The sequence below is a fragment of the Nibribacter koreensis genome (assembly GCF_039541795.1).
Classification (GTDB): Bacteria; Bacteroidota; Bacteroidia; order Cytophagales; family Hymenobacteraceae; genus Nibribacter; species Nibribacter koreensis.
Window position 1 is genome coordinate 115,343 of record NZ_BAABGX010000001.1, and the last position, 115,343, is coordinate 230,685.

The following is a 115,343-nucleotide window of genomic DNA, read 5'->3' on the forward strand; positions in this document are numbered from 1 at the left end:
CCTGGTTGACCAGTTGCAGGCGTCCGCGCTCAATGGTGAGCTGCTTGCCGCTGGGCAGCACGTACACGCAGTTGGGGCGGGTGCGCATGTTGTCCTCGGCCTCCAGTACCTGCATCTGGGTGTGTTTGGACAACAGCTCGGCCATCAGGCTCTTGTGGTCTGGCGACAGGTGCTGGATGATGACAAACGAAAAACTGGAATTGTTGGGGAAGTAGTCAAACAACTTATGAATGGCCTCCAACCCGCCGGCAGAGGCGCCAATCCCAACAAGGTAGTGGTCAGTTTTAGGGGGCTTTATGGGGGCAAGCGTATTATTCATGGGCAACGGGAACAACTCAATTGCTCTACTAAGTAAACTCTAGAGCGACAGACGCTAGTATCTTTCTTTAATGATTTTTTCAAGCACCGCACTGCGCAGGTTCTCAGCGGCTTCCAGCTCCTCGGGCAACCACGGCAGGGACGTGTGCTTGACCGTCTCTTGGTAGCTGGCAAAAGAGTTTCTGGGGTGGTAGCGTTTGCCGTCTGCCTCCATCTGGATGGCCTGGTTGGGATTGCCGCCCCAGCTAATGGTTTGGATCACCTCTGGCCTGAACCCCAGAATGTACTCACCCTCTTCTGCATTGATGGGCAAGACAATAAGACCGCTGGCCAGGTCTTTAAACTCCTGGCTGCGCACGTACTGGCTTGGTAGCGTGTCTGTGGCGTACGTCTTGTCAGACTTGTTGCGCTTTAACCAATAGACCAGTTCTTTGATGCTTGGATGAGGGGGCACTAGGCCGCTGGTCCATACACTGCCTTCATACAACACGGCGGCTCCGGTAATGTTTAAGAGCTTTAAAAGCGGGTCCTTTTCCTTCACCAGTCCGTCGGCAAAGGTAGGGGAGGTGTAGAGTTGCTCTAGCAGCTGGGCGTGTATGTCGCGTAGTTGGGCCCGCAACTCCATGTTCTTCTCCTTTTCCCGGGCCGCTATCTGCGCCGATATAATGCCAGACAACAACTCCATAGCCGACCTGAGCTCATAGCTGGGGTTCTTGGGCAGTTTATGATGGCAGGAGATCAAGCCCCACAGCTTGTCATCAATGATGATGGGCAGAGACATGGACGCCTGTACCTTCAGATTCACCAAATATTCAAGGTGCACGCCCGCCACGCTGCGCAGGTTGCAGTCTGACAGGTCTGTGAACCGACTGATGAGGGGATTGATGACGGGAATTAACCTAGCCGGGGTATAGTCTCTGGCCGGAATAAGCCGGTAAGGGTTGCTCAAGTACAGGTCTCTGGCCTGCTTGGGCACGTCTGAGGCCGGAAAGCGCAAACCCATGTAGTCGTCCATGTCCAGTTCGCGGGCCTGGGCAATGACAATGCCGTTCCACTGCGGGTCAAACTGGTACATGAGCACCCGGTCAAAGCCCGTCAGTTTTTTAAGCTCCTCTACACTGATCTGGCTCACGGTTTGGGTGGTGGTGGCCTGCTTAAGCAGTGAGGTGATGTATTTTATCTGCTGGTAAAGCGCCATGAAAGAATCCTGGGCCGCAGCGGCGGGGTTCTCCTCTAGCTCCAGCAAAATGTACGTGTCTTTTAAATGCGCCAAGGCCGTAAACTGGATGGGCTCACCTTGGCGGGTAAACGTCAAGGTAAACGGAATCTTCTCTTGGTGGCTGGACTCCTGTATTTTTACCAGTACGTCTTCTATCTGGGGGGCAGGCAGAAAATTAGCGAGCGGCTGGCCCAGCACGTCTTCTAAGGCAAGGCCCAGAAGGTGTGGCACGTTCTCACTGGCTTGCACCACGCGCAGGTCCTGGGTAGAAAGCGTTAACAGTACGCCATGTGGTTGAATCAAGTTGACCAGGTGCAAAGGAATGCTTCCGCAGAACTCTGAGTCATAGTTTTTCTCAATGGCAATGCCAATGGGGGCTTGTTTGTTTTCCATAAAAGGGGACGCATGCGGGGCTTTTGCCACAGACCAAGAGGGCAAGTTAAGCAATTGGCAAAAAAGAAGTGAACCGAAGTGGGAGAAAGGCTCCGTATAAACCGCATTTTTTTTACGTATTACGGGGCCCAGGCATTATAGATGTCAGTACAGGTAAGAAAGCGCTAGAAGCCTGCAAACTTCTCTTGGCTGCCAGAAACTCCGGAACCAGCGCCTTGTATAAAGCACATGGAAGGTGCGTTTTTAGCCCCATTTCCAGAAAACAGCCCAAAAACGGCAATGGCCAAATCATCAGCGAAAGCATGGCAAAGTACCTGGCTAGTAGACTTTCTGTCACTGCCTTTTTATAACCTTGCCGCCGTATTGTAGTATGAAACTAGACATTACATGTTCAATTAACCCCACAGACAATGGCAACAGGCAAATCCTTTGATGAGCTTCTAAATACCCAGCAGAAAAAGCTGGCCTTTTTTCAGAACGTGGTATTGGCGGCCCTGGCAGATGGGCAGTTAGACCAGGACGAAAGCGAGTTCCTGATTTTTATAGGCGACAAGCTGAACCTCTCTCCTGAGGATACCAAGCCTATTGCAGACAACCTCTCCTTGTTGTCTTTTGTGATACCAGAGGATGGCCTGCAACGCACTCTTGAACTGCAGACCGTGATCATGATGGTATTGCAAGATGGCCATATGGCAGACAATGAGTACCAACTCTGCCTGGAGTACGCCCGCCGCATAGGCTTCACCAAAGAAACGGTAGATGAGATGGTAGGCCAGCTTAGCCAGCAGTCTTCCTAACCATCAATAAACCGCTTAAAAGAAAGAGGAGGTACCCGTAGGTGCCTCCTCTTTCTAGTTTAAGCTTCTTCTTGGTCTTCTATGAACTGAGCGTCTTCTATCTTGGCTAGCCTAATGTACGCGCGCCGCCAGGGGTTTTCATCCAACAGACGCCATTTATGACCAGCCCCGGTTACATCTGCGGCCAGCAAGACGTCACCGGGTTTAAGGATGAACACTTCTGCGGTACTGGTGGTAAACTCAAGGGTGCCCGAAAGCGTCAACACATACTGTAGAAAAGGGGCGGTGTGCCAGTCATAAAAGGCCGGCGACGGCGTCTCTTTGAACTCCAGTTGGTAGACGTCTATGTTCTGCCGGTCAGGCACAGTTCCTTGGACTACCCTGGAATTGCCCGTGGCATCTGCGTAAAGTTTATAGGCTCGTATCATGGGTGTATCATTGACTGTTTTAAGTACAACATCTGGTAAGTAACCGTGGTCATAGCTTGTACTGCCCACAGGCCAAGAAGATGCCCTGGCACTGGAAAAATCTTTAGATGGCAGAGGCAATACGAGAACCTGGTCCAAATTTCTGCTGAATCCTAAAGCCCGTTTTTGGCTTGTTTTCTGGAAAATAGCCTAAAAACGGAGGTGTTTCTAAAGGGAAGCAAGGAGAGAAGTCCTGCCAATGCCAACAAGGGGAGTAGGGTGTCTAAAGTAGTGACCCAACAACTATTTTTGATGCCATGGTGTTTAGGTATGCTAGAGGAAAGGACGGCAGGTTTGGTTTTGCCGCGCATTCCCTCTAACTCGCAGCACGTTTACAAGAATCCTATGGAGCGCTTACACACACAAGCATATAAAAACGAATTTGTACAGGCTTTTCCCGGCGACGACTCCGGTGATACCCGTCCGCGGCAGACGCCGGGTATGCTGTACAGCAAAGTCCTGCCTACGCCGGTCAAGAAAGTAACCTTGCTGGCTTGGTCTGAGGAACTGGCGCAGGAACTGGGCATAGAAAAGCCGGTGACTCAGGAAGAAATAGACATTCTGGGTGGAAATGCCGTGGCCCCCACCATGCAACCCTATGCCGCCTGCTACGCCGGACACCAGTTTGGCAACTGGGCGGGGCAGCTAGGCGACGGCCGCGCCATGACCCTGGGTGAGTGGACCACGCCCAGCGGCCAGTCCTGGGAACTACAATTGAAAGGTGCCGGCCCTACCGCCTACTCCAGAAGGGCAGACGGAAGAGCGGTACTACGTTCCTCTGTGCGGGAGTATTTGATGAGCGAGGCCATGCATTATCTGGGCGTGCCCACTACCCGGGCTTTGAGTCTGGTATCTACCGGTGACCAGGTCATGCGCGACATGTTCTACAACGGCAACCCCGAGTTTGAGCCCGGAGCCATTGTCATGCGGGTGGCGCCCAGCTTTTTGAGGTTCGGGAGTTTTGAGATGCCCGCCGCCCGGCAGGAGTTGGACAACCTGCGCCAACTGGTGGAATGGACCATCACCCACTACTATCCACACATCCAGGGCTCCTCGCTAGAGGAGAAGATGCTGCCGTGGTTTAAAGAAATCATGGACCGCACCGCCTTTATGATCACGGAGTGGCTGCGCGTGGGCTTTGTGCACGGTGTCATGAACACGGATAACATGTCCATTTTGGGCCTTACCATTGACTATGGTCCGTACTCGTTCCTGGACGATTATGACCCCGACTTTACGCCCAATACCACCGATTTACCGGGCCGCAGATATGCCTTCGGGAAGCAGGCCAACATTGCCTACTGGAACCTGGGCTGCCTGGCCAGTGCATTAGCCACCTTGTTACCAGACAGCAAAGAACTGGTGGCCCTGCTAGAAACCTACAGCGAAGTGTATTACCAAAAGTACTTCGCAATGATGGGTAAGAAATTGGGTCTAGACCAAGTGCGCGAAAAGGATCCAGCGTTCATTACGCAATGGGAAGAAACCCTGGCCGAGCTGCAGCCCGACATGACCATCTTCTATCAGTTGTTGATTGATATGCCGTTGGAACTGGGCACCGAAGAAGAAGCCATCGCGTACTTTGCAGACAGCTATTACACTTCGCCGGGCAAACGCGAAAGCGCTTTGTTCTATGCCATGCTAAAAGCCTATACAGAACGCTTAAAGAGCAACACTATCTCCAGAGAAGCCTCTCAAGACCTCATGCGGAAGGCTAACCCGCGGTTCATCCTGAGAAACTACCTGTTGCACCAAGCTATAGAAGGCCTCACCAAAGGTGACGACCAGTTGTTCACCCAGCTGCAAACCGCCATGAAGGACCCATACAGCAAGGCCCACGACCAGTTCTTCACCAAACGCCCCGACTGGGCCAGTCAAAAGGCAGGCTGCTCCATGTTGTCTTGCAGTTCATAACAGGTGACATGGCGTTAAGGAACATCATAAAGCCGAAGAAATCTCTCTTCGGCTTTATGATTTAGGGCAGGTTCGTTTTTGGCCTGTTTCCTAGAAAATAGCCAAAAAACCGAGCTTAGTACTTTCCTCTCCCTGCTGAGTGGGGCTTTCTATCTGTCTTGTCATCTTATTCTTATTTTACTGCATTAGCAGGCGCGATTCACCTTTTAATGTTTACACCCCTTCGCCCTCTCAAGGGGAAAATTTGCCCAAACAACCGCCCTTGGCGCAGACACTCGCAAGTCCAGCAGGATGCCACTTGTTTAGTTCTGAGTCATGAGTCGCGAGTCATGAGTCTGAAAGAGCGCCTGTCCTCCCCCACCCCCTCCAAAGGGGGACGGAATGCGTGTTAAAGTAGCAATGCCCGGGTAGTTGCAAACTGCCTGCCATCATGGGTCCAAGTCAAAGACTTGAACCATGGCTATGGGAAAGGAGATAGTTACAGCCGTGCGCAGCACGCGTGACTCTGCAGCGACAAGGACCGCCATTGCCTACAACCTGCCAATCAGCCAATAAGCCTTAGCAGGATTGGAACCAGAACCAGTCTTGGCTCTGAGCGCCTCTGTTGTTTCGTCGCCCGGCAGGGCGGGGCCAAAGGCCCAGAGTACAACAGCAGTGCGAAAGGCCAAGACGGGGCCCCGCGGCCGTGAGCGCTTAACAGACAAAATGCAACAAGAAAGGTGGTGCGCACCGGAACAAACGGCAGTGCCAAGGCAACAGCCAAATGCGTGCACCAAAGCCTTATTTCAGAGAAAGGCAGCTGGAGAAGCAGCAGCGGTCGTTGGTGAGAACACCAACAACGGCGGCGCAGTAGAGGTTAGTAGTATAGCTTTGTAGAGGGCACCAACCACGGCAAGGGCATCAGATTGTTAAGGAAGAAGGGACTTGATAAGCAGGCTTGGTCGTTAGAGATATCACCAACCAAGGCGCCCGTAATACAACCTACCACGGCAAGAACCATCACAGCCGGCAACGGCAAGGCATCCAAGTAAGACCTGTCAACAACGGCAGACTACCCTGCGGCACCCGCCCAGAACAACCCTTCGTCTATCAAGCCAAGCTATCCCCTTATAAATCTTATTCCAATTCTACTTCCTAAAAAGAGGGTAATCCCTATATTTACCAAACAAACCAAATCGTATACTATGTACACAGGATTACAGCATCTACACTCTTATTTGGCGTATCTGGTTTTGATCGGATTGTTGATTTCTTGGCTCATGGCGGTGGCCGGCCTAATGGGCAATAAAACCTATACAGCGCAAAACAGGAAAATGAGCCTGCTGGGCTTAATTCCTACGCACTTGCAATGGGTGATTGGACTGGTACTGTACCTGGTGTCGCCGCTGGGCATTTCTAACTTTTCGGGTGCCGGCATGAAGGACTCTACGGCGCGCCTTTATTTTCTGGAGCACCCCTTGATGATGATTCTGGCGGTGGTCTTCATTACCATAGGCTACGCCAAGGCCAAGCGCCAAATTGGAACCACGCAAGGCTTTAAGTCTATTGTGATTTTCTATGGACTGGGCCTGGTGTTGATTTTGAGTAGACTGCCATGGTCTGCTTGGTTAGACTAAGCAATGAACATTGTTAAAAGCAAAAGGTCCTCTTTCTAGCAGAAAGAGGACCTTTTTTTATGTTGGTAACGGTGAATGCTTATTGTACCCAAGAGCGACGCTCATCAAAGTGGTTACAACCAAACATGGCACCGGTGATCATTTCAAACTGTTTAGGCTTAGAGTCCTCAGGACCTTCATGCACCAAAGGCAACACGTATTCTGGGTTCATGGCGTGCTGGCCGGTGAGCTCATCACACACGCCAAACTGATTGCTTTGGGTTTCTACTATCTTAGAGTCTTGGGCCCAGTGGGCACAATGATTGCAAGTGGCTTCCATATCTATATACCGTTAAGGTGAAACATCTATTTATAAGGTTATACCCATATAGGGCCCAAGTATGTTTCACGGCGTCAGCATATTTAAGTAATTTAGAATAGTACTAAATTAATCTAATGAACAGCTAGCATAGAAGCTGGCCTAGTAGCAAGATGGTTAGCGTACAGGTAACTCTGCTAAGTATTTCTGACAGTATTCGTCTTTTAACTGAGCACCCAGTGAGTAGTAATACCTGGCTTTCTGTAGATTAGGAGGCGTGTCAAAGGTGCCGTTGGCATAGAGGTCGCCCAGGCGCCGGATGGACTCTATGTCCTGGCGGGTAGCGCCGTATTCATATAGCGCAATAGCCTTGTCCATGGCCACCGGCACGTCATGTAATCCCAGATGATAAACCTGCGCGAGGTCATAGTAGGCCTGGGCTTCGCCGAGGGCAATTTTAGCCAGGTATTTCTTTACGTATTCTAATCCCTCCGTATTATGCTGCAGGTCTTGGGTATAGGTAGCCGCCTGCAACGGTCTGGTTTCCATGAAGACCGTGTCAATAGAAACTGGTTGCCTTTTTAAAGGAACCTCGCCGGAAAGCGACACTACATATTTTTGCTTGTTGCCCACCAATACCAGGGTTTTAGCCAATTCTGGTTTCATATCTACCAAAGACGCGTTGTAGAGCCTGATCACGTTGCCGTCGCCTTCAATGATGAGTACGTCTCTGGCAGGACTGTCAAAGAAGACGGGATTGTGCTGAATGACTTCCAGCAGGTTATTAGAACCCTTGAACACCACCCGCGTGCCGCCGCCAGAACCCGAGGGCGTGCCCGTGGTGATTACCTGCACTTGGTTGTTGTGGCCGGTAGAGGTAGGTTCAGCAGTATAGGGGCGGGCAGCAGGTTTTGCCTTTTGCGTAACCGACGCAGGAGCCGCCGTTGGGACAGGTTTGGAAGGGGCGCAGGAGAGGAGGAACAAAAGCACCAAGGCCGGACATAAACGGACAATCATCTGGTAAATTAGGTTGTCTAATGGGTTGAAAGAGGCTGCTATAAGTAAACGACCTTGTACCTGTAACAAGTAGGCGCCGCACTGGGAGAGAAGTAGCCTAGGTCATTGGATACTGGAAGGTACAGAAAAATTGCGTGCCTTTAAAAGCCTTGGCGGGGTGGGCCTATAGCTCCTTGAGATTGGCAACCACAGACTGCCAAGAGGGTTGGGACATGCGCATCTTTTTAGGGTGGCAGGCATCTTCCCGTGAGAATCGCCGTATTCTACACCACCATCAAACCTTACACGCTACAACTATGGAAAATAACCTAGAACCTAAATCACTAGCCGACCTGATTCAAAACCCATCTGAGATTTCTGCCATCATCTCAGACCCGGCAGAATCTGGCGTCAAGTTTTACCAGTCCCTGCACAACAAGGATAAATCATACGTGGCCTTCGCGGCGGGCGTGGGGCTATTGGCCTATGGCTTGTACTTGAGCAGATCTGGGAGTTCAGCCAGCAAAAGCGGAAGCTCCAACCAAGGCAGTAGCGCTAAAGGAAATACCATTTCCGCTTCCACCGCTGGTACTGGCGGTCAAAGCAGCGCTACAACTGGCGAAGGCAACAAAAACACCAGCACTAAAGAGCTGAATGTGAAAAAGAACAAATAGCTTTCACCAATGCTTTTAAGAAAAGAGGCGCAGAAATATCTGCGCCTCTTTTTTGTGCCTTCTAGTTTGCCGTCAGACGCGTTTTTGCCCTGTTTTCCAAGAAATAGCCCAAAAACGCACTAGTGCAGTTCCTTTTCCCTCTAGGGAGAAGGTTAAGTTTAGAAGATTGGCGTTCCATAAAGTAGAGACCAGGCACTGCCTTGTCTTTGGCGCATTGCCTCTTTCTGTCAGTTTTATCTGCTGGTGTCAACACCCCCCTTAGAGCTACGCTCGGTGCCTCAAACTCCCGTTTGGGCAACCCTCAAGGGGGGAGTCTGCGGTTGAAGCCGTCCTAGGAGCAGACGCTACTTGTTTGGAGACTCGCCTAGGGAGGATATACGTTTAGCAGGGGCAGTTGCTACAAACGCTCGCAGGTGCTATGCGCGCCACAAGGTCCTTTGAGTAGTAGCAGTTCTATATGGCAAGCGCCCTCGTCATCCCCCTACCCCCTTCAAAGGGGGACGGAATGCGCCGGTTGAAGCCAGGGCTTCAGGGCAGTTGAAAACTGCCTGCATCATGGGTCCAAGTCAAAGACTTGAACCATGGCCACGGGAATGGAGATGGTTACAACCGTGCCTTGGCACGCGTGCCTCTGCAGCGATAAGGACGGCCATTACCTATAAACACCAGGATTAGCCATCCAGCTTATACAGAATTGGGACCGAAACCAGTCTTGGTTCTGAGCGCCTCTGTTGTTTCGTCGCCCGGCAGGGCGGGGCCGAAGGCCCAGAGTACAACAGCAGTGCGAAGGGCCAGGACGAGGCCCCGCGGCCATGAGCGCTTACCAGAAAAGATGAAACATTAAAGGTAGTGCGCACCGGAACAAGCGAAATCTCCAAGGGAACAGTCAACGGAAATGCATCAAAAAAAGACTTCTATTTTCCGCCTGATTTCCTCAAAACAAGCCAAAAACGGAAGCTGTCTAAATACAAAGGCCTCACAAGTTTATAGTACCTGTGAGGCCTGTGCGTCTATTGCCAAACAATTAGCAATTAACAATCAGCAATTATTTTACCTCCACTCCACCTTCGGAAACCGTGCCTTCAAAGAGCCGCGCATCAAGCGGTATTCTTCCTGCCAGAAGTAATGCAGGCTGTTCACCACTTTCAAAGGCTTTAAATCTGGAGTAAGCAGGTGCAAAGCCACGCCCACGTCGCCGCCGTCTACGGTGGGGTTATGCTCCCAGTCAAAGACGTCCTGCAGGCGCACTTCCATGATGGGGGGCTGGGCATTGTCTGGGTAGTACAGTTCCACTGGATGGCTGTCTGGCAAAGCCAAAGTAGCAGGAGCCAGTTCTTCCAGCCGCTCACGTTGTTCTTTACCCAACATATTTTGCAGTAGCGGCAACAAGTCAATATCCAGGAGGTCCTGGCCAATCTGGACGTCTTCCAGATGGTAGGCCAGCCACTCGTTGCAGGTCATGAGCAGGGTAGGGGTACTGATATCGGGGAAGCCTTCGGTGGGGTGCCATTTTCTAAGACACAGCACGCGGTTCTGAAACTGCTTGACGGCCTCAGAGAAGTTCAGCCAGTCCTCGCCTTCGCGTTTGATGGTTTCGCAGATGGCTTGCACTAAGAAACGCTCGTCAGGCTCGGGTAGGGGTTTGCTTTGGAGCACGATGGAGCCAATGCGCATGTCGCGGGAAGCGGTTAATTCGCCTTCCTCAGGGTCCCAGGAGACTACGTCTTTCTGCTTGACTAGCGGGGCCAGGTCTTTGGGGTTGAGCGGCGAGGCCAGGAAAATGCGGCCCGGACCATCGCCGCCGGCGTGCAGGTGCGCAATGGCCAGCCAGGGGTCATGGGCCAGGTCATCGCGGTGGCCGGCAGAGGCGTACTTGCCGTTGGCCAGCTGGAACTGGGCGTTGTTGCCGGGCCTCGCGTAGGCGATGCGCTCTGGGTAGCAGTTGGCCAGCAACACGCCGGTTTCATAGGGGTCTACCGCGGAGTTTTCGGGCTCAATGGAAAACATGCGGCGGTAAGAGGAGGCAATCTTGTCAATCTTGGAGAAGCGCTTTTGGTGCAGTCCTTCTTTGCGGGTTCGGCGCAGGGCCTCAATACGCAGGTTCAGGTCAATGCCGGCTTCGCGGGGCAAGGGGTCACGTTCTTCCAGCAGGGCGGCAATATCAGTGGCCAGGGCCAGTTGGTCGCTTTCTTGGGCGGCCAGCAACATGTGGGCCAAACGCGGGTGCGTGGGCAGGGCGTGCATGGTGCGGCCGTGCTCCGTGATGCGGCCGTTCTCCAGGGCGTTGAGCTGGTGCAGGGTTTCCTGGGCGTACAACAGAGCGGCTTTGGGCGGTGGCGTGAGCCAGGTCAAGGCCCTGATGTCTGATATGCCCCAGGCGGCCATGTCCAGCACCAGCGGTGCCAAGTCGGCTTCCTGAATCTCGGGGGTGCGGTGCGGGGCCAGGCGTTCGTGCAGGGCTTCGGTCCAGAGGCGGTAACAGGTACCGGGGCCTAAACGCCCGGCCCGACCGGCGCGTTGGTCGGCGGCGTCTTTGGAGATGCGCACCGTCTCTAGCCTACTCAGGCCAGTGGCGGGGTCAAAGCGCTGGGTTTTCGCGAAGCCGGTGTCTATGACCACGGTCACGCCCTCAATGGTGAGGCTGGTCTCGGCAATGGAGGTAGCCAGCACCACTTTGCGCTTGCCGTTGCGGTCTGGCATAATGGCGGCGTACTGCTTGCCGGGGGGCAACATGCCGTACAGCGGGTGGATGGCCACCTCGCGCAGGCCCTTCCGGAGCAGGGCTTCTACTTTTCTGATATCCTGCTCGCCGGGCAGAAACACCAGCACATCGCCTTGCTGTTCTTGCAGGGCCTTGCGTATGGCGCGGTCGGTCATTTCATGCAGCAGTTGGGCATCGGTCTCGCCGGCGTATTGCACGTGGATGGGGTATTGCCGGCCCTGGCTCTCTACGGCGGGGGCGTTGAGCAGGCGGGTGAGCTGGGGCATGTTGAGGGTGGCGCTCATGACCAGAATGCGCAGGTCTGGGCGCTGGGTGGACTGGGCTTCGCGCGCCAGGGCCATGGCTACGTCTGCGTGGATGCTCCGCTCATGGAACTCGTCAAAAATGACCAGGCCCACGCCGTTGAGCGCGTTATCTGAGTGGAGCATGCGGGTGAGAATGCCCTCGGTGACTACCTCCAGGCGGGTTTTCTCTGAGGTGCGGTTCTCAAACCGGATGCGGTAGCCCACGGTCTGGCCCACCTCCTGGCCCAGCAGTTGCGCCAGCCGTTCGGCAATGGTGCGGGCCGCCAGCCGACGGGGTTCCAGCATGATGATTTTCTGCCCCTTCAGCCAGGATTCGTCTAAGAGGGCCAGCGGCAACAGGGTACTCTTGCCCGCCCCCGGAGGCGCGTTCACAATCAGCGTGTTCTGGGCGGCAAGGTGTTCCCGCACGGAAGGGATAATCTCCCGAACGGGCAGGTCTATGGTAAATGGGTCGAAAGGCAAGGGGAAGAAGGGTTAAATTTTACTACAAAGGTACATTAACAATCTTTAGTCAATAAGATATACATCCTTTGAAAATGATTGAGTTTTTATTTATTTTAATAAAAAGAACAATACCTTAACTGCACCTATCTTATTAATGCCATTTCTTAACTTTAAAAATAATCGTGAAAACAGATAACAAGGTTGCACACCCTTTTAGTGGCTTGAAATTTTGGGAATATTTTTTAGATATTTCTAAGGGTCATGAAGAAGTAGTCGTTTTAGTTAATAAGCATATTGATATAACATTGCCTTTATTAGATAATTATATAAAAGCTTTTCCTAAATACACATTACATAATAGTCGTCATCAAAAGAACATTATAAGGATTTACGGAGAGTTATTAAATGATGATATAACAAAAGTTTCCTTGCTTGAGAGTGTTATATTGATATTAAGTGCTGTGTATCATGATGTTGGAATGGTTTTTAGTGAAGATGAAATTAAAAAAGTAGTTGAGGATGAGAGGTTTGTCGCTTTTCTAGACGATAATATTAAAGCAAAATTAATATTTGAGGTAAATAATAAACAAGCAACCTCAGAGTTAGTTGAATGGTTTTGCAGGTGGAGCCACGCAAACAGAGTATGGGACTTCTTGCACTTAAATGATGTTGATTATCCTTTATTTTTCGAAGGTATTCCTTTTAAAAATGAACTTGGTGCTGTATGCGAAAGTCATAATTTTTCTGTAGATTTTATAAAGAATAGCCTAGAGCTTAATGAAAATTTTCATGGGAACTGCGATTTAAAATTTTGTTCTATAATTTTAAGGTTAGCGGATATATTAGATTTTGATAACACAAGAAGCCCTCAAAGCGTTTTTGATTATCTAGAGTTAAATAATCCTAAGAACAGTGCAGAGAAAGTAAGTTCTGAAGAATGGGGTAAACACCTGCAATCAAGAGGATTTGATTTTAAAACTGATAAGGATGTTAAGTACTTGTATTATAAGGCGGCACCTACTCATCCTAAAATTGAAGTTGGTATAAGGAATTTTTTGAAATTAATATATCAAGAATTGCAAAGCTGTTCTGATTTATTAAGATTTTGTTCACCAAAGTGGCAAGACTTTAAGTTACCGCTTGAAATAGATGAAACTGGAATTAGAAGTGTTAACTATAAGTCAGGCAATTATCATTTTAGTTTATCAGAAGATAAGATCTTGAATCTTTTAACGGGCGAAGGCTTGTATGATGATGAGTTTGTATTTATAAGAGAATTATTGCAAAATGCCATTGATGCAAGTCGATATAGATTATACCTAGAAAGAATAAAAAATACAGAATTTGTTGTTGAACCAATTGAAGTATCTTTCTTTTCTGATATTGAAGGGTATAATTGGGTAAGAATTGATGATTTTGGTTGTGGAATGGATGAAAAAATAATTCTTAACCATTTGCTTAAAAAAGGTGACTCTTATTATAACTCTGATAGATTTAAGTTAGAAAGAATATTACTTCAAAATAAGACTGGTGAAGAGTTTGTTCCAATTAGCAGATTTGGAATAGGTTTACTTTCATGTTTTATAGTCGGGGATAAAATTGAATTAAATACTAGATTTCATGGTGAGGATGGTAAACCTATGCCTCAATCATTTAGAGTATCTGTAGAAAATCAAAATGGGATTTTTGTTTTACAGTCAAACAGAGAAAGACATGTCGCAAATGCTATGCCCTCTTCAGGTGGTCCTGAGTTTGGTTATAGAAGAAGGCCAGGCACTTCTATTGCTGTAAGGCTAATGACTAGACGTGAGTATTTTGGATTTAATTTTAAGGCTAAATTAGAAGATTTTGTTCTGTGTTCTCCCGTCCCAATATTATATAATGGAGAAGTCATTGGTGGCGACTTTAACGATATTCTACTTAAGCCTTGGGCTGAAGAATCTTCACTACCTGTTACATCTGAAGTAATTGAAGATATTCAATCATTGTTTGATTTACAAATTCCTTCAGGGATTAGTCTTGACATAATTCCTATTGATATTACAAATGAATCTTTAGAAAGTAACCTAAAAGGGCAGGTAGTATTTTTTGGAATAAATTCACCAGAACTTAGTCAAAATAGTTTTGATTGGTCAAATAAGTCTGTTTCTATAAGAGTTGATAACAAAGATGTAATTGCAGAGTTTGTTAAAAAGATTAAAATTGAAAATACTAATAAGGAAGAGAAAGTAATATATAAGTTTGAAAACGCACTATCTTCTATAACAATTCCTAATATATCTGTATGTGCTACAGAAGCCTTTAAGCATTATAACAGTTTATTGTTAAGTCATAATGGTGTGGTTATGAGAGATTCTTCTAATAAATTTCTATTTAATAAAAATTTATTAGGTTTCAATGGTCGTAGCAATGACTTTAGTTCTTCTGGTTATGGATTTTTAGGCGTTCTTTATTTTGAAGATGACTTTTTGCCGCAACTGAGCGTTGCTAGGAACGAAATTAAGGAATTGAGTTTTAAAATAGTTGCAAATAGCATTTTTAGCTTAAGGAAACTAAATAGGCTTGCTAGATACTCAAATAATGAATTTAATTTTTTTGATAGAATAGAAAATACAAATTATTTTTCTATTAAAGAGATTAATAGTAGTAAATTTTATGAAAAAAATAAAGCGTTTTGGGATAACCAGAGAGTCTTTGTAAATGCTTCAAATAATGAAGAATTGAGTATTGTGGAATTGGTGAGTCAAGAGGCTGGTAAAGTAGAATTATTGCCACTTACTTATTCTAATTCATATTCTTACAGGACATTTTTTAATAGTATTTTTAGTTATGCTTTATTAATTAATTTTAATATATCATTAAGATTGCGTAGCCCATCTGAATACGATCAATTTAATACTTTATTAATAAATGGAGTTAAAACTAGTTTTAATGTTAATTTAGATGAAATTGATCCATTAAGAATTATTCCATTTGAAAATGAATCTGTTGTTGTTGCAGAAACTTTTATTAATGAATCCCATCGCCTTGTGCAGTGGTATATTAAGTCATTTCCTGTGTTGTTTGACAATTTTAATCATTATTGTTTCCAATTATTAAATTTGTTATTACGCCGGTATTATTTTCCTTTACATGATAGAATTGATGGTGTTAACCAAGTACTTTCTAGGCTAAGAACATTATTGCCTGCTGAGCATAAGCCAGATATTAGCCTAAATCTTTCAAAAGATGATTTCCTAAAGACTGAAGGAATAAGTTAATACCAATATTATGCTCAATTTGTGTAATAACCTCATGTAGAATTTACCTCTCCTCATATACCCGCTCAATCCTCCTATCCGGTATCAACCACATCAACGCTACCAGCACATAGACGCCGTTCGCGGCCCAGGGACTCCAGAAGGAGAGGGCTATGCCGGTCAGGTACAAGAGCGGGGAGAGTTTGCCTTTCAGGTCTTGGCCAATGGCTTTGGCGAGGAGAGAGTCTTTGCCGTTCTTTTGAATGATGGTCTGCTCCAGCACCCAGTAGGCAATAGAGCACAAAAGCAGGATGCCGCCATACAGGGCCGTAGCCGCCGGCGCGAAGCTGTTTTCGCCCATCCAGCCGGTGGCAAAGGGAATCAACGACAGCCAGAAGAGCAGGTGCAGGTTAGCCCAGAGAATGTTTCCGTTCACCTTGCTGGCGCTGTGGAGCATGTGGTGGTGGTTGTTCCAGTAAATGCCAATGTAAATAAAACTGAGCACATAGCTCAGGAACACGGGCAGGAGCGGGGCCAGGGCCTCCCAGTTGGGGTTGTGCGGTACCTTCATCTCCAGTACCATAATGGTAATGATGATGGCCAACACGCCATCACTAAATGCTTCTAGCCGTCCTTTGTTCATGGTTGCGGGTTTGCCCGGTGGGGCGCACGTTACTGCTTACAAAAGGGAAGGTACAACAATCCGGTATATGTAGAAACAGCTATATGTCTTTCTCCCTCAGAAATTGGGGCGGGCTGGTCGTTTTTTTAGCCTGTTTTCCAGAAAATAGCCTGAAAACCGATAGGCTTTTCTTTATAAAGTGAGACTGGCTTTAATTAGTCTGCTTCAAAGACCTCCTTATAGCGTACTTCAATTTGGTGCATTTCTTCTGGGGTTAAGGCGGCAAATTCCCTGGTTTTGGCGCGGGTAGACAAACTTCCGTTGCCTTGGTGCAAGAATTGAATGAGCAGCGCTACTGTTTTGTCAGGCATTGAGAAGATATTGTCCAACCAGTCTTTCAGGCGGTCATATTTCTGTAGATAAGATACTTCTTCTGGGATAATGTGCTGGATGGTGTAGTCTACGCATTGGAACAAAAATTCTGCCTGCGGGGTAGCATCAAAATAACGGTAGTAGTCTATGGTTTGGTTGAGTACTTCTATGTTATGGTCAGGTGTGGTGCGCCATTCAATAAAATCCAACAGAGGGTGTGAGTAGGTTTCCAGTACCTGTCTATAGTCTGTCAAGTGGTCTAGTATGGCCGCTGACACCGGGAAAATAATACCCTGCGGCGTAAACTTGAGAGAGGCTAACAAGTGGTGAATGAGGTACCGGTGCAACCTGCCGTTGCCGTCTACAAAGGGGTGAATGAACACCAACCCGAAGGCCAGTTGCGCCGCCGCCAAAACCGGATGATACTGCCTGGCCTCTAAGAGTTTTATGCTTTCCAGCAGCCCCTCCATTAACGGTTCTATGTCTTGCCACCTAGCCGAAACGTGGTCTGGAAGGGGTTCTCCCGTATGGCGGTCATGCTCTCCTACAAATCCACCAGCGGTGCGGTACCCCAAGGCCGTAAACCTGCTTTCGCCAATGACAAGTTGCTGCAGGCGCAGAAGCTCTTGCTTGCTTAAAGGTTTGGTGCCTGCCTGCCCTATGGCATTGCCCCATCTAATGGCTCTGGTTTGGGTGGGGCGCTCGCCTTCAATGCTAAAAGAGGCTTTGGAGTCTTTGAGCAACAGAAAAGCAGACGTGCGCTGCAAGATGTCTTTATGCACCCCTTTCAGGGACAGGCTTATCTGCTCATCTAACTTTTTTGTTAGATAGTCCTGCAAGCGAGTAGTTTTAGAGACAAGCGGGCAAAAGGAGACAGTGCCAGGCAGGTTGTTGAGGATGCGGTGCCGGGCAGACCTATCGCCTTGGGTTAGGGCATACTGCAGCTTTTCATCTATTAAGGGTACATAATTTTTAATGCGAAGATCTGGAACGGGCAATTGTTGTTGCATAAGCCATTCATACAGAAACCAGACTTTACGCATGTATTGGCTTGTATATTCCTTCTGGACCAGGGCTAGAACCTCTCCTTGAGTAAGTTGTTGGAACAGCTTTTTAAAGAACAGCAAATTGATTCCTTCATATTTGAGCGCGAAGGTCAGGTGACCGGCTAAAGAATCTGCTGGTTGGTAAGAAGGGGGGAAGACTTGCCATTGCCCTTGCCCGTATTTCCGGTTCTTCTGGCTAATGATGGCCAATTGTCTGGGCAAAGGAAGCTGTAAGCCATAGTGTTCAATAATAGCGCCGTACCCTACCAAGATACCCGCCTTGGGGGCTGTACGTCCATGAAAATTAAGTATTTCCTGTGAAAACGAGGTAGAAGCCATAGGTAATTATGAATAGTAGGTTTTCAAAGATAGTAAATACAGGTAAGAGTTGAAAAAAATGGGTATAAATAGCCGAATTTATTAAATATAGGTATGAGCAGGGTGGGATTACTAGTTGGAGTTAAAGCGGAATTCATTTGGTATTACCTTAACAGGGGTCTTATTTCATTCTAGAACCATACTGTTTTTGACCTATTTTCCAGAAAATAGCCTAAAAACGAACTGATGCGCGCCGGGGCATTTGGCCTAAAGTACAACAGCCGCTTTCTGGCTTGCGTAAGGGCAAAGACCTTTGGTTTTACCGCATATGGCAAAAGACACGCAAGTAGCACCTGCATCAGACTTCACCGGCTTTGTGACCGTACGCGGCGCCCGGGAGCATAACCTCAAGAACGTTGACCTTACCATTCCCCGCGATGCCCTGGTGGTGTTCACGGGCGTGTCGGGCTCGGGCAAGTCGTCGTTGGCGTTTGGTACGCTCTACGCCGAGGCTCAGCGCCGCTACCTGGAGAGCGTGAGCCCCTACGCGCGGCGGCTGTTCCACCAGATGGCCGTGCCCGAGGTAGACGCCATTGAGGGCCTGCCGCCGGCGGTGGCTTTGCAACAACAGCGCGGCACGCCCACTACCCGTTCCAGCGTGGGCAGCGTGACCACGCTCTCTAACCTGGTGCGCATGCTCTACAGTCGGGCCGGTGACTACCCCAAAGGCCAACCCATCATCTACGCCGAGGCCTTCTCACCCAACACCCCCGAAGGCGCCTGCCCCACCTGCCACGGCCTGGGCCGCATCTATGAGGTGACCGAAGAAAGCATGGTACCCGACCCCAGCCTCACCATCCGGGAGCGGGCCATTGCCGCCTGGCCCACCGCCTGGGGCGGCCAGAACCAGCGCGACATCCTGGTGACTTTGGGCTATGACGTGGACCGTCCTTGGAAGGATTTGCCCCAAAAACAACGCGACTGGATTCTGTTCACCGAGGACCAACCCGTGGTGCCCGTGTACCCCGGCTACACCCCAGAGCAAACCCAGCGCGCCCTCAAACGCAAAGAAGAACCCAACTACATGGGTACCTTCACCAGCGCCCGGCGGCACGTGTTCCATACCTTCGCCAATACCAACAGCCCGCTCATGAAGAAGCGGGTGATGCAGTTCATGCTCCATACTGACTGCCCCACCTGCCAGGGCAAGCGCCTGAACCCGGCCTCGCTCTCCATAAAGTTTGCCGGCTATGACATCACGGAGTTATCGCGCCTGCCCCTACAACGCGTAGCGCAGACCCTGCAACCGTATGTAAACGCCGTCACTTCCAGCCACACCCAGCATGACGAAGAGCACCCCGAGCAGGTGATTGTAAAACAGCGCATCGCCCAGGATTTGGTAGCCCGCATTCAGGTGCTGCTGGATTTGGGCCTGGGCTACCTGTCCCTGGAACGAAGCACGCCCACCTTGTCGCCGGGCGAATTACAGCGCTTGCGCCTGGCCACGCAACTGTACTCGCATCTGTTTGGGGTGGTGTATGTGCTGGACGAGCCCTCGGCGGGTTTGCATCCTAGTGATACGCTAGCCTTGCTCACCGCCCTGGAGAACCTCAAGAAAGCGGGCAACTCTCTGTTTGTGGTGGAGCATAATCTGGACGTGATTTCCAAAGCCGATTGGCTGGTGGACGTGGGCCCCGCGGCGGGTGAGAAAGGCGGCGAAATTTTGTACAGCGGTCCGCCGCAAGGCCTGCAAAAGGTAACCAATTCTCAAACCGCCGCCTACCTGTTCGGCTCGGCGCCGGTGGGTGTCCGGGAGCGGCGTACGCCTACTGGCTGGCTTAAACTCAGCGGCGTGACCCGCAACAATCTACATAACCTGGAGGCTGAGTTTCCGCTGGGCGTGTTCACCACCGTGACGGGCGTGTCGGGCTCTGGCAAGAGTAGTCTGGTGAGCCAGGTGCTGGTAGAATTGGTCGCAGAACATCTGGGCCATGAACTGCCCCCCGAGGAAGAGGAGGGAGACGGGCTGGAAAGCAAAGCGCCGCAAACCTTGGACGGAAGAATAGTGAGCGGCCTGGAGCAGGTTAAGCGCCTGGTGCGGGTAGATCAGAAGGCCATCGGGCGCACGCCCCGCTCCAACATGGCCACCTACACCGGCTTGTTTGACCACGTGCGCAAGCTCTTCGCTGAGACGCCGCTGGCCAAGAAGCGCCGCTATGACGCGGGCCGGTTTTCCTTTAACGTTGCCAAAGGTCGTTGTGAGAACTGCACCGGCGAGGGCTTCGTGATGGTGGAACTGCTTTTCCTGCCCAGCGTGTACGCGCCCTGCCCGGTCTGCCACGGCGCCCGCTATAACGCTCAAACCCTGGAAGTGACCTACCGTGACCTTAACATAGCCCAGGTCCTCAACCTGACCGTAGACGCCGCCTGGCAATTCTTTGACGAGGAGCCCGCCATTCACCGCGCGCTCACCGTCCTCCGTGAGGTAGGCTTGGGCTACCTGCGCCTGGGGCAGCCGGCCACTGAACTCTCGGGCGGTGAGGCCCAGCGCATCAAACTCGCCACCGAACTGCAACGTTTGAGCCGCGGCAACAGCCTGTACATCTTAGATGAACCTACTACGGGTTTGCACCCTTCAGACGTGGAGAAGCTCATGGCCCAACTAGAGAAACTGGTAGACGCCGGCAACACCGTCATCGTGGTAGAGCATACCATGCGCGTGGCCGCCGCCAGCGACTGGGTCTTGGACATCGGTCCTGGGGCAGGGGAGGAAGGAGGCCGGATTGTAGCCGCCGGCACGCCGGAAGATGTAGCCAAGGTGAAGAAGAGTAAAACGGCTCCGTTTCTAGGCAAGGAATTGGCAGCCAAATAGAAAGTTAAAAACAGAAATCCGGTTTTAGCCTGTTTTCTGGAAAGCAGGCTAAAAACAAACTTTCCCAAACATTCCGCAAGTTTGAGCGAAGTGGTAAATGGGACTTGCTATGGTGGCAGGTTGCAAAGCCGTTTCCCATGTACTTCGCCAATTGCCAACTATCATTTTGTGGCCTCTTTTTACCCTTTCTTTCAACTAACAGGCCCTGAAAAAAAGTATATATACCCTGATGACAATATTTTAGAGTTTGGTAAATTGTCTGTGCATTTTTAAACAGACCAAACCATGTTCAAACAGATCCTTTCCTCCTTCTCCATAGTTGCGCTTTTGTGCGTTATGCTTGGTTGTGCAGACAAAGAGGAGGCTGCGCCGGATCCCTCCAGCTTTGATTGCCTTTTATTGAGAGAGCAGATAGCCTTTGCCACGCCCGGTGAATCCCTCACCCGCGATTATCATTTTGAAGGTGGTTTCCTAAATCGTGTGACGGATGTGTATGTGGGACAACGTCCTTCCAGCACTACCACGTGGTTTGATTACGGCGCCGCCGGCCAAATAGCCTCTACCTCTTTGACAGACGCGCAAGGCCTTCCCCTGGAAGCCCATGAATTCATCTATGACCAACAAGGTTTGGTGAAGCAGGTATATGTGCACAACAGAAAGCAGAACCCAGGGTCTTCGGTTTTGCAGCCCTACCATACCAAAGAACTCACCTTTAACAGCAAACAACAGCTTGTCAACCTCAAGGTCTGGACTGCAAACACTTCTCCGCGCATGTTATTGAATGACTTCGCGTTCACCTATGACGCCAAAGGGAACATCACCCAAATGCAGGAGTACCGCGTCTTACGGTACTCACAAAGCAACCCAGAAGATTTTAATGATCTTGTCTTAAAGGTAACCTTTACCCATGACAATAAGGTGAACCCGTACCATGAGAACCTGTATGTGATGTTCCTGCCCAACACTACCATTCTCGTTCCTGGGTTGTCTACCAACAATATTGTATCTACTACGTCTGTGTCTACCCTGGAAGGCACCAAGAAAGGGCCGGGCGCCAACTATGACCCAAGTGCCTACAACAACACCAGAACCAATACCTACACATATAATGAGCAAGGCCGACCCACCACGGTGACAAGTTCGGTTGGCTCAACACGCACATTCACGTATAAATGTGAAAAGTAGGTCGGAAAAATACAATTATGGTCATATAAAGTAGGTTGGTTGTAAAGTGCCATTTACTTGGGCCATGGCATGCAGAAATAGAAAGGTAAGTTCTTGTAAGAGAATAATTTAAAATATTTTAAAGATTGTGTTTAAAAAAGAAACCTATTGTACTATAGGCCGTAGGAATAAAACAGGTAGGCTAGTATAAATACTGTTGTTCTACCTGAGAGGAATACTGACAGCTTCCTCTAGTTTTGTTGATGGTACCGTGAAACAACTTGCATGTTGTTTTTAGTCTGTGCTCCCCCAGCATGCCACAGGCGCATCTTTGACATACCACCTTTTCTAGAAATCCTGGGGTAATTGTAAAAGAACAGCATTTCTCCAGGTAAGCTATTTTTGCTTTCTGCGCCTGTTATACCTTACCTATCATACAGACCATCCTATTGCTACATACATGCCCTACGGCAAGGTGATGGGCAACCGGGTGGTTTTTTTATGGCTTTAAACCTCTCCAGTCGCTTTTTCATTCTCCTTTCAATCGTGTTGCCCTTTTGAGGCTTCCCCCTCAGCTCCAGTGCCTTGATGTGTTTCCCCCCTGATTCAACTCTCGGGTCCAGTTGAATAGAACGTGCAACCTGCACGCCTTCTACTCCTGGTTTTCTATTGCCAGACACGCAACAACAACACATTATTATCTTATTATTTTATGGAAGTTAATTACGATTGCACGAGCAAGACGGGGAGCGTTTTGCTAAGGTATTTTAAACTAGTACTGCTTTTCCTTTCTCTAATTGTCATGTCTTCTGCTGTAAAGGCAAATTATGTGTTCAAGGCAGACAAGATGAGCAAGTCCTCTTTCTCTATCCTTAGATTTGACCAGTTGTTGGAATATACCCTGGGTACTGAGGTCTCAGTGCCTACCTATGCCTTGTCCTTAGAAAAATCTATGTATGATGGAGGCGATTTTAGCCTGGATTTTGTGGCCTCTGCGCCAACTACCTATGATCATAGCACTGGTGGAGGAGCTTATGATGATCGTACCATAGGCGTAGACGTAGTAGAGTCTCTAGAAGGCGGCGATTTTGCGTGTAATGACATTGTCACATTTTTGACAAAAGTGACAGTAGATGGTAGTCCTACAGATCCCATGCAGTCCATTTCGCTAGACTATTCTTTTCTAGCAGATGCTACTGGTCAATCAGGGGTAGCGCTTGGTGATATTACCTATGTTGGTTTAAACACCGGTACTGTTTCTAGTGGAGATGGTCCTGGTGGCACAGATGGCGGCATGAGTGCCAATAACAATAGTTCTGCCACTTTAACATCAGAGTCTTTATCTGGGCCGTTGTTCCAATCTGGAAGTAAATTATTAGGCACCGTTCAAGTAACGGGATTAGAAGCCGGCGAAACAGTGATTGTACGAGTGGACGTAAGAATTCTTTGTGATCCAGGAAGTAACCCTACTGGCAACTTACAAGCTAATATTATTGCGGGTCTTGTAATTTCTCCAGAAGATGATAACATCCAAGTTGGGAATCAAACGGTACCATTTAAAAATGTTGGGAGAATCCTGTTCCCCTGTGCCATAACTGGTCCTGCTACTGTCTGTCAAGGCGCCACTTCTGTCTATACAGATGAGTCAGGAAATGATTTGGATGATGTAGACAACCTATGGACAGTTACCGGAGCGGCCTCTATCATAGGTTCTGCCACTGGCCAAACTGTGCAGGTGCAGTCTACAGGTACTGGAAACTATACCATTACCCTAACCATTAGCTCAGAAGATGGTTCTGCCCCAGATGAAGTCTGTAGCATACCAGTTACCGTAAATCCTAACGCTACACTCACTACTCCAGACGCCGATATTGTTTGTGAAGGCGAAAATGCCGTTTTCAGTTCAACAGTAAGTGGCGGAGGGACAGGAGTTGACGGAGCAGACATCATGTGGTACATAGGCACCAGCAGCACTGCCATTATAGATGATGACACCAATTATGACATTGTGGTCTCTGGCAATACCAGCACACTCACCATTATCACCACCGCCGAGTTAGATGAAGCCATCTATCATGCTAAAGTGAGCGGCACCGGCATTTGCGGCTCAGATGATGAAAGTGCTTCGTTAACTGTCCATCCTAATAACTCACTTACCGCGCTTACCAATGCCCGTAAGTGTGAAGGTGAAAATGCTTCCTTCTCTACTACAGTTAGCGGAGGCGGCCCCGGGGTAGACGGCAATGACATTACCTGGTACAAAGGAGCCACCCCTATTGCAGATGATGATGACTACAACATTGTTGTGTCTGGTAACACAAGTACCCTCACCATTTTAACGGTGGTAGAGACAGATGAAGATACCTATCATGCTAAGGTTAGTGGCCAAAACATTTGCGGATCTTCTGATCAGTCTGCTACTCTTGTGGTAGATCCAAACAGTGCCTTGACTGCGTTAGCAGCCGTGCGTGAGTGCGCAGGAGAAGACGTCTCTTTTGCATCTACCGTTAGTGGCGGTGGGCCAGGCGTAGATGGAGCAGACATAATCTGGTATAATGGCCTTACGGCTATTGTAGATAATAATACCAAATATGACATTGTGGTGAGTGGTAACACCAGCACACTGCACATCTTGGATATTGTAGAAGGTGATGAAGGAACCTACCATGCAAAAGTGGGTGGTACCGGCATTTGCGGAACAGATGATGAGAGCGCCATGCTCACCGTTGATCCAAACGCTACGCTTTCAGCTTTGACACCAGAGACAGAATGCGAAGGGGCTAGTGCTTCTTTCTCATCTACCGTCACTGGCGGCGGGCCTGGAGTGGATGGTGCTGACATAGCTTGGTATAAAGGAACAAGCATAGTGGCCTTGGTTGATGATGATACCAAATACAACATTGTAGTGAGTGGCAATACAAGCACCTTAAACATTCTAAGTTTAGTAGAAGGAGATGAAGCTGTGTACCATGCAAAAATTGGCGGCACCGACATCTGCGGAACAGACGATGAAAGCGCCATGCTTACAGTAGAACCAGGCACCTCTCTTACTGCTTTGACTCAAGAAACCGAGTGTGCTGGGGCTAATGCAACTTTTGAATCAACGGTAAGTGGTGGTGGTGCTGGCGTAGACGGCAGTGACATTGCATGGTACAAAGGCGAAACACTTCTTACGGATGATGCTGACTACAATATTGTGGTAGACGGAAATAAGAGCACGCTTACCATCCTGGCTGTTGAAGCAGGTGACGCCGGTACATATCATGCCAAAGTGGGCGGTATGGGTATCTGTGGAACGGCTGATCAGTCTGCGGCGCTGATTGTAACGCCAAATACTACATTGACAGCGCTCACCGCAGTGCAAGAATGTGAAGGTTCTGATATCACCTTCTCTTCTACCGTTAGCGGCGGCGGAACAGGAGTAGACGGCAACGATATAAGCTGGTACAAGGGCATGACCCTGCTGTCAGATAACACTGATTATGACATTGTGGTCCTTGGCAACACAAGTACTTTGCATGTCTTGGATATTGCCGAAGGCGATGAAGGGACCTACCATGCAAAAGTGGGCGGTACGGGCATTTGCGGCACTGATGATGAGAGCGCAGCCCTCACCGTTGATCCTTGCAGTAAAGTAGAATTGCAAAAACTCACTGATGGTGTAGTGGACAATACCAAAGACTGGACCTTTACCTTGTCTGAAGGAAATACCCTCTTAGCTAGCGCTACCACCCTTAATGATGCTGATGGTATCTTGTTTGATGGGCTCACCTTGAGTAAGGACAAGACTTATACCATTTGTGAAACCAATGTAGGGGCTGGTTTTGCTGTAGTCATTCAGTACTATGACGCCAATGGAGTACTGCAAGAAGTGCCGTGGTTTGATCCGCAAACAGTCAATGGCGGAGGTGATTTCAACCAAGGCGAAGCGGTAGGAAACTATTGTTTCTATATTGGGGCCGGAACCGCTTTACCTTTGCCAGCTAACATTGAAGAAGGTACCACGCTAGAGTTGAGAATCAGAATCAACAACGTGCCACCTCCTGGTGGTAATGCCCGTACCCCTGGTTACTGGAAAAACTGGAGCTCTTGCACTGGTGGCAAACAGTACATCAATGTAATGGCTGCTCGTGCCAACGGAGGCGACAAAGCAGACTTCTGGTTACTGGATGACCATTTGCCACACACTCTTTGGACAAATCCAGCCTCAGGGGCAACGTGTAACCAAATGTCAAGCTTTACCATCACCACTTGTAGACAAGCATTCTTGATTTTAAGTGAGACTCAGAATGGAGGTAAAGGTGCTAAAATGGCCAGTGATGCAGCCTACAAACTTGCCAAACATTTAATGACCTACCAGTTAAATAAAAAATCTGGTACGTATGAATGTGCATCAGCGGCAAGTGCGGCCACGCAGGCAGAGGCGTTGTTAGCTAAGTATTGTTTTAACGGTACTGCCAGTAGTTATCTCTCCAGCAAAGGCAAAGGAGGTGGCACAGACTACCAGTTAGCCTTAAGCCTGGCTAAAACGCTTGATGCGTATAACAACAATCTACCTTGCGCAACTACTACTGTCGCCACTAACTCAGTGACATCTACCTCATCACTATACGCGGCAGAGAACAGCTTAAAAATGTTCCCTAATCCGTTCTCTTCCAGAGGTAACGTTGAGTTCATCATTGAGCTGGGCGGTGAGTATGAGCTGGTGCTGCATGACATGAGCGGTAGAGTGGTACAGCACCTGAGCGCAGGAACCGCCCAAGCTGGCAAACGCTACAACGTAGCACTGGACGGCGCCAACCTCAAAGAAGGCTTGTACCTGGCCAGATTGACCAGCGGCACCATGACGCAAACCATAAGGATCATTCTAAAACGATAGCCTTTGAGTAGGTTATGAAGAATACCCCCAAAAGGCCGAAGCTACCCGCTTCGGCCTTTTTTTTGCAGGTAGGCCGTTTGCGGCTTTTTCCTGATTCCTGTTTTAGGCGTGATTTCTTGAAAACAGCCTAAAAACGGATGTGTCAGCAGAAAGCTTGCCAGGTTGAAGTGTGAACCGGAAGTGCCTTAGGTTGTAAAAAGCAGTTCATTGCCTTTCTTGCCAGAAACTACCAGGGCATCCATTTTGCGCAGGCAGTAGGTGATCTGGCGGCACCGGTGTAAGGGGAGGGCCAGCGCCTTTTGCACGTCTTTGTTGCTGAAAGGCTGAGGCAGGCTGTCTGGCAGAAACTGGAGAAAGTCCTGGGCGCAGGTAAAAAGATGGGTGCTAAAGACCTCCAGCAACACGCGGTCTTTCACGCTCACCCGCTTGCGGTACTTGCTTCCTTTGCCGTCGCGGCACCGTACTTCTTCCTCCTTGATCAAGACAAACTCCAGCGTGAAATTGGGATGGGCCACCAGCTCTGGTATTCTCACCAACTCCTCAAACAGGTCTGTCAAAGCACCTTTGTACGGCGACTTGCGCCTGGACAAAACCTGGGTGCCGGTACCATCTACCTGCGCCACCACTTTCTCTAGCGTGACAGGATGAATCAAATGTACGGGATGGTGCGGGAGCAGGGCCTTCAGCTTGGGCCTAATGGCCGTAAAGTTGCGGGTCTGGATTTCTACCAGCTGGTCTCCTCTCACCAAATCCACCACAAAGCCTTGCACGGGCACCTCCAGGCGGTCCTGGGGCTGGGCGAACCATTCCTTCAGGCCACTGTGCAGGGAGCGCTCGTTCTGGATGTTGATGCCCTGCCGTTCGGCGGTCTTGGGTTTTTCAGCTGATAGTACTTCTTCTTCCACGGGACCCGTCACCAATTCATGTAGTGCTAAGAAGACAAAGGTAACCATCCTGCCTGGTAAAATGTCCTGAAGTGTAAGAGAAGCACCGGTCAGAGGCAATCATAGCATCTAGGTACAACAGCAACGCAAGAACGTTTCTTCTTGCATTATAGCCAGCTAGAAACAGGCACAATCCGTTTTTGGGATATTTTCTGGAAAGTAGGCCAAAAACGGTGGCCAGCCCAATTGGCTTTGTTGAGGCTGCCTGCGTACAACACTCAGATCATAGAGGGTAAGTACTGAATTTAAACCATGTGCCTAACCAGCCAAAGCATTCTTCGTTTTGCCAGAAAAACATAGCCCATGATACTACCGCCGTTCCTCAAGCCCCATGACAAGGTTGGCCTCCTGAGCACTAGTTCCTTCACAGAAGACAGCTACATTCAAGAGGCAGTCAAGATCCTGGAGAGTTGGAAGTTGAAACCCGTGCTAGGCAAAACCATAGGTGCCCGGCAGGGGAGCATGGCCGGCTCAGACAAATTGAGGAAACAGGACCTGCAGGACATGCTGGATGATGAAGAGATTAAGGCCATCTTTCAGGCTACGGGCGGGTACGGCATCGTCAGGATCATTGACCAGGTAGATTTCAGCAAGTTCAAATACAAGCCCAAGTGGGTGGTAGGTTACAGTGACACCACCTTTATGCACAACCACCTGCAGGGCCGCCTGAGCACCGGCTCCATGCACGGCACCATGGCCGCCGATTTGGAGGCCGGCTACCATGCCCAGTCCTGGGAGAGCCTGCGCAAGGCCCTGTTTGGTGAAAAACTGGAATACTCCATGCAACCGCATCCTTTAAACCGCACTGGCACCGCCAGCGGCATGTTGGTGGGCGGCACCATTAGCATTCTGTGCAACGCCAAAGGCACCATGTCTGAGGTGAATAGCAACGGCAAAATCATGTTCCTGGAAGAAGTGGGAGAGAAGCACTTCCGGCTGGACAGCTACCTCATCTCACTCAAGCACGCCGGCAAGTTTGACTACGTGCGCGGTCTCATTGTGGGGCAACTGATTGAGATGGAAGATGATGACCCGCCCTTCGGGAAGACGCCTGAGGAGATAGTCTTTGATGCCGTTAAGGAATTTGACTTTCCGGTGGCCTTTGGGTTTAAGGCCGGTCACGGCGCCGTCAACAAGGCCCTCATTCTGGGCGGCCTGGTGCACCTACGGGTAGATGCGCAAGGCACCACCTTCTCTTTTGAAACGTAAATAGCACTACCGTCTGCACCCAGCCCGTTTTTGGGCTGAAATCCAGAAAACAAGCCAACAACGAAAACCGCCTATGTCTGCTTCTCCTTTAATTTGTCTGCTTACCTGTGAACACGCCGGCAATGAAGTTCCTGCAGAGTTTGCGCATCTGTTCAAAGGCAAGGAAGAAGTCTTGTACACGCACAAGGCCATTGACTTCGGGGCGAACTCCTTGGCCCGGCATCTGGAACGCGTGCTCAACCTGCCCTTGTATTCTACTGCCGTGACTCGTCTCTTAGTAGAGGCCAACCGCTCCCTTTTCAGTGATGATCTCTTCTCTGAACACGCCAAAAAACTAACCGAAGAAGACAAGCAGCACGTGTTGGAAGCCTATTACCATCCTCATAGAAATCAGGTGCTTAACCGACTAGAAGAAGAAACTGCCAAAGGAAACCGCGTCTTGCATCTGGCCGTGCACACTTTCACGCCAGCCCTGGACGGCAAGGTGCGCAGAGCCGATATGGGTATTCTCTTTGACCCGGCCCAGCCCTTGGAGAAAAAGATAGCCGCCCAATTGAAGACTGCCCTGGAGAAGCAGAATCCCCAACGGGTCATCGTCTACAATGAGCCCTATCCCGGCACCGATGATGGGCTGCCCACCTACCTCAGAAGCAAATTTGAAAAAGACCAGTACGCCGGTTTTGAGCTGGAAGTAAACCAGAAATTCTTTTTAGATGGTAATCCAGAACATTGGGAAACGGTAAAACAAGAAATCACCGAAGCCCTCAAAACCGTCCTCCAGAAGTATCAGGAAAAACGCCGCATCACCATCCGGAAGGCCTAAAAAAACGTCCTCGTTTTTAGCCTGTTTTCTCAAAAACAAGCCAAAAACGAGGACAGATTTTTATTAAGTTTTTTATTGAAATTACACGCATTCCGTCCCCCTTTGGAGAGGGTAGGACTTAGTAGTCCTGAGACTCGAGACTGTTTTCACCATGTCATCTTGGAAAGATCTTGTGGGCAAATTGTAGTGGCGTTTAATAAATGCCTGTCTAATTCGCTACCAAGATCCTTTCAGTATGCCAAATTGGTAAGAAGGGAAATAACTCTCAAGAGTAAATCCTCCCCCTACCCCCTCCAAAGGGGGACGGAATGCGTGCTTTTTACTGCACTTTGGCAAAAGCTTGTTCCATGTCATTGATGATGTCCTGCGGGTGTTCTACCCCCACAGAGATGCGTACCATGTTCTCGCCAATGCCCATGTGGGCGCGGTCTACCGGGGCAATGTCTGAGTGCGTCATAGAGGCTGGGTGCTCGGCTAAAGATTCGGTGCCGCCTAAACTTACTGCCAGCTTGATCAGGCGCAGGTGGTTCAGGAAGGTGAAGGCTTCTTTCTCGCCGCCGCGTATGTCAAACGAAATCATGGAGCCGGCGCTGAGGCACTGCTTCTCATAGATGGCCTGCTGGGCGGGGTTGTCTTGCAAGTCGCCTAGGTAATAGATGCGTTCTACTTTGGGGTGGTTCTTGAGGTAGTGGGCTACTTCTTCTGCGCCGCGGGCCTGGCACTCCATGCGTATTTTCAGGGTCTCTAGGCTTCGCATGAGCATCCAACCGGTCCAAGGACTGGCCATGGAACCCATGAACGTGCGCATCCCCTTCACCGATTTCATCAACTCCATAGAGCCTAGGCAGGCCCCGGCAATTAGGTCGCTGTGGCCGCCAATGTATTTGGTGGCAGAGTAAATCAACAAATCAGCTCCATGCTTAAGCGGGTGCGAGAACAAAGGCCCCAGGAAGGTGTTGTCCACGGCTACCAGCACTTTCTTGTCTGGGGTGCTGTGTTTTTGGGCCAGTTGGGCGCAGGCTTCAATGTCTACCAGGTGGTTGGTGGGGTTGGCAGGCGTCTCTAAGTACACCATGGCCAGGTTGCCGGCCAGGCCAGACTCGTCCAACAGCTTTTCAACTTCCTGCGCGGTCATGTTGGCCTGAAACCCGATGCTCTTGATCCCGAATTTGGGCAGGATGTTTTTGATGTAGTAGTCAGAGCCGCCGTAGATGGGTTCACTGTGCAGGACCACGTCGCCGGGCTTGAGCAGGGCCAGCAGCATGGTAGAGATGGCGGCCATGCCAGAAGCAAAGACCGCGGCGTCCTCGGCACCGTCCCAGAACCTGAGGCGGTTTTCCAGAATCTCCAAGTCTGGGTTGTTAAGGCGGCTGTAAATGAGCCCCATTTGTTCTTCGGCCCCCTTTTCCCGCAGGCCGTACGCCAGCTCAAAGAAAGCTTTTCCTTCCTCGGCGTTCTTGAACACGAAGGTGGAGGTCTGATAGATGGGCGCCTTCACGGCCATCTCTGACCATTCTGGGTTGTAGCCGTAGCTCATCATTAAACTTTCTGGACGCAGGTGCTGGCCGTTAAGGTGGGGGCCCTGATGGTCTTCTTCTAATAGCATACTTGTATAGAGTTAATAGGTGATCCTTGTGAGATGACCCAGACAGGCAGGACTGTAAATCCTGATGTTTAACTTGTGTCTGTACATGGGTAATGTGCTTTAAAGCGCACAAAGTCATTATTTACCCCCAGAACGGTGTTTGCTCCTCGGTAAAGCCCATATTATTATAAAAATTTGCTGAGTAAAAGGTAGAAATATTTTTTCTGGATTGCGCACCGGTTTCAGTAGAATGCAACTCTTGGATTTTTTGAAATACTAGTTTAAGATAATGATAGTTAGGTTATTGCGAATTGTTTGGAATGCCGTTTTTGGCTTGTTTTCCCTGAAATAGCCCAAAAACGAATGCTTGTTTGCGCGAGAACGTATGCCTACCAACAGGATAGACTTAGCAGACATTGATAACAGAAAAGCGGCCACCCTATGGTCCGTAGTTTTCTTTGGTGAGAGCCTATGTGCAACCTAACACGTTGGCCTTTCCCGAAATATTTTCCCTACTTGCGGCCCCTAGCTGTTTACAATGTCTTCTTTTAATTCGCAGCGCCTGGCGTTGAGCGTGTTCTTCTTTTTATCTGGGTTCAACTTTGCCAGCTGGACCTCGCGCATCCCTACCATCAAGGCCGCCTTGCACCTGAATGAAGCTGAGTTGGGGACCATCTTGCTGGCTATGCCCATCAGTTCCCTCATTGGGCTGCCTTTGTCTGGCTGGCTGGTATCTAAGTTTGAGACCAGAATTCCGTTGACGGTGGGTTTTCTGCTCAACTCGCTCTGCATCTCTTTTATAGGTTTGGCAACTACACCGCTGGCCTTGATCATGGCGCTGTTTCTGTTCTCCTTGAGCATGCGGGTCTACAACATCTCCATCAATACCCAGGCCATCAACCTGCAGAAACAGCATGCCAAGAAGTTCATTGGCTCTTTTCATGGGCTTTGGAGCACGGGCGGCATTGCGGGGGTGGGTTTTACCACTTTGCTGGTGTCTCTGGAGGTGACGATCATTCCGCATTTGATCATGGTGTCGGCTATTTCTTTGGCAGCTACGCTCTTTTACTTTAGAAACCTGGTGCGCGGAGACCAGGCGCCTGCCAGTGACAAGAAGGGCTGGGTGAAGCCAGACGCCTACATTTTGTACCTGGGGCTGTTAGTATTTTTTGCGGCCGTCTGTGAAGGAGGCATGTTTGACTGGAGCGGCATTTACTTCCAGCAGGTGATAGGAGAGGACATCTTCACGGCCGGTTATCTCATTTTCATGACCTGCATGGCCATTTCCAGGTTTGGGTCTGACAAGATCATTGACCGGTTGGGCATGCCCACTACCTATGTGTTGAGCGGCTTGCTCATCTCTTCAGGCATTGGCCTGGCAGTCTTGTTCCCTAGTTTCTGGCCGGCCATGGTGGGTTTTTCCATGGTAGGTTTTGGCGCCGCTGCCGTTATTCCCATGACCTACACCTTGGCGGGTGCTTCTAAAACGTACTCGCCCGGCATTGCCATTTCGGTTATCGTGACCTTCGGGATTGTGGGCATGCTCATTGGGCCGCCCATGATTGGCTATCTGGCGCACGCGTTTAACCTAAAGGTTTCTTTTGTGGCCTTCGCGGTCTCTGGCTTGATGCTGTTGCCTATTTCTAAGCTGTTTTTTAGGATGCGCGGGCAAGCAAGTCAATAACTGTTTTTGGGCTGTTTTGAGAAAAGTAGCCCAAAAACACAAAAGCCCTCACGCACTTAAAAAAGGGTGAGGGCTTTTAAGTAGAAAGGCTTGAGCCATCTTGCCGTCAAGCTAAAAGGATAGGTTATTTTTTCTCACCCACCATCACAAATTCTTGCACCAGTAGCGTATCTGTGGCTTGTAGCAAAGCTACACCGCTCACATCAAACTTGTTAAGAACCTTGCTGGCATTGATAGAATAGCTGGTCTGGGTGCCACTTTTAAGCGCGTGTGCCAATTGATGGAGGTGTACTTCGGCGTCTTTCAAGGAAGCAACCATTTGTGCTCTGGTGGTATAAGAAGACGAGGCCCCGGAGCCAGGAGGAAGTACTACCTCATTGTATTTAAGTGGTTTGTGCTTAAGGATGCCGGTGGCTACTTTGCTAGAATGAGTCTGGCTCGGTGATAGAATGGTGGACTCTTTTTTGGCGGTGAGCAGTAGGTCACCGTCCTTTTGGCTCACCTCATAGCCCTCGCTTCTAGAACTCGTCTTCACCTCAGCTTCTGTGCCATTCAAAAACGTTACTTGTTCTGACCAAGAGGAAATATCCAGCACGGTGTTCTCCAGGGAGAAATAGTCCATGTTGATTCTCTGCGTGAACGACCGGATAACCGCCTGGTCTTTCACCTCTCCGTTTGCCGTGAACATTCGCACGGGAGAGGCGGTGGAATGCTTAGTCAGCGTAAAAGTGGCAGGATAGTCTAACCCAATGGCATCATCTTCTTTATCACCGCAGGCGGTAAGAGAGGCAAGGAATAGAAGGAGAAGGTAGAGATTTTTCATAAAGGAAAAACTATTATTGCCTGGCGCCAAACACAGCTGTACCTTGAATGAGTAAGGTGTCTTTTTCTCCCATTCCAGAGATTCCGGCGGGGTCAAACTTGATGTTGTATGTGCCCGGATAAATTATGGTGCCGTACTCATAGGTGTGCTTCCAGGTGATGATGGTAGAGTGAATGAGCAACTCATTGCCAGCAAAGGTGCCAACTACCTGCTCCCTGGTTTTATAAACAGTGCCACCAGGACTATAGGGCGCGGGTTGTGGGTCTTTGACAATAGTTTTCACCTTACTAATGGTCTCAACAAAATCAGAGAAGGTGTTGCCAGACTTGGTACGCAGGGCTTCCCACTCCCTACGTGATGTCAAGACGATGTCCCCATCCTCCAAAGTTTTTATGTCATAATATTCCCCATCTCTGGCATTAGAGGCATACAATTCAGTGGCGCTGTTGAACACAAGCGTACTAGAGTTGGAAGTCTTTTCAGTGACATTGGTTTGGTAATACCCGTAAATGGAAGCATGGCGCTTGACAAAGCTTTTGATCAAAGCGTCGTTCTTTACCTCGCCAAGTCTGGTGTACATCTTGATGGGGGTGACGTTTTTCTTGTATTCAATGAGGTAGGTGGACGGGTAGGTAGGTGTAGGAGCGGGTTCCTCTTTCTTTACAACTTCTTCGTCCTCTTCCTTGTCGCAGCCTGTCAAGGTAGACAGCGCCAAAAGTAGCAATAAGAGCTTTTTCATTTAAATATTAAATAGATAGTATTTAGGTTGTATAAAGGTAGCAACTGGTTCTTACATATTTGTGGAAGACTAAGCGCTAATTATTTCCGTTATTAACTATTGGCCACGTATTTTTATCGCCAGAAGAAATAATCTTTTGCTTTACAACAGAATAATTATGCTAAAACCATTCATACCCCTTGCCAAAAAGCCTGGCTTCTTCCTGATGCTGGCTCTGGTGGGGTGCACTTCTACCCAGCCGCAGCAGACTGCCTCTACAGACACGGGTGCCGCGCCTACTATCATTGAAGAATTGAAACAGCCTCTAGACAACCAATTGCTCAAGGAATGGACCGGCCCGTACGGCGGCATCCCGGCCTTTGACAAGATGAACCTGAGTGACATCAAGCTGGCCATGGAGCAGGGCATGGAGATGCATTTGAGGGAGATTGACGCCATCACCGCCAATACCGCTGCGCCAACCTTTGAGAACACCATCGTGCCTTATGAGAAAGCAGGCGAGGCTCTGGGCCGCGCTATGATCTACTACGGCATCTGGGGAAGCAACCTCTCTACGCCAGAGTTCAGGAAGATTCAGGCAGAGCTAGCGCCTAAGATTTCTGAATTCAGGTCTAAGATTTCGCAGAACACCCAATTGTTTGAGCGCATTAAGGCCGTGTATGACCAGTCCTTGAAATCTCCTTTGGCCGCTGACCAGCAGCGTACCGTGCAGTTGATTCATGAGGAGTTTGCCATGGAAGGCGCAGGGCTGGACCAGGCCGCCAAGCAACGCTATGCCGCCATCAACAAAGAGCTGTCGTCCTTATACACGTCGTTTGCCAATAACACGCTGGCCGATGAGGAGAAGTACATCACCTATATCACCAAAGACCAGCTGAGCGGCTTGCCAGAGTCGTTTGTGAAAGCGGCCGCCAAGGCTGCGGCAGACAACGGCAAGCCCGGTCAGTACGCCATCACCAACACGCGCTCCAGCATGGACCAGTTCCTGACCTACTCAGACAACCGCACCCTACGTGAGAAGGTCTGGAACACCTATTACTCGCGCGGCGACAACGGCGATGCCAATGACAACAACCAGAACATCACCAAGATTCTGCAACTACGCGATGAGCGCGTGAAGCTGCTGGGCTATGACACCTACGCCGACTGGCGCCTGCAGAACCGCATGGCCAAGAACCCCGCCAACGCCATGAACCTGATGGAAAGCGTGTGGCCAGCCGCTCTAGCCCGCGTCAAAGAAGAGGTGAAGGACATGCAAGCCGTGGCCAATGCCAGCGGTGCCAAAATCACCATCGCGCCCTGGGACTACCGCTACTACGCAGAGAAAGTGCGCAAGAAAAAGTATGCTCTGGACTCAGACGAGGTAAAACAATACCTGCAACTAGAGAACCTGACCCAGGCCATTTTCTACACCGCCGGCGAACTATTCAACTTCTCGTTCAAGCCGGTGCCGGCTGGTTCTGTGCCCGTTTATCATGAGGACGTGAAGGTCTGGGAAGTGACGGACAAAACTACCGGGGCGCACATTGGGCTTTGGTATCTGGATCCGTTTGCCCGCCAAGGCAAGCGCTCAGGGGCCTGGGCTTCTCAGTACCGAAGCTTCTCTACCTTTGACGGCAAGAAAACCGTGCTGGCCTCCAACAACTCCAACTTTGTGAAGCCGGCGCCGGGTGACCCTGTGTTGGTGTCCTGGGATGATGCCACCACGTTCTTTCATGAGTTTGGCCATGCCTTGCACTTCCTGGCGTCTAACGTAAAGTACCCCACCTTGAACGGCGGCGTGCGCGATTACACGGAGTTCCAATCTCAACTATTGGAGCGTTGGTTGTCTACTGACAGAGTGATTAACCAGTTCCTGAAGCACCACAAAACGGGTCAGCCTATGCCAGCTTCATTGGTGGCTAAAATCAAAAAAGCGTCTACGTTTAACCAGGGCTTCAGCACCACGGAGTTCCTGGGTTCTGCCTTGATGGACTTGAAATACCACACCGTCAAAGATCCCACCGGCCTCAACCCAGATACCTTTGAGCGCGAGACCTTGAAGGCCTTGGGTATGCCCAAGGAGATTGTGATGCGTCACCGTTCGCCGCACTTCACGCACGTGTTCTCAGGTGAGGGCTACGCTGCCGGTTACTACGGCTACCTGTGGGCAGACGTGCTCACCTCAGACGCCGCCGAAGCCTTTGAAGAAGCCCCCGGCGGATTCTATGATAAGGAAGTAGCCGCCCGCCTGGTGAAATACCTGTTCGCGCCGCGCAACTCCATGGACCCAGCAGAGGCTTACCGTTTGTTCAGAGGTCGTGACGCCAAGATTGACGCCTTAATGCGTGACAGAGGTTTCCCGGTGCCTAAGCAGTCGAGTAAGAAGTAATTGTCCGTTTTTGGCTTGTTTCCCAGAAAATAGCCTAAAAATAAAATTGAGAGGCCTCACGGGTAGAACCTGTGAGGCCTTTTCTTGAGCAGGATTTTCTGGATGGGAGTTGATTAGGCAGGATGGGTATAGAGCTGTAGAGACAATGGCACCACCTTGTCTCCCACGCTTTTGGATTTGGCCTGTTTAAGAGACAAGGCGGTGGGGCTGTCCCAACAACCTACCACGCATTCCGTCCCCTTTGAAGTCGAAGATCCCGGACTGGTTACGGGAGGGGTAGGGGGATGACGTACGTATAAACTCAGCAGGATATAACATTGCGAGGGAGACAAGGCGGTGCCTGGTCTCTACATTATCTCCAACGTTACCTACCTATTCCTTCAAGGGGGACGTCAACTTGAGGTGCGTTTTTAGCCTATTTTCTGGAAATTAGCCCAAAAACGATTTGCTACTTCGGCAGCCTATTTCTAACAATCCGGGGAATTTCCTTTCTTTCGCACATCTTTCCAGACCCTTACCCGTTCAACTAGCCCTATGGCACTTTTTGTATTCATTGTAGTAGTCGCAATTGTAGTAATATTCTTTTACCGCTGGGCCACCCAGAAAACCAGAAATAGGCGCAAGGTCATGGCGCAGGAGTTTCCGGCGGAGTGGCGGAAGGTGTTGCTGGACCGCGTGGGCTTTTACCATACGCTCACTAGTGAGGAGGACAAGGTGCGGTTTGAGAAGATGATTCAGTTGTTTCTCTCTGAGAAGCGCATCACGGGCATTGAGGTGGAAGTGGATGACACCCTGCGCGTGTTGGTGGCGGCCAGTGCCATCATTCCCATCTTTCGGTTTGATGACTGGGAGTACCGCAACTTGGGCGAAGTCATCATCTTTCCGGGAAGCATTGAACGGTACAAGCACTCTGAGTCTGAGGCCGTGTCTGAGGTGCTGGGCCGCGTAAACCCTTTTCAGAACGACCATTACGTGACTTTGTCCAAACCAGCGCTGGAGCGGGGCTTCAATGACATGGCAGATAGGCAGAACGTGGGCATTCATGAGTTTGCGCACATGCTGGACCAAGCCGATGGCGAGATTGACGGCACCCCGCAGGCGTACCTGCCTGATGAGCTGGTAAAGCCCTGGCAAGAGCTTATGTACCGCAAGATTAAACAAATCAAACAGGGCAAGTCTGACATTAACCCGTACGGCGCCACCAATGAGGCCGAGTTTTTTGCCGTGGCCACCGAGTATTTTTTTGAGAAGCCGGGGCAGTTGTCTGAGAAGCACCCCAACCTGTATAAAATGCTCACCCAGATTTTTCAGCAGAACCCCAAACGCCGCTTCGGGTTGAATTTTAGGGAACTGCTCAACCCCTATGGCAAGCGTTTGGGTAGGAATGAACCATGCCCCTGCGGAAGCGGCCAGAAGTACAAGCAGTGCTGTCTGCTTAAGCAGTCAAAGCCCACCTTAGCGGCGTAGTCATATAAGTATTTCTAAATATAGCTTCATTTAAATAAGAAAATAACGGCATGGAGGATAGGCTCTGCCTGAAACAGCTACTTTTTTAGGGCTTGTTACGTATGGCGTGTGTAGGTACAAGAATGCAGATGTATAGCGCACCTAAATAGGATTAAACTGCGCTTGGTTCTTGATGTCCTTAACCGCTCCCGTTATGAAACTACTTTATACCTTCTGCCTAAGCCTTCTGTCTGTGACCTTGTTGCAGGCGCAAGTGATAGAACAAGACACCATCAAACCCGGCCGCGGCAACCGTGATGCCCAGCTCAAGAACATCAAAGACCGCAAGGCACGCCTGTTTACAGATTCGCTGGGCGGCACGGAGCCCACCAACAAGGTCTTGCTGGACACCACGCTCTATAACAAGTACGGCGACTTGCTCCACGACGACCCAGAATACAACTTCCGCCAGCCACTCTGGAAACCGGCCGCGCAGGTCATTGGCGTCAACCTGGCCTTCATGGGTTTCAACCGTTACGTGGCCAAAGCAGACTATGCCTACGTGAGCCCCGCCACCTGGAAACACAATCTGCGCTCAGAGCCTGAGTGGGACACCGATGAGTTTGGCATTAACTTCATTGGGCACCCGTACCAAGGCACGCTATACTTCAATGCGGCCCGGTCGCAGGGCTACAACTACTGGCAGTCACTGCCCTTCGCCGTGGGCGGAAGCGCCACCTGGGAATACTTCGGGGAGAACACCTTGCCTTCTTACAATGACTTGATATACACGCCCATCAACGGTGCCGCCCTGGGCGAGATTCTGTACCGCCTGAGCTCCAATATTTTGGATGACAGAACCACTGGTCGGGAGCGCGTGATTAGAGAAGTGGCGGCGGGCGTGATTAATCCCATCAGAGGTCTGAACCGCTTGTTGCAAGGAAAAACGTCACAGGTGACCAACAAAGAGGTTTATGAGAAAGAGCCTATCAATATCACGCTTTTTGCCGGGGTGCACAGAATCAATACCAAGCAGGATGACGTCTTCGGGTCTGGTGGTAACAAGGCCATGTTCAACGTGCAATTGGACTACGGAAATCCGTTTGAAGACCAGAAACGCAAGCCCTTTGACCTGTTCAGGCTGCGTGCCGAGTTCAGTCATGGCGGTGGTGATACCATCTCGGGCATCATCAACAACATTACGGGGTACGGCATCTTGTTTGGGCGTAACAGCACCGTGGGCAAAGTAGATGTCTTGACTGGTCTCTTCCAATACTATGACTACTGGAACACCCGCAACTTTGACTTGGGCGCGCTGGGTTTTGGACCTGGGCTGTTCACCCGTCTGCCTTTGAGCAAGCAGGTGAATCTGTACACCAACGCGCACGTGGGCGTGATTCCGCTGGCCGGTAACAGCACGCGGTTTGCCCCAGATGAGAACGGTCTACGGGATTACGTCTACACCACCGGTCTGCACGGAAAGATAGAAAGCACCTTGAGTTTAGGCCGCCATGCGTCTGCCTCTTTTGTGTACTACCATTACCTGCTCAAAACCATTGAGGGCCTGGAAGGCACCAACTCCATTGGGATAGTTAGACCCAGAGTCACGGTGCAATTGTTCAAGAACGTAAGCCTGGGCTATGAGCACTTTGGGTACACTACCAACCGAAAGCTGGAGCAATACGCCACCCAGCGCTCAACCATCACTGACCAGAAGATTTTCCTGCAATTGTTTTTAGAAGACAGACAGCGTAGAGGCCGCTACAACTAATCTGTACAATAAAGTATTCAAAAGAAGAAGCCGTTTTTGGCCTGTTTTCTCAGAAACAGGCCAAAAACGGCTTCTTCCGTTTAGATTGTCCTCGGTTCTAACACGAATGTGCTATTCTGAGGAAGGAATGTCAAGCTTTACTAGGCTTGCTGAATTGATGCAGAACCTCAGTCCCGCGGGCGGTGGTCCGTCATGGGACACGTGACCTAAATGCCCGTCGCAGACATTGCACCGTACCTCTATGCGGTGCATGTGGTGCCTGTCATCAAAGAGAAACTTACAAGCCGCCTTTGAGACAGGCTGGGTGAAACTGGGCCAACCCGAAATGGCGTGGTACTTGGCGCTGGCAGAAAAAGCAGGCTGCTGCACCCCGCGCAGGCATAGTCACCGGGCTCATAGTTTTTGCAGAAGGCGTTTCGGTATGGTGGCTCAGTGCCACGTTCTCGTAAGATGTGAAACTGCGCAGGGGTGAGCCTTTGACGCCATGCTTCTTCAGTATGCTCCACGCGCCGGCCAGGCTCTGGGTTGCCGTATTTAGCATAGGTAAGGACATCTATCCAACGAAGCATACTTTTAAAGATGGAGTTCCTGACTGGAAAACGCGTGCGCAGGTATTTCGTTCTAAAAGAAGTGGTCAGCCATTTTTTGCTTGTTTTCCCGAAAAGAGGTCAAAAACGCGGTCCAGTGCGTTTACTCCAGAAAGTGTACCTTTGCGTGCAACTGTAGAGGTCGTATACCTTACGGTTGGTACCATCCTGTAGCATTTCCTTATGAAAATAGTAGGCAACATTTTAGACATCACCAACAAGCGCGACAGCAAACACCAAGGCATTGAGGTGCACCTGGACCGCGTAGAGTATATCATGTTTAAAAAAGATGGCCACTACCGCCAGGACTTCAACTACATAGACGACCTGGATGCTCCCTTAGTCATCACCGGCGACCGCCTGGCCAGAATCCTGGACAAAAAACTGCCTGAAGGCGAATATGACTTTAATGTCTATGACCTGGTAGACGGGGAGTATGTAGAAAACCCAGACAAGTTTCTGTCCATCCTGCTCATCTATGATTTTGAGGAAGACCAGCACATCTTAAGCTCAGTGGAGTATTCTGAAACCGTAGAGGTGGAAGAGTTTAAGAAGATAAAAGGCGCTAGAGAGAAAGAGAAGTTGGCTAGAAAGAACAAAGCCAAACGCAGGTAAATAAATTCTTGATATAGTTGCAATATTGTAATGGTATTTAAGTTTTGATTTATATGCTTATAACCTAAAGAAATACAATATGAAATATGTTAGTCTATTAGCATCATTCTTAATTATTTCTTTTTTAGCCTCAGCCCAAGAGCAGGATTCTGCCAACACTGGTAACTATAAGTTCTATGTTGGAGTTGGGCTACCTAATTTTCAATATCAAGTATCTTATGATGATAGCCCAAAAAAGACTCTGTTTTTATCGGGGGAGTTTCTTCCTATAGATATTCATTTCGGCTATAAGATTAGTAGGAGAGCAAGTGTTCAACTAGGTCTTGCTTATGGTAGGAGAACTAGAGAAAGCCAAACGTATGGAACCCCGCTTAATGGAAACGGCCAGACTGTTTACCATGATTACTATGAACGTACTAGAGGGTTTGGCATACCAGTAACAGGAAGGTTTGTCTTCCTTAATGCAAATAGAAAAATGCCCATTTATGTAGTAGCGGCAGTTACCCCTGCATTTATTTCCAGCCATTTTAGTGAAACGACAACAGAAAATAATGTCACCACTACCCTTTACGATGAGCACAATAAGGGAATGGATTTATTTGCAAATGCTGGTTTTGGACTAAACTACAGAGTTCAAAGACGGTTGAATGGAAATGTTGAGTTTTTATTGTTTAAGCGCAATCTTACTAGTCAAAATTTTGATTTACACGGAGAACAGTGGCTTGAAAGATTAATTGGTTCATTGTCATTAAGTTTCAATTATAACTTCAATTAAGGTAATATCTTCAAGCATAGAGCAAGTATCCGCTTGTGTTCTAGGGCCTAGCCTTTTTCATCCAAACCGCAGGATAAACGCGGTACCCATGCCTTCTACAGATTGTACCTGAATGGTGCCGCGGTGTAGTAAAACGATTTGTTTGCACAAACTCAGGCCAATCCCGCTTCCGGTCTTTTTGGTGGTGAAGAACGGAATGAAAATCTTCTCCTGCACTTCTTCAGACATGCCGTTGCCGTTGTCGGTGAGCTTGATGATGACTTTCTTTTCTGGGTTGGCGTAGCCGGTGAGCGTAATAGTGGGCTGAGGCTTTTCTTTCACGGCTTCCATGGCATTCATGACCAGGTTAATGAGCACCTGGTCTAGTAAGTTAGGATCGGCTTGGAGGGAAAGGGCAGGGTCTTTTAAATCTACCTTAAAGGTAATGCCACGTTGGGCTAGGGTAGGTTCTAAAAGCCGCTGCAGGTTAGAGAACTGGTCCTTGAGTAGCACCTTCTCCAAGTTGAGCGTGGTGATTTTACTCAGGTTGCGGTACGTCTCCGCGAACTTCAGCAAACCCAGGCTTCGGTGCTTAATGGTAGTAATGCCTTCTTCCAGGTCCTCTAAGTCATGGGCAGTGGCGCCGTTGGTTTTGGTGTCCTGCAGTCGGTTTTTAAGGGTGTCTGCCAAAGAGGAAATGGGCGCGATGGAGTTCATAATCTCATGCGTCATCACGTTCAAGAGCTTCTGCCAGGCTTCGGCCTCATTTTCATCTAAGGCCCCATGCACGTTCTGGAAGGCCACTAACTTATAGCGTGCCCCTTCATTCTGAAAGGACGTGGCCGAGAGCAACATTTTGACATCGCCTTTCTCCAGACTCACGGTGCGCGCTACGGCAATCTTGGTTTGACCGGGTTGCAGGCTATACACCGCCTCGTAAAAGCCCTGGTCCCGCTTAGCCAGCGAATGGATGGTTTTTAGGTAAGGAATGTGCAGTTGTTTCTTGAAGGACTCGTTCATCATCAGGACCTCGCCCGTATCTAAATCATACGACAAGATACCCGTCTCTACCAATTCCAGCACTTTCTGCAAGTACTGGTGCTGGGTTTCTTTTTCGCGGTTGATGGTGAGAAAGGTAGAGTTGATTTCATTGTAGCCCTTGCGCAGCTGCTGTAACTGCACGGGTGCCTGCTTCTCACTAAAGTAGCGGGAAAAATCGCGGTAATGCACCGCCTCCAGAAACAGCTTCAGTTCTTCCTGCGCCTGCTTTAAAAACTGCACCAGTTCATACACCTGGTAGGCGCCCAAGGGCACCAGGAACACCAACAACTCTGACCAGCCTTTTAGGACTACGGGCACCGGCAAACTAAGCGTGACCAACAGAAATGCCACCCGCAGTAACAACCGTCCTTCAAAATTCTTAAATGTCATACTTGCCTAAGCGTCTGTAGAGCGAGGTGCGAGTAATGCCCAGTTCCTTGGCGGCCTTGGTGAGCACGCCGTTGTGCTTTTCCAGCACGCTTATGATGGTGGCTTTTTCTATCTCCTCCAGGTTAGTCTCCACGGGCGCATTTTCTTCCATTACCCCAGATTCAATAGGAGAGAAGAGCATGTCTTTGGCTTCCAGCACGGGACCATCGGCCATAATCACGGCGCGTTCAATGGCATACTGCAACTCCCGCACGTTCCCCGGAAAATGATAGCTCTTGAGTTTGTCCAGCGCTGCTTTGGAAAAGTCTTGCGTGGTCTTGAAGTACTTGTTGGCATAGAACTCGGCGAAGTGCCTTGCCAGCAACACAATGTCATTGCCGCGCTTGCGCAAAGGCGGTACCACTATCTCAACGGTATTGATGCGGTAGATTAAGTCTTTCCTGAAGCGGGCCTCGCTAGCCAACTGCGCCAAGGACACGTTGGTGGCACACAGCAGGCGCACGTCTATGTTGACGGGCTCATTGGTACCCAGCCGGATGATTTGTCGGTTTTGCAGAACGCTCAGTAATTTAGATTGCTGTTGCAAAGAGATGTTGCCAATCTCATCTAAGAAGATGGTACCGGTATGCGCAGCCTCAAACCGACCCGCGCGGTCATCTCGGGCATCGGTGAAGGCGCCTTTCTTATGCCCGAACAGTTCGCTCTCAAACAAGGACTCAGTCAAGGCACCCACGTCCACTTTCACAAACGGTTTGTCGGCGCGGAGGGAGTGTTGGTGAATGGCTTTCGCGATAAGCTCTTTGCCAGTTCCGTTTTCGCCTAAGATTAGGATATTGGCATCAGTGGGCGCTACTTTCTTAATCTTGTAGAAGATGTCCTGCATGGCCTCAGATTCACCCAGCAACTCCGAACCAATCACTTCAGGGCCTTTCAACGAAGAGGAAGAAGCCGTACCGGATTTATTACTGATGCCGTCTTGGATGGTTTGCAAGAGCTTATCATTGAGCCAAGGCTTGACCACAAAATCAAAGGCGCCCTCCTTGAGCGACCGGATGGCCAGGTCAATCTCGCCGTAGGCGGTAATCATGATGACGGCCGCCTCACTGCCCAATTGCTTTATCTTCTTGAGCCAGTACAGCCCTTCGTTGCCCGTGTTAATGGAGGAGACAAAGTTCATATCCAGCAAGATGGCGTCAAAGGTGTGCTGTCTAAGTAAGGCTGGCAGGTTCTCAGGGTTTTTCTCGGTGATAATTTCCTTCACCATGGGCCGCAGGAGTAACTTGACTGCCGTCAACACATCTGGATCATCATCCACCACCAAAACAGAAGCCTTCTTTAATTGCATAATCTTGTTTGCTATACCTTACAAGAAACTACAATTATGCCATTGTTCCAAGACGCTGATTGTGAGCAGTATTCCAAGATAAGGAAAGTATCCGCGCGTGCGAATTCGCACACATGAGGCGCGAAAATGCACGCACCTTTACGTGGGTACTTGTATAAGTGGTTGAAAATGAGGGATTACGGGTTTTGGCACACGGTCTGCAACTAAGAAGGCATAGACAAAAACACTACGGTTGAATTAGCCACAACACAAACTGTCTAACCATAGCCCTCAAAAGACCATCCTATGATACAGATTTCTAATTTAGAGAAAGTATACCGCACCGACGAGATGCATACCACCGCCTTGAACAAACTGACCTTTGCCGTGAAGAAAGGCGAGTTTGTAGCCGTGATGGGACCATCTGGTTGCGGCAAGTCAACCTTATTGAACATGCTGGGCCTGCTGGACGAGCCAGACGCTGGCAGTTTTCAGTTTAATGGCACCGAGGTGACCAGCTTAAATGAACGCCAGCGGTCGGCGCTCCGAAAGCAGAACATCGGGTTTGTCTTCCAGAGCTTTAACCTCATAGATGAACTGACGGTGTATGAAAATGTAGAATTGCCTTTGATTTATATGGGCGTGAAACCCGCAGAGCGTCAGAAGCGGGTAGAGGAAGTCTTGGAGAAAGTGAAAATCAAGCACCGCAAGAACCATTACCCTCAGCAACTGTCAGGTGGGCAACAGCAACGCGTGGCGGTGGCCAGAGCCGTAGTCAACAACCCGCATTTAATTTTGGCAGATGAGCCCACCGGTAACCTGGATTCCTCAAACGGTAATGAAGTGATGGAACTGCTTACTGAACTCAACGCCCAAGGCACCACCATCATCATGGTGACCCACTCAGAGCATGACGCCCACTACAGCCACCGCGTCATCAGGATGATGGACGGTCAGGCCATCCTGTCCTCAGAAGTACTCGCGCAAGCCTAATCCTAGATACTAAGAACGAACAATATACTACTAGAAGAGATGTTCAAGAACTACTTTAAAGTCGCGTACAGAGGCCTTATTCGGCACAAAGGCTTTAGCATCACCAACATTGCCGGCCTGGCACTGGGCTTGACCGCTTGTCTGCTCATAGGGCTGTTTGTGTATGATGAGTTGCAGTATGACAAGTTTATACCCGAAGGGGACCGTGTGTACCGCGTTTACAACCACGCCAACCTGGAAGAAACCAACGACCAGATTGCCAGCGTGCCGCCTATGTTTGGCACTACCTTAAAGGAGAGTTTCCCGGAGGTGGAAACTACGGTCCGCATTCTCATGCAACAATGGGACGGACAGGCCCTGGTAGAGGTAGGCGACAAGCGCATTTATGAGAAAGGCGGCCTGGATGCAGACCCCACCTTCTTTGACATGTTTCCGCTGACGTTTGTGTACGGCTCTCCAGAGAAAGCCTTAGATGACCCTTCTTCGGTGGTCATCTCAGACAAATTCTCAGAGAAGGTGTTTGGTCAGACAGACCCAGTGGGCAAGAAGGTGATGATTGACAAAGAGACGTTCCTGGTGAAGGGCGTTTTTGAAAGCAACTCCAAGTTTCATCTGCCTATGAACTTTATCCGGAACATGGCCCGCTTCAATTTTCCGGCGGAGCGCATGAGCAGCTGGGGCTGGCAACAATTCTACACGTACATCAAACTGAAAGAAGGCGCTAACCCAGATGCTTTGCTGGCCAAGTTTAGAGCTGTCACTAAAAGACAACGCGACCCAGAGACGAACAAGCCCGAAGATTACCTGCCGCATTTCCAGTCTCTGCAACAGGTCCACCTGTACTCTTCGGCGTTTAAGTTTGACCAGGCCTTAAGAGGCAACATCACCTACGTGAAGGCCTTGAGCATCATTGCCGTCTTTATCTTGTTGATTGCCTGCTTTAACTTCGTGAACCTGGCCACGGCCAAGTCTTTGCAACGCGCCAAAGAGGTGGGCGTGCGCAAAACCATTGGGGCCAGCCGCTCCCAGTTGATGTTCCAGTTCCTGGCCGAGACGCTCTTGATTACCCTCATCAGCGTGATTGTGGCCGCCGCGCTTACTTCCTTGTTTTTGCCGTCGCTCAATGACTTCACAGAAAAAGAGATGACGTTCAACGTGTTCACCAGCCCTGGCTTACTAGGAATGTTGCTGGCTTTGGTGCTAGTGGTGGGCGTATTGGCAGGCCTGTATCCGGCCATGGTGTTATCGGGCTTTAAACCGGTGAACGTTTTAAAGGGCGCAGTGGTAAGTGATGGTGGTCCGGGTAAAATTCCGTGGTTACGTCATGGGTTGATTGTCCTGCAGTTCTCGCTGTCCATTTTCTTGATTATCTGTGCGCTGGTAGTGTACCAACAGGTAAGCTTCCTTCACAACAAGGACCTGGGCTTTAACAAAGACCAAATCATGTTCTTCCCGATGCGCGGCAACAACATGTTCCAAAACTATGAGACCTTCAAGAACGAACTGGCAAAATCACCGGCAGTAACCAGCGCGTCAATTGGTTACGGCTTTCCGGGAGATGCCACCGCCGGTGATGGCATTGAGGTCATCAAAGACGGCCAGCGGGAACACCATGGCGTGTCTCAGTTGATGGTGGACCATGATTACATTAAAACGCTGGGCTTGAAACTGGTGGCTGGCCGTGGGTTCTCCAAAGACATGCCCACCGATAAAGACCAAGCCTTCATGCTGAATGAAACCGCCGTGAAGGAACTGGGACTGGGCACGCCTGAGCAAGCCTTGGGGCAAAAGCTGGAGTGGAAGATGTGGACCGATGGCAAGGACACGCTCAAGAAAGGCACTGTGATTGGTGTGGTGAAAGATTTTCACTTCAAGAGTTTGTTTGATAAGATGGACCCTACGGTGTTGCAGATTTTCCCGGGGGCCAACTGGAAGGTAGCCGTGAAGCTGAAAGGCAACGACGTAACGGCAGGCATTAACCACGTGAAGAGTGTCTGGAATCAGTTCTCGCCAGAATACCCCATTGAATATAAGTTCATGGATGACAATTTTGCCGCCATGTACAAAGCCGAAGACAAGCTGAAGTCCCTGCTCTGGATTTTTACGGGCATGGCCATCTTTGTGGGCTGTCTGGGCTTGTTCGGATTGGCGGCCTACGCGGCAGAGCGGCGCAAGAAAGAGATTGGCATCCGTAAGATTCTGGGCGCTGAGACTTCTTCTATTGTCACATTGTTGGCCAAGGACTTCCTGAAACTGGTATTACTAGCGGCGGTGTTTGCGTTCCCGGTGGCTTGGTACGCCATGAACGTCTGGCTGAAGGACTTTGCCTACCGCATTGATATTCCCATCTGGGTCTTCTTCGTGGCTGGTATCCTGGCCTGTGTGGTGGCCTTTGTGACGGTGAGCTTCCAGGCCCTGAAGGCGGCCACGGCCAACCCGGTCAAAAACCTGCGCATGGATTGATGTACCTAATCGTTTTTTGCCTGTTTTCCGAGAATCAGGCAAAAAACGACGCTTTCTTTTTAGATAGTTAAACGCATGGGCCGCTTGCATTTCAACTTCGTAAAACCTGCTATAGTATTGACTAACAGTTCTTACCAAACAAATGGACTATGGCAAAGGAAAGCAGAATCTTGAAAGCATTGTATGCCTTGGCAACCGGCCACGGAAATCCTTTAGAGGCTAGAATCAATCCAGTAGAAATCTCTAAGCAGACGCCGGGTTTGTCACTAGGTGAGGTGGAGCAGGAGATAAGGGATTTGGATCTGAAGAAATGGGTGGTGATGGAGCGGTCAGATACGCTGGACATGTACTGCCGGTTTACACCAGTGGGTTTGCAGGAGGCAGAGAAATACGCCAGCTGACACTTCTTGTTCTTCGTTTTTGGCTTGTTTTCTAGAAAAAAGGCCAAAAACGAAGAATTTACTCTTGTGTTTGGGCAGTGCTGTTGAAGTTCTCTAAAGGCAAGTGCAGTTCCTGGCCGGTCATCACAAAGAAGAAGTTCTGCAGTTGGTGCACATACTCTACCGGCGCGCTGGTGGCAATGTACCCGCCGTTGAACACAATCTCGTTGTACTCGGGGTCCAAGGCCCACTGGCTTAGCTCTGGAAACGTGAATTCATGCTCCAGGTCATTGTAGGTGGCGCCGGTGAGCCAATCTGGGGTGAGGGGGATGGGAGCGAAGGATACGGATTCACCAGAAAGGAGGGCAATCAGGCGGGGCGCGTCTATCGCCACGGGCCTGCCAGCCTCCAAAACCAGATTTCCTAACCGTAATTCGTTCGCAAACATCCTGCAATATAAGGGTATTCTCCTTTTGACAAAGGAAACCGCTCGGGCTCATGGTCAAAGCGTATTTTACCTAACCACCCGCAAGGACCAAATATTGTGGCCTTTAAAAGTAAAATCGCTCCACCATTTTAAGGCAGACGCTGGTTAATGCCAGATAAAGACAATAAGGTTAATGGCATAACCTGCTTATTTATAGATAGTAATAAATTTTTTTTACAAGGCTGGAAACCGTTTCCTGTAGCGCTAGGCCATTTTTTTGGTATCAAATTAAAATATTCACTCCTAATAGAGTAGTTTTTCTCCTAATATATTAGGAGTTATCCTAATCAATTAGTAGTTTAGTGTAAACTTTACCACTATGCAGAAATTAGGGAAACGAGAAGAGCAGATTATGCAGGTTGTATGGCAACTGGGGAAAGCCTTTATCAAGGACATCATAGACGGCTTGCCAGAACCTAAACCACACTACAACACCGTGGCCACCATGGTGAAAATCTTAACCGAAAAGGGCTTTTTGCAAGCCGAGAAACTGGGCAACACTTTTCAGTACACCCCTAAGGTTCTCCTAGCCGACTACCGCCAGCAGGACGTGGCCAGCATCAAGAAAAAGTACTTCGGGAATTCATTTGCCAACATGCTCACGCACTTTGCCAAGGAAGAGAACCTGTCTGACAAGGAGCTGGATGAACTCATTCAATTGATTAAGTCAAAGAAATCAAATTAAACCTTTTGCGCCATGATGGAATATCTCTTGAAAGTTTCCTTAGTGATGGCCGTGGGCTTCCTGTTTTACAAGCTGTTTTTACAGCAGGAAAGCTTCTTTGCCACCAACCGGTTCTACCTGCTGTGCTGTCTGGCACTGGCCTTCGCGTTTCCGTTTGTGAACATGCCCCAACTTGTCAAGAACCAAGGCATTGTCTCGTCTCTGTTTCAGGAGAAAGAAACGGGGCAGGAGGTGAGCCCATCTGTGGCCAGTACGCCGTTAAACAATTCTGTGGTTCAGGAGCCAGCGTCTACCTCTACTCCCGCATCACAAATCAATGTCCCAGAACAGCCTTCTGCTTCCAGTGTATCAGCGGTGAAGGAATCGTCACAAATTAAAACAAACATGCAGGCAGAGCGCTCTGCGTTTGAAGGCAGAAGCTGGGGTTTTTGGCTGGTGATGTTCTATGCTTTCGGGGTGGCCATCTTCTGCCTGAACTTGCTGTTCCAACTGGTGGCTACCTTCTGGAAGGTGTATCAAAACCAGGATAAGGTAGAGGATGGGGACTATGTCATTATCAACACCGCCAAACCGCAGGCGCCTTGCTCTTTCTTCAAGTACATCTTCATTCACCCAGATTCCTATGATTTTGATACCTATGAACAAATCATAGCGCATGAGAAAATCCACGTGCGTTTGGGTCACACCCTGGACTTGCTGCTCGCCGAACTGGCCGTGGTGGTCTTGTGGTTCAACCCGCTGGCCTGGCTGTACAAGCGCGAAGTTGAGAAGAACATTGAGTACCAGACAGACGCTATTTTGCTGGGCCAGGAGCAGGTAAGCCCCGACATCTACCAGATGAGCCTCTTGCAGATTGCCTGCCCTCAGAAACCTTTGAGCATAACTACCAACTATAACCAGTCCTTGTTAAAGCAACGAATTTGTATGATGAACGCTAAAAAATCCACCCCGCACGCCTTCTGGAAGTACGCCTTCCTGGCCCCGCTTTTCTTCGGGACGCTGTTGGTCTTGAACGAACCTGCCACCAGCAATACCCTGCCATTGCCCTCCCTGACGGTGAGTGAGATTCCGCAAGAGGTTATCCAGGAAAAAGTAGTGGACAATACGCAAGTACCAGCGCCGCCTGCTCCTAAAGCAGCCCCTCTGCCTGCGCCCATTGCCAAAGAAGAGACTCATGTGGTAAAACCCATAGCTCAAGGCAAGCCACAAACCACAGCTCCCGCTAAAAAAGGCCAGGAGCCACGGTTCAGAAACGGCAATACCTCTATCAACAACAATGGCAAGTCAATGGACATGTCGCAGGGGTACTGGTACGGTCACACTACCGCCACCCAGTATTGCGTGGAGTTGAAGGGTAACCAAAACACTTCTAGCTGGAACATGTCCCGTTGCTTTGACAAAGGACTCATCAAAAAGAATGGCGCAGACGTGTTCACTTTGACTAAAGAAGCCGGTACCTTACAATTCAACGGTAAATTGGATGAAGAAGTAAGCCAAGGCAAATACACCTTCACGCCAGACAATGGGTATGTTTCTTACCTGAACAAGCAGGACATCAACACCAAGGACACCAACCAGAACCTGTTGTTTTTCTTGTTCTTAGGTGAGGTGAACAAGGAATACGTAGGCTACCTAAAATCTACCTACGGAGAGGTGAGCGGTAGAAAGCTGGAAGAGTTGGCCATACATGGCGTGACCATAGACCAGTTTAAAACCTATGTTTCCCTGTTCAAAAAGCACAACAATTCTCAGCCATCTATCAATGAGGTGATTGAGGCCAGAATCCATGGCATCACGGAGAACTACGTGAAAGAACTGCAGGCGCTGGGTTACAAAGACGTGTCTTTAAAGAAGATGATAGAAGCCAAAATCCACGGCGTGTCCAGCCATTACGTGGAAGGCTTGAAGCAAGCTGGGTACACCAACCTGTCATTGGACAAGGTCATCAGCGCGAAAATCCATGGCGTGACCACCGAGCGAATCAAGGAGCTGAAAGCCATTGGCGGCGCCGATTTGACTTTGGACAAAGCCATTGAAATGCGGATTCACGGCGTAACGGCAGACTACATCAAAGATTTAAGTAACGCCGGCTACAGCAACCTTACCTTGAGCAAAATCACCGAAGCCAAAATACACGGAGTCAACTCTTCTACCATCAAAGCCTTGAACAGCTATGGTTTTAAAAACCTGTCTATTAACCAGGTCATCAATGCCAAGATACACGGCGTGAACGGAGACTTTTTGCAGGGCTTGGAGAAAGAAGGCTTTAAGAATTTAAGCATTGACAAAGCCGTGGAAGCCAAGATTCATGGCGTAACAGGAGACTTCATCAAAGAGGCCCGCAAAGACGGCTACAACCTGAAGTCGCTGGACGAATACATCAACGTGAAAATCATGGGATATAGGAGAGCAGGCAGAACCCGCTCTGAATAGCCTTTCACCATTTATTGAATCCATTATCGTTTTTGGCCTGTTTTCTAGTAAGCAGGCCAAAAACGGTTTCTATAAAAATTGAGCCAGCGCTATAGTAATAGAGAAAATCTCTAACACATTATAAAGGCTGTTGATTGGTATTTCTAAAGCATTTTAAGCCTTCCGTATTCCTATCTCAGCTTGCTTTTAGATGCATCTATCGGTCCCGAAAAAAAATATAAGAAATCTTTCAATTTTAGGACGGAGCCATGCAACTGTTGTGATTTTGCCAAGTCCTTAGAGCATACTTTCAAACTAACCTCTACATCTTCTAACACATTTCCTATGAAACAAAGAGCCCGCATTTTGCTGGGCCTGCTCTGCTTTTGCCTATTCCTTTTGGGGCAAGCACAGGCTCAAGGCACCTCCCCGGCGCCCACTGCATCCGCTCAAAGCAGTCCCGGGAAAATCTCCGGTACGCTCACTGACTCCCTCACCCAGGCTCCTCTAGAATTTGTCACCGTTGCCCTCCTTAAGAAAGGCACCACACAGTCTATGGGAGGCACCATCACCGATGAGAAAGGCCGCTACGCGTTCAACGGTTTGCCGGTAGGGGACTATTCTCTGGCTTTCAGTTTCATAGGGTACCAAACCAAGACCTATCCAAGCGTCAGCATCACGGCAGAAAAGCCCGAGGTGACGGTGCCGAGCCTGCGCATGGCTTCTTCTTCCAAGCAATTGAAAGAGGTGAAGGTAGAGGCGCTTCGGCCTAACATTACGCAGGAGGCCGATAAGATTGTGGTGAGCATTGAAGGCACAGCACTGGCCGCGGGCCGGACGGCGTATGACGTATTGGCTAAGTCGCCGGGGGTGTTTGTGGACCAGGACGGCAACATCCAGCTGAACGGCCGAGGCGGGGTAACCGTGATGATGGACGGTAAGCTGACCTACCTTTCGCCTTCAGATTTACGGACGGTGCTGGAAGGCATGTCTGCGGAGAACATCAAGAACATTGAAATCATCGCCAACCCCACTTCTAAGTTTGACGCCGAGGGCACGGCCGGTATTCTCAACATCAACCTGAAGAAGAATGAGATACAAGGCCTGAACGGAAGCGTGTACGGCACCTACAACACCAACTTTAAACAGCACGGCTACTCCACGGGCGGCAACATCAACTTCAAGACCGGCAAGTGGAACTCCTTCGCCAGCATTGACCAGATGCAACGCATTGGTAACCGCGAAGGCACGTTTGAGCGTGTGTATGACGCCGAGGGCGGTAAAATCTACTTCGACCAGACGGCCAACGGAAAGCACAAAAACCAGGGCCCGCCCACCTTCCGGATTGGCACCGACTACAGCATCAATGACAAGCACAGCGTAGGCGCCTTGACCAGCTTCAACCAGAATACGGTGTGGGTAGATTTCATCACGGACTCCTACATGGGTCTGGACCGCCAAAACCCTGAGACGTTCATCAACGCCAATAACTTCTTGACCAACCGTTTCAGAAGCTCTACCAATAATGTGCATTATCAGGGTAAGTTAGACACGCTGGGAACCACATTGTCAGCGGATTTTGACTTCGTGAAAATCTCTAACGCCGGTTCCTCCAACTTCTACAATTACTACACAGATTTAACCGAAGCAAGCCGTCCTACGGTTCAAGATTTTCTGTTCGCGGATACCGACAATGGCTTTGACATCTACTCCGGCAAGGTTGACTTCACAAAGCCATTAAGCAAGTTGAGTAAGATGGAAATTGGCGCCAAAGCCAGCCGCGTGGTATCTGACAATGACTCCAGGTTTTACTTCAACAACAATGGGCTAGTTCTAGATCCTAACAGAACCAACCACTTTATTTATGATGAAAATATTTACGCAGGGTATGTGACCTACAGCACCAAGTTTGGGGACAGGTTTCAGGTGCAGGCAGGGTTAAGAGGCGAGAAAACGGAGTCTACCGGAAAGTCTCCTACCATGAACCAGGAGAACTCAAGAAGCTACTTTAACCTGTTCCCCACTTTGTTTGTGCAACAGAAAGTAAGTGAGAACTACCAAATTGGCTACAACTACAGCCGCCGCATCCAGCGCCCCAATTACGGCAACCTAAACCCATTCATCAGTTACCGTGACCCGTTCACCTACACCACGGGAAACCCTCAATTGCGCCCGCAATACACCCATGCCGTGGGCATAACACAGACGTTCAGAAAGGATTACATCGTAACGCTCAACTACCAGTATGTGAAGGACGTGATGTCTGAGTTGCCTTACCTGGATGTGGAGAACGCCACCACAATTTATACGACTGGCAATGTGGATGATTTGCAAAACGTGAGCATGACGGCCATCACGCCCATCAAAATCATGAAGAACTGGGACACCAACAACACGCTCACGCTATCTTATAATGAGTACACGTTCTTCACCAATACAGACGGTCAGTTGAACTCTGATAACAACAACCAACGTGTTGTCAACTCTCAGTTTCTGTACATGCTCCAGTCAAGCCACAACATTCTGCTACCTATGGGCATTCAACTGGAAGTGAACGCCGCAGGTCGTGGACCAGGGGTTTCTGGTTTGTACAAGGTGGGCGCCATGTGGTGGGTGCATGCAGGTTTGAAGAAGAGCTTCCTGGACAAGAAACTGGACCTGAGTTTGAATGTGAACGACATCTTCAGAAGCTACCGCCTTCGCTTTGACACTACCATTGGGCAGAACATCAACAACTTTGACCAGTACCTGTACCAGAGAACATTGGGCGTGACGCTTCGCTACAAGTTCAGCAAAGGGCAGAAGGTAGAACAACGCAAAACTACCAGCCCAGACGAGCTGAACAGAACATAGACATCATTTTGGTTTAATGGGAAAGGCGTCCTTCATTTTTGGCCTGGTTTCTAGAAACCAGGCTAAAAATAGAGGGACGCTTTTTTGTGTGTGGGTAGGGCAAACTATTACAACTAGTCGCCTTTAAGAAGTTGGTTTTAGTACTTTTTTTGTTGACAGTACTACTGCTGATTGTTTTTAATGTAGGACTTTATGGGAATGTCTAAGTTACGTTCAATCCACTTTCCATACTCTTCCTCCTCCTTATCTTTGTCATTTGTTGAAAGTGTACTTTGAGAATACCACTCATTCCATGGTGATACAAAATTAATCGTGTCATTATCTAATTCTATATCATACAGGCCCATCTGATATCCTCCTCTAGAAAAAACCACAAATCTGTTATCCATAAGTTCAATGCTGGGATTTGAAGTGAAGAGGCTAGCTTCATCATAATTATATAAAACAGTCCTGCTTCTTATCCAGTTATCATCACGGTCAGAAATCCCATCTTTGAAACTCCATTTGATAGGTAACTCCTCTGGATTAATTCCTTTCTCCAGCTTTAAAACATAAAATCCAGGGTCACCAATGCCTACATCTGAATAAAGGCAGTAATTAAATTTCCCATCCGGTGATTCTAAGTGTTGGTAGTAATCAAGATAATCAACGGTGCATCCTGAGGAAGTTAGACCAAATATTAAAAAGCTTAAAATTTGAAAAAGACGGTTAATCATGATAGGATGACGAAGTAAACTTTACTTACCAATCAAATATATACTAATTTACTGTTTTACTCGTCAACGTTCCCACCTTAGGCAATATCTGAATCACGAAGCGTCTGTCGCGCACGTCACCCGTTCTGCCAGCGCCTTCAAAGCCACTGCCCGAAGCAATCAGTTCTATGCGGTCTTTGGGAAACCGGATGCCAGCGCTTCGCCAAAATTGGAGCAAAGCCAGAGCGCGTTTGTAGCTCAGCTCCAAGGCGTATTCGCGCTGGGTGGCGTTCCTGGGGTCACCTTGCGGGAAGCTGGCGGCCCGGCCATCAATCACAATCAGGTATTTCACATCGGCGCCTTGCACAGAATTAAGCACTTGGCTAAGCTCTTCGCCGGCTCTTCGCAAAGGCATTAAGGACCGCTGCGGAATGGTGGCACTGCTTTGTGCGAATAACACGTCTACCAATAGTTCATGCCGTTTGTAACGTTCATTGTACTGGAAATACCGGCTATCCAGGCGCGAGAGGGCCTCCTTGATTTCGTCTAGCTTGCGCTTTTCCTGCACCTCTACTTTGAGCTGGGCAATGTTACGGCGGTTCTCAGAGTCTTTGTCGGTGAACATCTTAAAACTGAGCACAAACAGGACCAGCATGATGAGGAAAAGCACCGTCATGAGGTCCACGTAACTGGGCCAGAAAAAATCTTTGTTTTCTTTGTTCATGATAGGTTACGGCTTAGGTCTTTGTATCTGTCCCTTCCCGAAGATTTTGCCCATAGCGGCTTTGATTGGGCCTGGCTCCAGCGTGCGCTCCACGTTGTCATTCAAGACGGCCAACTGCTGTAACAGAGCCTGCTGTACCTGAGTGTCGGTTTCCAGTTTCCGCAACAAAGCGTCATTCGTTCGCTTGATTTCCTGGGCTAGTTCTGATTGCTGTTTGTTGAGCGTGTCTTGCTGGCTGTTGAGGTTTTGGAACGGTTGCATGTACTCCAAAATGCGCTGGTACAAGTTGTCCTCGTTCAAGCGTCTAAAATGCTCTTGCCACTTCTCATACGCGTTCTGGGCATCGCGTTCCTGGTGTTGTAGCCGGGCCTGCATGAGGTCTGTTAAACGCAGAGAGGCTTTGTCGAAATACTGCTCAGTGCGGTTGGCAATGTTATCCAGTTCCTCCTCATGCTTAGAAAAGAAATTCACCTGCCGTCTAATGGATTCATCATGCTGTTGCAGGTAGCCCGGCAAACGGTCGAAGCCTTCTTGCAAAGAGGTCAATCTGCCTAACACTTGAGAGATGTTCTGCGTCAATTCCCCGCCTTTGCGCACCGATTCATTCAAGGCTTCTTGGTACTGCAGGAAGTTCATAAACAGGCGCTCGCTTTCCTTGATTTTGTCAAACACCTGCAGGTTGGCGTTGGCCATCTGCGTGAAGCCAATCTCGTCCAACCGCTGAATGAATTCCTTCTGAGTGCTGATGTTGTCGGTGAGTGTTTCCACAATGGGCCTAAAGCCCAGAATCTTGTCCAGAAAGTCTTTGTTAAACGAATCCAGCACCGATTTCAAGTTGCCCAGGCTGGCGGCCATGTCTGAATTAAGCTTAGGCAACAGGTGCGTCTGCAGGAAGGTGTAATATTCGTTTTTGTTTCTATCCCGTAGGCTACGGGCGTTTTTCAGCGCATTGTTGCCCATCATGGTCAGAAGCAAACCGCAAAAACTGCCGGCCATGGCAATGAGCACCCCAAACAGGAAGGATGGAATGTTCTGGTCTGTAATAAACGAGCCTTCATCTGCCGTAGCGCTTCTCAACCCCGTGTACACCAAGCTGGAAAGGCCAATGATTACTCCAGAGAAAGTACCCAGCAAACCCACGTACAAGGGTGTTGAAATAGTGGACTGGACCTCCTCGTCCAAGGAGTCTGAATACCGTTCCGCCACGTCCTTAAGAATGGTAAAGTCAGCCGCCGCACCCTTGTTCAGGCGCAAATATTCATTGGTGCTTTTAAGAATTTTCTGGAAAACCGAGGACGGGTTTTGCGCGTGAATCAGCTCTGTGGTTTCTGTTGATTTAGCCGAAGGTTTCTGGGCTAATTTATTGGCCTGAATATGCTCTTCTAAGAAGATGGTTCCCTGCTGAACGGCCTGTTTAAACTGCGCAATGGGAACGGTGTAGAAAGGATTGGCTTCATCCTGTGCAGATATGTGCAGTTCCTCAGAATCAACGGCCACAATGCGCTTGATGACCGGACTGATGGGAGAGCCTTCCCTGAAATCCTTGCCATAGACCAACTGCTCCCAAAGTTGTTCCTGAGAGATAGAGGCCACTTTTTCTGGCACCGAGCCGTCCAAGGGCGCACGCTGAACCGACAGCCTTGACTCATCTGGGAAAAGGTCTTTTATGGTCTCAATTTTATTTCTGTTGGCTTGGTACACACGCCATTGGTAGCCAATGATGACCAGTACCAGAAGGGCTTCTAAGATAAATATTACTTCCATGGAAAGGAGGTTGGTTTGGGTAGTGCCACTGATGGAAGATAGCGGGATTGTTTGATTTTCTTGCTTCCGTTTTTAGGCTGTTTTCTGAAAACTAAGCCAAAAACGAACTCTCTAAATCAAAGATTACGCCAACCTTCCAAACAGCTATTCTTACCTTGTAAGGTAGGTGATTAAAAGTAGAACAGCAGAAAGCAAGAATCCGTTTTCGGGCTATTTCCTGGAAAACAGCCCGAAAACGGATTCAATTCTTCTAATCCAAAATGGCAGAATTGGTTAAAAGAAAGGGCTTTCTAGCTGAAGTCAATACGGGCCTTTTCCTGAATCTTCCAGCCACTGCCGGTTCTGGTCAAGACACCGTCGCCTTGCTGTACAATTCTGGTAACCATTCGGTTAGAGGGCTTCTCAAAGTTGAAAGCGTTCTCTAGTCTGTCCATGCCCTGTGAGATAACAAATGCATGGTTGCCGGCCAGGTTAAAGCGATACCGGGTTTGGGTACTGCCTTCCTGCGGGGTGTCAATCTCCAGGTAGCTGTCAGAATCGGGGCGCCTTTGCAGTTGGTGCGTTTTGATGACGCCGTCCTCAGGGATGATGGCAAACCTGATGGGAGACTCCGGCTCCTGCGGTGCCTGCTGGGGCTGAGACAATTCATTCAATAAATCATCACCTACCATGCCACCACCCAGCATGGGGTTCTGCATCGCTCTGTTCTCGTCTGACTGCGGGTTCTGGTCTTGTGGGTTCATGCCGTCTCTTCTTCTAGGTTCGTTTCTGCGCTGTTGCGGTTGTTGCTGTTGCACGCGGGTAGGCTGTTGTCCCAGGTCACCGTCTAGTGGTTGGGCTGGTTGCTGGCCTTGTTGCGGGTTGCGGGGCTGACGTCCTTCCTGTGGTTGACGTGGCTCCCTAGGCTGTCTTTGCTGTTGTTGCGGAGGCTGACCTTCCTGACGGGCTCTGGGTTCTTGCGGGGCCCGTTGAAGCTGTGGCTGAGCTTGTTTAGGCTGACGCTCCTGTGGGGGCTGTTGAGGCTGGGGAGCTTGCTGCCTGGCGTTTTGCTGAGGCTGTTGTTTCTGGCGTTGCTCAGGCGCCGGTTGTTGGCCTCTGGCAGGCTGGGCTTGTTGAGGTTGCTTAGGTTGGTTGCCACGCTCCGGACGGCTTTCCTGCTGTGGGTTTCTAGGGTTGTTCCGTTTGAAGTTGTTTTCCAGTCCTTTCAGGCCAGACTCCAGCTCGCGGTTCTTCTTTTCTAGTGAACTGATTCTGTGCAACAGCCCGCTTACTTTAAAGAAGGTGAAGCCGGCGAGCAGAAACGCCACGATTGCTATAATGATAGGTATAGTCATACCAAATGTTTTAATGGTTAGAGGATACTAAAACCGCCGGTGCTGTTATCAGGCACCAGCGGTCTTTTACAAATTATACAATGGCACCTACCTGCTGGTGGTACAGTTCTTTAGACAACAGGTACAGAGACTGCTTCAAGGGCATAAAGAACATGGTTTCCGGGATGAGTTCACGGTCAGAAAGTCCGCGCAGGGTCTCTTCCAAGACCATGGTGTAGCTGTCCTGGATGTTGTTGCGCATGAAGTTGAGCACCCAGTGCGGGTCTACCTCTACGCCCATAGAGCGCATCAAAGGAGCCACATCTGCGTCATCTAATAAGAGCGTCAAACAGTTCATGACGTTGTCCAGCACCTCAGTTCTGAGCGTAGACGAAATCTGGCTCTTGTTCACCGACTTCATGGCATCTTCTCCGGCCACGGCACCGGTTGGGCGCATGATTGGAATGTCCGTCAAGTCAGAAAGGTTAGCGCCTTCCAAAGCCATTGCCCCGCCGTTGGCCGTTACTTGCTTAGGATTGTCTACCAAAACCAGTTTGAAGTTGCTAGGCGCTTCCTGGCCGGTCACTTTCTGGAAGATGGTTTTAGCATAACGCTCCACGTTGGTGAAGTTGGTGCCCGCGGCCAATAGCTTGATGTACAAACTTCCCTGACCTGAGAAGCAGATATAGCGCGGAACCTGCGTGCCCAATAGTTGGGTAAGCTGTGCCAAATGATACATCAAGGCCCCGAAGTGCAGATAGAACATCAAGCGTAGCTGACGTGCCTGCAACAACTGCGAGCTGTAATTCAACTCACGGTCATAGCTAAAGAGCAAACTGGTAATATCTGCTGACCCGAAGTCTGGGTTGTCCAAGGCCGTTTCCAGGAACTTCTTGTATTCCTTGCCTTCCTCAGACAAGGGAATTTGCATTATATGCGACACGCCGTATTGTAACAAACCGTTGTCTTTGCTGGTCTTGACAGAAGCAAAACCATCGCCCCAAAGGTCATTCCCAGCAAACCTAAACGAGGCGCTGTGAGAAGGCTTGCGGTTGGTGAACAACAACACGTCGGTGGTCCCACCGCCTATGTCTACGTTAATCAGGTTTTCATCTTGGCTAGGTACTACCACACCGGTCCTGGACAAGAAGTAGAACGGAGCCACAGACTCGGTGATGCAGGCGGTGCTTCTTCCGTTTTTGAACACCGTCTGGTATACGCCGTCCCACACGTTCTGGAACATGTTGCGCGAGTAGTCATCAAAGCTCAAAGGTGCAAACCACACCACTTTGGTGTTGGCTACGTTGCCATGGTTCAAGACCACCTTGTTTTTGATGAGCAACATAATCTCGGTGAAGAAGGCTTCAATCCGGCGCTTGCCGGTATTGGAAAGCGTCTCGCTCCACTTCAAGTCTGTATGGTAGCTCTGCTTGTACTGGTCCTGGTGAGTACCTTCAGTGTTGATGGAGAAACCAATGTTGATGTTCCCAAACAAGCTTGGAATCTGGTTCTCAAAGTCAATAGACTCACAGGTAGCCGTCCTGGTAGGGAAGGAGTATAATGACCCACCCGAGCCGATAATCAACGGAATAAATTCACGCTTCAGCAAGGTCTCAACCGCAAACAATCGCCCGAAGCCACGCTTATGGAAACGCTGGTAATCAGTCAAGGAAGCATCCTCTGAAGGTTTGTTCAACATCACCAATTGCAAGTCATTGGCCGTGATGGAGAACTCCTTCGGGGCCTGGTTTGAACCGGCGGTGTAGGCAATGTGTGTGTTAGACGTCCCGAAGTCAATGGCGAAGGTAAAGCTCTGAATACCCTGGTGCATTTGCTGGAACTTAGGCACAATCAGCGCCTTGCCCGTCACGTCTACGCCTTGGTGCGTTAGCTCAGCGTAGTCAAAGTGCGTGCCTCTAATCTCATAATAAGTACTACCGGCACTGCTGTTGCTTTTCTTGGTGCGTCGCTGGGACGTAGCCGACATGAATCCTCCGCCTGCGTCCAGTTGGCGTCCGCCTACATAGAAGTTCAAGGTATGGTTTCTGTTCACCAACAGCGGGTCAATGTCCTCGTCTACCAGCATCACCTTGTAGAAGTCATTGTAGGTAGGCGCATCCACAAACTTGTAGAACGGGAACACTCCAATGCCCACGCGTGATTTTAAGATATGCCCTTTCTCTGGGATGATCTGGCCGTGCGCGTCTCTGGAGTTGAGTGGGTTGTCATAGTAACTGCGCTCATATACCACCGGGCCGTGCTCCGTCGGGATAGACAAGGTCACGCGCACATGGTTCACGTCAACATAGAAGGTGAGGTGATTAGCCAAATCCTCTGGCGTGAAATAGTCAAAATACGTGCTGGTGATAGGCAACAGATAATTGAAGACTTTCTCGGTGACACCCGGCTGGTACAAGACGGTTCCGCTGTAGAATCGGTCTGTGTTCACCTCATACGGCACTTGCACGATGGTCTCTTGTAAGAGGTCATTGATGGTAAGGTAGGGGTAGTTAAAACCCACGCCCGGCAAAGAACGCGCAGGAATTTCTTTATCATCTGAGTACCCAACTTGCGTGTTGGTAGGCCAAGCAAGGTTGTTCACGTACTTCACGTGCGGGGCCAAACGCAAATCTGGCTTGAGCACGATAGGACGGTCGCCCTGGAACTGGCTGTTGGTAGGGCGAAGGAACAAGTCACTGCTGGTCACGGCAGTCTGGTCTTTCTTGACTAAGAAGTTTAAGTGACCCACGTGCACCGGGTTTTGCTGTAAATCAACCAACGGCAGGTAGTCATTGATGACCGCATTCTGACCCATCACCCCAGACATAGAGATGCTTTTTAACACAGCCTCGTCCAAGGCATTATACACCGCCGGGAAGGCCTGGATGTACGCCGGATTAGACACGAACAGCTTGTGCACGTACTCTTTGAAATCACGCTCGCGGTCATTCAATGACACAAAGTTGTTGTCAAAGTACACACCCACATTCTGCGCTCTATTGATGGAAAGCGGTTGCACGTTAGGAGACACAAACAGGAAGGTGAAAGGCGAGGTGCCACCCAGCAACTGCATGTGTTTGTTACCACGTCCATCAGTAGACTCCAGATAGAACAAAAACAAATCATCCACGCCTCTGAACTTGGGGTCGTTCATGAACAGCTCCAGCGTTCTGCCCAACAGTTGCGTGTTGGGGTTGGACTGCATGGCGTGCAATTGCTGTTGCTTGTTCCAGCGCCGGATGACAATCTTGTTACCGCCTTGGGCGTAGCTTTGGTGGTTGTAGAGTAATTCCCACAAGTCCCAGAAGTGGGTCACAAACTTATGGTAGATGCTGTTGGGGGTGCTGGAGACGCCTTGCTTGACAAAGTCAAAGGCGGTCTCAAACAAGTGCATGCGCGCAAACGGCGTAGGGATGGAGGCCGTAATTTTCTGAGCTCTACCGCCGGCACCGTCGGTGATGTCCTTTATCTCCGTGCTGGTAATCTGGCTAGTTTTTGCCCAACCTTCTACGTTAGAACCGGTCTTATGAAGTCGAAGTACTTTCGGCATAAATCAATCTGTTTTTAAGGTGTTTCCAGAAAAAGAGGCCAAAAACGAATTTGGGGGATGGCCTCTTTTTCTTTCCTTTTAATTTTAGACCCCTACTAGAGGTTTACTTTCACTTCTGCGTCACCCTTTGAAGGGGGTAGGGGGATGATTTCTTTATCTGATGACTCGTCCTTTATCAATTAGTAAGCCTATTACATTATAGCTAAAGCCTAGCAAATTTGAGACGGACTTGTCATCCCCCAACCCCCTTCAAAGGGGGACGGAATGCTTAAGAATACTTAAGCTTTTCTTCCACCAGATTATTAGTAGCAATCTCAAAGGCTTTGATGGTGGCTTTGAAAGCCTCGCGGTCTGAGATGGATTCTGAGGCGCGATTCAATTCCTTGACAAACGCTCCTTGCGAAATGCCTTTGTTTAGGAAGCCGGTCTCTACCTGCTTGTCAGACACCATGCGGTTGAAATCAGTCTCATGCAGGTGGAAGGCCGAGAAGGTGCGCTCCATCCGGCTTAGCTCCTTCAACCAGGCTTCGTAGCCAATCTCCGGGCTGTTCAAGAACTTGTTCAGTTCTTTGAAGATAGGCTCGTTGCGCATGGCACCACCTAAGTCCACACCTTTGGCATAGGCCGCTTGCGCGTCATCCGGCACATGGTTGGCGTAGTAGCGCGCGAAGTAATGGAAGCGAATCAACTGCTTGGCAATGCGGTCTCTCGTCTCGGTGTCCAAATGCGAGAACTGCACGTTGTCCACGTCTTCGCGCAAGCCAAACTCATGGTAGTGCGAGTTACCGGTCAATTCATTGTCTGAGTAGTCCATGAAGTCAATGATGGACAGCGCGCTCAGGAGCTCTACCAAGTGGGCGTCGTTTTTCTGACTGGCCCGACCCGGGTTGTTCTCCAACGGACGGTCTGGCGTGTCGCCCATGTAATAGGTGGCGTTCACCCCGGTCAGGTGGTTCTGGTAGTAAGAAAGGGCGTCCTTGGCTTTGGTGGTAAAGGTGTTGGAGTCAATGAAGTCAGCGTCTACACCTGGGGCAGGTTGCTCTAGGGTAAAGTACGGTAATACCACCATGGCTCCGGTCAACGCCGAGTTTAGGCTAGACGCGTTAGGCAGGGTAGAATGATGGTCTTTGAAGTTCTTTAACAACAGCGGGAAGCCGGCCGCGCCGGTACCGCCAAAGATGGAGCTCACAAAGAAGATGCGGTCACCGGCCTGAAAGTTAGAGGCAAAAAAGCGCATCTCAGGAGATTCAATAATCTCATTCAAGACTACACTGCCCACGTTCGGGCTTCCTCTAAAGCCCACGTCCAGGCTGTTGTTGAGGTTCTCTGGCGTGAACAACAAGTCTACCAGCGCCTGGGAGTCAATGTCTAGTTGGTTGTAGCCCACATGGTCTTTGAACGGCTTGTTGATTCCGCCAAAGTCATACACAAACGAATCTCTTACTTTGGAGGAGCCGTCGCCGGAGATGCTGGAAAGCGTGCTGATGTTGGTATGGAAAAACCCTTCTTCGCGCTTGCCCAGTTGGTCATGCAGGTGCTTGTAGGTTTTAAGCAGTTCTACTGTGCGGTTCATGTCCCCGTTCTGCGTGTCTGGGTCAATGATGATGGGCACAATCTTGTCACAGTTCTTGATTTTGACACCGGCGGCCATGAGCATCACCAACGAGCGAATCACTCGGGAACCCGTTCCGCCAATTCCGAATACAAAAAGTTTTGCCATAGTTATCTAGTGTGGGGCCATTTCATGGGAGTAGTCCAAGCCTGGACACTTCCCTTTTTAAGCAATAGGGAGAAAATGAAAAACAGGATTAAGCTGAGCACCGCGTTTACAAAGGCAAACGTGTAGGTGTAAGAATGAGTATCAATGTCAGCGCCGCTCACCTGAGAAATAGGAATGATGAACGCAATAATGGCATTGATGGCCAGGAAGATGTACCAGTGTCTTGGCTTGTAAAAACCGGTGCTCAAGGCGCGGTTCAAGACATAATAATAGAGCACTACCATGACCAGCGTGATGATGAACAGCATGAGACCGGTGTTGGGGAACACCACCTCGCGGTAATCATTGGTGAAACTGGCTGGCATGGGCCGGCCCAAGAAAAGCTCATACAGCCCGGAGAAGAAATTCTGAATCATCCTTAGTTGGTTTCTTTGTTAAACTTCATTGTAGCACTAAATACAAACTCACTTTTATCTCTATAGAGCGCCTGCACGCCGTCTATTATCTTATTGAACTGGTACGTTTTTCTGGGCGCTGACGCCGGATTGTTGTCATTGCCTGTAGACCACTGGCTAATCCAGGTGGGTACCGCTTGTGGTAAATTCAAAGTAATGGAACCGGTGCTGGCCGTCAATTGAGGCACTTTAACCCGCACAAAGTGGGTGAACTGCGACACGCCCGGTGCTGACTTGGTATCTTCATTGGCTACAAGGATGGTGCCAAGAGACGCTTTGCCACCGGTTATGGCCAGCTTTAGGTTCTGCTTTAAGTAGTCTGCTGACTGCATGGTGGCCGGTAAATTGCTCAAATCCAGCCCGATGGTGAACTCAACCGGCTCCTTATTTTCTGGCGCTAAATTTACCGTGGTGCATGTTTCAGCGGTTCTGCTGGTGCAGTATACCACGCCCATAGGCTTGAAGGCAGTTGCTTTTAAGACGGCTGAGTACGGCACGCTGGCATACGAAAACCCGAAATACGCTTGCTGGGCCGGCAGGTTGCGCAATACCTTGTTGGTGAACGTCTGCACGTCTGCCTGCTTGCCTACAATCCAGATGTAGAACGGAATCTCCTGACCCGATAGTGTTTGCTTCACCGCCGGTTTCTTCACCGCCGGGTAATAGTTGCCATAGAAAGGTGATGCCTCTGCCAATACTGCAACTACCAGGTTTTCATGCTCGGCTTGTTTTAAACTACTTCTAATGTCGGCGTCCAGAGACAAGAACTGCCCAGGATTGTTAGGGTCTGGCCCATGAATGAAATCTGAGATTACTACGCTCAATGCTCCGCGTTTGGTAGAGTTGGTCAAGGCGGCCTTTAACATGTCTGGCAGAGGCGTGCCCAAGACGTTGTCTTTGATACCACTTACAATGGTCAGCTTTAAGGTGTTGTACGATACGCTGTCCAGAACAGGCTTGCCAGCGTTGTCTTGCTTGGCCAGGTAAAAGCGCTTGTCATCCACATGCACGCCGTCCTGTACTTCAGAAATCAATTTGGTCAACCGGTTCTGGAAGGTGGTGGGTTCTTTGTCGGCGGCGGGTGGGGGCATAAAGCCTTTCATGCCATTGGACACCTCCAGGTAAATGTCCACGTCTACCTTGGCATTAGCTACGGGTGCTGGCTCAGGAGTTATGGCAGAGGGTTCCTTTTGGTCACGCGAGGAGGCTTTCTCTGTAGTGGTGGTCTCCGTTTCTTCGCGGGCTCCCTTTTTTTCAAAACAACCAGTGGTCATTAGTGCCAATCCCAGGCAGAGCAAGGGAAGGGTAGTACCAAGGAAGGGCGCTTTATAGATTTTGCTGTTCATGTTCATGTGTACTTACTAAGATTCCTGATGAAGGTTGACCATGGATAGAACGCTAGATTCAGGCACTCTATTACCCAAGGATATAAGCGTGACCCTGTTCCTGTGTTTCCGCTTAGGTTGTCTAGTGAACCGGGTATCCTGCCAGATTCCGTTTTTGGCCTGTTTTCCGGTAAACAGACAGAAACTAGGGCTTTAACGGAAAATATACCTTAACGGCTATATACGCAGGAAGCTTTAAAAGATGCATAAATCTGTAACGGCCTTCTGAAAATACTGGATTTGCCCATTGGTCACATTTTCTATGGGATTCGTCACATTTAGTTTAGGATGCCTGCAAAGCTGGCTAACCTTGAATCACTTACCGCACTCACCCTCCGGCTCTTACGCCCAAGCCTCATTAAGGCAAAGCCAAGCCACTTGGGTACAGGTGGGTACCATGTTCATTCAGCCATCTTAAAAAGTATTCTATGAAAAAGTTAGTACTCTTAGCCGTCTCAGGCTTATTGGCCACCCACCAAGTGGTTGCGCAGGCCCCGCCTACCAAACCTGCCGCTACGGTAGTTTCTCCCTTAACTGCTAGCACCGCTCCCAAAGGAAACAGCAAAATCTCCGGCGTGGTCCTTGATGAGGCCGGCAAGAAACCGGTGGAGTTTGCCACCATCTCTTTGGTAGACAAAGCCAACGGCAAAACGGTAGACGGCACCATCTCAGATGACAAAGGAAAATTCACCTTGACCCGTTTGGCTGCCGGGCAGTATAAGTTGTTAGTGAGTTTTCTGGGCTATGAGACCAAGGCGGTGGAAGACATCTCTTTGGGCAACAAAGATGAAGTAAACGTGGGTGCCATTACTTTAAAGATGGATTCTAAGGTCTTGCAGGAAGTGTCTGTGGTTGGAGAGAAGGATTTGGTAGAGGACAAAGTAGACCGCTTGGTGTACAACGCCGAAAAAGACATCACCAACGCCGGAACCTCAGCCAGCGAAGTTCTCAAGAAGGTGCCGGGTCTGACCGTGGACATGGATGGCAACGTGCAACTACGCGGAAGCTCCAACATTCGTGTGCTCATCAACAACAAACCGTCAGCCATGATGGCCACCAGCGTGGCAGACGCGCTGCGCCAGATCCCGGCAGATTTAATTAAGAGTGTGGAGGTGATAACTAGCCCATCGGCGAAATATGATGCAGAAGGTACGGCGGGCATCATCAACATCATCACCAAGAAGAACAGCCTGCAAGGCGTGAACGGGGTGGTGAACGCCGGGTACGGCAACCGCATCAGTAACATGAACGGTACGCTCAATTACCGCAAAGGCAAGTTGGGTGTGATGGGCGCTGCGGGGCGTCAATGGCGTAACAACCCAGCCGAAAGTTTTAGGGAAACGAAATACAAAGGCATTGAAGGCCTGGACCGCCTGACCCAGGTGATGGACGGCAAGCGCGAAGGCTTGTTCCAACTCTACCAGTTTGGTCTGGATTATGACTTGACGCCTAAGAGTAGCTTATCAGGGGGCATCCGGTTTCAGGGCGGAGAGTTTACCTATATGACTAGCCAAGCCTCCACGCAGTACCTGACCAATGGTACTACCTTATCCAATACCAGAATCAACAAAAGCGACTTTGACAACGCCAACTTTGACATCAACCTGGATTTTACCCAGCAACTGGCCAAGCCTGGCCAAGAGTTGAGCCTCTTGGGCTTGTTTAGTAGAAGCGACCGTCAGAACTTCAACTTCGCGGATATCCAGAACCAGGACCGACAGCTAATGACGCGGGAGCAGTTCCTGAACGATGCCTACAATGAAGAGAAGACGCTTCAGGCAGACTACACGCACCCGTTCAAGAACAAGCACCTTTTGGAACTGGGCGCCAAGGCCATCTTGCGCTACGCTGAAAGCGATTATCAATTTTTACTAGCCAATCCGGCAGATGCACCCTTTACGGTTGTCCCAAGCCGCACAGATATTTTCTCTTATAACCAGAATGTAGAAGCGGCTTATGCTACCTATGAGTTTAGCCTGGATAAAAAGTATACCTTCAAGCTGGGTTCCCGGTATGAAATGACGCAGGTGGACGGGGATTTTGTTTCTACCAAAACATCGGTGAAACAGGAATACGGCAACTTCATTCCCAGCCTGGCTGTCTCCAGAAAACTCACCGAAAGCCAGACGGTCAAGTTCAACTACACCAAGCGCATCCAGCGGCCGCAGTTGGGCTATTTGAACCCGTTTGAGAACCGCACGGATACGTTCAACATTCAGGTGGGCAATCCCAATCTGCAGGCCGAAATCACCAATGCCTATGAACTGGGCTACAGCACCTTCTTTAAGAACGGCATCTCAGTGAACGCCTCGCTGTACCTGCGCAAAACCGACAACTCTATTCAGGCTTTTGTGATACCTACGGCAGGAGGCGTCAACTACACCCGTTTCGGGAACATAGGCAAGAACAGCAGTTATGGCATGAGCTTGTTTGGCAACGCCAAGTTCTTGAAAAAAGGAAATGTGAGCGGCAATGTGAACGTCTTCTACGTGGATTTGGAAAGCACCTCGGCTGAACTGAACGCCTCTAACGCCAGCATGATGTACAACCTGAACCTGAACACTTCTTACGCTTTTGAGAATGGGTTCAGTGCCCAGATGGCCGGTGAGTTCAACTCCCGCAGAGTGACCTTGCAAGGAAAAGCCTCGGCCATGGCCGCCTATTCCTTTGCCGTTAGAAAAGAGATTCTCAAGAAAAACGGGAGCATTGGTTTGAGCGTGGACAATCTATTCAATGAGCGGCTTACCCAGCGCAATTCCTTTTCTACTCCCACCGTAGACCAGACTGGTGCCAACTACATCTACAACCGCCAGGTGCGCGTGCTGGGCAGTTATAAATTCGGGAAGGTGACGGGCAAGCCCCAGCCTAAGAAAAAGAAGAAGATCAGCAATGATGATGCTAAGAACAACAGTGAGGAATAATAGTAACTGTTTGCCGTAACCAGTATCATTCCAGAAGCCTAATCCCTCTTCGTTTTTGGCCTGATTTCTAGAAAACAGGCCAAAAACGAAGAGGGATTTTTTAATGCATGTGCGTGTTGGCCATCGGCTAATGAATCCATGACAATCCACTTAAGCAAACATCGCCTTTTACCAGCATTCCCGCTTTGCCGCATTCGTCACTTATTTCTGGGGATTCATCACAATTAGTTTCAGAGGCGACTAAAGGCGCTTATCCTTGTAAAAGCTTATCTCAGATACATTAACACTAGACTAGCATGGCAGAAAATATATACCTTTCCCTACTTTCAAATAACACATCCGTGAAAGAGATTCTCAACGATAAGGAGCAGTTCAAGAAATTAGAGTTCTGGCTGGTTACCATTCTATTTGTTTTGGCTGCCTTCTCCATGGCCAATAACTCGTCTAACTATTTACAGGAGTTATATAAGGAGCACAGAACGCCTTTTGACTATTATGGCAACTACCTGTTTCCTAACCTGGCAGAGTGCGCCCTGATATATGTGACGTTTGTGTTCCTGAATTTTAAGGTTTTCCCAGATTTAGTAGGCGGCGAAAGTAAGAAACTGCCCATCTTTTACTTGGTGCTGGTGTTTGCCGTATTAGGCTTATTGTTTGGCGTAATTGAGACCCACTCTAAAAATTACCTGTTCCATACCTTTGCCACTGAAGACCAGGCCTTAGACAACTACTTCCAAAAAAGCTACCTGCAGGCGGCCTGGTTTGTCTTTGTCTTCGGGTTGTATTACGCTATCAAAATCTCGGTTTTTTACCTGCTCAACAACTCAGAGGCCATCCAGTCAAAGTATCGGATCGTGACCCGCGACGGACTCATTGGCATTGTCATCTGGATGGTGACCATGTTCCTGCTCATCATTGGCGAGGCCGAGGGCGAGGCGATTATTGGCTGGGGCATCATTGGTCCTATAAGCGTGGCCTTGTTCTGCTTTGCATTTTTCAAGCTTATACCAGATGCCTTATCCAGGAAGAGACCGTTTTTGAGCTATCTGCTATTTGCGGTCTTCTTTTCCTTTCTTTCCTTCTTTCCGGCTGCGCTCATAGCTGTCATTTTCAGTAATGGAGGCGACTTTGGGATAGCAGTGGGCGTGATATGCGGGTTTTTCCAGTTCTTTTTCACCTTCCCGGTGGCCTATTTTCTATATGTACGCCATTTAAAAAGTCAGGAGGTAGTGCATGGACTAAAAAAGGAATTGGGCAACTCTGCCGCCAACTTAGACTTCCTTCGGTCCCAGATTAATCCGCACTTTCTCTTCAATACCTTGAACACCTTGTACGGCACTGCCTTGCAGGAGAACAGCGACCGCACCGCCCAGGGCATCCAGATGCTGGGTGACATGATGCGCTTTATGCTCCATGAAAACCACCAACAGAAAATCCTGCTGGCCCGCGAGGTGGAGTACCTGAACAATTACATCGCCCTGCAGTCCCTGCGCACCTCCACATCTCCGGACATTCTCATCCAGACCAACATTGAAGATGTGTTAGCCGAGAAGTTCATTGCGCCCATGCTCCTGATCCCGTTTGTGGAGAATGCCTTTAAGCACGGGATCAGTCTTCAGAACAAGTCCTGGATACGGGTGAGCCTGCACTGTGACCAAAAGAAGCTCTACTTTGATGTGTACAACAGCATCCATTCTAAAAGCGATTTGGACCCTGAGAAGGATAAGTCGGGCGTGGGGCTGGAGAATGTGAAACAGCGGCTGGCCTTGCTGTACCCTAAGCGCCATGAGCTTATCATCAGAGAAACCGCCAAAGAGTTTTTTGTGCACCTAACCCTGGACTTGTAATCTGAAGACGGTTGCCGTAGCTTTAAGGTTAGAGACAGAAAACGTAGGAGAAGAGCATGAGAGCAATTGCAGTGGATGATGAACCAATGGCCCTGGAAGTGGTCAGGTCCTTGGCGTCTAAGGTCCCGTACCTGGAGCTGGTGGCCTGCTTCACAGACGCGTTCAAGGCCTTGGAGTTTCTGCAGAAGGAGTCCATTGACCTGGTGTTTTTGGATATTAAAATGCCCGACATCACCGGCCTTGAGTTTGTAACCAGCCTGCAGAAGAAGCCCCTCATCATTTTCACGACTGCCTACTCTGAGCACGCCGTCACCAGTTTTGAATTAGACGCGGTGGATTATCTCTTGAAGCCGTTCTCCTTGTCCAGGTTCATCAAAGGCTGCAACAAGGCCTATGAGCTGTACAACTTCCGGAATGCCCCCGAAGCCGCAGACCATATCTACATCAAGACGGGCTACGAACAGATTAAAGTAAATTTTGACGAGATCCTTTACCTGGAGGCCACCGGGAATTACGTGACCTTTGCCATGGAGAAGGGCGCCAAACACCTTTCAAGAAGTACCTTTGCAGAAGCCATTAACCTGTTGCCCCAGGATAAGTTTGCCCGAGTGCACCGCTCGTATTTGGTGGCCTTGGACAAGATTGACAAAGTAGAGCGCCATCAGGTCACCATTCATAACAAGGAAATTCCTTTGAGCGAGGCCTACCGGCATGACCTGGCGGCGGTTTTGGGCAGGTGAGGTAGTTGAGTCGTAAGCCCTCCGTTTTTGGGCTGTTTTCCAGAAAACAAGCCAAAAACGGAAGACTATCATGGTTTGGCAGGTGCGCCACCATGAAATTAAACCAGGTAAGCCTGCGTTACCTTATAGAGTAAACTAGGAGAAGGACATGACCCAAGCCGAATTTGACGCCGATTACGCAGATGCCTTAGAGAACATTCTGGTAGCTATGGCGCAGAATGCTGAGATTGACCCGCAGAAGTTTTATAGCATGGCCTGCGTGATAGAGAACCTTCGGTTTTTTAGTCCGGTGTTGTTTGCTGCCATTAAAAAGCCCTCAACCGAAATAGACTAAGCCAGATCTCGCCGCATCTAGCCATTATTCTTTATCTCGCTCTTTTCCCTGTCGCTTTAAAATTAAACTGCTTGAGAAACTGCCAGGGGCCGTTCTGGTATTCCCAGAGCGTCAGGCCGGTAGCGGTGGTGGTGAATGGCTCAAAATCTAGTTCTAACGCATTCTTTAACTCCTTAGCGGTTGCTGGGTCTACCTTGTTCTGAATGGTGATATGCGGCCTAAGTTTCTGCTGGTCCTGCGCAGTCAAGGTAGGTAACCAGTCTTTTTGCAATTGGGTGTGCAGTAACTGTAAGATTTCACTTTCTATTCTAAAGGCCACTCCTTTGCCCAGGCTCATCAATTCTGTGACATGCAGGGCAAACGCCGTCTGCGGTTGACTCACCTGCAAGAGCGTTTCTGCCAATTCTGGTTGTGGGACGGTTAAATGATGAAACAGCGTTAAGTGCGCATCTAAATAGTTTCGGTGTGCCGGAAAATGCTCTTTCCTTAATCCATTAAAATACGCCTGGGCTTCTGAATCTAGTGAGAGGGTTAAAATGAGCGGTGCCTGTTCCATACAATATTGCGGTAGATTATACCTGTAACCAAAAAAGCCTCTCAAAGTTGAGAGGCTTTTCTATGAAGCATTGTCATCCCATTCGTTAGTCCTATGACCGGGCCAGCCCCAACAAGGCCAAAGGGTATAAATAGTTGTGTTGCGCGTCTACCATGGGTAAGCTGTGGAAGGTTACCAGCCTATGCCGTAATCCTCACCGTGGTTACTGGAGCCTCCCCAGAAACTGCCGTGCTTCCAGTCAAAATAGATGGCGTTGATGGGGCCGCTGGTGCGGTCGTCAAAAGTCATGATGTAACCCATTTTTTTCAATTGCACGCGCACTTCCTCAGGCGTAGTGTCATTCAAGAGAATCTGGCCGGGTTTGGGTTTGCGGTCATCGGTTTTGGTGCCGCCCAAGGACAGCCACAGTTGGTTGGTGTTAAAGTTAGCCGCCTCTGAGGCCTGTTGCACGGTCATGCCAAACTCGGCCATGTTCAGAAAGAACTGGATGAGGTTCTGCTCCTGCGTGTCACCGCCCTGTACCGCGAAGGAAAGGTACGGCCTGCCGTCTTTCAGGGCCATGGAGGGAGTGAGCGTCACGCGTGGGCGCTTGCCTGGCTCCACCACGTTAAAGGGGTTCAAAGAAGCATCCAGCACAAAGCTCTGCATGCGTTGGCTCATGCCTATACCGGTGTTGCCGGCAATGGTGGCGGGCAGCCAGCCGCCGCTGGGCGTAATAGAAACCACCCAGCCTTCTTTGTCGGCGGCCTCAACGGTGGTAGTACCCAGCCAGAGACGTTCCTGATACTCGGCTAAAGAAGACTCATTGCGGGTGTCATGCTTGGGCGCGAAGTTACGTTTGGTGGTATCCAGCTCATAGCCTCTGTTCTTGAGCATCTGCAAATAAGGATTGGTTTTGCCTTCAAACGGATAGGGATCGCCGGGGCCAATGGTGGGATTGTTCTGGTCCATTTTGATAAGGCCTGCGCGCTGTTTGGCGTAGGCATCGCTCAATAAACCTTTCATAGGTTCAGCCGGGGCAAACCGTTGGTCACCATAATAGAAATCACGATCTGCAAAGGCAAGGCTCATGGCCTGGTACACGGTATGGATGTACTGGGCGCTGTTATAGCCCATTTTTTTCAGGTCAAAGTTCTCCAGGATGTTCAAGGCCTGTAGCATCATGGGGCCTTGGGTCCATTGTTGCAGTTTGTACACTTCTATGCCTTTGTAGTTGACAGAAAGTGGCTCTTCTTCCAACGGTTTCCATTTGGCCATATCCTGCATGGTAATCAGGCCACCTTGTTCTTTAGACCCGCGCACAAACTCCTGGGCAATGTCACCGGTGTAGAAGCGGTCATAGGCGGCCATGATGGCGTCTTTCCGGCTCTTACCTTTCTTTAGCGCCGCGCGCTCAGCTTCAACCAGTTTGGTAAGGGTCTGCAACAAGTCTTTCTGCACAAAGATTTCGCCGGCATTGGGGGCTTCGCGCTTTTCACCGGGGTGGGTCAAAAACACTTTCTTGCTGTAGGGCCATTCTTTGATTCTGTCTTTGCCTCTCTCTATGCTGTTGGCGGTCTGCGCGTCAATAGGGTAGCCTGCCGCCAAGTCCATGGCCGGTGCCAGCACCTGCTCCAGGCTCATGGTCCCGTAATTGGCCAGCATGTGCATCAGGCCTCCGGGCGTACCGGGCGTGGTCGCCGCCAGGGGCCCAAACTCCGGCGGAAAGTTATAGCCTTTGCTTTTGAAGAACTCTGGCGTAGCTCCGGTAGGCGCAACACCCATGGCATTCAGGGCAATGACTTTTTTAGTCTTGGGGTTATAGATGAGCGCCTGGGTCTCACCGCCCCAGCTCAACACGTCCCACATGGTGCAGGTAGCCGCCAGCATGGCGCAGGCCGCATCTACCGCGTTGCCGCCCTTCTGAAAAGTCATGGCCCCGGCTGTAGCTGCCAAAGGCTTGCCGGTAATGGCCATCCAGTTCTTGCCATGCAAAGGCGGTTTCTGGGTCTGTTGGGCAAAGGCGCTAAAAGCCACCAGGCAACAGAGGGTAATAGATAAAATTCGTTTCATGTTAGAAAGGTTTGGGCGTGAGGGTTGGGTGGTTTAGCTACAGTTTAAGGCTCCTTCTTTAAACGAACTATGTTTTGAAAATGAAAGCGAGCCTGCTAAGATTTATTTTGGGTCAAGGCATTTTGTTGCAGTAATAGCGCTCCCTGTCCAGATTCTGCATATTCCTTGATTACTCTATTTCTTTCCTTCAATAAGTCAGTCATATAGTTGGTGAGCACTAACCTGTTTGCTAATTCACCTAATATCCCTAAAGGCGAGGTGAAGTGGAATACGTCTCTCATTAAAGTGTTTTCTTGCTGTGGGACAAAATGATGCTCATGCCTAAAGCTTTTGAACGCGCCCTGCACCATTTCGTCTTCAAAATAGAACGGGGGCTCAAAGGCTGTGATTTTGCTGGTAAGGGTTTGCCAAACACCAAAATGCTTGGCCCGCCACGTCACTGTTTGTCCTAAGCCAATCAAACCCGTAGTAACCCCTGCAATGGCTTTCTCACCGGTATGTTCCGTGGAGATGGTGTGCAAGTCAATGCTTCTGGACAAATCAAAACAAAGGGCAGGCGGCCCCGCTATACATGTTTCTAAGTGGATGACGGGCATAGCATATTTTAGGGCAGATGGTTTTTAACCGTTTAGTCAATAGCGTTCTCAAGGTTACTCATTTTTAGCCTGTTTCCCAGAAAATAGGCCAAAAACAGAGACAATCACCTACCAGTCTCTCTTAATGAATGACCAGCAAATCTTAATCAAGATAAGCCATGTAGAATTAACAGCCAAGCAGGAAAAACTTTAGCCCAAACCAAGAGATTAACCCAGATAAATCTTTTGAAACTAGTAGTCCTGTAAACGGTGCATTTGTTCAAGAGTGAATTTATCGCCACCTTTTACCTTCGTTTGAAATGTGTCGTACTGACCTGAGTTATTTCAAGCCTGTTACGTGTTAAACCTTCTTGCCTTCTATGCACTCTACCTTTGGCTTTGCCTCTAAAAAGCTTTTATTTAAAGTACTGCCTGCAGCTTTTGCGGTAATCCCTTTCTGTCCAACTGTCGCTCAGTCTGTCTCTTCTGCAAAACCTGTTATGGAGAAGAAGTATGAGAAAGAACTACAGGCGCTGGTTAAAAAATCAACCGTCCAAAAAGCTTTAAAAACCATTGAAACGCAGGACCCGCAAACCGTCAAAGACCAAATCTTACTCACCGAGATACCGGCCCCGCCTTTCAAGGAAGAGGTGAGAGGGAAACAGTTTGCCGCCATGTTGCTGGCCGCCGGGGTGGACACCGTCTGGACCGACAAAGTGGGCAACGTGATAGGCAAGCGCAAAGGCAAGTCAGGCAAAAAAACGGTAGTGCTGGAGGCGCATCTGGACACGGTCTTCCCTGAAGGCACCGATGTGAAAGTAAAGCAACGCGGAGACACCTTGTTTGCCCCCGGCATCATGGATGACACGCGCGGTCTGGCCGTGGTGCTTTCTGTATTGCGGGCCTTAGAGCAAAACAAAATAGAGCAAGAGGCAGACGTGCTGTTTATTGGCACCGTAGGCGAAGAAGGCCTGGGTGACCTGCGAGGCGTGAAGAACCTCTTTGCCGCCGGAAGCCCCAAGATAGATTCTTACATTGCCGTAGACGGGGGCGGACTAGACCGCATCACGGCCGTGGCTTTGGGTTCTGTGCGTTACCGGGTGACGTTCAAAGGACCGGGCGGACATTCCTGGGGAGCCTTCGGGACGGCCAATCCACACCATGCGCTGGGTAAAGCCATTCATTACTTTTCTGAAGCCGCCGATGCCTTTACCAAGACCGGTGTCAAGACCAGTTACAACGTAGGCATTGTAGGCGGCGGTACCTCTGTGAACTCCATTCCGTTTGAGTCCTGGATGGAGGTAGACATGCGCTCAGAAAGCCCCGAAAGACTCAAAGGCATAGACCAACTCTTAAAAACCGCTGTGCAACGCGCCTTAAAAGAAGAAAACGAGACCAAACGCAGAGGACCTGCCTTAGATGTAGCCGTAGATTTGGTAGGAGACCGACCCTCTGGTGCTCTTGACCCAAAAACGGAACTGGTGCAGAGAACCCTGGCCGCGACTAGCTATTTTCAGGTGCAGCCCAATTTAATCTCAGGTTCTACCAATGCCAATATTCCCATCTCGCTTAACGTTCCGGCCGTCACGGTGGGCGTGGGCGGCGTAGGCGGTGGCGCGCACTCATTAGATGAATGGTGGATGAACAAGAACGGGCATTTGGCCATTCAACGCACTTTGCTTTTATTGCTGGCAGAGGCGGGCATTGCTACTAAGTAATTTGAATTCACCTTCGCTCAATTTTGTGATCTATGAAATCCATGCAAACTAAAATCACGCTGTACCTGCTGTTGCTCATCTTCAGCTTGTCCTGCTCTGTCAAAGAGGGGACAGTTTCTTCTAAAGAGCGGGAGCGTTGGGAGGCGCAGGCCAAACGGGTGACCATTATCAGAGATGATTTTGGCGTGCCGCACGTGTACGGTAAGACAGACGCTGATGCCGTGTTTGGCTTGTTGTACGCCCAGTGCGAGGATGACTTTAACCGGGTGGAGCGCAATTACCTGTGGGCCATCGGCCGGCTGGCCGAAGTGGAAGGTGAGGAGATGCTGTACAGTGACCTCAGGGCCCGACTGTATATGTCCAAGGAAGAAGCCATCCAGAACTATGAACGCAGCCCCGAGTGGCTCAAAGCCCTTTGCCTGGCTTTTGCAGATGGCATCAATTATTACTTGCTTACCCACCCCGAGGTAAAGCCCAAACTACTCACCAAGTTTGAACCCTGGATGCCCATGTACTTTAGTGAAGGCTCTATTGGCGGCGACATTGAAAGCATTTCTACAGCAAGGGTCAAGGAATTTTATGAATCAGATAAATCATTGGGCTACCAGGTGCCCAAAGGCAGTGGGCTGGTGAAGCCGGGCGTCTTGCAAGAGCCGCAAGGGTCCAACGGGTTTGCCATCTCAGGTAAGAATACCGCCTCTGGCAAGGCCATGCTGTTGATTAATCCGCACACATCCTTTTTCTTTAGAGGCGAGGTGCATGCTGTGAGCGAAGAAGGGTTGAATGCATACGGTGCCGTCACCTGGGGCCAGTTCTTCATCTACCAGGGCTTCAATGAAAAAACCGGCTGGATGCACACCTCGGCTTACACAGACGTGATTGATGAATTTGAAGAAACCATCCTCAAAGAAGACGGCAAGCTGTTTTACAAATACGGCCAGGAGAAACGCCCGGTAACTTCGTCTAAGGTGACCTTGTCTTATAAAGTGGGTGATGAAGTAAAACAGAAAACCTTCACTACGTACAAAACCCACCACGGCCCCATCACGCACCAGAACGGGGATAAGTGGGTGTCTACCTCCCTTATGTGGAAACCCGTGGAGGCCTTGACACAATCCTTTATCAGGACCAAGCAAAGCAACCTTAAAGAGTTCAACCAAATGATGCAAATGCGCACCAACTCCTCCAACGGCACCGTGTACGCAGACGCAGACGGCAACATTGCCTATTTCCACGGCAACTTCTTCCCGCGCCGTGATGCTTCATTTGACTACAGCAAACCCGTAGACGGCAGTAACCCCAAAACCGACTGGCAAGACCTGCACCCGCTAGAGGAAACCATCATCATCAAAAACCCGCCCAACGGCTGGATTCAGAACTGCAATTCTACGCCCTTTACGGGTGCCGGCGAGTACAGCCCTAAGAAGGAAGACTATCCCGCCTACATGGCCCCGGCTCCAGAAAACTACCGCGGGGTGCATGCCATCCGGTTACTCAAGAAAGCAGATGACCTGACCCTAGACAAACTCATCAACCTGGCCTATGACCCGTACCTGCCCGCTTTTGAAGTGTTGATTCCGGGCTTGGTAATGGCCTATGATGCGCAGAAACCTAAGGATGCCAAATTGAAGGAAGCCATAGACGTGCTACGCCGATGGGATTACGCCGTGTCCAAAGAATCTGTGGCAATGACCTTAGCCCATTTCTATGCCACCAGTGCGTTTAAAATCGGCAGTGCGCCCAAGACCATGGCCATCATAGAACGCGTAGAGTATTATACTAAAACCGCCCCAGAACAAGAGCGCCTGGACCTGTTTGCCCAAACCATTTCGCAACTTGAAAAAGACTTCGGTACCTGGAACAAGCCTTGGGGTGACGTAAACAGGTACCAGCGTCTGACCGGCGACATCAAGCAGCCTTTCAATGATGCCAAGCCCAGCCTGCCCATTGGCATGGCCTCAGGTAACTGGGGCGCTCTCGCTTCCTTTGGCTCAGCGCAATACAATACCAAGCGCCTATATGGGACGCTGGGCAACAGTTTTGTGGCCGTAGTGGAGTTTGGCGACAAAGTAAAGGCCAAGACCCTGCTGGCCGGCGGACAGTCTGGAGACCCAGCCTCACCGCACTTTGACGACCAGGCCCAGCGCTACGCAGACGTGCAATTCAAAGACGCCGCCTATTACCGCCCAGATGTAGAGAAACGCGCCAAAGCCACTTATTACCCGGGAGAAAAGCATTAGCGTGACTTAGTCCTAAGGCTGTTTAAATCCTTGTTTCAAGGATAATATAAATGAGTCCTGCCATTAGATAGATTCTTTTATCTGATGGCAGGACTTGTGTTTTTTTATAATCGTTTTTGGCCTGTTTTTCAGAAAACAGGCCAAAAATGAAATTGGTGAAAGCGTAAGCTTGTACGCGCATCCATTTTTGATTTGGAAAGCACCCCTGTCACCTCCACAGGGGGACGGATTGCGTGGTAAAATAGCAATGCCCCGGCAGTTGCAAACTGCCCGTCATCATGGGCCCAAGTCGAAGACTTGCACCATGGCCACGGGACAGCAGATGGCTACAACCGTGCCTTGGCACGCATGACTATGCAGCGACAGTACCAGTCATTGCCTGCAACCACCAGAATCAACCATCCAGCCTTAGCAGAATTGGAACCAGAACCAGTCTTGGTCCTGAGCGCCTCTGTTGTTTCGTCGCCCGGCAGGGCGGGGCCAAAGGCCCAGAGTACAACAGCAGTGCGAAGGGCCAGGACGAGGCCCCGCGGCCGTGAGCGCTTAGCGGAAGAAATGAAACAAGGCTGTGAATGCGCACCGGAAGGAAGAACCATCTCAGGATTGGCAAACTGCGTGCACTTAAGCGGCCAAAGAAAGTAATTCAGCATAAGAAGCAGTCTTACCCGTAGGTAAGAACACTAATAACGGCGGAAGTAGAATCATAAGACTATTTACTTGCGGATACCAGCGTGTGCTTCCGCCATAGTATCTCTAGGCTCGTTTTTGGGCTATTTCCCAGAAAATAGCCTAAAAACGGAGTGTAAGTCTTCCTGTAAAAGCAATAAATCGCTTATTACCCAATCCGCCACGTGATGGTAATAGTCTCGCTTACCTTGATGTCATCCGCCTCGAAGTCCACGTAAGAAGGGGAGGTTTCCATGGCCATGCTGGATTCATATAAAACGTTGTCGTAGCGCTGGGACCTGATGACCAACTCCCGGAACGAGTAGTCAATCTCTAGAATCTCCTGCAACTCCACGCCCGTGGTGGTGGCAATTAACGTCGCGTTTTCTTTGGCTTTGGCAATGCCCAGCTGGATGAGTTGCTGTTGATGGGCAGACGCGTCCTTCACCCCAAAGGCGATGTTGAAATCCAGGTCCTGCAGGTTACTGGCTAACTGCGACAGCACCTTGTTGATGAGCACCTTTTCCAGAGGCAGTTCCACCTCCAGGCTGTGCGTGGCTCCATATCCATTGAAATCATAGACGCTGGTGGCTTTGTTGTAGATGGTCTCTTTCCGGACCCTGAAGTCCTTGGTCTTGAGGTTGGTTCTGGGTATACCCTCGGCTTCTAACAGGGCGCGCAGCGTATCTACTTTCTTGTTGAGCGAGTTGATGGTCTTTTCATAATCCCATTTGTGGGCTTCGGCCTCAAAAGAGAGAATAAGAATGTCTGGCGCCACCGCCAACGTACCTTTACCAGTGATCTTAAGCGTTCTTTCCATAGCCGGTTTATCTTTCTAAAAGGTACTGTTTTAAAGCCACTCTCGCCTAGTCTGGCTAAAAGATTTTAAGCACGCAGGAGGTACCGCAGCTTTGAACTTACAGGGGTAGGTCTACCCACTCTAACAGTTGAGGGATGGTGCTTTCCCAGCCCAGTTGCTCTTTGAGGTGCTGCTGCAAGCCTAAAAGAGCGGCGAGTTCGCCGTGGGTGAGGAACAGGTGTTTGGGTGCGGCAGGCAGATCAGAAAGCCATTGGACGAGTTCTTGTTGGTCGGCGTGGCCAGAGAGTCCTTCCAGCAGGAAAACCTCAGCGTTCACCCGGTACGTCTTCCCGAAAATCTTGAGTTCTTTCACGCCTTCCTGCAAATCTCTGCCGCGCGTGCCTTCGGCCTGGTAGCCGGCCAACAGGATGGAGGTGGCGGGGTCTTCCAGGTATTAGCTCAAGTAGGTGAGAATGCGGCCGCCCGTCACCATGCCACTGCCGGCAATGACAATCTTGGGCTTGCGCTGGTCAATGATTTCCCAGGTCTCACGGTAAGACGTCACAATCCTGAAATCCTCACACATCTGGAGCGTTTCTTCAGCAGATAGCTTGTGCCACGGCAGGGACTGGTAAAAGACCTTGAGCACGTCGGCACCCATGGGCGTGTCCAGGATGATGGGGATGCTGGGCAGTTCGTGTTCCTTTTTGAGTTGCCACAACAAGTACATGAGGGCCTGCGCCCGCTCTACGGCGAAGCTGGGAATGAACAGGCTTCCCTTTTTGGACAGGGTGTGGGTGACTACTTCTTTTAGGCGGGCTTTGGTGTCTTCCTGGGGGTGCAGCCGGTCGCCGTAGGTACTTTCCAGGAGCAGCACATCTGCTTGCGTGGGTTTTTGAGGAGGGTGCAGCAGCCAATCCTTGGTTCGGCCAATGTCACCTGAGAAGACAATGCGTTTGCCGTTCACCTCTAGCTCTATAAACGTGGCGCCCAGTAAATGGCCGTTGTACCTGAACTGGACTTTGAGCTCATCTGTGATGGCAATCCAATGGTCCAAGGGTTTCATTCTAAACTGCCGGATGGTTTTGTCAACCTCCTTCAAAGTGTAAAAGGCTAAGGCCGGATGGTGTTTGGAGTAGCCTTTCTCATTGGCTTGTTTGGCTTCTTCTTCCTGTATCTTGCCGGTGTCCCGTAAGATAATCTCAGTTATGTCTAAGGTGGGATCCGTGCCCCAGATTTCGCCTCTAAAGCCCAGTTGCACCAGCTTGGGCAGGTACCCGGTATGGTCTAAGTGCGCGTGGGTAAGCAAAACCAGGTCAATAGACTTGGGGTCAAACGGCGGGTTCTCCCAGTTGAGCAGGCGCAATTCTTTGATGCCCTGAAACATGCCGCAGTCAACGAGAATGGTTTTGCCCTGCACCTTTAACAGGAATTTGGACCCGGTGACGGTGCCCGCGGCACCTAAGAACTGGAGTGATACATTGGTTTCCATAGGAATGGTGCGTTAGAAAAAAGAGTTACTGGTCACACAGGTCATGGGCTTCGCGCAGGATGCGTTTTAGGCGGTCAGCACCAATGCCCATGTCATCTAAAAGGGCAGGGGCCTGGGATAATTGTTTGCAGAGCACCACTTTACTTTCCAGGAGGTGTTGTTTTTCTGCGCGGGTGAGAGAGGTAAGGCTGGTGATGGGATGGATGCCGCTCTGTTCCACCAATTCCTTTAAGCCACCGCCCTCTGGGTAGTTCCAGCCAATGAGGTGCATACCGGCGCAGGTGCCATATGCAACGGCGTCCAGGGTGAAGCGGGTATTGGTGACAATCCACCCTTGGTAAGACATTTCATGGTTGGCGGCTTTCTTCAGGAGGTGGGCTTTTATGTCTCTAAATCGGGCATGGATGTAGAGGGGTATTTTAACGTCGCATTGATAATTGGGCAGGTTGTGGAACTTGCACTCCACAAAAATCTGCTCCTGGCCCTTGGTGGCGATCACGTCTACCTCATGCGTGACGCAATGGCCCTGCATGACCCTGCTCACCACCACCTGGTAGCCTTTAGATTTTAAGATGGCGCCTACAAAGTGCTCAAACGCAAAACCTGCCGGCCCCAGCTCCATGATGGCGGCCTTGAGTTTATAGCGGGCAGCCAGGGCGCCTGGTCTTCGCTTTAGCAGCGCAAACGCCTTCTTGTAAATGAGCTTAGTAGAAATGCCCTGGTACAAGTCATTCTCTACCTCGGCAATGATGTCTTCTATCACGGGTTCCGTGGCCCCGGCAGCGGCTAAAGAGCGCTTGAGTTTTTGGTAGGAGAAAGGAGCCGTCTCGCCAGAGGATTTGGTGATGTAGATGTCTTGCCTGTTCTTTTTCATGGCAGTAGCGTCAAAGAAAGCATAAGCGTTTACGCAAGAGAAAACATAAGTAGCAGCCTTCATCAATAAGCACAGAGGCTGCTGACAGGAATTCCAATTCAGGCGTTTTTAGCCTATTTTCTGGGAAACAGGCCAAAAACGACAAACAATGGCTTGTTTAATCTCTAAATGTCTATCGCACAATAAGCCAGTCTGTTACCTGCTGCATTCAGTCCCTGTCTTGCCAAATCAGGTGGGTGCCAAGGCTTGGTGACTTACTTGTTTTTTAAAGCTCTTTGAAAGTAACGCGTTTAAATTTTTGAAGGTTATCACCGGTGATTAATTAAAGGAAAACCGCCAGTTTTAGTAGGTGCCACAGTCACTGATGAATGCCCTGCTTGCGTACCCAATAGTACTAAGTATTCTTGTTTTGCGTATATGATATAAGTCACCCGCGCAGGTGGTCATGGTCATGGGTAGGGTGGCGGTTCTTTCAGAAATTTGCAACATGGGAACGTGATTCTTTGCCGTTCTTTCAACCATGTTGTTCACGCCAAATCCATTGCTATGAAAACCATTCTTGTTCCCACAGATTTCTCAGAAAACGCCCACAACGCCTTACGGTATGCCGGCGCCCTGGCCAGCCGGATGAATGCCAGACTCATCCTGGCACATATCATCCACCTGCCGGTGGCTCCGGTAGAAAGCGGCATGGTCATACCTGTGGATTTGCATCTGGGCGAGGATTTTACTGAAGAGTTGAATACCTTGGCTACTGACCTCCGGAAGGAGCTGAACCGCGAACTAGACATAGAAACAATCTGCCAGTACGGCTACCTGACCGGCGACCTGAATACACTGGTCAAAACCCACCAGGTAGACCTGGTGGTGATGGGTACCAAGGGGGCTACCAATTTCCTGGACAAGCTCATTGGCACCAATTCTTCTGAGTTTAGCAAGACCGCCCACTGCCCCGTTTTGATTGTACCGGCGGTGGCTCAGTACAAAGACATCCAACACATTGCCTACGCCTCAGACTTTGAAGGAGAAGAAGGCGTATTTCTCCGCCAATTGTTTGCCATAGCCCAGTTGTTTCATGCCCAGGTTTCCCTTATCAACGTGGTAGACAGGCAAGAACTCAACCTGCTCTCAGACACAGAGATGGTAGAAGAGGTTACCACTCATTTTCCGGGGGTGGTGTATAGCATGGCGCAGATTCGCATAGATGATATTGTAGAGGGGCTGCATACGTTTGTAGCAGAAAACAACGCAGATCTTTTGGCTGTGTCCATGCACAAGCGCAGCTTTTTTGATGAACTCTTTCATGCCAGCATCTCGCGTAAATTGATCTACCATACCACGCTGCCTTTGCTCACCTTGCCAGAGAAACCATACCAAATGCCTTTGGACCAACCGTCTGTGCACGCACCCCGCTCCAGCCAATAAGCAAAGCCTGTGCGCAGACTGCCCCGTAGAGAATCCTAAAGAACCCGTGACATGACCAGATGGTGGCTTTTTCTGCTTGTATTCTCAGCGCTGCTGGCTGGTAAACCCAGCACAGCACAGCAGGTGCCCCTAACGCCCCTTGCCCAGCAGCAGGGTTTGCAAAGGGCTATTGAGCATTATCAAAAGCTGATGCAGGCAGGTACCTGGGACGCTTTCCCTGAGGATATCTGCGTGCAGCCCGGCACCCAGGACCGGTTTGTGCCCAAAGTACGCAACCTGCTCTGCCTCACCCAAGACCTGACCCATTGCGCCACCCAGGACAGTACTTTCTTTGACGCTCACCTAACCGACGCCGTGAAGCGGTTCCAGAGGCGGCACGGCCTGCCCGCTGATGGAATTGTGGGATGCAATACCTTGACGGCCCTGAACGTGTCACCGGCCAAACGCCTCCAGCAGTTGCTAGTGAATCTGGCGCGCTGGCAAGATTCACTGTACGCCCCAACTTACCCGCAAGTGTTAGTCAACATTCCAGACTACACCTTACATCTCTTGAACAGCCAGGCGCAAACCGTCTGGAAAACCAGAGTGGTAGTAGGGCAGGTGAAGCGCAATTTCCAAACCAGGCAGATCAACAGCAGAATCAGTTATCTGGTAGTACGCCCCACCTGGAACCTGCCTAAAAGCATTATCAAGAACGAAATCATACCAGCAGTAAGAAGGGATGCCAGTTATCTGGCCAAAAACCACATGGACCTTTACAAAGAAGTAAGAGGAAGGCTGGTCCCTTTGGGGGTGGGGAGTGTGAACTGGAAAACCGTTGACGCTACCAAGATCACCATCATTCAAAGGCCGGGCACCTGGAACGCGCTGGGGCAGATCAAGTTCCTCTTCCATAACCCCTTTGACATTTACCTGCATGACACGCCGGCCAAGGCCTTGTTCCATCACCCCGTAAGAGCATATAGCCACGGGTGCGTGCGGGTAGAACATCCAGACAAACTTGCCACCTATCTTTTAAGTCCGGACTGGGGAAAACCCGTGGCCTTTTCTTTGCAGGCGCAAAAAGGCCAGAACCAACAGGTGTTTCTGCCCAAACCGGTGGCCATCCAAATAAGATATTTCACCAGCTGGATAGACGCGCAAGGAGTACTTCAGTTCAGGGATGACGTGTATGGACTAGATGCGGTCACGTTCCCACTGCTAAGCGAAGTGCATTGATTGACAGACCGTGCTAGTGGTTTTTGGGAGAAGGCAGTTCATCTTGGTTTGAAAGCGGTTCCATCCACCCAAATTCCTGGCACAACCTCCTAAAGTTCTCTGGCAGCGTGGCTTTTATCTGAATGGTGTCTCCCGTGAAAGGATGCTCAAATTGCAATGAGGCAGCGTGCAACAACAAAGTTGGGCTGTTCAATTCCTCCAGAAACATACGATTGTGTCGCCAGTCCCCGTGCTTTTTATCACCCACAATGTAGTGCCGGGCATGCGCAAAATGCTTGCGTATCTGGTGCATTCTGCCAGTCTCTGGTTTTATCTTGACTAAGCTATAGCGCGCCGTCTGGTACGGGCCCACCGGGATGGGCAGTTCTACCGTGGCCAACCGCGCGTAGTGGGTGACGGCATCCTTCGCTTCTTTGTGCTGATGGTCTTTGTCTGGCCTTATGGGACTGTCAATGGTGGCCTGCTCCGGGGCATACCCACGCACAATGGCGTAGTAGGTTTTGTCAGGCTGGCGCTCAGCAAAAGCTTTGACCAAGGGCGCGGTGGCCTCTGGGCTCTTAGCAAAGAGCAATACCCCAGACGTGCCTCTGTCTAGCCGGTGCACGGCATGCAGCCGATAGCCCAACTGGTCCCTGAGCAATTGCAAGGCAAATTCCTTCTTCTCCTCGGCAATGCGCGTTCTATGTACCAGCAACCCGTTGGGTTTGTTAATGGCCACATACTGCGCATCTTCATAAATAATCTCCAGCACCAGAATATCGTTAATGAGGCCGCAAATTACAGAAAATTCAAGAACCTTCCGGGAGGCGTAAGTGCGCCTTGCAGTTATAACAATGTAACCGGGAACACCTCACCGACTAAGAAATCCGTTCTGTCGGCGGGTAGGGTCAACAGGCCTTCGGCGGTAAGGATACTGGTCAAGTTCCCAGATCCCGTGTTGGGTACCGGAGTTGCTTTCCAGATGCCTTTTTCATTTTTAAGACGCACAGGAACATGGTAGGTGAGGGCAGGGGCAAAGGTGACATCCTCAGCTAACTGCCCCCAAAGTGGCGTTTCAGAAACTCCCAGACAGCGCTTGTGCCAGGGCTTAAAGTACAGTTGGTAGCAGACAAACGTAGACACTGGGTTCCCTGGAAAACCAAAGACCAGCGGCCCATCAGGCATCTTCCCGAAGAGCATAGGCTTACCCGGTTTTTGGGCTATTTTATGGAAAATAGGCCAAAAACGCATTTGCTCCAATACCTGGGGCAGGTAGTCAAACTTGCCTTTAGACACGGCGCCAGAAAGGAGCACTACCTCATTCTCTCTAAAAATGTCCGTGAGTTGTTGGCGCATGGCCTCTGGCTCATCTGGCAAATGAAATAGGCTCGCCTGTATATTTTCTTCCTGCAAGGCCGCCGCCAGCATGTAGACGTTGGATTTTCTAATCTGATGCGGCAACGGTGTTTGGTCTATTTCTACTAGTTCATCACCCGTGCTACAGATGGCTATTTTAGGATTTTGAAACACACTAACCTTGCTCAAGCCCACTGAGGCCAGCGTCCCTATCATGGCCGGGGTAATCCGTTGACCGGGCATTAGTAGAACCGTGCCCGCCAGACAGTCAGCACCTTGCCGGTGAATGTTCTGGCCCCGCTTGACATGGTCAATAAGCACGGTGGCGAGTTCCTTTAAAATTTGGCAGTCTTCATACCTGATCACTGCCGTAGCGTTTACCGGTAGCACCGCGCCCGTCATCACCTCTACGCAATTGTCTGGATTATCTAAAGTAGTTGGAGGCTGGCCGGCGGCTTGTATCTGGGCAATGGAGAAGGTTCTGGTACCGGTTTCAAACGCCTTTGCATTGATGGCAATGCCGTCCATGGTCACGCGGTCAAACGGCGGAAAGTCACGGTCAGCTTTTACTTCTTGCGCCAAAACCCTGCCCAACGACTGCAGCAATGGCACATTCTCTATCTTGAAGGAGATGGTTTCCTGTAGAACTAATTGCAAGGCTTGCTCAACGGATATCATAGGTCAGGATGCGAAATAGCTTAGGTGTACTGTAAAACCAATTTAACGCCGATGACCAGCACAAACACGCCCGTCAGGCCTTTGACGGCGCGCGGCTGAAGCTTTTGTAAGCTGACGCGGGTGCCCACCTGTCCACCGGCAAACACCGCCAGAAGCAAGGGGAATAGAATGATGCCGTCTGCTTTGAAATTTCCGCTTGCCACCTGCCCGGCCAAGCCCGCCAGAGAATTGACCAAGATGAAGAAGGAGGCCAGCGCGGCAATGGTTTTAGGCTGGGCCCATCTCAGCAAATGCAACACCGGCGAAAGCAAAATGCCACCGCCAATACCCACCAAACCAGAGACAAACCCAGCACCGGCACCCAGTGAGAGATGAAGTGCTAAGGCGCTGCTTTTGGGGGTAGGAGCGTGGCTTTGTGGAACGGGCAGAAATAACTGGAAAATCAACAGCGCTCCGGACAAAGCCAATACTGCGCCCAGGCAAACAAAGAAAACCGGTTGGGACAAGGAAATGGTGGCGCCTAGAAAAGCGGCCGGCACACTGCATGCCACTAGCGGCAGAAAAAGCTTCTTGTTAAAAAGGCCCTCTTGGTAAAACAAATAGGTGCCGCCTGAGACCACCACCAGGTTGCAGAGCAGGGCCGTGGTTTTAATCTCCAGAAAGTTAGGCAAGAAAAGCGCCAACAAGGCCAGGTAGCTAGACCCACCGCCAAACCCCACCGAGGAGTACAACACCGCCACGGCAAAAAAACAAAGGGCCAGCCAGAGCAAAGATGCGTCCATCAAGTTACCACTAGTGTGTTGGAGAAGTCTCTCTGCCATTGATCCATGCCCCCGGCCAGGCTGTACACTTTCAGGTTTGCGTCATGTTCTAACAGAATTTGCGCGGCCTTTACGCTGCGGCCTCCTTTCTGGCATACGGTCACAATGGGCAGGTGCAGGGGCAACTGGCCTACTTGCTGAGGCAGTAAGCCCAAAGGCGTGAGCAAGGCTTTCTGTAAGCGCGCGTGTTGGTATTCCGGTTCTTCGCGCACGTCCAGTAACAAGAACTTCTGGCCTTGCGCTATCCAGTCAAAGAGGTCGTGAGTGGACATCTCTGGTACCGCGGTACAAGTTGCTAGCGCATAGGAAGCCTGCAAAGAATCTATTTTCTGATTTTGAGGATTGGCCTTCAACTTAATCTTATGCTGGGTCTGGTGCAGAAAATCAAACAGCAGGAGAGAGCCTGCACAGGCGGTGCCAATACCCGTGAGAACCTTGACGGCCTCCAGGGCCTGGTGCATGCCTAACAAGCCAGGAACTACCCCCAGCACACCGGCGGCATTACAGTCCGGAATTTCCTGGGCCGAGGGCGGTGTAGGGTACAGGCAACGGTAGGTGGGGCCGCCCTCAAAGTTGAAGACGCTTACCTGCCCTTCAAACTGATGCAAGGCGCCGTATACAAAAGGTTTACCCAAAAGCACACAGGCATCATTGATTAGGTAGCGGGCCTCAAAGTTGTCTGTGGCGTCAATCACCAAATCATACTCTTGGATAATGGTCAGAGCGTTTTCGGGCGTCAGGTGGTGCAGGTAGGGTTGAAAGCGCACCTCTGGGTTGAGCAGAGACAGCTTGCGTACCGCCACCGTCACTTTCTTTTCGCCAACTTCTGGCGTGTAATACAAGACCTGGCGGTGCAGGTTGGTCAAGCTAATGGTATCGTCATCCATGAGGCCAATGGTTCCTACGCCCATGCCCGTGAGGTACTGTAGCACAGGAACGCCCAAGCCGCCGGCACCCACCACCAGCACCTTTGCTTGTTGTAGTTTTTGCTGTGCCTCGGGGCCAAACCCCTTAAGCTGAAGTTGTCTACTGTACCGCTGCTGGTCCATGGTGTAGCTTTTGTAGGATGTAGGCGCGCTCTTCGGGGTGATTGGCGTTATAGAGTTCCTCGTCCTGGTCTGGGTAAATGAGCTTGGTGTCTGCGTTGAGCAGGAATTTGCGCGGACAGGTCTTGCCGGTTTGAGTAAACGCTAGAGCAGACGCGTAAGCCCCTGGTTCCCAGATAGCCAACAGTGGCTCAGGCAAGTCTGACCCTTGCACGGCATAAGCAGTCGCGGTTTTGGTTAAGTCTCTTGCTACCACTAGTTTTTGCAGAGTAGAAACGCGCACCAAGGGCATGTCACAGGCAATAACCAGCCACGCCGCTTGAGGATGTTGTTGCATGGCACTCAGAATTCCGTTCAAAGGCCCTCGCACCTCCAGCGCATCTGCCAGCACGTTCACCTCATTAGAAACCTCTTGTTCCTGGCCGGGACGGACGCTCAGAAAAACCTGCGGGCAGACGCTATTTAGCATGTGGTACAGGTAGTCTCGCTGAGGTTGGCCGTGGTAAGAAAGGAGGCCTTTGTCCTGACCCATTCTTGTGCTTTGTCCGCCGCTCAGCACCAAGCCATACAAAGGAATATTAGCCGACATGGATATCAGATTTTCCGCCGGTTTTCTCCAGCAGTTGAATGTTAGAGATGATGATGTGATGGGTGAGGGCTTTGCACATGTCATAGATGCACAGGGCCGCGGCACTGGCGCCCGTCAAGGCCTCCATCTCTACGCCGGTCTTGCCCTCGCACCGCACCAAACAGGTCACTTTTAAGGAGAAACCATCTGCCGGCACAATATCTATTTTGCAGGTGGACAAAGCTAAGGGATGACACAGGGGAATGATGTCTGCTGTTTTTTTGGCGGCCATCACGCCCGCAATAATGGCCGTCTGGAACACCGCGCCTTTCTTGGTCAAGAAGTTCTGACCGGCCAGTTGGTTGTACACGTCTTCCGGGAAGCGCACGGTGGCCTCTGCTACGGCCGTGCGTTGCGTTACGGCTTTTTGGGAGACGTCTACCATGCTGGGATTACCCTGTTCATCTATATGGGAAAGTGTGCTCATAGCTAGAAGCGTTTTTGGCCTGTTTTCTGGAAAATACCCCAAAAACGTATGGTTAATGAAAGATGATTTGCTATTGATCTATTGAAAGCCTTGCAAGAATTAAACGTTAACCGCCCAGCACCGACATGGAGGCATGTACGGCCTGACCATGGCTGGCTTCTGCCGCAAAGCCGTCTTGCTCGCGGTGGCTCACTGCCTCTAGTATTTCATTGGTTAATTGTTCCTGGCTGTGGCCAGCCCTGAGTAAGTCTCTGAGGTTGGTGGCAGGTGGCCCGTACAAACAGGTTCTTAATTCGCCGGTGGCGCCTAAGCGTATGCGGTTACACGTGCCGCAAAAGGTTCTGCTAAAAGACGGGATTATCCCGAAGGACCCGGCATAGCCCGACACACGGTAATTAACCGAGGTAGAGGACGGCTCGCTTTCTAGTTTCTGTAGCCCAGGGTAATGGTTTGCAATGTGCTGGTAGATTTCACGATGGCTCCATTGGGGTGGCTGGAAGGTGTCTCCGCCGTTAAAGGGCATCTCTTCCAGAAACCTGACGGCTAAGGAATAGTGTTTGGTCAATTCTACAAATGGCAGAATGTCTTGGACGTTCTTGTTTTCTGCCACCACGCAGTTCAGTTTCACTTCAAAGCCGCTTTCCAGCAATTGAAAAATAGAAGCGTAGACGGCCTCAAAGCTGTCGCGGCGGGTGATCTTGAAAAAACGATCGCGGTCCAGAGAATCCAGGCTGATGTTGATCTTCCGGATGCCGATTTCCTGAAGTGTTTTGATTTGCTTGGCGTTGAGGGAGCCGTTGCTGGTGACGGTGATTTCCTCCAGGCCCGGCAGCTGGCTGAGTTTGCGCAGAAAAGGCATGATGCCCGCCCGCACAAAGGGCTCGCCGCCCGTAATCCTGATCTTGTTCACACCCAGACTGCAAAACAGCGCCGACAGTTGGTACAGCTCCTCAAAGGAAAGCAGTTCCTGGCGCGCGGCAAAGTTCATGCCTTCCTCGGGCATGCAGTAGTAGCACCTAAAGTTGCATCGGTCCGTGACCGAGAGGCGCAGGTAGGTGAGTTGGCGACCGTATTTATCTATCAACAAAGGTTGGCTCATACTTAAGGGTGGGCGTTCACCCATACGCTGTTGTCTTGGTAATACTCTTTTTTCCAGATGGGCACGGTCTTCTTGAGCTCGTCAATCAAAAACCGGCAGGCAGTAAAGGCCGCATCCCGGTGCGCCGAGGCCACGCCTATGATCACCACTGGTTCACCTATCAGCTTTTCGCCTACGGCATGTAGCATCACTAGTTTAGTGATAGGCCATTGCTGTTGGGCGGCCTGGGCCAACTTCTCCATTTCTTTGAGGGCCATGGGCGCGTACGCTTCAAAGACCAGCTTGACCACGTCCTTGCCCTGTGCGTAATTGCGCACGGTGCCTACAAATAAATCAATGCCGCCGGCCGAGGGGTCCTGCAAATACTGGTAAGCTTCTTGTAGGTCTACATGGTCTACTATCTTTATCAGCATGGTGTTCAATTAACCGCCGCTCACGGGCGGAATTAGGGCAATTTCCTGGTTGGGCTTGATTTCTTGGGCATCATCGGCGTACTCGCTGTCCACGGCTATGGCCAATGAGCTGAGCTTCTGCATGGCCGGGAAGTGGGCGTGCAACCATTCGCGTAACTGGGCTACCGTCTGGAGGTTTTCCTCAGGGGGCACAGTAAGCGTGTTCTGGCCCACTAGTTCGCGCGTAATCCCAAACAATAGTATCTCCATATCCCTTTTCTTGTTCAAGTAAAGATTGCTTGGCAAAAGGCCAGGCGGTGAATCAATAGCTAATTTACTTCGGTTTTCAGCGGTATTCAAGCAGAACAGATTTTACCTGCCTTTAGAAGAACGGCTTTAAGTGGAGAATGGTATGAAAAGGAAGGCGGTGTATGTTGTTGGAATAGTTTCTCCTGCATCCTCAAACTAGCCTTGTTCATTGGCCCTTGCTTCGTTTTTGGCCTGTTTTCTGAAAAATAAGCCAAAAACGACAGTAGTTTACTCGCCATTCTCCATCTGTTGCAAGGTTAGATAATCTTCTGGCGTGTCAATGTCCAGAGCCGCCGCTGGAAAAGGAATAGCATGCACCTGGTTCATGTGTTTGAGTAATACTTTCTTGGCGCCTTCCTGTCCCTGTAATTGGTTTAGTTCTGTAAAGTAGCGTGCGTCAAACAACACGGGTGCGCCTACCGTTTCTGCATATGCGCAGGCAATGATTCCCTTATCGGTTTGGTCTTTGGCTTGCATCATGGCATTTAAAAGATCTGCCGTAATCAGGGGTTGGTCGCAGAGAAGGAAAAGGGCGTTGGTGCTAACAGGGTGGAATTTTTGTAACACATGCAGGCCTGCTTTGATGGAAGCTGCCATGCCTTCTTCCCAGTTCAAGTTGTTGATGTATTTAATAGGCAGATGGGCAATCTCCGGGATAATCTGCTCAGAATTAGCGCCCAACACCACCAATACCTGATCAGCCTTTGAACCAAGCGCGATTTCTGCTACATGTTGCACCAGCGTCTTTCCCTGGTAAGACAGTTGTTGCTTGGGGTGGCCCATTCGCGAGGAACTGCCTGCGGCTAAAATGATAATGGCAATGCTCATATGGCTTGGGTAGAAGCTAGATTTGATGCCGCAACGTCCACGGCCGGGGCATGGATGGGCTGTTGCTTATCCCGCAGGAAACCACCGGCGCGTTGCGCGAAGACGGCTTTGATTTCAGCCAGAATGGACAAGGCAATCTCCTCGGCGGTTTCAGCGCCCAGGTCCAAGCCGACGGGTCCGTAAAGGTTTTGTAAGGAGACTTCTTCTTTTAGTGCGCCCACTTCTTTCAAGTCTTCTAGGAGCATATTGAATTTCTTCTTCGGGCCTAGAACGCCAATGTAGGGAAGGTCCAGCGGAAGGAAGGTTTTCAACGCGCCCAGGTCATAGTTGTAGTTATGCGTGAGCAAGACAACGGCGGTGTATTTGTCTACGGTGAGGTGCTGTAAAATATCCTCTGGCCTGGAGACCACCACCTGTTGCGCCAAGGCAAACCGTGCTTGGGTAGCGTAATTAGCTCTTCCATCTACCACGGTGGTGTGCCAACCCAGCAACTGTGCCATATGCACCAACGGAAGCGCGTCATTACCTGCTCCGCAAATCACCAGCGCCGGGGACGGCTGTACCACTTCTATAAAACCAGTAAGGGTATGTTCTGCCAATTCATAGTCTAGCGTGACAGATGTTTCCTTTTGCAAAGCAATGCAGGCGTCTTGCGTTAAGGTTTCCAGCATAAGGGCAGGCGCACGGTGCGAAACAATACTTTCACTTGCAGGTAGTGGAAGCTGTAAAAGGCAGGTGCCGGGTTGGTCTGCCTTGCGGTCTTGTAAGGAGAAAAGCGTAACCAGCACAGAAGTTTGGCGGGTGGCAATGGCGCGTTCCAGTAATATTAGCGGATGGTTGGCTTCGGCGGGATTGATGGGCTCTATCAAGATGTGAATGATGCCGTTACAACCCAAACCCACGCCTAGCTGGGCATCGTCCTCGTCCATGGTGTCATATTTGACTAGGGAGGGTTTGCCTTGGGTCATGGCCAGACGGGCTTTGCGCAGGGCGTCCCCCTCCAGGCAACCGCCACTGATGGCCCCGGTGAGTTGGCCGTCTTCAGAGACCAGCATGCGGGCGCCGGGCCTGCGGTAGGCAGAGCCTTCCACCAATACCACCGTGGCCAAGGCGGTCTGCTTGCCTTCTTTCTGGTGCTGGTGAAAAGCGTGGACAATGTCGGTGATTTCTTTCATGCGCGCTGAACGGGTGCTGTGGTAACGTAGAGCAGAGGGCAAGTATTCTGCTTCTAAGGTACAACTTCTACTTGCGCGGCAAAAAATGGTTCTGTCTATAAAGGCGGTAAATAGATTAAAAAGCGGGTACCCACACCAATCTGACTGGTTACCTCAATGTGACCGCCCATGGCGTCCAGGTGGCTTTTTACAAGGTACAAGCCCATGCCTCGGCCTTCCTGGTCTTTGTGAAAACGCTTATACAGTTTAAAAATATGGCCCCGTGCCTTAAGGGTATCAAACCCAGAACCAGTGTCTGAGAATGAGATGGCTGTTGCTTTTTCTTGGTTTCCATAGCATCTAATAGAAATCTTAAGGGGACGATCCTCAGCCCGATACTTAATGGAATTGCTGATGAGGTTATGGAAGATGCTGTACAGGTACGCCTTATTGGCACGGGCATACAGGCGCTCGCTGGTTTTAACAGAAACCTCCACGTCAAACTGCTCCAGCTGCTCCTGAAAAGAAGCCAGGGCCTGCTCCAGCACGGCACGCACGTCTACCACCTCCAGCCACAGGTTTCCGGCGCTGTCCCGCACGGTCAAAATGGTGTTCATGTCACGCAAAACGGTGTCCAGTTTCTGGATGCTCTGGCTTAGGTAGTCCAGGGAGACGTCAAAGGCTTTGGAGTTTTTATCAGTCTTGGACATGAGCTTGGTGATGCCCAGGGCATTGGACACCGGTGCGCGCAGGTTATGTGATACTATATAGGCAAACTTCTGCAGGTCACTATTTTGGCGGTATAAATCATCTGCCAGCTTGGAGAGCTCCATTTCTGAGTTCTTCAGATCGGTGATGTCTGTTTGTACCACTACGTAGCTGGTCAGGTGGTCTTTTTCATTGAAAATAGGAGAAATGTCCACTGACAGCCAAATGTCTGTGCCGTCTTTTCTACCGTTGGGGGCTTTAAAGGAGACCACTTCGCCTTTGGCCAGGTTCTGCCAGGGCGGGGCAATGTCACCCCCGTTGGGGTTGTGGCTTTTGAGCAGGTCTTTGGGTTGCTGGCCCAGCGCCTCTGCCATGGTATAGCCCAGTAGTCTGGTAAAGCCCTCGTTCACCCATTGTATGCGCCACTCATTGTCACACAGCAGGACGCCGTTGTTGGTTTTACTGGCCACCAAAGCCAGACGCTCCAGCTCTTGTTTGGTGTGCACCTGGTCTGTGACGTCCTGCAGAATGCCAATGAACCGCACCAGCTTCCCTTGTTCAGAAAAGATGGGCGTGATGTCCATGGCAATGAAAATCTCGCGGCCGTCTTTGGTGTAATTGGTGAGCGTGGCGTTAAAGGGCTGCCGTTTTAAGAGCATCTCCCGGATATACTGGACCGTGGCTTTGTCTGTGTTGGGCCCTTGCATGACGGCTCCTGGTTTTTTGCCTGCCATCTCTGGCAGACTGAAACCCAGCAGCTGCGTGAAGCCTTCATTGACCCATTCAGTGAGGCCGCTGGCATCTGTAATCACCACGCCCTGCGTGGTTTTGCTGGCCACCAGCGCCAGTTTTTCCAGTTCCTCCTTGGTCTTAACCAGGTCAGTGACATCGTCAAAATAAATGGAAAGCCCTTCTGGCGACGGATAGGTTTTTATGTGGAACCATTTGCCCAGCCCCCGGTGGTAGGTGGTAAACGTGACGGTGTGCCCCGTATTGAAGGCCTGGTAGTACTTGGTGTAGGGCTCGCCGCCAATGGCCTCCGGAAAGACCGTCCACAAATGCTCTCCTAAATGAAAATGCCGGTTGATGGGCAAGAGCCGTTCGGCCTCCTGGTTAAAGTAGGTGATGCGCCAGTTGCGGTCTACGGTGAGCAGGGCGTCTGTGATGGAGTCAAAAAAGGTGTTGAGCTTTTTGTTTTGGCTGTCAATGGTGGCCGATGCCTGCACCAGTGAGGAGATGTCGCGGGCCAGGGAGTAGAGGGTGTCGTCTTCCTCAGACCAGGCAGAAGACCATTGCACCGTGACTAGGTGGCCGTCTTTGTGCAGCAGCCGGTTCTGGAAGTCCTTGCGCTTGTCGCCACGCAGCAGGCTGGCCACCGCTTCACGGGATTTGACAAGGTCGCCGGGGTAGATGAACTCATCAAAATGATGGCCTACCATTTCTTCGGGGGCGTAGCCCAGCATGGGGCTGCTGGCATCGCTTACATAGGTATAGTGCCCAGACACGTCTACGGTGCACACCAAATCCTGAGAAACTTGTGCAAATTTCTCCCAGTTGATGGTGCTTTGACCTAGTTGTGCCGTATGGTTCTCCCTGCTTTTCACCACTACCCCCTCTTTGTTCTATACAACGTGTCAATTACTTGATAGATTGGCTTTTAAGCAAGTATTATTGCATAAAAGAACGTAGGACTAGCTAATTTTAGATGAGCAGTAGCAGTTATGTGAAGTTGATGCAGAAAAGCACCTAAAAAACCTTCATTTTTGGCCTGTTTTCTGGAAAACAGCCCAAAAACGGGTGGTGAGCTATATTGCTTAAAAGCTATATAAGCGCTATTTTTATGAATGCATCACCCACGCTTTTTTCCTTTGCTTGTACTGCTTTGCCTGGTTTCTGCCACCGCGCTGGGCAATGACGTGGCCCCAGATGAGGCGCCTCCTTCTTTTCTTGAACTTGCTTCTCTATTGGCCTTCGGGGGCGGGATAGCCTTGGTGGGTTTTCTGGTGGAGCGGGCAAAATTTCTGCAAAACGTTGGCAAAGTCATCAAGGGCATAGGCGTGCTATTAGGAGCCCTGGCGGTCATCTGCCTGGCCTGCATCTTGCTGGATTGGGCCCTGGCCACCGCAATTACCCTGGCGCTGTACGTAGGCAGTCTGACCCTGGCAGGCTATCTGCTCTATGTTGCCTACCACTGGTTGTTCTCTGCCAAACGCTAACTGCGCCGCTTTCTCATATCACCCGTTTTTGACCTATTTCCCCGAAAACAGCCCAAAAACAGAGGTTGGCTCTTTTCTTTTCACATGTGTGGTTCGGCCCGTTGGGTAACGTTTCTAATTCTGCAACGGGCAATAGCGGTACAGGTTAGTAGACGCTACATGGCAGGCAATTACTATTACAGGATACATAAACAGAGGAGCTACCAACAGATAAACCTATGTATAATCTGTTGGTAGCTCCTCTGCTAAAAGGGATTAAATAAAAAATTTATCTCCCAGAGGCACTGGTATAGTTGATTGTTTCATCATATATCTGATTGATGGTCATTCTAGCAGATGTAACCACCAGTTGCGCGGCAATGGGCGTCACATCAATTTTTGCAACCCCGGCCAAGACGCGGGAATTTGATTTGTCATAGAACAAGGCGAAATCTTCGGCCCCCGGCTCAATGACAGACGCGCAGGCCATGGTAACGTCTGTTACGCCTACTGTTATTTGGTGCTCCCTCATAGAGGTTGCCGGCAGGACATTATATCCACAATCAACAGCACCACCCGTATTTCTAAGGACAGCCCCCAGGCTAATCAACAGTTGGTTTTGAACCGGAATGTGCTGATAGTAGCTACTGTGTTCACCAATGAAAACAATTCTACCTCCATCTGCCGCAAACTGTTTAAGGGTGTTCACTTCTGGTGTTGTATAGTCTAAGATAGGCATAACCAAGAAGATGACCTTCACATTTGCCGGAATACTTGTCAGTGAGCCGGCCGTGGACAGTATGTTTTCAATGGAAAAACCTTCGGCCGTCATAGTGGCCTTCATGGTAGCCCAGTTAGAGTCATCACATTCATTGCCTGCGTAACAGTAAGAGCCTCTGCCACGATCCATCCATACCACTTTCCCGTCATTGCGGTCACCAGCGGTGGTAAAATTGACTAAGTTTTGTACCAACCTAACATTATTGGGGTTTTCCATGGCAGTGTTATCAAACATATTGATATCGTTAAACACCACAATATCACGGCCCGGCACTTGTACACCCCCATCGTCTTCTTTTTCAATTCTAAATTTGACTGGCAACGTCTGGCCGGCCACCAAGGCGGCTAAACCTGGGGCAACCGTCTTGGCCTGAGCGCCTGAGCTAATCATTTTAACGTCAAAGTAGCCCAGCACTTGCTCGCCTAATGTCACACGCACCCTGTATGTCTGCCCAACGGCAGCCCCCGTAGCCTTGGTGTTCCAATTGACCACATAATGTTCTTCCTCCATATTGACCCGCACTTTTTCAGAGCCGCTGCCGTCTACCGTAAAGGAGGCGTGTAGGGTGGTGCCGCAGTCTGCCGTAGGGCAAATTTCTACCACCGGCGAAAGGCTTTCATCAAAGGTGCCGCTATAAGACGCTTCCTTGACAATAGGAGACAAAAAGTAAAACCCTGCTTGTTGGTTCACCTCACCTGTTTTAACCATGTAAGAATCTGAGCTTGCCTTTAGGCTAGGACTTGCCTCCTGGTCCAGATCATCTTGACAGCTGCCAAACGTGAAAATTGTAAATACCATTACCAGGATGGAGGGGGCATACCCTTTAGCGAAACTTTTGATCTGCATACTTTTTTTAGTTGTTCTCATAAAAAATTATTGGATTAAGTGTGGCTTTTTTGGAGGGGGGTGTCAGGGTAAATAATAGCAAAAGGACATAGCTTAGGTGCCAGCTATGTGTAGTTGTGGTGTATAAGCCACAACCAACAAAAGCGCGTATCCCGATCACATAGGCTGCATGCTAAAGAAGTAGCCAAAGGTGCGTGAGAATAAAGGAAGAAGGGTAGGATGTGTAGGTTGTTGGCATCTGGAGGGGCCCCCAGATCAACGGATAGCGGTAGTCAATAATTGACTACCTATAGTCAGGTAGTGGTACATAGCAATGCAACCACAAAAGGTACACCATGAAATGACAATCAAAGAGCTATCCAGTGATGAAATAGCCAACAGGTAGTACATGGAAAACGCAATAAGATAAATAATGTTATAAATATTTTAATTTTTTCTAGATGTAGCCAGTCTAAGTTTTGTTTTAAAATCCTTAATCGGTTGGACTTTAAGACAGTTCTATAGGGGGCTGGATAAAGAAGTGCTAGCTTGGGTATGGTGCATGTTAGGTTTTAGTTGTTTGTTGTAGTGACCCACGGCGAGTAAAGGAACGCCGCTACTGTAGTTCTGCAATTCATAAGCAGGCTAAGGCTGAAGGGATTTTACACATCTTCTTCAAAATTGTATAACAGGTCCGTAACCAAGCTCCTTTACTTTTGTTACCTTGATACCCGTAGACAGGCAACACTCTGGGCTTATCCACGTTTTGGTACTAAACTCACCTTTCTATTGACATGAAGGCTTTGCAAGCACTTGTACACTACTCCTTACTGGTTGCCATCCTGTTGGCGTCCATGGGGTTTAAAGTAGCAGTGACGCAATGCGCCGGAAAGGGTGAGACCTCCATCGGTTTCTTCTCAGAGCCAGGCTGTTGCTGCAAAAAAGCCGCCAAGGAACCCATGAAGGAGTGCGGTGACATGTCCTGCGTCATGCAACGAAGCGTGGCCCTGCAAAGCACCTTCGGGTCTTCTAGTAGACAAGTAGCCAAAGCGGTGAAAGTGCAGGAACAAATTGCCTCCACTGACTATACCTATAGCATCCGTCTGGTGGTTTTACAAGCACTTCCAGTGGTCATCTTGCCGCCGCCCATCACGGGGCGTGACCTTAGTATTCTGCATCAAACCTTTCTACTGTAATTTCTTTCCATCCCGGGCGTAGCCTTGTCTTTTCTGGCCAAGGATGCCGCCTTGTTGTGCCTGTGGCTTTTGCCGCTTCAGGGCGCTTCGTTTCCTATTAAACTTCTGTAAATACCAATTTGCGGGTCCGTTTTAAAGGCAAACCATCGCTTCAGGCCATCTTCCTTTTTTCTTCTTTTCATGCGCATATGCCACAAACCAAAAGGTTTTGGGCTGAGGCATGTCTCCAATTTATGGACTTGCCTGGACAGTTTTGTTTAGCGTGCGTCCAGCTGATTTTATCTGTTTCACTTAAATCACTTTGAATATGAAAACTCTAAAAGTAACCTTGGTTATGGCCTTCTTTGGCCTAACTGTATTCTCTGCCTGCAACAACTCTGGCACAGAGCAAAAGACCACTGAAGCCACCACTACTACCACTACAGAAACACAAATGGCGGGCGTAACCTATACCTGTCCCATGCACCCAGAAGTGGTGAGCGACGTGAAAGGTAAGTGCCCTAAGTGCGGCATGTTCCTGGAAGAAGTGAAGCCCGGCCAGAAGCTGGACTCAGCCGCCGCTGCCCAACAGCACCACGATGACGACCAACACTAAATTCTACGCTCGCCGCCAGGGCATTAGTTCTGGCGGCGGGCTACCAAGACCCAAGTCGTTTTTGGCCTGATTTCCAGAAAACAGGCCGAAAACGCAAACCCTATGATGCCATAAACACACGCATTTTATGATTGGCAAACTCATATCTTTTTCGCTCCGTAACCGGATGATTGTCCTGCTCATTGCGGCGGGCATGTTTGGCTGGGGCTTGTATTCTGTCACTACCAGCAAGGTAGACGCCATTCCAGATTTGTCTGAAAACCAGGTCATCGTGTTCACAGAATGGATGGGCCGCAGTCCGCAGATCATAGAGGACCAGGTCACCTACCCGCTGGTGACCAACCTGCAGGGTATGCCGAAAGTCAAGTATGTGCGGGGCGTGTCCATGTTCGGGATGAGTTTCATCTACATCATCTTTGATGACCAGACAGACATTTACTGGGCCCGCGCCCGGGTGCTGGAACGCCTAAACTACGCCAACCGCCTCTTACCCGAAGGCGCCATTCCCACCCTGGGCCCTGACGGGACCGGCGTGGGTCACATTCTCTGGTACACCTTAGACGCGCAAGGCATGGACCTGGGCGAACAGCGGGCGGTGCAGGATTGGTACGTCAAGTTTGCTTTGCAGAACGTGCCCGGCGTAAGTGAGATTGCTTCTTTTGGCGGTTTCCAGAAACAGTACCAGATCACTATTGACCCTAACAAGCTCACCTATTTTAACCTGTCTGTGCCGCAGGTGATGGCCGCCGTGCGGGCCAATAACAATGAGAGCGGCGGGCGCAAGTTTGAGATGAGTGACATTGGCTACATCATCAAAACCACCGGCTATTTGCAGTCCCTGGAAGAGATAGAGAGCATCCCCATTGTGACCCAGAACACCATACCGGTGAGCGTGCGGGACATAGCCACCGTTCAGATGACCGGCGAAAGCCGCCTGGGCATTTTTGACCTGAACGGCGAGGGCGAGGCCGTGGGCGGCATTGTAGTCATGCGCTACGGCGAGAACGCCGAGGAAGTGATCAGGAACGTGAAAACCAAGATGGAAGAAGTAGCCAAAGGTCTTCCCAAAGGCGTCAAGTTCAACATTGTCTATGACCGCAGTGGCCTCATTAACGAATCGGTCAATTCGGTGAAGACCACGCTCATAGAAGAGATGCTGGTGGCTTCTGCCATTGTGTTTCTCTTTCTCTTTCACTGGCGCAGTGCCCTCATCATCATCATTCAATTGCCGCTTTCCATTGCCATCGGGTTTATATTATTGAACGCCTTTGGCATTACCTCCAACATTATGTCCCTGACCGGTATTGCCCTGTCGGTGGGGGTGATTGTAGATGACGCTATTGTGATGGTAGAGAACGCGTACCGCCACCTGGCAGATGCCCAATTAGAAGAAGAACGCCATGGAGAATAAGAAACGACTGTCCATCATAGAGAAAGCCTCTAAGCAGGTGGGCCCCAGCGTGTTCTGGAGTACCATCATCATCATCACCTCGTTCTTGCCGGTGTTTCTCTTGACCGGGCAGGAGGGACGCTTGTTTAGTCCGCTGGCCTGGACCAAAACGTTCATCTTGCTGGTAGACGCAGTGGTGGCCATTACCGTGACTCCGGTGCTGTTGTCCTTGCTGCTCAAAGGCAAGTTCAAACAGGAGAGCGCTAACCCCATCAACCGCTTTCTGGAGCGCGTGTATTCACCCATCCTGCGCTGGTGTCTGAACTGGCGCAAGACCACCATTGGCATTAACCTTCTGGCCCTGGCGGTGAGTATTCCTATGCTGTTGAGTCTGGGGTCTGAGTTTATGCCTCCCCTGGATGAAAGCTCCATCCTGTTCATGCCCGTGACCTTGCCAGATATTTCTAACGCAGAGGCCAAGCGCATTCTGCAGGTGCAGGACAAGATCATCAAGTCCACGCCAGAGGTGGAGCAAGTGCTGGGCAAAGCCGGAAGGGCCAGCACGGCAACGGACAATTCGCCTATCAGTATGATAGAAACCATCATCCAGCTCAAGCCGCAGTCCCAGTGGCGCGAAGGCATGACCAAGGCCAAGATCATTGCTGAGCTGGACCAGAAACTTCAAATCCCTGGGGTCATCAACGGCTGGACGCAACCCATCATCAACCGCATTAACATGCTGGCCACGGGCATCAGGACGGACGTGGGCGTGAAGGTGTACGGGCAGAGCCTGGACTCTATTGCAGTGGTGTCTGAGCGGGTACGTAATGCCTTGCAAGAGGTGGATGGCGTGAAAGACTTGTACATTGAGCCGGTGACCGGTGGCCGTTACTTGGAGATTCAGACGCGGCGCGAGGACCTGGGGCGTTATGGCTTGTCTGTCAATGACGTGAACAGCGTAGTAGAGTCTGCCTTGGGCGGGGCCACCATTGGCACTACCATTGAAGGGCGGCAACGCTTCTCCATTAACGTGCGCCTGGCACAGGAATACCGCAATAGCCTGGATCGCATTCGGCGCATTCCCATTCAATCCAGTACCTCTGGAACGGTGCCGCTTTCTGCTGTGGCCAACGTGGCCTTTGTGGATGGTCCGCCCATGATCACCTCAGAGAATGCCCAGTTGCGGGGAGCGGTCCTGTTCAATGTGCGCGACCGTGATTTAGGAAGTACCGTGCAGGAAGCCATCAAGACCATCAACCAGGAGGTGACGGGCATCCCAGACGGCTATCACCTGGAATGGAGCGGCCAGTGGGAAAATCAGATCAGAGCGAATAAGACGCTTAAGATTATCCTTCCGCTGGTAGTGCTCATCATCTTCTTGATTCTGTACTTCTCCTTCCATTCTTTCAAAGAGGCCTTGCTGAACCTGGTCACCATTCCATTCGCCTTGGTGGGCGGGGTCTTCATTGTGTACTTCTATGGCATCAACTTATCTGTAGCGGTGGCGGTGGGCTTCATTGCGTTGTTTGGGATGGCGGTTGAGACCGGCATGCTCATGGTGGTGTACCTGAATGAAGCCATGAATGAACTGGTGGCTAAGAAAGGAAACTCCAGCCAGACCATTACCAAGCAAGACCTGCGGGAATACGTCTTTAAGGGAGCGGCCAAACGCCTGCGGCCCAAGATCATGACGGTGTCCGTATCGCTCTTCGGTTTGATTCCCATTCTATGGGCAACTGGGGTTGGTACCGATGTGATGTTGCCCATTGTCCTGCCGCTCATTGGTGGTGTGTTTACATCTTCCATTCACATCTTGCTGGTAACTCCGGTGGTGTTTGAGATGACCAAGGAATATGAACTCAAGAAACACGGCAAACTAGAGGTTTATGATGTCAAGCATTAGATTTTATTTGGGTGCCTTGTTGGTTTTGCTGAGCGTGTCTGCCCTGGCTCAAACCCAGGTGCTCTCCCTGGACACGGTCCTTACCCGAATTGCCCAGAACAACGGCATGCTACAGGAGATTACGTTTAGGGCGAAGGCGCAAAATGCCATGGCCAAGGGAGCCAGAAGCCAGATGGCACCCATGGTGGGTGCTGGGGTCTTTATGTACCCGTACCCGGGGCAGAAGATGATGGAAGGCGAGGGCGAAGATGACGCCATGTACATGTTGTCCGTGGAGCAGGACATTACCAACCCCGCCAAATTGAAAGCCCGCGAAGAATACCAGCTGTCCAGAGCCGCCATTGAGGAGGCAGGCCGTGACAGGACTTTTAATGAACTGAGGGCGCAGGCCAAAACCGCCTATTACCAGTGGGTGGTATTGGAGAAGAAGAAGGCGGTACTAGCCGAGAGTCAGCGCATCATGCAGTTCATGCTCAAGCTGGGCAAGGTGCGCTACCCGTACAACCAAAGCTCACTAGGCAGCATCTACAAAGCCGAAGGCCGGGTAGGCGAGGTGGAGAACATGCTCACCATGACCAACAGTGAGATTGAGATGAAGAACATCCAGTTGAACATGCTCATGAACCTACCACCAGAAAATAGATTCAAGGTGGACACCACTGCACAGGCGCCTGAGCTCATTCTACTCCCAGACACCGCCTCCCTGAGCGCCACCCGCAGTGACGTGCGCCAGATAGACCGCACCATTCAATCCATGCAACTAAACCGGCGCCTGGAAGACCTGCAACGCAAACCAGATTTTGCCATTCGGTTTGACAACATGATGCCACGGGATAAGATGATGCCTCGGTCTTTCACGCTCATGGGCATGGTGTCTATTCCTATTGCGCCCTGGTCTTCTAAAATGTACAAGGCCAATGCCACCGCTCTTAACCTAGAAATACAAGGTATGCAGAAGGGCAGGGAGGCCCTCTTGAATGAGGCCCAGAACATGGTGGCCAGCATGGCCCTTGAACTACAGGCCAAGCAGACGCAGGTGCAGAATTATGAGAAGAAGATCATCCCGGCCCTGCGTCGCAACTATGAAACCACGCTCTTGAGTTATGAGCAGAACACGGGCCAGCTACCCCTGGTGATAGACGCCTGGGAAGCCCTTAACATGGCCCAGATGGAATACCTCAACAACCTAGAGCAACTCTACCTAATTGGTGTGAACTATGAAAAAGAACTGGAAAAATAGGCTGCTTGGGTTGCTCCTTTTGCTGTTGCCCTTCTCTTTTAGCGCCTGCCAGGACAAGGCTGAAAAAGGAGAGGAGGCGCATGCCCTGGAGTACACCTGCCCCATGCATCCGCAGATTGTGCAGGACAAGCCCGGCTCTTGCCCCATCTGCGGCATGGACCTGGTGGCCAAGCAACCTGCCAATGCACCAGGAGTAGCTGTCGCTACAGATTTAGATTATTTGTTACAACCGGCTAATCAGGCCGTGGTTTCTTCTGTGCAGACCACGCACCCCGTGCAGAGGCCGTTGGAGCAAGAAATCACCATGGCAGGCGTAGTGACTTATGATACGCGCCGACAGTACATTATTCCCGCAAGGTTTGCCGGCCGTATTGAGAAGCTGTACGTGCAGTTTAACTACCAAAAGGTAAGCAAAGGCCAACGATTGTATGACATCTATAGCCCTGAATTGGTAACGGCTCAGAAGGAACTTCTGTACCTGCTCAAGAATGACCCAAGCAACACGTCCCTCATAGCCGGAGCGCGCCAAAAGTTACGCCTGTTGGGTGCCACCGATGGGCAGATAAGGCAATTGACCAGAACCGGGAAAGAGTCCTATACCTTCTCGGTCTTCAGCCCATACGCAGGATACGTGCTGGATCCATCGGTGACGGCCGTCGCTCCCGGTGCAACGGCTACTCCAGCTTCGGCTGGTGGTAGCGGTGATGGCATGGGAGGCATGGGCAACGCAAATTCAGGGGCTAGTCCGGCCAGTGCGGGCGCACAGACGGCCGCACCGCAACAAGGATTTGCCATTAGGGAAGGCATGTACGTGACCACCGGCCAGGCCTTGCTCAAGGTGATAGATGCCTCTCAAGTTTGGGCGCAGTTCAACGTACCCAGTGCCGTAGCAGGCCAATTGAAAAAGGGAACACCCATTGCTATCTCCTTTCCGCAAGAGCCAGACAAAAAGTTGCAAGCTAAAGTGCATTTGGTGGAGCCGGTTTATGCCGCCAATGAAAACTTTGCGCAGGTGCGGGCCTTGCTTCCGGCTAAGGACAACTCCTTGTTTATAGGGCAGATTCTTACAGGCAAGGCAACCTTCAGCACCGGCTCCGCGCTTTGGGTGCCCAAAGAGGCCGTGTTGGATTTAGGTACCCAAGCCGTGGCCTTCTTGAAACTAAATGGTGTGTTTAAACCAGTAGCAGTACAAGTGGGCCAGCGCACCGAAGACCTGGTGGAGATTACCTCTGGTTTGAAGGAGACGGACGTGGTGGCGGCCAACGCGCAGTTTCTGGTGGACAGCGAGAGTTTTATTAGAGTAGCCGACACGAACAGATGAGACACATCAAAAACCTATTGACCATTTTACTGGCCGCGTTTTTTCTGGTGGCCTGCACCAAGACAGATGAGCACGACGCCCACCAGGCAGATGACGCCAGCTACACCTGCCCCATGCACCCGCAGATTGTGGAAGGCGAGCCCGGCTCTTGCCCTATTTGTGGCATGGACCTGGTTTTGGTCCAAAAACAGAAAAAGGAGCCAAAATCGGCGAGCGCCTATACCTGTCCCATGCATCCGCAGGTAGTGCAGGACAAACCCGGTTCTTGCCCCATCTGCGGCATGGACCTGGTGCCTGTTAAAAAGCAGGATTCTTCGTCTTCAGAGGCCAGCATCATGCTCAGTGACAACCAGATAAAACTGGGGAACATCACATACAAACCCATCCGGCAGGGACAGGTAGGAAGCAGTACGGTACTCACTGGCCGTTTGGTGGTAGATCAAACCCAAGCCGATCTTATCAGCAGTCGGGCGGCCGGGCGCATTGAGCGCTTGTATGTGAAAGAGACAGGCCAGCACATTAGAAAAGGCCAGCCCTTGTATGACTTGTACAGTGAGAACTTGCTTACCTTAGAGCAGGAGTACCTTCTGGCGCTTGATCAGGTGAGGGCGTTCCCGCAGGAACGGCAGTTTGCCTCCATTCTGGATGCGGCTAAAAGAAAACTTCTCTTAACCGGACTCACCAATTCCCAGATCAACCGCATTGCCCGCACCCGAAAGCTGGACGCCCGCATCACCTTTGTGGCGCCAACTTCAGGCACAGTCACAGAAATAGCATCCGCAGAAGGCGTGTATGTAGCCGAGGGAAGCCCGTTGTACCGCATAAGCCGTTTCAACACCATTTGGGCGGAGGCTGAATTGTACGTCGGTGAAGCCGGAGCGTTAAAGATAGGCACCCCGGTAGACGTCACTGTAGCCGGTAGCAACGCGCCCATCCAAACCAATATCTCTTTCATCAACCCAGAGTTCAGGCAGAACAGCCAGGTGGTGATTGCAAGGGCCTCAGTGCCTAACCCAGGTGGCAGGTTGATACCAGGTACCCAGGCCACCATGACGGTAGCAGCCCAGGTGCGCGAAGCCTTGACTTTGCCGCTGGATGCCGTGGTGCGGGACGCCAAGGGCGCGCACGTATGGGTGAAAACAGGACAGAATACCTTTAGTCCCCGCATGGTGAAGCTAGGCGAGGAAAGCGCCAACCAAGTAGCCATTGCCAGCGGTCTGCAAGCCAATGATACGGTGGTAGTAACAGGAGCGTATCTGCTCTACAGTGAGTATGTGCTCAAGCAGGGGGCAGACCCCATGGCTGGACATAATCATTAAATAGAAAACCCACCCTTTGAAACATCTCAATCGTTTTTGGCTTGTTTTCTGGAAAAGAAGCCAAAAACGGTTGCAGGGAGACCATCAATATAATGCGGCCAAAGCCTACCCGCTGCTAGTAGGCAAAGTGCTGTGGTTTATGGAATTTTCTTGCGTGCAATAACACCATCCTTAGAAAACGGAATCATGCTTGTACAAAAAAGCCCGACCTGAAATTCAGTGTCGGGCTTTTTGTCTGAGTAGAACTGATGGCAAATCGTATTTAGTCGTTCAAGTCGCGGTCTGTGGTAGAGATGGTGTTGTCAGAAGCTATGGTGATGTCATATTCATGACACTCGTTCATTTGCACCGTCTCTACAAGTTCAGTTTTGTCTAGGGTAATGGTAAAAGTAACGGTGCCGGCTGCGTACTCTCTAACGGCAGAGGTTGTTTTTGGCGGCACGTTGTTGATGTTCTCCGTGTTTCCGTTAGAGGTTTTAATCTGGACACTGGCATCTTTAGTGCCTTGGTTGATGACACGTGCTCTAGGATTATCGCCCTCACATTTGTCGCAGGCGCTCAATGCCAGAAGAGATACTCCTGCCACCACAGTGGTTAATAAGATCGATTTGAAAGAATTCATATAAGTTTAAATAGTATTCAGTTGTTAAAGGAAAAGACAATTAAGGTGCATGTCAATTAGGATACAGCCTTAGACTTTTGCGGTCAAACATCAGGCATTAATCTATAAATATACTTGTTTCCTTCTTTCACCTTCTATTTAAAATACTTCTGCCATTAAAAGGACTTGGTAGAATCTACGCTTTAAAGAAACCCAATCTTTTACCCGGACTCTGTTCCATGCTAAGGAAATGGCCTGGATTGACTGCTTTTACTAGAAGACAATTGATGAATGATACTGAGGGATAGCATGTCATGTTAGTCTTTCTATAGAAGGGCAAGGCATTAAAAATATAGGTTTTAAAAGCGTTGATAATTTTGGCAGTATCTTCTTAAATGCTTTCTCTATCTTAGTCTTGGGACAGTGCCATCTTTTTTGATGTCCTAAGGTGCATAACCAATGGCCAGAAGCTATAAAAAGCAGCTTATTTTCCTGCGCCTATCACATTGTTTTAAAATAACCCTAACTCTAGACTTTCATGAGAAAGATCTTTTCTATCATCGCAGCAGCCGCTATTGTAGGTGTCTCCATGAGCGCATGTTCTTCTACCACCCAAGAGAATACGGCAGAGCAAGCTCCAACTGCCATTGAGCAAAAGGCGCCCCCGGCTACTACCAGTGCCCAACCAGACACTATTAAGAAAAGCATCCCTTCTCAGGCAGAGGGCACTATTGGGCAGGCGGCTATCACCATAAACTACCATGCACCGGGAGTGAGAGGGAGAGTGATTTGGGGAGGGCTGGTGCCCTATGACCAAGTATGGGTGACCGGGGCGCACAAAGCCACCTCTGTGACTTTTACCAAGGGGGTAACCATAGACGGGAAAGAAGTGGCGGCTGGCACCTATGCTTTGTTTACCATACCAGGGCGCGAGGAGTGGACCATTATCCTGAACAAGGACTTTGAGCAACACCTGGCAGATGACTATGACCAGAAAGAGGACGTTCTGCGGGTAAAGGTGAAGCCACAAGCCTTGACGCAAAACCAGGAAAGGCTCAAGTATGGAATAGAAGGAGGTACAGGAACAACAGGGGCCATCACCATCCGTTGGGAGAAGCTTAAGGTTTCTTTGCCTGTTAGCACGCAGCGGTAAGGATACCTAGGGAGATTAGGGAACATACTCAGAATGCACGAAGAGAAGGTGCCACCTAATTCCATGATTGAGTTAAGGTAAAACCACTTGCTGGGATGCCCTGAATCATTTAATACAAAGGACGTTAATTGGTTGATACCCGGGTATCAATAAAAGGAAAGGTCTAGCACAAAGCCATTGATAAAGCTTTGTGCCAGACCTTTTTGTTTTCTTTTAAAAACAGGTAAAAGTTCTATCTGTGAGGGCTCTTTTTTTGACCATTTACAGGTTGTTCTGCTTTAACCAGTTGTCCAGCAGCTGCTTTTCTTTCTGTTGATCATTTATTATTTTTTGGGCCATTGCTTTTATCTCTACAGATTTTGCCATAGGTATGTAAGCCTTGGCCATGTCAATCCCGCTTTGGTGGTGCAGGCTCATCAAAGTTGCAAAATGATGGTCTGTCCCTCCTTTTGTGTTATGGTTCATTTGGGTCATCATGTCCTTCATGGGGGCCATCATGCGCATAGTTTTGGCTGTGTCACCGGTGCTGTTTTTTTGAGCATCTGCAAACTTCTGAAGGCGGTCTATCTCCTCTTTCTGCATGAGGAGCGTTGCTTTGGCTATGTTTACCAAGGCCGTGTCTTTACCAGCATCAACCTGTTCCTGGGCCATGGTCAGGGCGCCTTCATGATGAACTGCCATCAGTAAGGCGAAGTCATGGTCTGGATCTCCTGTCATTTGTACCTTTTGCATGTCTGTCATGTTCTCATGCATGAGGTCCATCATTTTATTAGAGCTGGCTCCACCGTCTCCCATATTATGGTCTGCCATGGTCTGCTCTTCTTGCGAGGTGGTACTTGTCTTGTCTGAGTTCTGGCCACAGGCGCTGAACAGGCAAGAGGCACCACTCAAAAACAGGACAGCCGCATATTTGTAATTTCTCTTTTTCATAGTTGTTGTATGTGCGTATCAGTAATCCCTAAAAAGGTGACTGCAAAAATTATACGCAACCTATAAATTGTAGTTAGTAATTGCAGGGCTGCCAGCCATAACGGAAGAGGGTACGTTGATGAGTTTGCTCTCATAAGCCTTTCTCCTTGTTTTCTATCCAACCCAAGGATTCTCTCTTATTTTTGGGTATGCACTAACCGTATTGTCTTGGAACCATTTTGGGTAGTTATCTTGATCAGGTATACACCTGGTGAAAGGCCAGCTCCTGTAATGTCTATTTTTATTTCAGCGCCTTTCATTGCCCGGCCCTGACCAAATTGACCAAGGCCAGAGCCTTTATGATCATACAAATCTACCGTATAGTCAGAGGTCTCTTTTAAGGAAAACCTGAGGGTAGTCATTTGGGAAAATGGGTTGGGGTAGGCCGTTAGCTCATAAAAGTGCCTGTCCTTTCCAGCGTCTTCGTCTAGCAGGCCGGTCACCACAGCGGGAGGGTCTGTCACCAATACCCCCACGGCTTTCCAGTCAGTGCCATTCACCTCTGTGGCTATGATCACGGTCTCTCTAGTATGATTGGCTTTGGTGCTGCTGATATAGTTGTGGTTGCCTCTGAGCAAGGTGATGGGTGCCCCAAAGGAAATGCTGGTCAGGGAGGATTCTTTGTATAAAACATCACCTCCATTCTCTTGGGCCGTGTATACCACCCGTATCTTGCCTATCGCCTCATTAAGGATGACAATTGGGCGGGTGCCTTCCGTTTCAGTGACCTTATAGGCATTGTCCCAGGTTCCGTTTGGCCTCCTTACCAGCAAAGCCAGTTTAGCATAGCCCGGCGTTTCATAACCCGTCTTGACGGCGCAGAACAGGGTTCCGTCTTTGGCAACGGCCATGTTCAAGTGGTCATCTGCAAAACCAGCGCCCACCATCTGGGAAGACTGGGAGGCAGGCATCTCATCTGCAGACCAGGTAGAAGGGCTTGCACCGTCCTGGTGGGTTTTCATGCCAAACATTTCGGTGCGTTGGTTGCTCCAGAGCACTGCTATTTTGTTAGGTAGGGCAATGAGGCCGGTGATGTCATCATCTGCTATACCAGATGCTATTACAATGGGATCGCTCCAAGTGCTATAGGGGCTGTCGCTCCAGCGTACTCTCACCTCTCTGGGCGTGTCATAGGCAATCCACATTCTGCCAGACCCGTCAATGTCTAAGGTGGCCGTCTCGCTTTCGGGGCCTAAGGTAAATGAAGATCTGGCGGTTTGGAGGCTCCAGGGTTTGTAGGTAGAAGTTGCGGCGTCATATTCCAGAGAATATAAGTGAGAGTCATTGTCGCCTCTGTAGACAAGCACATGAACTACATTGTCCACTACCTTGCAATCTGCCCGCCCAAAAGAACTATTAGAAATGGTCAGCATTTTGGTCCAGGACGTGCCGTCCAGCCTCCAAAGAAAGGTGCCCTCTGCGTTGGGGAGTACCGTCCAGAACTTACCAGCGTGCATCCATACTTTAGACTGGGGCTTGTCTGCTGTATTGGTAGAGATGGGCATAGGGGTGAGGCTGGTCATTGACGCGAAGCCTACCTCGGTTAACGGGAGAGGGTGCTGCTGAGCAATTGCGTTAACACTAAAAAACAAGAAAAGTACTAAAAGGGGGAGTAGACGCTTCTTCATACACAAGACAGGTAAGGAGTAAACACGTGAATCATTTGCTTGAAAAGGCACAGCATGGCGCTACTAAAGGCATTTGTAACCAAACAAGCCAACAGAGATGTAATGGCAGTCACTTGATGCCTTGGAAGGTGTTGCCACAATCCAGGGACGCGGGGGGCGGTACGTTAATGATGAAAGCTATTAGAACTGCAATAGGTACTATTGCAAGAGATTGCAGGATTTATATATAGGGTATACGCATTGCAGCTAAGGCGGTTTTGGTTTGCTCCAGGTATTTGCACCTGCAGCAAAGGGTTGTCCTTTAGGTTGTTGCCCGTCATATAAAATGATGCACAGAATACAAGTTTGGGTGTAGTAAGTAGCGGATCTATAAGATAAGCCGCAGCTTTCTTATCAAGTATATAAGAAAGAAGGAGAGCAGGCTGAACCCTGCCATCACTGCCATTTGTGGTACGCTGAGGGGAAGCAGCGCCAATGCCTGCGCTACTGGTGGCACCAAGTAAACAGTCCCTAAAATTGCCAAAGACAGCAAGAGGGCATACCAGATGTAGGCGTTGGTGAATACTTCGTTTTTAAAGAAGTTGCCCTGGGCACTGCCCATGTTAAAGACGTGCCACAATTGGCATAATATCAAGGTAAGGAAAAGGATGTTGTTAGCGTATCCTTCTTCTTTGATTTGCCCCTGAGCCACAAGCCACTGACTGAAGAACACCGCCCCCAGCACGCAACCCGCAATAACCACGGCATACACTATCAAAGCCACCCAATGCGTATTTTGCAGGATGGGTTCTGCCATGGGCCGGGGCTGGTGTTGCATGATAGCCGGGTGGCCTGGGCTGGCACCCAGGGCCAAAGCCGGCAGCACATCTGTGACCAGGTTAATGAACAGAATCTGAATGGGGAGTAATTGAAAAGACCAACCCAGCAGAGAAATAAGCGTGACCACCAACAGCTCGCTTAAATTGCAGGAGAGCATGAACACCACAAACTTTCTGATGTTGTCAAAGACGATGCGCCCCTGCCGCAAGGCCACCACTATAGACGGAAAAGCGTCATCCTGCAAAATCATATCGGCCGCCTCCTGCGCCACCTGTGTGCCCCGTATTCCCATGGCAATGCCTATGTCAGCCTTTTTGAGGGCAGGGGCGTCATTGACCCCGTCTCCGGTCATACCCACTACCAATTGGTTTTCCTGCAAAAGGGTAACCAAGTCCAGTTTTTGTCTGGGGCTTACCCGGGCAAAGATGGAAGCATTAAGCCAGTCTTTTTTCTGCCATTGGGTGAGTTGGTCATAGTCAGGCATTTGGGTGCCTAACACCACCTGAACCGCTTGGCCAGGCTCTACAATCCCTACGCGCTCAGCAATATTGCGGGCGGTGGCCGGGTGGTCTCCAGTAATCATTTTGACAGAAATCCCGGCAGACCGACACTCTTCCAACGCCTGACGAACGTCCTCTCGTGGCGGGTCCAACAGGCCCACCAAACCTAGAAACACTAGTTCTTCCAGCAACAGGTCTTTTGTATTTGAAGTCTCTTTATAGGCAAAGGCCAGTATTTTCAAGCCTTCATTGGCTACGCGCTCTTCTTTGTTCTGCCAATTCTCCCTGTCTGCCCAAGTGAGCAAAACCGGTTGCCCGTCTACTAGCTGATGGGTGCAACGGGCTAGCAGCTGCTCTAGGGCGCCCTTTGCGTAGATGATTCCCTTGCCGTCTTTTAGGTGGAGCGTGCCCATGATCTTGGTTTCAGAGGTGAAGGACTCCTCGGCTAGCTTGAGATATTCCCCTCTAATTTTATCTGCCTGCTGACCTGCCGAGTGCGCCAGTTTAAGGAGGCCTACTTCTACAGGGTCTCCCACTTCTTTTTCCTCTCCGTTGAGAATATGGTAGCTGGCAGTATTGCACAAGGTGCAACAGCGTAGCAGGTGCTCAAAGTTGAGGCTATTTTCCAGGTGATTTGGGGTAGATGAGATTTCCAGGCGGGTGTGCAGGGCGTCCACTTTCACCGAGGTCTCCGCCCCCGGTACTATGATGGAGTCCACTTCTATCTCATTCTTGGTAAGGGTGCCCGTTTTGTCTGTGCAGATTATATTGGTGCCGCCCAGCGTCTCCACCGCCGACAGCTTTTTTACAATCACCTTGTGCCGGGCCATCCTAAGCATACCCTGGGCCAAGGCTAAGGTGACCACAATGCTCAAGCCCTCTGGAATGGCGGCTACGGCCAAGGCTATGGCCGTGGTGAGACTTTCCACCCAGGGGCGGTGCTGCAACAGGCCAGCCCCCATGACAATGCCGCATAAAACCAGCGTGACTTTGATGAGTTTGTGGCTGAAGGTTTCCAGCTTCTTTTCAAGAGGGGTGGCGGCCTGTTCGGCTTGCTGCACCAGGTTGGCAATCTGTCCCAGCTCAGTGTGCATACCAGTACTGGTCACCAGGGCGCGGGCGTTGCCCTTGCTTACAAAGCTCCCTTTGTAGACCATGTTGCTTCTTTCTGCCAGCGCCAGCCCAGCAGGTAGCGTTTCTGTCTGCTTGGGCGTGGGCAAGGATTCGCCGGTTAAGGCAGACTCATTGATTTCTAGCTGAGCGGTCAGGAAAAGGCGCGCGTCGGCAGAGACCATGTCGCCAGACTCCAGATACAGGACATCGCCGGGCACCAGGTTCTCTGAGGATATTTCTTGTAAGCGCCCGC

At 50.1% G+C, this 115,343-nt stretch carries 87 protein-coding genes and 1 pseudogene (2 of these 88 running past the window's edge); 40 read left to right on the top strand and 48 right to left on the bottom strand.

Annotated features, from left to right (window positions below):
* Together ABD880_RS00435 and ABD880_RS00440 are read right to left on the bottom strand one after the other, a co-directional pair.
* Positions 1-319: the beginning of a chemotaxis protein CheB gene (locus ABD880_RS00435; protein WP_345161203.1), read on the bottom strand. Its footprint begins 3,764 nt before the window's first position; 319 of the gene's 4,083 nt are visible here — the first part of the coding sequence; its start codon is at positions 317-319; the stop codon falls past the left edge of the window.
* A gap of 54 nt (positions 320-373) precedes the next feature.
* Positions 374-1,930 carry a GAF domain-containing protein gene (locus tag ABD880_RS00440; protein WP_345161204.1) on the bottom strand — a complete coding sequence of 519 codons (1,557 nt, stop codon included), beginning with the start codon at positions 1,928-1,930 and terminating at the stop codon, positions 374-376.
* A gap of 410 nt (positions 1,931-2,340) precedes the next feature.
* On the opposite strand from ABD880_RS00440, the gene ABD880_RS00445 reads away from it, so the two are divergent.
* A complete protein-coding gene (locus tag ABD880_RS00445) occupies positions 2,341-2,727 on the top strand; it encodes a hypothetical protein (protein WP_345161205.1) in 387 nt (128 codons plus the stop codon).
* A 59-nt stretch (positions 2,728-2,786) separates the two neighbouring features.
* On the opposite strand, the gene ABD880_RS00450 is transcribed toward ABD880_RS00445, so the two are convergent.
* The gene (locus ABD880_RS00450) at positions 2,787-3,155 is read right to left on the bottom strand and encodes a cupin domain-containing protein (protein WP_345161207.1); all 369 of its coding nucleotides are present in this window, start codon (positions 3,153-3,155) and stop codon (positions 2,787-2,789) included.
* Between the two features lie 309 nt (positions 3,156-3,464).
* On the opposite strand from ABD880_RS00450, the gene ABD880_RS00455 reads away from it, so the two are divergent.
* The 3 genes from ABD880_RS00455 to ABD880_RS00465 all read left to right on the top strand — a co-directional run bounded on the left by ABD880_RS00455 (position 3,465) and on the right by ABD880_RS00465 (position 6,724).
* Complete coding sequence (locus tag ABD880_RS00455; RefSeq protein WP_345161209.1) at positions 3,465-5,108, top strand: protein adenylyltransferase SelO; 1,644 nt, start codon at positions 3,465-3,467, stop codon at positions 5,106-5,108.
* A gap of 937 nt (positions 5,109-6,045) precedes the next feature.
* Entirely contained in the window at positions 6,046-6,246 is a 201-nt protein-coding gene (locus ABD880_RS00460; protein ID WP_345161211.1) for a hypothetical protein, read from the top strand.
* Between the two features lie 46 nt (positions 6,247-6,292).
* Positions 6,293-6,724, top strand: a complete 432-nt coding sequence (locus tag ABD880_RS00465) for a hypothetical protein (RefSeq protein WP_345161212.1) — start codon at positions 6,293-6,295, stop codon at positions 6,722-6,724.
* 79 nt (positions 6,725-6,803) lie between these two features.
* Here ABD880_RS00465 and ABD880_RS00470 read toward each other — a convergent pair whose 3' ends face one another.
* Both ABD880_RS00470 and ABD880_RS00475 read right to left on the bottom strand, forming a co-directional pair.
* Positions 6,804-7,043, bottom strand: a complete 240-nt coding sequence (locus ABD880_RS00470) for a hypothetical protein (protein ID WP_345161213.1) — start codon at positions 7,041-7,043, stop codon at positions 6,804-6,806.
* Between the two features lie 156 nt (positions 7,044-7,199).
* Positions 7,200-8,039, bottom strand: coding sequence for a tetratricopeptide repeat protein (locus tag ABD880_RS00475; RefSeq protein WP_345161214.1), 840 nt, complete (start codon positions 8,037-8,039; stop codon positions 7,200-7,202).
* Between the two features lie 296 nt (positions 8,040-8,335).
* Here ABD880_RS00475 and ABD880_RS00480 point away from each other — a divergent pair, with 296 nt between their 5' ends.
* On the top strand, positions 8,336-8,692 hold the full coding sequence (locus ABD880_RS00480) for a hypothetical protein (protein WP_345161215.1): 357 nt from the start codon (positions 8,336-8,338) through the stop codon (positions 8,690-8,692).
* Positions 8,693-9,742: 1,050 nt separating this feature from the next.
* On the opposite strand, the gene hrpB is transcribed toward ABD880_RS00480, so the two are convergent.
* A complete protein-coding gene (gene hrpB, locus ABD880_RS00485) occupies positions 9,743-12,181 on the bottom strand; it encodes an ATP-dependent helicase HrpB (RefSeq protein ID WP_345161216.1) in 2,439 nt (812 codons plus the stop codon).
* A 164-nt stretch (positions 12,182-12,345) separates the two neighbouring features.
* Between hrpB and ABD880_RS00490 the strand changes: the two genes are divergently transcribed.
* Positions 12,346-15,423, top strand: a complete 3,078-nt coding sequence (locus ABD880_RS00490; protein WP_345161217.1) for an HD domain-containing protein — start codon at positions 12,346-12,348, stop codon at positions 15,421-15,423.
* A 43-nt stretch (positions 15,424-15,466) separates the two neighbouring features.
* On the opposite strand, the gene ABD880_RS00495 is transcribed toward ABD880_RS00490, so the two are convergent.
* Positions 15,467-16,045: a TMEM175 family protein gene (locus tag ABD880_RS00495; RefSeq protein WP_345161219.1), complete on the bottom strand. Its 579-nt coding sequence runs from the start codon at positions 16,043-16,045 to the stop codon at positions 15,467-15,469.
* 194 nt (positions 16,046-16,239) lie between these two features.
* On the bottom strand, positions 16,240-17,781 hold the full coding sequence (locus ABD880_RS00500; RefSeq protein ID WP_345161221.1) for a Fic family protein: 1,542 nt from the start codon (positions 17,779-17,781) through the stop codon (positions 16,240-16,242).
* Positions 17,782-18,088: 307 nt separating this feature from the next.
* Here ABD880_RS00500 and uvrA point away from each other — a divergent pair, with 307 nt between their 5' ends.
* The 3 genes from uvrA to ABD880_RS00515 all read left to right on the top strand — a co-directional run bounded on the left by uvrA (position 18,089) and on the right by ABD880_RS00515 (position 26,675).
* On the top strand, positions 18,089-20,632 hold the full coding sequence (gene uvrA, locus ABD880_RS00505) for an excinuclease ABC subunit UvrA (RefSeq protein ID WP_345161223.1): 2,544 nt from the start codon (positions 18,089-18,091) through the stop codon (positions 20,630-20,632).
* A 285-nt stretch (positions 20,633-20,917) separates the two neighbouring features.
* Positions 20,918-21,817: a hypothetical protein gene (locus ABD880_RS00510; protein ID WP_345161225.1), complete on the top strand. Its 900-nt coding sequence runs from the start codon at positions 20,918-20,920 to the stop codon at positions 21,815-21,817.
* Positions 21,818-22,598: 781 nt separating this feature from the next.
* Entirely contained in the window at positions 22,599-26,675 is a 4,077-nt protein-coding gene (locus ABD880_RS00515) for a T9SS type A sorting domain-containing protein (protein ID WP_345161226.1), read from the top strand.
* A 185-nt stretch (positions 26,676-26,860) separates the two neighbouring features.
* Here the strand turns inward: ABD880_RS00515 and ABD880_RS00520 are convergent, their stop codons facing one another.
* On the bottom strand, positions 26,861-27,628 hold the full coding sequence (locus tag ABD880_RS00520) for a DUF8091 domain-containing protein (RefSeq protein WP_345161227.1): 768 nt from the start codon (positions 27,626-27,628) through the stop codon (positions 26,861-26,863).
* A 294-nt stretch (positions 27,629-27,922) separates the two neighbouring features.
* On the opposite strand from ABD880_RS00520, the gene ABD880_RS00525 reads away from it, so the two are divergent.
* Positions 27,923-28,828, top strand: a complete 906-nt coding sequence (locus tag ABD880_RS00525) for a S66 peptidase family protein (protein WP_345161229.1) — start codon at positions 27,923-27,925, stop codon at positions 28,826-28,828.
* 73 nt (positions 28,829-28,901) lie between these two features.
* A complete protein-coding gene (locus ABD880_RS00530; RefSeq protein WP_345161231.1) occupies positions 28,902-29,651 on the top strand; it encodes an N-formylglutamate amidohydrolase in 750 nt (249 codons plus the stop codon).
* A 319-nt stretch (positions 29,652-29,970) separates the two neighbouring features.
* On the opposite strand, the gene ABD880_RS00535 is transcribed toward ABD880_RS00530, so the two are convergent.
* Positions 29,971-31,257 (bottom strand): cystathionine gamma-synthase family protein, encoded by a 1,287-nt coding sequence (locus ABD880_RS00535; RefSeq protein WP_345161233.1) that lies wholly within the window; start codon positions 31,255-31,257, stop codon positions 29,971-29,973.
* Between the two features lie 517 nt (positions 31,258-31,774).
* Between ABD880_RS00535 and ABD880_RS00540 the strand changes: the two genes are divergently transcribed.
* A complete protein-coding gene (locus ABD880_RS00540; protein WP_345161235.1) occupies positions 31,775-32,920 on the top strand; it encodes an MFS transporter in 1,146 nt (381 codons plus the stop codon).
* Positions 32,921-33,044: 124 nt separating this feature from the next.
* Here ABD880_RS00540 and ABD880_RS00545 read toward each other — a convergent pair whose 3' ends face one another.
* Both ABD880_RS00545 and ABD880_RS00550 read right to left on the bottom strand, forming a co-directional pair.
* Positions 33,045-33,743 carry a hypothetical protein gene (locus ABD880_RS00545; RefSeq protein ID WP_345161237.1) on the bottom strand — a complete coding sequence of 233 codons (699 nt, stop codon included), beginning with the start codon at positions 33,741-33,743 and terminating at the stop codon, positions 33,045-33,047.
* 13 nt (positions 33,744-33,756) lie between these two features.
* The gene (locus ABD880_RS00550) at positions 33,757-34,482 is read right to left on the bottom strand and encodes a hypothetical protein (RefSeq protein WP_345161239.1); all 726 of its coding nucleotides are present in this window, start codon (positions 34,480-34,482) and stop codon (positions 33,757-33,759) included.
* A 157-nt stretch (positions 34,483-34,639) separates the two neighbouring features.
* Between ABD880_RS00550 and ABD880_RS00555 the strand changes: the two genes are divergently transcribed.
* The 3 genes from ABD880_RS00555 (at position 34,640) to ABD880_RS00565 (ending at position 40,070) form a co-directional block, all read left to right on the top strand.
* Entirely contained in the window at positions 34,640-36,853 is a 2,214-nt protein-coding gene (locus tag ABD880_RS00555) for a M3 family metallopeptidase (protein ID WP_345161241.1), read from the top strand.
* A 534-nt stretch (positions 36,854-37,387) separates the two neighbouring features.
* Entirely contained in the window at positions 37,388-38,320 is a 933-nt protein-coding gene (locus ABD880_RS00560) for a zinc-dependent peptidase (protein WP_345161243.1), read from the top strand.
* A 193-nt stretch (positions 38,321-38,513) separates the two neighbouring features.
* Positions 38,514-40,070, top strand: a complete 1,557-nt coding sequence (locus tag ABD880_RS00565; RefSeq protein ID WP_345161245.1) for a DUF3943 domain-containing protein — start codon at positions 38,514-38,516, stop codon at positions 40,068-40,070.
* A gap of 111 nt (positions 40,071-40,181) precedes the next feature.
* Here the strand turns inward: ABD880_RS00565 and msrB are convergent.
* A pseudogene (gene msrB, locus ABD880_RS00575) lies at positions 40,182-40,639 on the bottom strand (peptide-methionine (R)-S-oxide reductase MsrB).
* 201 nt (positions 40,640-40,840) lie between these two features.
* On the opposite strand from msrB, the gene ABD880_RS00580 reads away from it, so the two are divergent.
* Complete coding sequence (locus ABD880_RS00580; protein WP_345161249.1) at positions 40,841-41,272, top strand: hypothetical protein; 432 nt, start codon at positions 40,841-40,843, stop codon at positions 41,270-41,272.
* 79 nt (positions 41,273-41,351) lie between these two features.
* On the top strand, positions 41,352-42,047 hold the full coding sequence (locus ABD880_RS00585) for an outer membrane beta-barrel protein (protein ID WP_345161251.1): 696 nt from the start codon (positions 41,352-41,354) through the stop codon (positions 42,045-42,047).
* A gap of 57 nt (positions 42,048-42,104) precedes the next feature.
* Here ABD880_RS00585 and ABD880_RS00590 read toward each other — a convergent pair whose 3' ends face one another.
* Together ABD880_RS00590 and ABD880_RS00595 are read right to left on the bottom strand one after the other, a co-directional pair.
* Positions 42,105-43,457, bottom strand: a complete 1,353-nt coding sequence (locus ABD880_RS00590) for a sensor histidine kinase (RefSeq protein WP_345161253.1) — start codon at positions 43,455-43,457, stop codon at positions 42,105-42,107.
* Positions 43,447-44,802 carry a sigma-54-dependent transcriptional regulator gene (locus tag ABD880_RS00595; RefSeq protein WP_345161255.1) on the bottom strand — a complete coding sequence of 452 codons (1,356 nt, stop codon included), beginning with the start codon at positions 44,800-44,802 and terminating at the stop codon, positions 43,447-43,449. Before ABD880_RS00595 ends, ABD880_RS00590 begins: the two co-directional genes overlap by 11 nt.
* 285 nt (positions 44,803-45,087) lie before the next feature.
* Here ABD880_RS00595 and ABD880_RS00600 point away from each other — a divergent pair, with 285 nt between their 5' ends.
* The 3 genes from ABD880_RS00600 to ABD880_RS00610 all read left to right on the top strand — a co-directional run bounded on the left by ABD880_RS00600 (position 45,088) and on the right by ABD880_RS00610 (position 48,638).
* A complete protein-coding gene (locus tag ABD880_RS00600) occupies positions 45,088-45,774 on the top strand; it encodes an ABC transporter ATP-binding protein (RefSeq protein WP_345161257.1) in 687 nt (228 codons plus the stop codon).
* Between the two features lie 39 nt (positions 45,775-45,813).
* On the top strand, positions 45,814-48,237 hold the full coding sequence (locus ABD880_RS00605; RefSeq protein WP_345161259.1) for an ABC transporter permease: 2,424 nt from the start codon (positions 45,814-45,816) through the stop codon (positions 48,235-48,237).
* 149 nt (positions 48,238-48,386) lie between these two features.
* Positions 48,387-48,638, top strand: coding sequence for a hypothetical protein (locus ABD880_RS00610; protein ID WP_345161261.1), 252 nt, complete (start codon positions 48,387-48,389; stop codon positions 48,636-48,638).
* Between the two features lie 58 nt (positions 48,639-48,696).
* Here ABD880_RS00610 and ABD880_RS00615 read toward each other — a convergent pair whose 3' ends face one another.
* Positions 48,697-49,065 carry a hypothetical protein gene (locus ABD880_RS00615; RefSeq protein ID WP_345161263.1) on the bottom strand — a complete coding sequence of 123 codons (369 nt, stop codon included), beginning with the start codon at positions 49,063-49,065 and terminating at the stop codon, positions 48,697-48,699.
* 358 nt (positions 49,066-49,423) lie between these two features.
* Here ABD880_RS00615 and ABD880_RS00620 point away from each other — a divergent pair, with 358 nt between their 5' ends.
* The 3 genes from ABD880_RS00620 to ABD880_RS00630 all read left to right on the top strand — a co-directional run bounded on the left by ABD880_RS00620 (position 49,424) and on the right by ABD880_RS00630 (position 55,054).
* On the top strand, positions 49,424-49,789 hold the full coding sequence (locus ABD880_RS00620) for a BlaI/MecI/CopY family transcriptional regulator (RefSeq protein WP_345161265.1): 366 nt from the start codon (positions 49,424-49,426) through the stop codon (positions 49,787-49,789).
* Between the two features lie 12 nt (positions 49,790-49,801).
* Positions 49,802-52,222 (top strand): M56 family metallopeptidase, encoded by a 2,421-nt coding sequence (locus ABD880_RS00625; protein ID WP_345161267.1) that lies wholly within the window; start codon positions 49,802-49,804, stop codon positions 52,220-52,222.
* Between the two features lie 324 nt (positions 52,223-52,546).
* Complete coding sequence (locus ABD880_RS00630) at positions 52,547-55,054, top strand: TonB-dependent receptor domain-containing protein (RefSeq protein ID WP_345161269.1); 2,508 nt, start codon at positions 52,547-52,549, stop codon at positions 55,052-55,054.
* Positions 55,055-55,215: 161 nt separating this feature from the next.
* Here the strand turns inward: ABD880_RS00630 and ABD880_RS00635 are convergent, their stop codons facing one another.
* From ABD880_RS00635 to ABD880_RS00670, 8 genes are all read right to left on the bottom strand, one after another.
* Positions 55,216-55,770 (bottom strand): hypothetical protein, encoded by a 555-nt coding sequence (locus ABD880_RS00635; protein ID WP_345161271.1) that lies wholly within the window; start codon positions 55,768-55,770, stop codon positions 55,216-55,218.
* A gap of 43 nt (positions 55,771-55,813) precedes the next feature.
* A complete protein-coding gene (locus ABD880_RS00640) occupies positions 55,814-56,473 on the bottom strand; it encodes a hypothetical protein (protein WP_345161273.1) in 660 nt (219 codons plus the stop codon).
* A 6-nt stretch (positions 56,474-56,479) separates the two neighbouring features.
* Entirely contained in the window at positions 56,480-58,237 is a 1,758-nt protein-coding gene (locus ABD880_RS00645) for a hypothetical protein (protein WP_345161275.1), read from the bottom strand.
* A 290-nt stretch (positions 58,238-58,527) separates the two neighbouring features.
* Positions 58,528-59,571: a hypothetical protein gene (locus ABD880_RS00650; protein ID WP_345161277.1), complete on the bottom strand. Its 1,044-nt coding sequence runs from the start codon at positions 59,569-59,571 to the stop codon at positions 58,528-58,530.
* 73 nt (positions 59,572-59,644) lie between these two features.
* Entirely contained in the window at positions 59,645-63,100 is a 3,456-nt protein-coding gene (locus ABD880_RS00655; protein ID WP_345161279.1) for a hypothetical protein, read from the bottom strand.
* Between the two features lie 268 nt (positions 63,101-63,368).
* Positions 63,369-64,820: a hypothetical protein gene (locus tag ABD880_RS00660; RefSeq protein WP_345161281.1), complete on the bottom strand. Its 1,452-nt coding sequence runs from the start codon at positions 64,818-64,820 to the stop codon at positions 63,369-63,371.
* A 2-nt stretch (positions 64,821-64,822) separates the two neighbouring features.
* Positions 64,823-65,236, bottom strand: coding sequence for a hypothetical protein (locus ABD880_RS00665; RefSeq protein ID WP_066510050.1), 414 nt, complete (start codon positions 65,234-65,236; stop codon positions 64,823-64,825).
* Positions 65,237-65,238: 2 nt separating this feature from the next.
* Positions 65,239-66,621: a hypothetical protein gene (locus ABD880_RS00670; RefSeq protein WP_345161285.1), complete on the bottom strand. Its 1,383-nt coding sequence runs from the start codon at positions 66,619-66,621 to the stop codon at positions 65,239-65,241.
* A 467-nt stretch (positions 66,622-67,088) separates the two neighbouring features.
* Here ABD880_RS00670 and ABD880_RS00675 point away from each other — a divergent pair, with 467 nt between their 5' ends.
* The 4 genes from ABD880_RS00675 (at position 67,089) to ABD880_RS00690 (ending at position 72,502) form a co-directional block, all read left to right on the top strand.
* Positions 67,089-69,581 (top strand): TonB-dependent receptor, encoded by a 2,493-nt coding sequence (locus ABD880_RS00675; protein ID WP_345161287.1) that lies wholly within the window; start codon positions 67,089-67,091, stop codon positions 69,579-69,581.
* Between the two features lie 341 nt (positions 69,582-69,922).
* Entirely contained in the window at positions 69,923-71,428 is a 1,506-nt protein-coding gene (locus ABD880_RS00680) for a sensor histidine kinase (protein WP_345161289.1), read from the top strand.
* A 56-nt stretch (positions 71,429-71,484) separates the two neighbouring features.
* Positions 71,485-72,168: a LytR/AlgR family response regulator transcription factor gene (locus tag ABD880_RS00685; RefSeq protein ID WP_345161291.1), complete on the top strand. Its 684-nt coding sequence runs from the start codon at positions 71,485-71,487 to the stop codon at positions 72,166-72,168.
* A gap of 148 nt (positions 72,169-72,316) precedes the next feature.
* Entirely contained in the window at positions 72,317-72,502 is a 186-nt protein-coding gene (locus ABD880_RS00690) for a hypothetical protein (RefSeq protein WP_345161293.1), read from the top strand.
* A 31-nt stretch (positions 72,503-72,533) separates the two neighbouring features.
* Here ABD880_RS00690 and ABD880_RS00695 read toward each other — a convergent pair whose 3' ends face one another.
* From ABD880_RS00695 to ABD880_RS00705, 3 genes are all read right to left on the bottom strand, one after another.
* A complete protein-coding gene (locus ABD880_RS00695) occupies positions 72,534-73,058 on the bottom strand; it encodes a 2'-5' RNA ligase family protein (protein ID WP_345161295.1) in 525 nt (174 codons plus the stop codon).
* A 171-nt stretch (positions 73,059-73,229) separates the two neighbouring features.
* Positions 73,230-75,110 carry a gamma-glutamyltransferase family protein gene (locus tag ABD880_RS00700; protein ID WP_345161297.1) on the bottom strand — a complete coding sequence of 627 codons (1,881 nt, stop codon included), beginning with the start codon at positions 75,108-75,110 and terminating at the stop codon, positions 73,230-73,232.
* Positions 75,111-75,205: 95 nt separating this feature from the next.
* Positions 75,206-75,706: an SRPBCC family protein gene (locus ABD880_RS00705; RefSeq protein ID WP_345161299.1), complete on the bottom strand. Its 501-nt coding sequence runs from the start codon at positions 75,704-75,706 to the stop codon at positions 75,206-75,208.
* A gap of 479 nt (positions 75,707-76,185) precedes the next feature.
* Between ABD880_RS00705 and ABD880_RS00710 the strand changes: the two genes are divergently transcribed.
* Positions 76,186-77,403 carry a M20/M25/M40 family metallo-hydrolase gene (locus ABD880_RS00710; protein WP_345161301.1) on the top strand — a complete coding sequence of 406 codons (1,218 nt, stop codon included), beginning with the start codon at positions 76,186-76,188 and terminating at the stop codon, positions 77,401-77,403.
* A gap of 41 nt (positions 77,404-77,444) precedes the next feature.
* Positions 77,445-79,643, top strand: a complete 2,199-nt coding sequence (locus ABD880_RS00715) for an acylase (protein ID WP_345161303.1) — start codon at positions 77,445-77,447, stop codon at positions 79,641-79,643.
* Positions 79,644-80,478: 835 nt separating this feature from the next.
* Here the strand turns inward: ABD880_RS00715 and ABD880_RS00720 are convergent.
* From ABD880_RS00720 to ABD880_RS00735, 4 genes are all read right to left on the bottom strand, one after another.
* Positions 80,479-81,129, bottom strand: a complete 651-nt coding sequence (locus tag ABD880_RS00720) for an SIMPL domain-containing protein (RefSeq protein WP_345161305.1) — start codon at positions 81,127-81,129, stop codon at positions 80,479-80,481.
* Between the two features lie 97 nt (positions 81,130-81,226).
* Positions 81,227-81,532: an MBL fold metallo-hydrolase RNA specificity domain-containing protein gene (locus ABD880_RS00725; protein WP_345161307.1), complete on the bottom strand. Its 306-nt coding sequence runs from the start codon at positions 81,530-81,532 to the stop codon at positions 81,227-81,229.
* 30 nt (positions 81,533-81,562) lie between these two features.
* A complete protein-coding gene (locus ABD880_RS00730; RefSeq protein WP_345161309.1) occupies positions 81,563-82,600 on the bottom strand; it encodes an MBL fold metallo-hydrolase in 1,038 nt (345 codons plus the stop codon).
* A gap of 25 nt (positions 82,601-82,625) precedes the next feature.
* Positions 82,626-83,474: a restriction endonuclease gene (locus tag ABD880_RS00735; RefSeq protein WP_345161311.1), complete on the bottom strand. Its 849-nt coding sequence runs from the start codon at positions 83,472-83,474 to the stop codon at positions 82,626-82,628.
* Between the two features lie 546 nt (positions 83,475-84,020).
* On the opposite strand from ABD880_RS00735, the gene ABD880_RS00740 reads away from it, so the two are divergent.
* A complete protein-coding gene (locus ABD880_RS00740) occupies positions 84,021-84,899 on the top strand; it encodes a universal stress protein (RefSeq protein WP_345161313.1) in 879 nt (292 codons plus the stop codon).
* A gap of 51 nt (positions 84,900-84,950) precedes the next feature.
* Positions 84,951-86,117 carry a L,D-transpeptidase family protein gene (locus ABD880_RS00745; protein ID WP_345161315.1) on the top strand — a complete coding sequence of 389 codons (1,167 nt, stop codon included), beginning with the start codon at positions 84,951-84,953 and terminating at the stop codon, positions 86,115-86,117.
* Between the two features lie 13 nt (positions 86,118-86,130).
* Here the strand turns inward: ABD880_RS00745 and ABD880_RS00750 are convergent, their stop codons facing one another.
* From ABD880_RS00750 to ABD880_RS00805, 12 genes are all read right to left on the bottom strand, one after another.
* Complete coding sequence (locus ABD880_RS00750; RefSeq protein ID WP_345161317.1) at positions 86,131-86,868, bottom strand: pseudouridine synthase; 738 nt, start codon at positions 86,866-86,868, stop codon at positions 86,131-86,133.
* Positions 86,869-86,942: 74 nt separating this feature from the next.
* Positions 86,943-88,130, bottom strand: a complete 1,188-nt coding sequence (locus ABD880_RS00755; RefSeq protein WP_345161319.1) for a molybdopterin molybdotransferase MoeA — start codon at positions 88,128-88,130, stop codon at positions 86,943-86,945.
* Positions 88,131-88,150: 20 nt separating this feature from the next.
* The gene (locus tag ABD880_RS00760) at positions 88,151-88,912 is read right to left on the bottom strand and encodes a sulfite exporter TauE/SafE family protein (protein ID WP_345161321.1); all 762 of its coding nucleotides are present in this window, start codon (positions 88,910-88,912) and stop codon (positions 88,151-88,153) included.
* A complete protein-coding gene (locus tag ABD880_RS00765; RefSeq protein ID WP_345161323.1) occupies positions 88,912-90,000 on the bottom strand; it encodes a ThiF family adenylyltransferase in 1,089 nt (362 codons plus the stop codon). The genes ABD880_RS00760 and ABD880_RS00765 overlap by 1 nt, the downstream gene beginning before the upstream one ends.
* Entirely contained in the window at positions 89,978-90,586 is a 609-nt protein-coding gene (locus tag ABD880_RS00770) for an NTP transferase domain-containing protein (protein WP_345161325.1), read from the bottom strand. Before ABD880_RS00770 ends, ABD880_RS00765 begins: the two co-directional genes overlap by 23 nt.
* On the bottom strand, positions 90,576-91,052 hold the full coding sequence (gene moaC / locus ABD880_RS00775; RefSeq protein WP_345161327.1) for a cyclic pyranopterin monophosphate synthase MoaC: 477 nt from the start codon (positions 91,050-91,052) through the stop codon (positions 90,576-90,578). Before moaC ends, ABD880_RS00770 begins: the two co-directional genes overlap by 11 nt.
* 106 nt (positions 91,053-91,158) lie before the next feature.
* The gene (gene moaA / locus ABD880_RS00780; RefSeq protein ID WP_345161329.1) at positions 91,159-92,151 is read right to left on the bottom strand and encodes a GTP 3',8-cyclase MoaA; all 993 of its coding nucleotides are present in this window, start codon (positions 92,149-92,151) and stop codon (positions 91,159-91,161) included.
* Between the two features lie 2 nt (positions 92,152-92,153).
* Complete coding sequence (locus ABD880_RS00785) at positions 92,154-92,564, bottom strand: molybdenum cofactor biosynthesis protein MoaE (protein WP_345161331.1); 411 nt, start codon at positions 92,562-92,564, stop codon at positions 92,154-92,156.
* Positions 92,565-92,573: 9 nt separating this feature from the next.
* Positions 92,574-92,813 carry a molybdopterin converting factor subunit 1 gene (gene moaD, locus ABD880_RS00790; protein ID WP_345161333.1) on the bottom strand — a complete coding sequence of 80 codons (240 nt, stop codon included), beginning with the start codon at positions 92,811-92,813 and terminating at the stop codon, positions 92,574-92,576.
* 267 nt (positions 92,814-93,080) lie between these two features.
* Positions 93,081-93,680 carry a nucleotidyltransferase family protein gene (locus tag ABD880_RS00795; RefSeq protein WP_345161335.1) on the bottom strand — a complete coding sequence of 200 codons (600 nt, stop codon included), beginning with the start codon at positions 93,678-93,680 and terminating at the stop codon, positions 93,081-93,083.
* Positions 93,677-94,855 carry an XdhC family protein gene (locus tag ABD880_RS00800; RefSeq protein ID WP_345161337.1) on the bottom strand — a complete coding sequence of 393 codons (1,179 nt, stop codon included), beginning with the start codon at positions 94,853-94,855 and terminating at the stop codon, positions 93,677-93,679. The genes ABD880_RS00795 and ABD880_RS00800 overlap by 4 nt, the downstream gene beginning before the upstream one ends.
* A 95-nt stretch (positions 94,856-94,950) precedes the next feature.
* Positions 94,951-97,146: a PAS domain S-box protein gene (locus tag ABD880_RS00805; protein ID WP_345161339.1), complete on the bottom strand. Its 2,196-nt coding sequence runs from the start codon at positions 97,144-97,146 to the stop codon at positions 94,951-94,953.
* A 264-nt stretch (positions 97,147-97,410) separates the two neighbouring features.
* Between ABD880_RS00805 and ABD880_RS00810 the strand changes: the two genes are divergently transcribed.
* Positions 97,411-97,758 (top strand): hypothetical protein, encoded by a 348-nt coding sequence (locus ABD880_RS00810; protein WP_345161341.1) that lies wholly within the window; start codon positions 97,411-97,413, stop codon positions 97,756-97,758.
* Between the two features lie 268 nt (positions 97,759-98,026).
* On the opposite strand, the gene ABD880_RS00815 is transcribed toward ABD880_RS00810, so the two are convergent.
* Positions 98,027-99,364, bottom strand: coding sequence for a hypothetical protein (locus tag ABD880_RS00815; protein WP_345161343.1), 1,338 nt, complete (start codon positions 99,362-99,364; stop codon positions 98,027-98,029).
* Between the two features lie 782 nt (positions 99,365-100,146).
* Between ABD880_RS00815 and ABD880_RS00820 the strand changes: the two genes are divergently transcribed.
* The 7 genes from ABD880_RS00820 to ABD880_RS00850 all read left to right on the top strand — a co-directional run bounded on the left by ABD880_RS00820 (position 100,147) and on the right by ABD880_RS00850 (position 108,307).
* The gene (locus ABD880_RS00820) at positions 100,147-100,539 is read left to right on the top strand and encodes a hypothetical protein (protein WP_345161345.1); all 393 of its coding nucleotides are present in this window, start codon (positions 100,147-100,149) and stop codon (positions 100,537-100,539) included.
* Positions 100,540-100,846: 307 nt separating this feature from the next.
* The gene (locus tag ABD880_RS00825) at positions 100,847-101,134 is read left to right on the top strand and encodes a heavy metal-binding domain-containing protein (RefSeq protein ID WP_345161347.1); all 288 of its coding nucleotides are present in this window, start codon (positions 100,847-100,849) and stop codon (positions 101,132-101,134) included.
* A gap of 127 nt (positions 101,135-101,261) precedes the next feature.
* Positions 101,262-102,545: an efflux RND transporter permease subunit gene (locus ABD880_RS00830; protein ID WP_345161349.1), complete on the top strand. Its 1,284-nt coding sequence runs from the start codon at positions 101,262-101,264 to the stop codon at positions 102,543-102,545.
* Positions 102,535-104,427: an efflux RND transporter permease subunit gene (locus tag ABD880_RS00835; RefSeq protein WP_345161351.1), complete on the top strand. Its 1,893-nt coding sequence runs from the start codon at positions 102,535-102,537 to the stop codon at positions 104,425-104,427. Before ABD880_RS00830 ends, ABD880_RS00835 begins: the two co-directional genes overlap by 11 nt.
* Complete coding sequence (locus ABD880_RS00840; RefSeq protein WP_345161353.1) at positions 104,411-105,667, top strand: TolC family protein; 1,257 nt, start codon at positions 104,411-104,413, stop codon at positions 105,665-105,667. The genes ABD880_RS00835 and ABD880_RS00840 overlap by 17 nt, the downstream gene beginning before the upstream one ends.
* Positions 105,645-106,988 (top strand): heavy metal-binding domain-containing protein, encoded by a 1,344-nt coding sequence (locus ABD880_RS00845; RefSeq protein ID WP_345161355.1) that lies wholly within the window; start codon positions 105,645-105,647, stop codon positions 106,986-106,988. Before ABD880_RS00840 ends, ABD880_RS00845 begins: the two co-directional genes overlap by 23 nt.
* On the top strand, positions 106,985-108,307 hold the full coding sequence (locus tag ABD880_RS00850) for an efflux RND transporter periplasmic adaptor subunit (RefSeq protein ID WP_345161357.1): 1,323 nt from the start codon (positions 106,985-106,987) through the stop codon (positions 108,305-108,307). Before ABD880_RS00845 ends, ABD880_RS00850 begins: the two co-directional genes overlap by 4 nt.
* A 262-nt stretch (positions 108,308-108,569) precedes the next feature.
* On the opposite strand, the gene ABD880_RS00855 is transcribed toward ABD880_RS00850, so the two are convergent.
* Positions 108,570-108,929, bottom strand: a complete 360-nt coding sequence (locus ABD880_RS00855; RefSeq protein ID WP_345161359.1) for a hypothetical protein — start codon at positions 108,927-108,929, stop codon at positions 108,570-108,572.
* Positions 108,930-109,446: 517 nt separating this feature from the next.
* On the opposite strand from ABD880_RS00855, the gene ABD880_RS00860 reads away from it, so the two are divergent.
* Complete coding sequence (locus ABD880_RS00860) at positions 109,447-110,061, top strand: DUF2911 domain-containing protein (protein ID WP_345161361.1); 615 nt, start codon at positions 109,447-109,449, stop codon at positions 110,059-110,061.
* Between the two features lie 261 nt (positions 110,062-110,322).
* Here the strand turns inward: ABD880_RS00860 and ABD880_RS00865 are convergent, their stop codons facing one another.
* The 3 genes from ABD880_RS00865 to ABD880_RS00875 all read right to left on the bottom strand — a co-directional run.
* On the bottom strand, positions 110,323-110,991 hold the full coding sequence (locus ABD880_RS00865; RefSeq protein WP_345161363.1) for a DUF305 domain-containing protein: 669 nt from the start codon (positions 110,989-110,991) through the stop codon (positions 110,323-110,325).
* 176 nt (positions 110,992-111,167) lie between these two features.
* Entirely contained in the window at positions 111,168-112,553 is a 1,386-nt protein-coding gene (locus tag ABD880_RS00870) for a T9SS type A sorting domain-containing protein (RefSeq protein ID WP_345161365.1), read from the bottom strand.
* Positions 112,554-113,025: 472 nt separating this feature from the next.
* Positions 113,026-115,343, bottom strand: the 3' portion of a protein-coding gene (locus ABD880_RS00875; RefSeq protein ID WP_345161367.1) for a cation-translocating P-type ATPase. The gene runs 388 nt beyond the window's last position; 2,318 of the gene's 2,706 nt are visible here — the last part of the coding sequence; its start codon lies beyond the right edge, outside the window; its stop codon occupies positions 113,026-113,028.

Bases quoted from the DNA above. Each gene is read 5' to 3' on its own strand.
- ABD880_RS00835 (WP_345161351.1), top strand. From the start codon at position 102,535: ATGGAGAATAAGAAACGACTGTCCATCATAGAGAAAGCCTCTAAGCAG.
- ABD880_RS00815 (WP_345161343.1), bottom strand. From the start codon at position 99,364: ATGCAGATCAAAAGTTTCGCTAAAGGGTATGCCCCCTCCATCCTGGTA.
- ABD880_RS00565 (WP_345161245.1), top strand. From the start codon at position 38,514: ATGAAACTACTTTATACCTTCTGCCTAAGCCTTCTGTCTGTGACCTTG.
- ABD880_RS00550 (WP_345161239.1), bottom strand. From the start codon at position 34,482: ATGAAAAAGCTCTTATTGCTACTTTTGGCGCTGTCTACCTTGACAGGC.
- ABD880_RS00540 (WP_345161235.1), top strand. From the start codon at position 31,775: ATGTCTTCTTTTAATTCGCAGCGCCTGGCGTTGAGCGTGTTCTTCTTT.
- ABD880_RS00705 (WP_345161299.1), bottom strand. From the start codon at position 75,706: ATGCCCGTCATCCACTTAGAAACATGTATAGCGGGGCCGCCTGCCCTT.
- ABD880_RS00645 (WP_345161275.1), bottom strand. From the start codon at position 58,237: ATGGAAGTAATATTTATCTTAGAAGCCCTTCTGGTACTGGTCATCATT.
- ABD880_RS00745 (WP_345161315.1), top strand. From the start codon at position 84,951: ATGACCAGATGGTGGCTTTTTCTGCTTGTATTCTCAGCGCTGCTGGCT.
- ABD880_RS00865 (WP_345161363.1), bottom strand. From the start codon at position 110,991: ATGAAAAAGAGAAATTACAAATATGCGGCTGTCCTGTTTTTGAGTGGT.
- ABD880_RS00770 (WP_345161325.1), bottom strand. From the start codon at position 90,586: ATGTCGGCTAATATTCCTTTGTATGGCTTGGTGCTGAGCGGCGGACAA.
- ABD880_RS00650 (WP_345161277.1), bottom strand. From the start codon at position 59,571: ATGACTATACCTATCATTATAGCAATCGTGGCGTTTCTGCTCGCCGGC.
- ABD880_RS00855 (WP_345161359.1), bottom strand. From the start codon at position 108,929: ATGAATTCTTTCAAATCGATCTTATTAACCACTGTGGTGGCAGGAGTA.
- ABD880_RS00840 (WP_345161353.1), top strand. From the start codon at position 104,411: ATGATGTCAAGCATTAGATTTTATTTGGGTGCCTTGTTGGTTTTGCTG.
- ABD880_RS00470 (WP_345161213.1), bottom strand. From the start codon at position 7,043: ATGGAAGCCACTTGCAATCATTGTGCCCACTGGGCCCAAGACTCTAAG.
- ABD880_RS00730 (WP_345161309.1), bottom strand. From the start codon at position 82,600: ATGGAAACCAATGTATCACTCCAGTTCTTAGGTGCCGCGGGCACCGTC.
- ABD880_RS00535 (WP_345161233.1), bottom strand. From the start codon at position 31,257: ATGCTATTAGAAGAAGACCATCAGGGCCCCCACCTTAACGGCCAGCAC.
- moaA (WP_345161329.1), bottom strand. From the start codon at position 92,151: ATGAGCCAACCTTTGTTGATAGATAAATACGGTCGCCAACTCACCTAC.
- ABD880_RS00530 (WP_345161231.1), top strand. From the start codon at position 28,902: ATGTCTGCTTCTCCTTTAATTTGTCTGCTTACCTGTGAACACGCCGGC.
- ABD880_RS00625 (WP_345161267.1), top strand. From the start codon at position 49,802: ATGATGGAATATCTCTTGAAAGTTTCCTTAGTGATGGCCGTGGGCTTC.
- ABD880_RS00525 (WP_345161229.1), top strand. From the start codon at position 27,923: ATGATACTACCGCCGTTCCTCAAGCCCCATGACAAGGTTGGCCTCCTG.
- ABD880_RS00660 (WP_345161281.1), bottom strand. From the start codon at position 64,820: ATGGCAAAACTTTTTGTATTCGGAATTGGCGGAACGGGTTCCCGAGTG.
- ABD880_RS00595 (WP_345161255.1), bottom strand. From the start codon at position 44,802: ATGCAATTAAAGAAGGCTTCTGTTTTGGTGGTGGATGATGATCCAGAT.
- ABD880_RS00870 (WP_345161365.1), bottom strand. From the start codon at position 112,553: ATGACCAGCCTCACCCCTATGCCCATCTCTACCAATACAGCAGACAAG.
- ABD880_RS00640 (WP_345161273.1), bottom strand. From the start codon at position 56,473: ATGAACAAAGAAAACAAAGATTTTTTCTGGCCCAGTTACGTGGACCTC.
- ABD880_RS00800 (WP_345161337.1), bottom strand. From the start codon at position 94,855: ATGAAAGAAATCACCGACATTGTCCACGCTTTTCACCAGCACCAGAAA.
- ABD880_RS00545 (WP_345161237.1), bottom strand. From the start codon at position 33,743: ATGAAAAATCTCTACCTTCTCCTTCTATTCCTTGCCTCTCTTACCGCC.
- ABD880_RS00710 (WP_345161301.1), top strand. From the start codon at position 76,186: ATGGAGAAGAAGTATGAGAAAGAACTACAGGCGCTGGTTAAAAAATCA.
- ABD880_RS00755 (WP_345161319.1), bottom strand. From the start codon at position 88,130: ATGATATCCGTTGAGCAAGCCTTGCAATTAGTTCTACAGGAAACCATC.
- ABD880_RS00560 (WP_345161243.1), top strand. From the start codon at position 37,388: ATGGCACTTTTTGTATTCATTGTAGTAGTCGCAATTGTAGTAATATTC.
- ABD880_RS00695 (WP_345161295.1), bottom strand. From the start codon at position 73,058: ATGGAACAGGCACCGCTCATTTTAACCCTCTCACTAGATTCAGAAGCC.
- ABD880_RS00850 (WP_345161357.1), top strand. From the start codon at position 106,985: ATGAGACACATCAAAAACCTATTGACCATTTTACTGGCCGCGTTTTTT.
- ABD880_RS00445 (WP_345161205.1), top strand. From the start codon at position 2,341: ATGGCAACAGGCAAATCCTTTGATGAGCTTCTAAATACCCAGCAGAAA.
- ABD880_RS00715 (WP_345161303.1), top strand. From the start codon at position 77,445: ATGCAAACTAAAATCACGCTGTACCTGCTGTTGCTCATCTTCAGCTTG.
- ABD880_RS00620 (WP_345161265.1), top strand. From the start codon at position 49,424: ATGCAGAAATTAGGGAAACGAGAAGAGCAGATTATGCAGGTTGTATGG.
- ABD880_RS00700 (WP_345161297.1), bottom strand. From the start codon at position 75,110: ATGAAACGAATTTTATCTATTACCCTCTGTTGCCTGGTGGCTTTTAGC.
- ABD880_RS00795 (WP_345161335.1), bottom strand. From the start codon at position 93,680: ATGAGCATTGCCATTATCATTTTAGCCGCAGGCAGTTCCTCGCGAATG.
- ABD880_RS00515 (WP_345161226.1), top strand. From the start codon at position 22,599: ATGTCTTCTGCTGTAAAGGCAAATTATGTGTTCAAGGCAGACAAGATG.
- ABD880_RS00510 (WP_345161225.1), top strand. From the start codon at position 20,918: ATGTTCAAACAGATCCTTTCCTCCTTCTCCATAGTTGCGCTTTTGTGC.
- ABD880_RS00845 (WP_345161355.1), top strand. From the start codon at position 105,645: ATGAAAAAGAACTGGAAAAATAGGCTGCTTGGGTTGCTCCTTTTGCTG.
- ABD880_RS00665 (WP_066510050.1), bottom strand. From the start codon at position 65,236: ATGATTCAGAATTTCTTCTCCGGGCTGTATGAGCTTTTCTTGGGCCGG.
- ABD880_RS00615 (WP_345161263.1), bottom strand. From the start codon at position 49,065: ATGTTTGCGAACGAATTACGGTTAGGAAATCTGGTTTTGGAGGCTGGC.
- ABD880_RS00450 (WP_345161207.1), bottom strand. From the start codon at position 3,155: ATGATACGAGCCTATAAACTTTACGCAGATGCCACGGGCAATTCCAGG.
- ABD880_RS00690 (WP_345161293.1), top strand. From the start codon at position 72,317: ATGACCCAAGCCGAATTTGACGCCGATTACGCAGATGCCTTAGAGAAC.
- ABD880_RS00830 (WP_345161349.1), top strand. From the start codon at position 101,262: ATGATTGGCAAACTCATATCTTTTTCGCTCCGTAACCGGATGATTGTC.
- moaD (WP_345161333.1), bottom strand. From the start codon at position 92,813: ATGGAGATACTATTGTTTGGGATTACGCGCGAACTAGTGGGCCAGAAC.
- ABD880_RS00590 (WP_345161253.1), bottom strand. From the start codon at position 43,457: ATGACATTTAAGAATTTTGAAGGACGGTTGTTACTGCGGGTGGCATTT.
- ABD880_RS00720 (WP_345161305.1), bottom strand. From the start codon at position 81,129: ATGGAAAGAACGCTTAAGATCACTGGTAAAGGTACGTTGGCGGTGGCG.
- ABD880_RS00860 (WP_345161361.1), top strand. From the start codon at position 109,447: ATGAGAAAGATCTTTTCTATCATCGCAGCAGCCGCTATTGTAGGTGTC.
- ABD880_RS00740 (WP_345161313.1), top strand. From the start codon at position 84,021: ATGAAAACCATTCTTGTTCCCACAGATTTCTCAGAAAACGCCCACAAC.
- ABD880_RS00600 (WP_345161257.1), top strand. From the start codon at position 45,088: ATGATACAGATTTCTAATTTAGAGAAAGTATACCGCACCGACGAGATG.
- ABD880_RS00465 (WP_345161212.1), top strand. From the start codon at position 6,293: ATGTACACAGGATTACAGCATCTACACTCTTATTTGGCGTATCTGGTT.
- ABD880_RS00675 (WP_345161287.1), top strand. From the start codon at position 67,089: ATGAAAAAGTTAGTACTCTTAGCCGTCTCAGGCTTATTGGCCACCCAC.
- ABD880_RS00785 (WP_345161331.1), bottom strand. From the start codon at position 92,564: ATGCTGATAAAGATAGTAGACCATGTAGACCTACAAGAAGCTTACCAG.
- ABD880_RS00610 (WP_345161261.1), top strand. From the start codon at position 48,387: ATGGCAAAGGAAAGCAGAATCTTGAAAGCATTGTATGCCTTGGCAACC.
- ABD880_RS00765 (WP_345161323.1), bottom strand. From the start codon at position 90,000: ATGGACCAGCAGCGGTACAGTAGACAACTTCAGCTTAAGGGGTTTGGC.
- ABD880_RS00735 (WP_345161311.1), bottom strand. From the start codon at position 83,474: ATGAAAAAGAACAGGCAAGACATCTACATCACCAAATCCTCTGGCGAG.
- ABD880_RS00685 (WP_345161291.1), top strand. From the start codon at position 71,485: ATGAGAGCAATTGCAGTGGATGATGAACCAATGGCCCTGGAAGTGGTC.
- ABD880_RS00605 (WP_345161259.1), top strand. From the start codon at position 45,814: ATGTTCAAGAACTACTTTAAAGTCGCGTACAGAGGCCTTATTCGGCAC.
- ABD880_RS00520 (WP_345161227.1), bottom strand. From the start codon at position 27,628: ATGGTTACCTTTGTCTTCTTAGCACTACATGAATTGGTGACGGGTCCC.
- ABD880_RS00760 (WP_345161321.1), bottom strand. From the start codon at position 88,912: ATGGACGCATCTTTGCTCTGGCTGGCCCTTTGTTTTTTTGCCGTGGCG.
- ABD880_RS00635 (WP_345161271.1), bottom strand. From the start codon at position 55,770: ATGATTAACCGTCTTTTTCAAATTTTAAGCTTTTTAATATTTGGTCTA.
- ABD880_RS00500 (WP_345161221.1), bottom strand. From the start codon at position 17,781: ATGGCTTCTACCTCGTTTTCACAGGAAATACTTAATTTTCATGGACGT.
- uvrA (WP_345161223.1), top strand. From the start codon at position 18,089: ATGGCAAAAGACACGCAAGTAGCACCTGCATCAGACTTCACCGGCTTT.
- ABD880_RS00670 (WP_345161285.1), bottom strand. From the start codon at position 66,621: ATGAACAGCAAAATCTATAAAGCGCCCTTCCTTGGTACTACCCTTCCC.
- ABD880_RS00555 (WP_345161241.1), top strand. From the start codon at position 34,640: ATGCTAAAACCATTCATACCCCTTGCCAAAAAGCCTGGCTTCTTCCTG.
- ABD880_RS00580 (WP_345161249.1), top strand. From the start codon at position 40,841: ATGAAAATAGTAGGCAACATTTTAGACATCACCAACAAGCGCGACAGC.
- ABD880_RS00655 (WP_345161279.1), bottom strand. From the start codon at position 63,100: ATGCCGAAAGTACTTCGACTTCATAAGACCGGTTCTAACGTAGAAGGT.
- ABD880_RS00630 (WP_345161269.1), top strand. From the start codon at position 52,547: ATGAAACAAAGAGCCCGCATTTTGCTGGGCCTGCTCTGCTTTTGCCTA.
- moaC (WP_345161327.1), bottom strand. From the start codon at position 91,052: ATGAGCACACTTTCCCATATAGATGAACAGGGTAATCCCAGCATGGTA.
- ABD880_RS00455 (WP_345161209.1), top strand. From the start codon at position 3,465: ATGCTAGAGGAAAGGACGGCAGGTTTGGTTTTGCCGCGCATTCCCTCT.
- ABD880_RS00825 (WP_345161347.1), top strand. From the start codon at position 100,847: ATGAAAACTCTAAAAGTAACCTTGGTTATGGCCTTCTTTGGCCTAACT.
- ABD880_RS00440 (WP_345161204.1), bottom strand. From the start codon at position 1,930: ATGGAAAACAAACAAGCCCCCATTGGCATTGCCATTGAGAAAAACTAT.
- ABD880_RS00585 (WP_345161251.1), top strand. From the start codon at position 41,352: ATGAAATATGTTAGTCTATTAGCATCATTCTTAATTATTTCTTTTTTA.
- ABD880_RS00495 (WP_345161219.1), bottom strand. From the start codon at position 16,045: ATGAACAAAGGACGGCTAGAAGCATTTAGTGATGGCGTGTTGGCCATC.
- ABD880_RS00475 (WP_345161214.1), bottom strand. From the start codon at position 8,039: ATGATTGTCCGTTTATGTCCGGCCTTGGTGCTTTTGTTCCTCCTCTCC.
- ABD880_RS00480 (WP_345161215.1), top strand. From the start codon at position 8,336: ATGGAAAATAACCTAGAACCTAAATCACTAGCCGACCTGATTCAAAAC.